This window comes from Pedobacter sp. JCM 36344 (genome assembly GCF_046546555.1).
GTDB lineage: Bacteria > Bacteroidota > Bacteroidia > Sphingobacteriales > Sphingobacteriaceae > Pedobacter.
Genome location: NZ_JBKHKK010000007.1, coordinates 1 through 115,343 on the forward strand (window position 1 = coordinate 1; position 115,343 = coordinate 115,343).

Annotated in this window: 114 protein-coding genes, 1 tRNA gene and 1 pseudogene (1 of these 116 running past the window's edge); 33 read left to right on the top strand and 83 right to left on the bottom strand. The window is 39.1% G+C overall.

The window, feature by feature from the left end; all coding sequences use genetic code 11:
* The first annotated feature begins 193 nt into the window (after positions 1-193).
* On the top strand, positions 194-682 hold the full coding sequence (locus ACHFIZ_RS08145) for a hypothetical protein (RefSeq protein ID WP_410884676.1): 489 nt from the start codon (positions 194-196) through the stop codon (positions 680-682).
* A gap of 1,411 nt (positions 683-2,093) precedes the next feature.
* Here ACHFIZ_RS08145 and ACHFIZ_RS08150 read toward each other — a convergent pair.
* Complete coding sequence (locus tag ACHFIZ_RS08150; protein ID WP_410884678.1) at positions 2,094-2,453, bottom strand: CoA-binding protein; 360 nt, start codon at positions 2,451-2,453, stop codon at positions 2,094-2,096.
* Positions 2,454-2,504: 51 nt separating this feature from the next.
* Entirely contained in the window at positions 2,505-4,046 is a 1,542-nt protein-coding gene (locus ACHFIZ_RS08155; protein WP_410884680.1) for an FAD-dependent protein, read from the bottom strand.
* A gap of 269 nt (positions 4,047-4,315) precedes the next feature.
* On the opposite strand from ACHFIZ_RS08155, the gene ACHFIZ_RS08160 reads away from it, so the two are divergent.
* From ACHFIZ_RS08160 to ACHFIZ_RS08175, 4 genes are all read left to right on the top strand, one after another.
* The gene (locus ACHFIZ_RS08160; RefSeq protein ID WP_410884682.1) at positions 4,316-4,897 is read left to right on the top strand and encodes a LemA family protein; all 582 of its coding nucleotides are present in this window, start codon (positions 4,316-4,318) and stop codon (positions 4,895-4,897) included.
* A gap of 79 nt (positions 4,898-4,976) precedes the next feature.
* Positions 4,977-5,417, top strand: coding sequence for a TPM domain-containing protein (locus ACHFIZ_RS08165; RefSeq protein ID WP_410884684.1), 441 nt, complete (start codon positions 4,977-4,979; stop codon positions 5,415-5,417).
* A gap of 5 nt (positions 5,418-5,422) precedes the next feature.
* Positions 5,423-6,199, top strand: coding sequence for a TPM domain-containing protein (locus ACHFIZ_RS08170; protein WP_410884686.1), 777 nt, complete (start codon positions 5,423-5,425; stop codon positions 6,197-6,199).
* Positions 6,200-6,216: 17 nt separating this feature from the next.
* Positions 6,217-6,768, top strand: a complete 552-nt coding sequence (locus ACHFIZ_RS08175) for an NUDIX hydrolase (RefSeq protein WP_410884688.1) — start codon at positions 6,217-6,219, stop codon at positions 6,766-6,768.
* A 4-nt stretch (positions 6,769-6,772) separates the two neighbouring features.
* Here ACHFIZ_RS08175 and dnaA read toward each other — a convergent pair whose 3' ends face one another.
* The 3 genes from dnaA to ACHFIZ_RS08190 all read right to left on the bottom strand — a co-directional run bounded on the left by dnaA (position 6,773) and on the right by ACHFIZ_RS08190 (position 10,471).
* Complete coding sequence (dnaA, locus tag ACHFIZ_RS08180; protein ID WP_410884690.1) at positions 6,773-8,203, bottom strand: chromosomal replication initiator protein DnaA; 1,431 nt, start codon at positions 8,201-8,203, stop codon at positions 6,773-6,775.
* A gap of 182 nt (positions 8,204-8,385) precedes the next feature.
* The gene (locus ACHFIZ_RS08185) at positions 8,386-9,939 is read right to left on the bottom strand and encodes a methylmalonyl-CoA mutase (RefSeq protein ID WP_410884692.1); all 1,554 of its coding nucleotides are present in this window, start codon (positions 9,937-9,939) and stop codon (positions 8,386-8,388) included.
* Between the two features lie 10 nt (positions 9,940-9,949).
* On the bottom strand, positions 9,950-10,471 hold the full coding sequence (locus tag ACHFIZ_RS08190; RefSeq protein WP_410884694.1) for a hypothetical protein: 522 nt from the start codon (positions 10,469-10,471) through the stop codon (positions 9,950-9,952).
* Positions 10,472-10,591: 120 nt separating this feature from the next.
* Between ACHFIZ_RS08190 and ACHFIZ_RS08195 the strand changes: the two genes are divergently transcribed.
* Both ACHFIZ_RS08195 and ACHFIZ_RS08200 read left to right on the top strand, forming a co-directional pair.
* The gene (locus ACHFIZ_RS08195) at positions 10,592-10,945 is read left to right on the top strand and encodes a HesB/IscA family protein (protein WP_410884696.1); all 354 of its coding nucleotides are present in this window, start codon (positions 10,592-10,594) and stop codon (positions 10,943-10,945) included.
* Between the two features lie 89 nt (positions 10,946-11,034).
* Positions 11,035-12,267, top strand: a complete 1,233-nt coding sequence (locus ACHFIZ_RS08200; RefSeq protein ID WP_410884698.1) for an ABC transporter permease — start codon at positions 11,035-11,037, stop codon at positions 12,265-12,267.
* A 21-nt stretch (positions 12,268-12,288) separates the two neighbouring features.
* Here ACHFIZ_RS08200 and ACHFIZ_RS08205 read toward each other — a convergent pair whose 3' ends face one another.
* The 3 genes from ACHFIZ_RS08205 to ACHFIZ_RS08215 are packed head-to-tail and all read right to left on the bottom strand — an operon-like array spanning position 12,289 to position 14,874.
* Entirely contained in the window at positions 12,289-12,855 is a 567-nt protein-coding gene (locus ACHFIZ_RS08205; protein ID WP_410884700.1) for a hypothetical protein, read from the bottom strand.
* The gene (galE, locus tag ACHFIZ_RS08210) at positions 12,855-13,877 is read right to left on the bottom strand and encodes a UDP-glucose 4-epimerase GalE (protein ID WP_410884702.1); all 1,023 of its coding nucleotides are present in this window, start codon (positions 13,875-13,877) and stop codon (positions 12,855-12,857) included. Before galE ends, ACHFIZ_RS08205 begins: the two co-directional genes overlap by 1 nt.
* Before the next feature lie 7 nt (positions 13,878-13,884).
* A complete protein-coding gene (locus tag ACHFIZ_RS08215; protein WP_410884704.1) occupies positions 13,885-14,874 on the bottom strand; it encodes a UDP-glucuronic acid decarboxylase family protein in 990 nt (329 codons plus the stop codon).
* 136 nt (positions 14,875-15,010) lie between these two features.
* On the opposite strand from ACHFIZ_RS08215, the gene ACHFIZ_RS08220 reads away from it, so the two are divergent.
* A complete protein-coding gene (locus ACHFIZ_RS08220; RefSeq protein ID WP_410884706.1) occupies positions 15,011-16,228 on the top strand; it encodes a 3-deoxy-D-manno-octulosonic acid transferase in 1,218 nt (405 codons plus the stop codon).
* A gap of 4 nt (positions 16,229-16,232) precedes the next feature.
* Here the strand turns inward: ACHFIZ_RS08220 and hemH are convergent, their stop codons facing one another.
* From hemH to ACHFIZ_RS08240, 4 genes are all read right to left on the bottom strand, one after another.
* A complete protein-coding gene (gene hemH / locus ACHFIZ_RS08225; protein WP_410884708.1) occupies positions 16,233-17,246 on the bottom strand; it encodes a ferrochelatase in 1,014 nt (337 codons plus the stop codon).
* Between the two features lie 64 nt (positions 17,247-17,310).
* Complete coding sequence (locus ACHFIZ_RS08230; RefSeq protein WP_410884710.1) at positions 17,311-18,159, bottom strand: 4-hydroxy-3-methylbut-2-enyl diphosphate reductase; 849 nt, start codon at positions 18,157-18,159, stop codon at positions 17,311-17,313.
* Positions 18,160-18,209: 50 nt separating this feature from the next.
* Complete coding sequence (locus tag ACHFIZ_RS08235; protein WP_410884712.1) at positions 18,210-19,130, bottom strand: hypothetical protein; 921 nt, start codon at positions 19,128-19,130, stop codon at positions 18,210-18,212.
* A 358-nt stretch (positions 19,131-19,488) separates the two neighbouring features.
* Complete coding sequence (locus tag ACHFIZ_RS08240; protein ID WP_410884714.1) at positions 19,489-19,998, bottom strand: phosphoribosyltransferase family protein; 510 nt, start codon at positions 19,996-19,998, stop codon at positions 19,489-19,491.
* 200 nt (positions 19,999-20,198) lie between these two features.
* Here ACHFIZ_RS08240 and ACHFIZ_RS08245 point away from each other — a divergent pair.
* A pseudogene (locus ACHFIZ_RS08245) lies at positions 20,199-20,873 on the top strand (head GIN domain-containing protein).
* A gap of 211 nt (positions 20,874-21,084) precedes the next feature.
* Here the strand turns inward: ACHFIZ_RS08245 and ACHFIZ_RS08250 are convergent.
* The 8 genes from ACHFIZ_RS08250 to kbl form a co-directional block, all read right to left on the bottom strand.
* Complete coding sequence (locus ACHFIZ_RS08250; RefSeq protein ID WP_410884716.1) at positions 21,085-22,542, bottom strand: IS1182 family transposase; 1,458 nt, start codon at positions 22,540-22,542, stop codon at positions 21,085-21,087.
* A gap of 143 nt (positions 22,543-22,685) precedes the next feature.
* Positions 22,686-23,093, bottom strand: a complete 408-nt coding sequence (locus ACHFIZ_RS08255; RefSeq protein WP_410884718.1) for a hypothetical protein — start codon at positions 23,091-23,093, stop codon at positions 22,686-22,688.
* A 16-nt stretch (positions 23,094-23,109) separates the two neighbouring features.
* Entirely contained in the window at positions 23,110-24,549 is a 1,440-nt protein-coding gene (rlmD, locus tag ACHFIZ_RS08260) for a 23S rRNA (uracil(1939)-C(5))-methyltransferase RlmD (protein ID WP_410884720.1), read from the bottom strand.
* 63 nt (positions 24,550-24,612) lie between these two features.
* Positions 24,613-24,747 carry a phenylalanyl-tRNA synthetase subunit alpha gene (locus ACHFIZ_RS08265; RefSeq protein ID WP_410884722.1) on the bottom strand — a complete coding sequence of 45 codons (135 nt, stop codon included), beginning with the start codon at positions 24,745-24,747 and terminating at the stop codon, positions 24,613-24,615.
* A 77-nt stretch (positions 24,748-24,824) separates the two neighbouring features.
* Positions 24,825-25,400 (bottom strand): TetR/AcrR family transcriptional regulator, encoded by a 576-nt coding sequence (locus tag ACHFIZ_RS08270; protein WP_410884724.1) that lies wholly within the window; start codon positions 25,398-25,400, stop codon positions 24,825-24,827.
* A gap of 3 nt (positions 25,401-25,403) precedes the next feature.
* Positions 25,404-25,814, bottom strand: a complete 411-nt coding sequence (locus ACHFIZ_RS08275) for a hypothetical protein (protein ID WP_410884726.1) — start codon at positions 25,812-25,814, stop codon at positions 25,404-25,406.
* On the bottom strand, positions 25,814-26,851 hold the full coding sequence (pheS, locus tag ACHFIZ_RS08280) for a phenylalanine--tRNA ligase subunit alpha (RefSeq protein WP_410884728.1): 1,038 nt from the start codon (positions 26,849-26,851) through the stop codon (positions 25,814-25,816). The genes ACHFIZ_RS08275 and pheS overlap by 1 nt, the downstream gene beginning before the upstream one ends.
* Positions 26,852-26,866: 15 nt before the next feature.
* Entirely contained in the window at positions 26,867-28,057 is a 1,191-nt protein-coding gene (gene kbl / locus ACHFIZ_RS08285; RefSeq protein ID WP_410884730.1) for a glycine C-acetyltransferase, read from the bottom strand.
* A 139-nt stretch (positions 28,058-28,196) separates the two neighbouring features.
* Between kbl and ACHFIZ_RS08290 the strand changes: the two genes are divergently transcribed.
* Complete coding sequence (locus ACHFIZ_RS08290) at positions 28,197-30,644, top strand: DUF5686 and carboxypeptidase regulatory-like domain-containing protein (protein WP_410884732.1); 2,448 nt, start codon at positions 28,197-28,199, stop codon at positions 30,642-30,644.
* Positions 30,645-30,683: 39 nt separating this feature from the next.
* On the opposite strand, the gene ACHFIZ_RS08295 is transcribed toward ACHFIZ_RS08290, so the two are convergent.
* From ACHFIZ_RS08295 to ACHFIZ_RS08315, 5 genes are all read right to left on the bottom strand, one after another.
* On the bottom strand, positions 30,684-31,877 hold the full coding sequence (locus ACHFIZ_RS08295; protein ID WP_410884734.1) for an aminopeptidase C: 1,194 nt from the start codon (positions 31,875-31,877) through the stop codon (positions 30,684-30,686).
* 18 nt (positions 31,878-31,895) lie between these two features.
* Positions 31,896-34,067, bottom strand: coding sequence for a hypothetical protein (locus ACHFIZ_RS08300; RefSeq protein WP_410884736.1), 2,172 nt, complete (start codon positions 34,065-34,067; stop codon positions 31,896-31,898).
* A 21-nt stretch (positions 34,068-34,088) separates the two neighbouring features.
* Positions 34,089-34,313: a CDGSH iron-sulfur domain-containing protein gene (locus tag ACHFIZ_RS08305; protein ID WP_188415679.1), complete on the bottom strand. Its 225-nt coding sequence runs from the start codon at positions 34,311-34,313 to the stop codon at positions 34,089-34,091.
* Positions 34,314-34,841: 528 nt separating this feature from the next.
* Positions 34,842-35,381, bottom strand: coding sequence for a DUF5606 domain-containing protein (locus tag ACHFIZ_RS08310; protein WP_410884738.1), 540 nt, complete (start codon positions 35,379-35,381; stop codon positions 34,842-34,844).
* Between the two features lie 27 nt (positions 35,382-35,408).
* Positions 35,409-35,870: a peptidylprolyl isomerase gene (locus tag ACHFIZ_RS08315; RefSeq protein ID WP_410884740.1), complete on the bottom strand. Its 462-nt coding sequence runs from the start codon at positions 35,868-35,870 to the stop codon at positions 35,409-35,411.
* Between the two features lie 159 nt (positions 35,871-36,029).
* Here ACHFIZ_RS08315 and ACHFIZ_RS08320 point away from each other — a divergent pair, with 159 nt between their 5' ends.
* Entirely contained in the window at positions 36,030-37,211 is a 1,182-nt protein-coding gene (locus ACHFIZ_RS08320; protein ID WP_410885034.1) for an asparagine synthetase B, read from the top strand.
* On the opposite strand, the gene ACHFIZ_RS08325 is transcribed toward ACHFIZ_RS08320, so the two are convergent.
* Genes ACHFIZ_RS08325 through lpxK form a run of 3 tightly spaced genes read right to left on the bottom strand, consistent with a single transcriptional unit; the run spans position 37,208 to position 41,053 of the window.
* Positions 37,208-39,208 carry a putative porin gene (locus tag ACHFIZ_RS08325; protein ID WP_410884742.1) on the bottom strand — a complete coding sequence of 667 codons (2,001 nt, stop codon included), beginning with the start codon at positions 39,206-39,208 and terminating at the stop codon, positions 37,208-37,210. The two genes, ACHFIZ_RS08320 and ACHFIZ_RS08325, sit on opposite strands and share 4 nt — an antisense overlap.
* The gene (locus ACHFIZ_RS08330; RefSeq protein ID WP_410884744.1) at positions 39,208-40,023 is read right to left on the bottom strand and encodes a purine-nucleoside phosphorylase; all 816 of its coding nucleotides are present in this window, start codon (positions 40,021-40,023) and stop codon (positions 39,208-39,210) included. The genes ACHFIZ_RS08325 and ACHFIZ_RS08330 overlap by 1 nt, the downstream gene beginning before the upstream one ends.
* The gene (gene lpxK / locus ACHFIZ_RS08335) at positions 39,995-41,053 is read right to left on the bottom strand and encodes a tetraacyldisaccharide 4'-kinase (protein WP_410884746.1); all 1,059 of its coding nucleotides are present in this window, start codon (positions 41,051-41,053) and stop codon (positions 39,995-39,997) included. Before lpxK ends, ACHFIZ_RS08330 begins: the two co-directional genes overlap by 29 nt.
* An 88-nt stretch (positions 41,054-41,141) precedes the next feature.
* Between lpxK and pruA the strand changes: the two genes are divergently transcribed.
* A complete protein-coding gene (gene pruA, locus ACHFIZ_RS08340) occupies positions 41,142-42,770 on the top strand; it encodes an L-glutamate gamma-semialdehyde dehydrogenase (RefSeq protein ID WP_410884748.1) in 1,629 nt (542 codons plus the stop codon).
* 65 nt (positions 42,771-42,835) lie between these two features.
* Here pruA and ACHFIZ_RS08345 read toward each other — a convergent pair whose 3' ends face one another.
* The 3 genes from ACHFIZ_RS08345 to ACHFIZ_RS08355 form a co-directional block, all read right to left on the bottom strand.
* On the bottom strand, positions 42,836-43,504 hold the full coding sequence (locus tag ACHFIZ_RS08345) for a carbonic anhydrase (RefSeq protein WP_410884750.1): 669 nt from the start codon (positions 43,502-43,504) through the stop codon (positions 42,836-42,838).
* 6 nt (positions 43,505-43,510) lie between these two features.
* Positions 43,511-45,118, bottom strand: a complete 1,608-nt coding sequence (locus tag ACHFIZ_RS08350) for a SulP family inorganic anion transporter (RefSeq protein ID WP_410884752.1) — start codon at positions 45,116-45,118, stop codon at positions 43,511-43,513.
* A 127-nt stretch (positions 45,119-45,245) separates the two neighbouring features.
* Positions 45,246-45,587 carry a hypothetical protein gene (locus ACHFIZ_RS08355; protein ID WP_410884754.1) on the bottom strand — a complete coding sequence of 114 codons (342 nt, stop codon included), beginning with the start codon at positions 45,585-45,587 and terminating at the stop codon, positions 45,246-45,248.
* Positions 45,588-45,764: 177 nt separating this feature from the next.
* Between ACHFIZ_RS08355 and ACHFIZ_RS08360 the strand changes: the two genes are divergently transcribed.
* Genes ACHFIZ_RS08360 through ACHFIZ_RS08385 form a run of 6 tightly spaced genes read left to right on the top strand, consistent with a single transcriptional unit; the run spans position 45,765 to position 51,685 of the window.
* Positions 45,765-46,994, top strand: coding sequence for a porin (locus ACHFIZ_RS08360; RefSeq protein ID WP_410884755.1), 1,230 nt, complete (start codon positions 45,765-45,767; stop codon positions 46,992-46,994).
* A gap of 16 nt (positions 46,995-47,010) precedes the next feature.
* Positions 47,011-48,552 (top strand): acyl-CoA carboxylase subunit beta, encoded by a 1,542-nt coding sequence (locus ACHFIZ_RS08365; RefSeq protein WP_410884757.1) that lies wholly within the window; start codon positions 47,011-47,013, stop codon positions 48,550-48,552.
* Positions 48,552-49,205, top strand: a complete 654-nt coding sequence (locus ACHFIZ_RS08370; RefSeq protein WP_410884759.1) for a hypothetical protein — start codon at positions 48,552-48,554, stop codon at positions 49,203-49,205. The genes ACHFIZ_RS08365 and ACHFIZ_RS08370 overlap by 1 nt, the downstream gene beginning before the upstream one ends.
* Positions 49,195-49,632 (top strand): GNAT family N-acetyltransferase, encoded by a 438-nt coding sequence (locus ACHFIZ_RS08375; RefSeq protein ID WP_410884761.1) that lies wholly within the window; start codon positions 49,195-49,197, stop codon positions 49,630-49,632. The genes ACHFIZ_RS08370 and ACHFIZ_RS08375 overlap by 11 nt, the downstream gene beginning before the upstream one ends.
* Before the next feature lie 37 nt (positions 49,633-49,669).
* Positions 49,670-50,782, top strand: a complete 1,113-nt coding sequence (locus ACHFIZ_RS08380; protein ID WP_410884763.1) for a M42 family metallopeptidase — start codon at positions 49,670-49,672, stop codon at positions 50,780-50,782.
* 3 nt (positions 50,783-50,785) lie between these two features.
* Entirely contained in the window at positions 50,786-51,685 is a 900-nt protein-coding gene (locus tag ACHFIZ_RS08385) for an NDP-sugar synthase (RefSeq protein WP_410884765.1), read from the top strand.
* Positions 51,686-51,757: 72 nt separating this feature from the next.
* Here the strand turns inward: ACHFIZ_RS08385 and dnaK are convergent, their stop codons facing one another.
* From dnaK to ACHFIZ_RS08550, 33 genes are all read right to left on the bottom strand, one after another.
* Complete coding sequence (gene dnaK / locus ACHFIZ_RS08390) at positions 51,758-53,674, bottom strand: molecular chaperone DnaK (RefSeq protein ID WP_410884767.1); 1,917 nt, start codon at positions 53,672-53,674, stop codon at positions 51,758-51,760.
* 164 nt (positions 53,675-53,838) lie between these two features.
* Positions 53,839-55,023, bottom strand: coding sequence for a class I SAM-dependent methyltransferase (locus ACHFIZ_RS08395; RefSeq protein WP_410884769.1), 1,185 nt, complete (start codon positions 55,021-55,023; stop codon positions 53,839-53,841).
* Positions 55,024-55,096: 73 nt separating this feature from the next.
* Complete coding sequence (rplQ, locus tag ACHFIZ_RS08400; RefSeq protein ID WP_410884771.1) at positions 55,097-55,636, bottom strand: 50S ribosomal protein L17; 540 nt, start codon at positions 55,634-55,636, stop codon at positions 55,097-55,099.
* A gap of 78 nt (positions 55,637-55,714) precedes the next feature.
* On the bottom strand, positions 55,715-56,707 hold the full coding sequence (locus ACHFIZ_RS08405; RefSeq protein WP_410884773.1) for a DNA-directed RNA polymerase subunit alpha: 993 nt from the start codon (positions 56,705-56,707) through the stop codon (positions 55,715-55,717).
* Positions 56,708-56,784: 77 nt separating this feature from the next.
* A complete protein-coding gene (rpsD, locus tag ACHFIZ_RS08410; protein ID WP_410884775.1) occupies positions 56,785-57,393 on the bottom strand; it encodes a 30S ribosomal protein S4 in 609 nt (202 codons plus the stop codon).
* Positions 57,394-57,457: 64 nt separating this feature from the next.
* Complete coding sequence (gene rpsK, locus ACHFIZ_RS08415; protein ID WP_048907426.1) at positions 57,458-57,847, bottom strand: 30S ribosomal protein S11; 390 nt, start codon at positions 57,845-57,847, stop codon at positions 57,458-57,460.
* Between the two features lie 21 nt (positions 57,848-57,868).
* Positions 57,869-58,246, bottom strand: coding sequence for a 30S ribosomal protein S13 (gene rpsM / locus ACHFIZ_RS08420; RefSeq protein WP_048907427.1), 378 nt, complete (start codon positions 58,244-58,246; stop codon positions 57,869-57,871).
* Positions 58,247-58,329: 83 nt separating this feature from the next.
* Positions 58,330-58,446, bottom strand: coding sequence for a 50S ribosomal protein L36 (gene rpmJ, locus ACHFIZ_RS08425; RefSeq protein ID WP_010599887.1), 117 nt, complete (start codon positions 58,444-58,446; stop codon positions 58,330-58,332).
* Between the two features lies 1 nt (position 58,447).
* The gene (gene infA / locus ACHFIZ_RS08430) at positions 58,448-58,666 is read right to left on the bottom strand and encodes a translation initiation factor IF-1 (RefSeq protein ID WP_048907428.1); all 219 of its coding nucleotides are present in this window, start codon (positions 58,664-58,666) and stop codon (positions 58,448-58,450) included.
* A gap of 70 nt (positions 58,667-58,736) precedes the next feature.
* The gene (gene map / locus ACHFIZ_RS08435) at positions 58,737-59,522 is read right to left on the bottom strand and encodes a type I methionyl aminopeptidase (RefSeq protein WP_410884778.1); all 786 of its coding nucleotides are present in this window, start codon (positions 59,520-59,522) and stop codon (positions 58,737-58,739) included.
* 8 nt (positions 59,523-59,530) lie between these two features.
* Positions 59,531-60,865, bottom strand: a complete 1,335-nt coding sequence (secY, locus tag ACHFIZ_RS08440) for a preprotein translocase subunit SecY (protein WP_410884780.1) — start codon at positions 60,863-60,865, stop codon at positions 59,531-59,533.
* Positions 60,866-60,868: 3 nt separating this feature from the next.
* The gene (gene rplO / locus ACHFIZ_RS08445) at positions 60,869-61,315 is read right to left on the bottom strand and encodes a 50S ribosomal protein L15 (protein WP_410884782.1); all 447 of its coding nucleotides are present in this window, start codon (positions 61,313-61,315) and stop codon (positions 60,869-60,871) included.
* Between the two features lie 110 nt (positions 61,316-61,425).
* The gene (gene rpmD / locus ACHFIZ_RS08450) at positions 61,426-61,605 is read right to left on the bottom strand and encodes a 50S ribosomal protein L30 (RefSeq protein WP_410884784.1); all 180 of its coding nucleotides are present in this window, start codon (positions 61,603-61,605) and stop codon (positions 61,426-61,428) included.
* Positions 61,606-61,609: 4 nt separating this feature from the next.
* On the bottom strand, positions 61,610-62,128 hold the full coding sequence (rpsE, locus tag ACHFIZ_RS08455; RefSeq protein WP_108554172.1) for a 30S ribosomal protein S5: 519 nt from the start codon (positions 62,126-62,128) through the stop codon (positions 61,610-61,612).
* Positions 62,129-62,146: 18 nt separating this feature from the next.
* A complete protein-coding gene (gene rplR / locus ACHFIZ_RS08460) occupies positions 62,147-62,500 on the bottom strand; it encodes a 50S ribosomal protein L18 (RefSeq protein WP_410884787.1) in 354 nt (117 codons plus the stop codon).
* Between the two features lie 5 nt (positions 62,501-62,505).
* Entirely contained in the window at positions 62,506-63,063 is a 558-nt protein-coding gene (gene rplF, locus ACHFIZ_RS08465) for a 50S ribosomal protein L6 (RefSeq protein ID WP_410884789.1), read from the bottom strand.
* A gap of 18 nt (positions 63,064-63,081) precedes the next feature.
* Positions 63,082-63,483 carry a 30S ribosomal protein S8 gene (gene rpsH, locus ACHFIZ_RS08470; protein ID WP_410885036.1) on the bottom strand — a complete coding sequence of 134 codons (402 nt, stop codon included), beginning with the start codon at positions 63,481-63,483 and terminating at the stop codon, positions 63,082-63,084.
* A 104-nt stretch (positions 63,484-63,587) separates the two neighbouring features.
* Positions 63,588-63,857 carry a 30S ribosomal protein S14 gene (gene rpsN / locus ACHFIZ_RS08475; protein WP_316746151.1) on the bottom strand — a complete coding sequence of 90 codons (270 nt, stop codon included), beginning with the start codon at positions 63,855-63,857 and terminating at the stop codon, positions 63,588-63,590.
* Positions 63,857-64,423 (bottom strand): 50S ribosomal protein L5, encoded by a 567-nt coding sequence (gene rplE / locus ACHFIZ_RS08480; protein WP_410884791.1) that lies wholly within the window; start codon positions 64,421-64,423, stop codon positions 63,857-63,859. Before rplE ends, rpsN begins: the two co-directional genes overlap by 1 nt.
* Complete coding sequence (gene rplX / locus ACHFIZ_RS08485) at positions 64,423-64,761, bottom strand: 50S ribosomal protein L24 (protein WP_410884793.1); 339 nt, start codon at positions 64,759-64,761, stop codon at positions 64,423-64,425. The genes rplE and rplX overlap by 1 nt, the downstream gene beginning before the upstream one ends.
* Position 64,762: 1 nt before the next feature.
* A complete protein-coding gene (gene rplN / locus ACHFIZ_RS08490; RefSeq protein WP_410884795.1) occupies positions 64,763-65,131 on the bottom strand; it encodes a 50S ribosomal protein L14 in 369 nt (122 codons plus the stop codon).
* Position 65,132: 1 nt separating this feature from the next.
* On the bottom strand, positions 65,133-65,387 hold the full coding sequence (rpsQ, locus tag ACHFIZ_RS08495; RefSeq protein ID WP_410884797.1) for a 30S ribosomal protein S17: 255 nt from the start codon (positions 65,385-65,387) through the stop codon (positions 65,133-65,135).
* Positions 65,388-65,400: 13 nt separating this feature from the next.
* Positions 65,401-65,610 carry a 50S ribosomal protein L29 gene (rpmC, locus tag ACHFIZ_RS08500; RefSeq protein ID WP_410884799.1) on the bottom strand — a complete coding sequence of 70 codons (210 nt, stop codon included), beginning with the start codon at positions 65,608-65,610 and terminating at the stop codon, positions 65,401-65,403.
* 72 nt (positions 65,611-65,682) lie between these two features.
* Positions 65,683-66,105, bottom strand: coding sequence for a 50S ribosomal protein L16 (rplP, locus tag ACHFIZ_RS08505; RefSeq protein ID WP_048907441.1), 423 nt, complete (start codon positions 66,103-66,105; stop codon positions 65,683-65,685).
* A gap of 38 nt (positions 66,106-66,143) precedes the next feature.
* Positions 66,144-67,013 (bottom strand): 30S ribosomal protein S3, encoded by an 870-nt coding sequence (gene rpsC / locus ACHFIZ_RS08510; RefSeq protein ID WP_410884801.1) that lies wholly within the window; start codon positions 67,011-67,013, stop codon positions 66,144-66,146.
* Positions 67,014-67,018: 5 nt separating this feature from the next.
* Positions 67,019-67,381 carry a 50S ribosomal protein L22 gene (gene rplV / locus ACHFIZ_RS08515; protein ID WP_055130479.1) on the bottom strand — a complete coding sequence of 121 codons (363 nt, stop codon included), beginning with the start codon at positions 67,379-67,381 and terminating at the stop codon, positions 67,019-67,021.
* A gap of 7 nt (positions 67,382-67,388) precedes the next feature.
* Entirely contained in the window at positions 67,389-67,655 is a 267-nt protein-coding gene (rpsS, locus tag ACHFIZ_RS08520; protein ID WP_136843375.1) for a 30S ribosomal protein S19, read from the bottom strand.
* Entirely contained in the window at positions 67,655-68,479 is an 825-nt protein-coding gene (rplB, locus tag ACHFIZ_RS08525; RefSeq protein WP_410884804.1) for a 50S ribosomal protein L2, read from the bottom strand. The genes rpsS and rplB overlap by 1 nt, the downstream gene beginning before the upstream one ends.
* A gap of 20 nt (positions 68,480-68,499) precedes the next feature.
* Positions 68,500-68,790, bottom strand: a complete 291-nt coding sequence (gene rplW, locus ACHFIZ_RS08530) for a 50S ribosomal protein L23 (RefSeq protein WP_410884806.1) — start codon at positions 68,788-68,790, stop codon at positions 68,500-68,502.
* Between the two features lies 1 nt (position 68,791).
* Positions 68,792-69,421 carry a 50S ribosomal protein L4 gene (rplD, locus tag ACHFIZ_RS08535; RefSeq protein WP_410884808.1) on the bottom strand — a complete coding sequence of 210 codons (630 nt, stop codon included), beginning with the start codon at positions 69,419-69,421 and terminating at the stop codon, positions 68,792-68,794.
* Positions 69,422-69,425: 4 nt separating this feature from the next.
* Positions 69,426-70,043 (bottom strand): 50S ribosomal protein L3, encoded by a 618-nt coding sequence (rplC, locus tag ACHFIZ_RS08540; protein WP_410884810.1) that lies wholly within the window; start codon positions 70,041-70,043, stop codon positions 69,426-69,428.
* A 182-nt stretch (positions 70,044-70,225) separates the two neighbouring features.
* A complete protein-coding gene (locus ACHFIZ_RS08545; RefSeq protein WP_410884812.1) occupies positions 70,226-70,621 on the bottom strand; it encodes a DUF1634 domain-containing protein in 396 nt (131 codons plus the stop codon).
* On the bottom strand, positions 70,618-71,454 hold the full coding sequence (locus ACHFIZ_RS08550; protein ID WP_410884814.1) for a sulfite exporter TauE/SafE family protein: 837 nt from the start codon (positions 71,452-71,454) through the stop codon (positions 70,618-70,620). Before ACHFIZ_RS08550 ends, ACHFIZ_RS08545 begins: the two co-directional genes overlap by 4 nt.
* 107 nt (positions 71,455-71,561) lie before the next feature.
* Here ACHFIZ_RS08550 and ACHFIZ_RS08555 point away from each other — a divergent pair, with 107 nt between their 5' ends.
* Entirely contained in the window at positions 71,562-72,170 is a 609-nt protein-coding gene (locus tag ACHFIZ_RS08555) for a hypothetical protein (protein WP_410884816.1), read from the top strand.
* An 89-nt stretch (positions 72,171-72,259) separates the two neighbouring features.
* On the opposite strand, the gene rpsJ is transcribed toward ACHFIZ_RS08555, so the two are convergent.
* The 5 genes from rpsJ to ACHFIZ_RS08580 all read right to left on the bottom strand — a co-directional run bounded on the left by rpsJ (position 72,260) and on the right by ACHFIZ_RS08580 (position 75,999).
* A complete protein-coding gene (rpsJ, locus tag ACHFIZ_RS08560; protein WP_008244591.1) occupies positions 72,260-72,565 on the bottom strand; it encodes a 30S ribosomal protein S10 in 306 nt (101 codons plus the stop codon).
* 64 nt (positions 72,566-72,629) lie between these two features.
* Positions 72,630-74,744, bottom strand: a complete 2,115-nt coding sequence (gene fusA / locus ACHFIZ_RS08565) for an elongation factor G (RefSeq protein WP_410884819.1) — start codon at positions 74,742-74,744, stop codon at positions 72,630-72,632.
* 16 nt (positions 74,745-74,760) lie between these two features.
* The gene (rpsG, locus tag ACHFIZ_RS08570) at positions 74,761-75,228 is read right to left on the bottom strand and encodes a 30S ribosomal protein S7 (RefSeq protein WP_410884821.1); all 468 of its coding nucleotides are present in this window, start codon (positions 75,226-75,228) and stop codon (positions 74,761-74,763) included.
* A gap of 16 nt (positions 75,229-75,244) precedes the next feature.
* The gene (gene rpsL / locus ACHFIZ_RS08575) at positions 75,245-75,661 is read right to left on the bottom strand and encodes a 30S ribosomal protein S12 (protein WP_410884823.1); all 417 of its coding nucleotides are present in this window, start codon (positions 75,659-75,661) and stop codon (positions 75,245-75,247) included.
* 116 nt (positions 75,662-75,777) lie between these two features.
* Complete coding sequence (locus ACHFIZ_RS08580; RefSeq protein WP_410884825.1) at positions 75,778-75,999, bottom strand: VF530 family DNA-binding protein; 222 nt, start codon at positions 75,997-75,999, stop codon at positions 75,778-75,780.
* Positions 76,000-76,072: 73 nt separating this feature from the next.
* Between ACHFIZ_RS08580 and ACHFIZ_RS08585 the strand changes: the two genes are divergently transcribed.
* Complete coding sequence (locus tag ACHFIZ_RS08585; RefSeq protein ID WP_410884827.1) at positions 76,073-76,708, top strand: hypothetical protein; 636 nt, start codon at positions 76,073-76,075, stop codon at positions 76,706-76,708.
* Here the strand turns inward: ACHFIZ_RS08585 and ACHFIZ_RS08590 are convergent, their stop codons facing one another.
* From ACHFIZ_RS08590 to ACHFIZ_RS08600, 3 genes are all read right to left on the bottom strand, one after another.
* Positions 76,709-78,676, bottom strand: a complete 1,968-nt coding sequence (locus ACHFIZ_RS08590) for a M1 family metallopeptidase (RefSeq protein WP_410884829.1) — start codon at positions 78,674-78,676, stop codon at positions 76,709-76,711.
* 91 nt (positions 78,677-78,767) lie between these two features.
* Entirely contained in the window at positions 78,768-79,496 is a 729-nt protein-coding gene (locus ACHFIZ_RS08595) for a hypothetical protein (protein WP_410884831.1), read from the bottom strand.
* A gap of 5 nt (positions 79,497-79,501) precedes the next feature.
* On the bottom strand, positions 79,502-79,849 hold the full coding sequence (locus tag ACHFIZ_RS08600; RefSeq protein ID WP_410884833.1) for an arsenate reductase: 348 nt from the start codon (positions 79,847-79,849) through the stop codon (positions 79,502-79,504).
* Between the two features lie 117 nt (positions 79,850-79,966).
* Here ACHFIZ_RS08600 and ACHFIZ_RS08605 point away from each other — a divergent pair, with 117 nt between their 5' ends.
* The 5 genes from ACHFIZ_RS08605 (at position 79,967) to ACHFIZ_RS08625 (ending at position 88,026) form a co-directional block, all read left to right on the top strand.
* The gene (locus ACHFIZ_RS08605; RefSeq protein ID WP_410884835.1) at positions 79,967-81,352 is read left to right on the top strand and encodes a sensor histidine kinase; all 1,386 of its coding nucleotides are present in this window, start codon (positions 79,967-79,969) and stop codon (positions 81,350-81,352) included.
* An 8-nt stretch (positions 81,353-81,360) separates the two neighbouring features.
* Positions 81,361-82,047 carry a LytR/AlgR family response regulator transcription factor gene (locus tag ACHFIZ_RS08610; protein ID WP_410884837.1) on the top strand — a complete coding sequence of 229 codons (687 nt, stop codon included), beginning with the start codon at positions 81,361-81,363 and terminating at the stop codon, positions 82,045-82,047.
* A 76-nt stretch (positions 82,048-82,123) separates the two neighbouring features.
* A complete protein-coding gene (locus tag ACHFIZ_RS08615) occupies positions 82,124-85,573 on the top strand; it encodes a response regulator (RefSeq protein WP_410884839.1) in 3,450 nt (1,149 codons plus the stop codon).
* Position 85,574: 1 nt separating this feature from the next.
* Positions 85,575-86,402 (top strand): CheR family methyltransferase, encoded by an 828-nt coding sequence (locus ACHFIZ_RS08620; protein WP_410884841.1) that lies wholly within the window; start codon positions 85,575-85,577, stop codon positions 86,400-86,402.
* A 25-nt stretch (positions 86,403-86,427) separates the two neighbouring features.
* The gene (locus ACHFIZ_RS08625) at positions 86,428-88,026 is read left to right on the top strand and encodes a response regulator (protein WP_410884843.1); all 1,599 of its coding nucleotides are present in this window, start codon (positions 86,428-86,430) and stop codon (positions 88,024-88,026) included.
* Positions 88,027-88,029: 3 nt separating this feature from the next.
* On the opposite strand, the gene pth is transcribed toward ACHFIZ_RS08625, so the two are convergent.
* The 4 genes from pth to ACHFIZ_RS08645 form a co-directional block, all read right to left on the bottom strand.
* A complete protein-coding gene (gene pth, locus ACHFIZ_RS08630; protein ID WP_410884845.1) occupies positions 88,030-88,590 on the bottom strand; it encodes an aminoacyl-tRNA hydrolase in 561 nt (186 codons plus the stop codon).
* 111 nt (positions 88,591-88,701) lie between these two features.
* A complete protein-coding gene (locus tag ACHFIZ_RS08635) occupies positions 88,702-89,280 on the bottom strand; it encodes a 50S ribosomal protein L25/general stress protein Ctc (RefSeq protein WP_410884847.1) in 579 nt (192 codons plus the stop codon).
* Positions 89,281-89,329: 49 nt separating this feature from the next.
* Complete coding sequence (locus ACHFIZ_RS08640) at positions 89,330-90,271, bottom strand: ribose-phosphate pyrophosphokinase (RefSeq protein ID WP_410884849.1); 942 nt, start codon at positions 90,269-90,271, stop codon at positions 89,330-89,332.
* A gap of 66 nt (positions 90,272-90,337) precedes the next feature.
* Positions 90,338-90,411 (bottom strand) — tRNA-Gln (locus ACHFIZ_RS08645).
* A 341-nt stretch (positions 90,412-90,752) separates the two neighbouring features.
* Here ACHFIZ_RS08645 and ACHFIZ_RS08650 point away from each other — a divergent pair.
* Entirely contained in the window at positions 90,753-93,782 is a 3,030-nt protein-coding gene (locus ACHFIZ_RS08650; protein ID WP_410884850.1) for a DUF2723 domain-containing protein, read from the top strand.
* Between the two features lie 76 nt (positions 93,783-93,858).
* On the opposite strand, the gene ACHFIZ_RS08655 is transcribed toward ACHFIZ_RS08650, so the two are convergent.
* The gene (locus ACHFIZ_RS08655; RefSeq protein WP_410884852.1) at positions 93,859-94,821 is read right to left on the bottom strand and encodes an acetyl-CoA carboxylase carboxyltransferase subunit alpha; all 963 of its coding nucleotides are present in this window, start codon (positions 94,819-94,821) and stop codon (positions 93,859-93,861) included.
* A 179-nt stretch (positions 94,822-95,000) separates the two neighbouring features.
* Here ACHFIZ_RS08655 and ACHFIZ_RS08660 point away from each other — a divergent pair, with 179 nt between their 5' ends.
* Positions 95,001-96,149, top strand: coding sequence for a fatty acid desaturase family protein (locus ACHFIZ_RS08660; RefSeq protein ID WP_410884854.1), 1,149 nt, complete (start codon positions 95,001-95,003; stop codon positions 96,147-96,149).
* A gap of 100 nt (positions 96,150-96,249) precedes the next feature.
* Here the strand turns inward: ACHFIZ_RS08660 and ACHFIZ_RS08665 are convergent, their stop codons facing one another.
* From ACHFIZ_RS08665 to ACHFIZ_RS08680, 4 genes are read right to left on the bottom strand one after another with little or no spacing between them, the layout of a single operon-like run.
* On the bottom strand, positions 96,250-97,662 hold the full coding sequence (locus tag ACHFIZ_RS08665; RefSeq protein WP_410884856.1) for a calcineurin-like phosphoesterase C-terminal domain-containing protein: 1,413 nt from the start codon (positions 97,660-97,662) through the stop codon (positions 96,250-96,252).
* 36 nt (positions 97,663-97,698) lie between these two features.
* Positions 97,699-99,276 (bottom strand): DUF5689 domain-containing protein, encoded by a 1,578-nt coding sequence (locus ACHFIZ_RS08670; RefSeq protein WP_410884858.1) that lies wholly within the window; start codon positions 99,274-99,276, stop codon positions 97,699-97,701.
* 29 nt (positions 99,277-99,305) lie between these two features.
* Positions 99,306-100,865 (bottom strand): SusD/RagB family nutrient-binding outer membrane lipoprotein, encoded by a 1,560-nt coding sequence (locus ACHFIZ_RS08675; RefSeq protein WP_410884860.1) that lies wholly within the window; start codon positions 100,863-100,865, stop codon positions 99,306-99,308.
* 10 nt (positions 100,866-100,875) lie between these two features.
* The gene (locus ACHFIZ_RS08680) at positions 100,876-104,142 is read right to left on the bottom strand and encodes a SusC/RagA family TonB-linked outer membrane protein (RefSeq protein WP_410884862.1); all 3,267 of its coding nucleotides are present in this window, start codon (positions 104,140-104,142) and stop codon (positions 100,876-100,878) included.
* Positions 104,143-105,264: 1,122 nt separating this feature from the next.
* Here ACHFIZ_RS08680 and ACHFIZ_RS08685 point away from each other — a divergent pair.
* The 4 genes from ACHFIZ_RS08685 to ACHFIZ_RS08700 are packed head-to-tail and all read left to right on the top strand — an operon-like array spanning position 105,265 to position 110,721.
* Positions 105,265-106,113, top strand: coding sequence for a sugar phosphate isomerase/epimerase family protein (locus ACHFIZ_RS08685; RefSeq protein WP_410884864.1), 849 nt, complete (start codon positions 105,265-105,267; stop codon positions 106,111-106,113).
* 47 nt (positions 106,114-106,160) lie between these two features.
* Positions 106,161-107,570 carry a family 16 glycoside hydrolase gene (locus tag ACHFIZ_RS08690; protein ID WP_410884867.1) on the top strand — a complete coding sequence of 470 codons (1,410 nt, stop codon included), beginning with the start codon at positions 106,161-106,163 and terminating at the stop codon, positions 107,568-107,570.
* Between the two features lie 41 nt (positions 107,571-107,611).
* Complete coding sequence (locus ACHFIZ_RS08695) at positions 107,612-109,717, top strand: plastocyanin/azurin family copper-binding protein (RefSeq protein WP_410884869.1); 2,106 nt, start codon at positions 107,612-107,614, stop codon at positions 109,715-109,717.
* Positions 109,718-109,749: 32 nt separating this feature from the next.
* Positions 109,750-110,721: a DUF6807 family protein gene (locus tag ACHFIZ_RS08700; protein WP_410884871.1), complete on the top strand. Its 972-nt coding sequence runs from the start codon at positions 109,750-109,752 to the stop codon at positions 110,719-110,721.
* 5 nt (positions 110,722-110,726) lie between these two features.
* On the opposite strand, the gene ACHFIZ_RS08705 is transcribed toward ACHFIZ_RS08700, so the two are convergent.
* Together ACHFIZ_RS08705 and ACHFIZ_RS08710 are read right to left on the bottom strand one after the other, a co-directional pair.
* Positions 110,727-111,707 (bottom strand): helix-turn-helix transcriptional regulator, encoded by a 981-nt coding sequence (locus ACHFIZ_RS08705; RefSeq protein WP_410884873.1) that lies wholly within the window; start codon positions 111,705-111,707, stop codon positions 110,727-110,729.
* Between the two features lie 183 nt (positions 111,708-111,890).
* Entirely contained in the window at positions 111,891-113,186 is a 1,296-nt protein-coding gene (locus tag ACHFIZ_RS08710; protein WP_410884875.1) for an MFS transporter, read from the bottom strand.
* Positions 113,187-113,609: 423 nt separating this feature from the next.
* Here ACHFIZ_RS08710 and ACHFIZ_RS08715 point away from each other — a divergent pair, with 423 nt between their 5' ends.
* The gene (locus tag ACHFIZ_RS08715; protein WP_410884877.1) at positions 113,610-114,560 is read left to right on the top strand and encodes a metallophosphoesterase; all 951 of its coding nucleotides are present in this window, start codon (positions 113,610-113,612) and stop codon (positions 114,558-114,560) included.
* Positions 114,561-114,783: 223 nt separating this feature from the next.
* Positions 114,784-115,343, top strand: partial view of a cupin domain-containing protein gene (locus tag ACHFIZ_RS08720; protein ID WP_410884879.1) — the 5' portion only. Its footprint extends 7 nt past the window's final position; the window shows 560 of its 567 coding nt (coding positions 1-560); its start codon is at positions 114,784-114,786; its stop codon lies beyond the right edge, outside the window.

Consider the following 115,343-nt stretch of genomic DNA (forward strand, 5'->3'; position numbering starts at 1 on the left):
ATTGCTGTATCCTTTTTAAGTCCTAAATTTAAGAAAAAACCGAAGGTCATTCCCATTAAATCACATTCTGATCTGGATTGATATGGTAAATATTTGATTTCTAGGAGCGACGATGGGCAAATGATGATTTGGAAATTTAACGACAATTGTTGTTTTACATTATAGGATATAGTATATTACTAGCTACAATAATATGATTATAAATCGAGTAGGGTTCCTATCTTTAATAATAGCAATCATTCTATTTAGTTGCAAAAAAAAGATTACCGACGAGCAGTTTGAACAAAAAGTTTTAAGCGAAATATTTTTAAAAGTTGTTGATTCGACTTATATGGATCAAAGACTTTTTATGAGTTTTCCGGAAAGAGGAAAAGATATTTATGACCAAAATAGAAAATGGGTTGGGCGAGATTTAATTGGACAACACAAAAGAAATATCGATTATGAAATTAAAATAGAAGCCTTAAAAAATGACACACTTAATCTTATTATCGCTATTGGAAGGGGTTGCTTAATAAATGACAATACAGAACTACAAAATTATAATAATCGAAAATTTATATTTAAACACCTTTCCGAATTACCTCCAGCTATTAATTATAAAAATTGGACTGCTAAGTATCCTAAATTTGCAGGAGTTTTGGTTTTTTTAATATGGAATTTGATGTTAGAAAAGAATTAGGAACTTTTGAGGTAGGTTATTATTGCGGAGATAGATGTGGTTTAGGTTATTTAGTCATTATTGAAAAAATAGATAATAAAAAAAATAGATAATAAATGGGTAATTAGCAAAGTTAAAGATACATGGATCTTATAAATAGATTGCAAACAGCTATTTTGAGCTAGTGCGTGATTTAGTGGAATTACCGTTTCGCATCCCATTTTCGCTCAGCCGAAATATTAATGGTTGCAAAGAACGCAGCATCTCAAAACAGCAAAACCTTCGTTCATGCTAAGGACTCCCGGATTTTAAAGTGATCTACCAAGACGATCCCATTTCCGAACAACAATCAGATCATCTTTTCTTATATTTTAAAAAGTTTTTTAAGTTCGGGTCTATTTTCATTCTTTCCAGGTATCATTTCTTGGTAGATTATGGTGCAACCATAATTAGCAGATCATTAAATTGAAGTTATAAATTTTGATCAACAGTATTTGCTATTGCGAATCCAATCATTATCATATGATAATGATTGGATTATATTTTGTTGATATTTTAGCAGTAAAATGACCGCTGAAAAGTTTTATATTATTGCTCGAGCATTTTTCGCGGTAGTGCCTGTACATTGTTTCGAACCAAAGCTTGATCAAGCAACAGATTAATTTCTAACCCATTGTGATCTTGAAAAATATTAATTGAGATGCTGGTGGGCAATTTAAGCCTTAATTGCTTATTGCGCAGTTAGCATTTTAAGTGAACACTTAAGGATTTATGTGTACAGTTACCAGTTTAAGTGTGCAGTTAACACTTTTTAAATATAAAATCTGCTTTTTTTAAATAGCAGTATTGTAGGTTCGTTTAAGCAATCAACCAATGCTGCTTCTAATTATGCTACTAAATACTTCTACATTTCCCTATTTCAGGGCCACAAAGAACGGCGTTACTAGTTTATTACTAGTGCCCTCAGCTATGTCTCGGCTTCGTGTCTGCTTCGGGTCTGCTTCGTGTCTGCTAGCGCTCGGCCCGAAGCAAACAGCCATAAAACACATAGCGGAGCGGTATTTGAAAAACTTCAGTACAAACCACATATCAACGACAGTATTTTCTCAAAAAACAGAGTTGGAGAAATTTAGAATTATAATAGCCGAATGCCAGATCAATGCAAACCTATCTAAACAGCTTCGGCTAAAAGCTCATCTACTGCCTATAGTGAATAGTGTAGTTGACACGCTGTTGTCCTGTACTTTTGGCATAGAAGTCCTTAAACGCCTATTTTATTAAAAAAACCGATAGAAAGCTAATAATGGACTACAATAAGATTGCTTGAACAAACCGGAAGAATTTTGGTAAATTCAGCGATATAAAAATTAGAACCAAGCTCAAACTGAGATTGCATAAGAAATGCTAAGTTGAATTAGCTGTTTAGAATAGATTAATACTGACCAGTAGACAATAAGACTAATGTACACGCCTCCACTGGCTCAATGCCATTCTGTTTAAGCAATGTCTCTAGCTGCTCATTTTCAGTTCCAGGGTTAAAAATGACCCGCTTAGGGCTAGTCTTAAGGATATAATTATGGTATTGAGCTTGCAAATCCGTACCGATGTATAAAGTAATTGTATGAATATCATTGTGGATTGCATCAGGCATCTCAATCTCTTCAACGGCTACCTCCCCTTTCTTGATTCCAACATTAACAATGTCATGACCTTTAGATTTAAGCAGCTGAGCAGCTTTAAAAGCATATCGTGCAGGATTTGGCGTGGCTCCAATAATTAAAGTTTTCTTCATAACGTAGTATATATCGTATTAAATTTTACAACAAACAAATTCAGATAGTGTTTAGCTAACTTTCAATACCGCATTCGCACAGTTAATGCCGTCGATTGCGGCAGAAACGATACCTCCAGCATATCCCGCACCTTCTGCGCATGGAAACAACCCTGAAACCAATGGATGCTGGTAGCTTTCCTTATCCCTCGGGATCCGAACAGGTGAAGAACTTCTGCTTTCAACACCCACTAAAATAGCCTCATTGGTATAGTAACCTTTCATCTTCTTACCAAACACAGGCAATGCTTTCCTTAGGCTTGATGCAACAAATCCTGGAAGAATTTCATCAAGTAATGCACTTTTGGTACCCGGCAAATAAGAATTTACTGGCAGGTCTACAGATAGTCTCTTTTCCACAAAATCAACCATCCGCTGTCCCGGTGCAACCAAATCACCGCCACCTAATCTAAAAGCGTTCTTTTCTATTTCGGATTGAAAGTTCATCATCCGCAAAGGATCTTCACCTTGCACATCATCAAGGGTGATTTGTACTACTGTGCCTGAATTGGCAAAAGGATTATTTCTTTTAGAAGGAGACCATCCATTAACCACAATCTCATTATCATGTGTAGCACAAGGTGCAATAATGCCACCGGGGCACATACAGAATGAGAACACCCCGCGTTCTTCCACCTGTTCCACCAAGCTATAATAGGCAGGAGGCAAAAATTCACTTCTAATAGCACAGTGGTATTGGGCAGCATCAATAATGGCCTGCGGATGCTCTATGCGAACACCTAAGGCGAAGGGTTTCGCCTCAACAGTGATGCCATTGCTATTTAACAACTCATAAATATCTCTGGCAGAATGACCAGTAGCCAAGATCACAGCATTCGTTTTAAGTGTTTCACCATCGTTAACTACCACGCCAGTTATTTTGCCAAACGATACAGTTAGATCAGTTACTTTTTGATTAAAATGAACTTCCCCACCAGCATTTAAAATAGTCTCCCGGATGCTTGTAATAATTTGAGGAAGCTTGTTGGTGCCGATATGCGGACGAGCATCAATCATAATATCAGCGGTCGCCCCGTGTTGCACAAAAATTTGCAATACTTTATTGATATCCCCGCGTTTGTTGGATCGGGTGTAAAGTTTGCCATCTGAGTAAGTTCCAGCCCCTCCTTCCCCGTAACAGTAGTTTGATTCCGTGTTAACTAGGCCATCTTTATTTATCGCTGCAAGATCGCGCCTTCGCTGCTTTACGTCTTTTCCACGTTCTAAAACTACTGGCTTCAAACCATTCTCTATGCACTGTAAAGCAGCGAACAATCCTGCCGGACCAGCGCCAACAATAATGACGCGCCTACCATTAGAAACATTTGGATAAGTATAATTTACTAGCTGTTCCACAGGTTTCTCATCAATAAAAACCTTCACTTGGAGGCGATAAATTACTTTTCTGGATCTCGCATCAATTGACCTTTTTAAAATTTGATAGCCACCTATATGCTTTACTCCTAAGTTCAGGGCAGCAGCAAGCTGCTCATTTATCGTATGTTTGAGCTCAAGATCTTCAGGAGCGATGGTTATTTCTATGTCTTTCTGCATATAATGTAGTCAGGTATCTATCCCGAATGAAACAAAGGTACGAATACCGAAGGATAGGAATAAGGCAAACTTATCTTCTTCAGGAAGTGTCAGAATGTCTTGAGAGGTTGAGTAGAGCATTAATCAACCTGACAACAACTGAAGATTGTCAGGTTTTTGCCTCCCATTGTAACAAAGGTATACTTATTGAGTTCTAATCTGTAGATTAACAATTGAAAACAAACGATATCTCCCGTAAAGGGTTGTTATCTTAAACAAAAACAGAAAATATGAAAAAAGTAGTTTTAGTAGTAGTCGGAGTTTTGTTTCTACTCGTCGCTGTTAGTGGCTGTGGTTACAACGGTCTTATAAAAATGGACGAGAATGTTAAAACCAAATGGGCACAAGTTGAAACTCAATACCAACGTCGCTCAGATCTTATCCCAAATTTAGTAAGTACAGTCAAAGGTGCTGCAAAATTTGAACAAACCACACTGACCCAAGTGATAGAGGCCCGTTCTAAAGCGAGTCAGATCACTATCGATCCAGACAAACTAACGGAAGAAAACATGCAGAAATATCAGGCAGCTCAAGGGCAATTAAGTCAGGCTCTGGGTAAACTGATGGTGTTAACTGAAAATTACCCGGAATTGAAGGCTACACAACAGTTTAGTGAGCTTTCCGCTCAGTTGGAAGGAACTGAAAATAGAATTGCCGTTTCCAGAAAAGACTTCAATGAGTCCGTGCAAACTTACAATACAAAGGTGAGGTCATTTCCGAATAACCTGACAGCGGGTATGTTTGGTTTTAACCAGAAGGCTGCTTTCAAAGCAGAGGCAGGTTCACAAAATGCGCCAAAAGTTGAATTTTAATCTTTGACAATAATAAAGGTAATGTGCGTTTAAGAGATTAGACAATCATTATCTTTTATTTTTCACATACAATCCTATCATGGGCATATTCACAGAAGAACAACAAGAACAAATCTCCAATGCAATCGCTGAAGCTGAGAAAGCAACCTCTGGAGAGATTAGAATAGCAATAGATAAGCATTGTGAAGGCGATCCAATTGAAAGGGCTACTTCTCATTTTAGTAAGTTGGGGATGCATAAGACTTCAAGACATAATGGTGTGTTAATATATTTGGCTCATGCCGATCATAAATTCGCCATAATTGGAGATAGTGGTATAAACAGAGTGGTGCCAAAAGATTTCTGGGAAACAACCAAAGTAGCCATGCAAGCACACTTCGCTTCCGGCAATTTAACACAAGGCATCATTGCAGGCATCCTGTTGGCAGGCGAAAAGTTGGCCACTTTCTACCCCTTTGAACAGGGAGACATCAATGAACTTCCGAACGAGATTGTTTTTATGGATCAAAACAAACGTTAGTGAGTATGAAAAAACTACTAATCGCATTATTCCTGATTTCATCCAGCTATGCCGGATTCGCGCAAGACTTTCCTGCCAAGCCAAGCACACTGGTTAACGATTACACAAATACCTTAAGCACTGCTCAAAAACAGCAGTTAGAGCAAAAACTAATCACATTCGGTGACTCAAGTTCTACACAGATCGCAATCGCAATTGTGAAAACTGTTGGAGATTATGATATTAACGAATACGCGCTAGGACTAGGTCGCAAGTGGGGTGTAGGTCAGGCCGGCAAAAATAACGGCATAATGATCGTAGTTGCACTCGGCGATCGTAAAATCTCTATTCAGACAGGCTATGGCGTAGAGGGTGTTTTGCCTGATATCTATGCAAAACGAATCATTGAAAACGATATAAAACCAGCCTTCAAAGCTGGAAACTATTACCAGGGACTCGAAGATGGAACAACTTCTATTATAAAATACACGAGGGGTGAGTATAAAAATGATGCGCCAAAATCCAAAAACAATAAGGGCGGAGGCATCGGATCGATCGTGATCTTAATCGTCATCATTGCGGTGGTAGTTGCCTTAATTAAAAGAGGAGGCGGTGGTGGTGGTGGTCAGGTGATTGGTGGCCGTGGTGTTTCGAACGCCTTATTTTTGGGTATGCTTTTAGGAAGTGGTAGAAGCTCTGGCGGTGGCTGGGGCGGCGGTGGTAGCAGTAGTAGCGGCGGCGGCGGTTTCGGTGGATTCGGCGGTGGTAGTTTCGGCGGCGGCGGTAGCAGCGGAAGCTGGTAATCCTTTATATCTTATAGATGGAAATTATAAAATGGAAAACAATCTCTTCCAAATACCTTGTTAAAGAGAAGTGGGCAACGTTGAGGGTTGATGTTGTTGACCTCCAGAACGGAGTGATTAAAGACGACTACTATGTTCTTGAGTACCCAAACTGGGTAACAGCAGTTGCTATTACTCAGGATAATAAAATCATTATGGTTCGCCAATATCGCCATGGAGGTGATATCATTTCATTGGAAATACCCGGTGGGGTGATCGATGGAGAGGAAAGTCCTGAAGAAGCTATAAAAAGAGAGATGCTGGAAGAAACGGGTTACACTTTTGATAGTGTTGAACTTCTGGCCAGCAACTATCCAAATCCTGCAACATCTAATAACATCTCTTATACCTATTTGTTGAAGGGAGGTGTTAAAACTCACAAACAACATTTAGATGAACATGAGATTTTAGTTGTTGAGGAATATACAATTGCGGAGGTAAAACAGCTACTTAAGACCAATGAAATTGCACAGTCTATTCACTGCACTGCTTTGATGTATGGTTTGATGGCTTTGGGTGAGCTAGCCTAAAAGACTAGCTCATCTTTAATTTCTTTTGGATATCGTGAACATATCCTTTGAATTTTTTATCGGTATCAATTAAATCTTCAACAGTCTGACAAGCATAAATAACTGTTGAGTGATCTCTTCCTCCAAAAAAAGCACCGATAGTTTTTAGTGAAGATTTCGTATGGCTCTTAGAAAGATACATAGAAATTTGACGTGCCTGTACAATCTCTCGCTTTCGTGTTTGGGATTTCACCATGTCAATAGGTACTTCAAAATAGTCACATACTAGTTTCTGAATGTATTCCATTGAGATCTCTTTAGTAGTATTCTTGATAAAGTTCTTCAGCATTTGTTTTGCTAAAGCAAGATCGATGTCTTTCTTGTTTAGGGTAGACTGCGCAAGTAATGAAACCATAGCGCCTTCAAGCTCACGAACATTGTTGTCAATGTTATGGGCAACATACTCTACCACTTCTGCAGGAAGTTCAATTCCGTCAGCATACATCTTTTTCCGTAGGATAGCAATCCTTGTTTCCAAATCAGGGATCTGAAGATCGGCAGAAAGCCCCCATTTAAAACGGCTCAAGAGCCTTTCTTCTAAACCTGCTAAGTCTTTTGGCGCCTTATCAGAGGACAAGATCACTTGTTTACCCGACTGATGCAGATGATTAAAGATATGGAAGAAGATATCCTGAGTTTTTTCTTTACCCGCAAAGTTGTGTACGTCATCCATAATGATTACATCCATTGCCTGATAGAAATTCACAAAGTCATTAATGGTATTGTTTTTTAAAGAGTCAACAAACTGCTGACAGAATTTCTCGCAAGACACGTAGATTACCAGTTTATCTGGCATGTTACGCTTAATCTCGTTGCCAATAGCCTGCGCAAGGTGCGTTTTACCTAAGCCTACCCCGCCATAGATCATTAATGGATTGAAAGAAGTACCGCCAGGCTTTGCCGCAACAGCATAGCCTGCAGATCTTGCTAAACGATTGCAATCTCCTTCAATGTAGTTATCAAAAGTGTAGTTTGAATTCAGCTGAGGATCTACGTTCAGCTTTTTCAACCCAGGTATTATAAATGGGTTTCTAATATCCTTATTTATTGAAACAGGAATTGGCATTGATTGAATCTTTGCTTCTGCCCCATTTCCGTTACTCGGCATATTAGTAGTATAAGGAGAACCGGTGTTCGATGATTTGTCTACAACGATATTATATTCTAACCTACCTTCATCTCCAAGTTGCTTTTTCACTGTTTTACGCAATAGCCCTACGTAATGTTCTTCCAACCATTCATAGAAAAACAAACTAGGAACCTGGATGGTTAAAACTTTGCCATCCAATTTCAGAGCTGATATCGGTTCGAACCAAGTTTTGAAACTTTGGTTCGGAATGTTATCCTTAATGATTTGGAGACAATTCTTCCATACTTCGGTACAAGTTTTTTCCATTGCAATTCTATAATTTGTTGGTTTACAGTAACGATACAAGCACTAAAAACTGGCTGTTTCGAGAGATCGAATATTCAAAAAATTATCAACAAATGAAACATAAATTTCATCTATTTTGTAAGTACTTAGCTTGCAACAGCATATCATGCTTAACCTAAATTTTTTGTGTTGATAACTATTTTTTAACATTGCTTATGTTCCCCAAATACCTCACGGAATACGTTGGCGATTTCACCAAGTGTGGCGTAAGCTTCTACTGCAACCAATATGACAGGCATGAGATTTTCCTCACCTAAGGCTGTATCCTTCAAATTAGCAAGAGCGTTCTTAACCAACAAATCATCCCTTTCAGACTTCAGGAGCGCTATCTTGTCCGATTGCGCAAGGCGAATTGAATCATCTATCTTGAATCCTTCTATTGTTCCTTCCTCCTGTTGAACAAAACGATTCACTCCTACAATAACCCTACTACCCTCTTCAACTTCCAGCTGGTATTTATAAGAAGCAGCCGCAATCTCGTTTTGCACATAGTCATTTTCAATAGCATTTACAGCACCCCCCATAGCGTCAATTTTATCTATATATAGCTGTGCAGCTGATTCAATTTCATTAGTCAAACTTTCGATAAAATAAGAGCCTCCCAGAGGGTCTACCGTATCAGTAATTCCGCTCTCAAAGGCAATGATTTGTTGAGTACGCAAAGCCACTTTCGCAGCGGCTTCAGTAGGTAAGGACAATGCCTCATCATAACCATTAGTATGCAAGGATTGAGTTCCTCCAATTACCGCAGCCATGGCCTGATTGGCCACCCGAACCACGTTATTCAAAGGCTGCTGAGCTGTCAAAGTCGAACCTCCGGTTTGCGTATGAAATCTTAACATTTGAGCTTTTTCGTCTGCTGCCCCTAATGATTTTGTGATGTTAGCCCACATTCTTCTAGCAGCCCTAAATTTCGCAATCTCTTCAAAAAAGTTATTGTGACAATTGAAGAAAAAGGATAAACGCTTTGCAAATACATTTATATCCAATCCCTTTTCCAATGCCGCAATCAAGTAAGCTTTCCCATTCGCAAGCGTGAAAGCGAGTTCCTGAACGGCCGTACTTCCAGCTTCTCTAATGTGGTATCCGGAGATTGATATAGTATTCCATTTAGGAACTTCTTTGCTACAATATTCAAATATATCAGTGATAATACGCATGGAGGCCTTTGGTGGGTATATATAGGTTCCCCTTGCAGCATACTCTTTTAATATATCATTCTGAATGGTACCTGAAATTTGTCGAATATCTGCGCCCTGCTTCTTGGCCAATGCAATATACATGGCCAGCAAAATGGATGCGGTAGCATTTATGGTCATTGAGGTAGTTATTTTTTGCAACTCTATGCCATCAAATAGTTGTTCCATATCTCTCAAAGAGTCAATAGCCACGCCTACCTTACCGACCTCACCGTCAGACATTTCATGATCAGAATCATACCCTATCTGAGTTGGTAGATCAAAAGCCACTGATAAACCAGTGGTCCCTTGAGCAAGTAAGTAGTGATAACGCTTATTCGATTCTTCTGCTGTTGAGAAGCCTGCATACTGCCTCATGGTCCACAATCGACCTCTGTACATGTCCTTTTGAATACCCCTGGTGAAAGGAAATATTCCAGGACTATCCTCAAGAGGAATGGCAGAACAGTAAACTTCCTTAATTTCTATGCCGGACGTTGTGACAAATTTATTCTCCATAATATGATTTCTAGTGAATTCCCTTTTTTATCAGCGTTAGGGTTAAATCGTAAGGGTTTTCCTGCATTAAAGAAATATGTTGTAAGATCCTCTTGCTTAAATCGACCCCGGTTGCATCCGATTCAAGACCCTTAGCCGCATTACCAACCATTGCTATCGTGTCTTCCTTTAGCCTTTTTATTACATTCCAGGTTTCATATCCAATATAAAGCTGCTGCGTGATGTTGTGCTGATATTCTGAATTGATTTCGTTTATTACTAAAGATTGCAGATCTGCAACATTGATACCTCGATGATGTAATCTTACCAGAACATTTGATGGATTGATACGTTCAACAAACACGATCATCCTTTCGTGCGCCTGAAGTTTAAGCGGGAGCAACTCATCATTACCTGTGGATGTTGTTTCAGGAAATTTAAGATCCAGATATTTGTCGAACTCTTTTCTGAATAAATAATGTGCAAAAGTAAGAATGACTATTGCAGGAATAATAAACGTTGCGACTTGATATAGAAAAGCTGGTAAATACATTTGAAATTGTTTATCTACGGTAATAATTAAGAGGTCACCTCAACAAAAATGTACATTTTATTTATCTTTACATCAGAAATCAGTTTTTTCAGTAGGTGAAGAAATATTTATTTATAAGCTATGAGTAATACAGTTGAAACAGCGTTTGCACCGGTAGTATTTACAGCAGGTGCGGTTAAAGAACTTCTGAAGTTAAGAGACCAGCAAGAGATCTCTGAAGACTTTGGTTTACGTGTTGGTGTAGATGGAGGTGGTTGTTCAGGGATGAGCTATGTTCTAGGTTTCGATCAAAAAAAAGATGGTGATCAGGAATTTATGATAGATGAAATTAGAGTCTTCATGAATAAAGCCCACCAAATGTATCTTCTGGGAATGCAGGTAGATTGGCATGACGGCTTGAACTCTAGAGGCTTTACTTTCAGTAACCCAAATGCGGCCAGCACTTGTGGTTGCGGCACAAGCTTTGCCGTTTAATTAATCATAATTGTAACATTATAACCAGTCCCGTTGTCTTAACAGCGGGACTTTTTATTTTACACCCACAGAGATTTTATCTAACAATAATGACCTATACCGAAAACGCCAAACTAGCCATACATTCCATAAAAAGTAATAGGTTGCGTACAATGCTAACTGCATTAATTATAGCAATAGGCTTGTCAGCTTTAGTGGGGATATTAACCACACTAGATGCTGTAAAAAAAAGTATGACAGAAGCTTTCTCAAGTATGGGTGCCAATTCATTTACCATCAGGAACAGAGGTATAGGCATTAGGATCGGTGGTGGCGGGCAAAGACCGAAACCATTCAGGTCAATTAAATATGAAGATGCGATTAACTTTAAAGAACATCTTATTGCGCCTGCAACTGTAGCTATAAGCGTAAACGCTAGTGGTGGTGCTACAGCAAAATACGATAATGAAAAGACCAATCCAAATATTAACATCATGGGAATTGATGAGAATGGATTAAATTCTCAGGGACTAAATCTTGGGATGGGTAGAAATTTCACCATCGCAGAAACGCAGGGTGGAAACAATCTGTGTATTATTGGTAGTGAGATAAGCACAAAACTCTTTAAAGACGGATCCCCATTGGATAAAATCATCAATGTTGGAAACCATCGCCTCAAAGTAGTCGGAGTACTCGAGTCAAAAGGTCAGAGTATGGGCTTTAGTGGTGACAGAGCAGTATTTGTCCCGCTCCTAAAGGCCAAACTAATCAATTCAAACTCAAATCCTTCCTATACCATCACAGTTATGGTCGTCAACAATGACCAGATGGAAAATGTTATTGGCGAATCTACAGGTGAGTTCAGGAAAATAAGAAAGGTTAAGATTGCGGAACCCAATAACTTTGAGATCATTAAAAGTGATGCCGTCGCGCAAACATTATTTGAAAACCTGAAATACATAGTAATGGGTGGAATAGCTATTGGAGGAATAACTTTAATTGGCGCATCGATAGGTCTGATGAACATTATGCTTGTATCCGTTACAGAAAGAACCCGCGAAATAGGTATCAGAAAAGCGATCGGCGCAAACCCATCGGTTATCAGAAAACAGTTTCTTATGGAAGCAGTTATGATCTGTCTTATGGGTGGAGCTTTTGGGATTTTTCTGGGTATAGCCCTTGGGAACTTAATTTCCTTCGCTATGGGTGGCTCCTTTCTGATCCCATGGCAATGGATATCAGGAGGATTTGCGCTTTGCGTTCTTGTAGGGATCGCTTCAGGATACTATCCTGCAAAAAAAGCTTCAAAACTGGATCCAGTTGAAGCTTTAAGGTACGAGTAGAAGGATTCATTAGCTATAAGCTCATATTTCATTTGGCAACCCCAATTCCGTGGCGATAACAGCGGTTTTGTGAGTATATATTTTTTTTAGAATGACATTTACTTGTACCTTCATGTCAAACTGTATGTCCTCATGAAGCCTTTTAAACTTATTAAGTAAAGCGATTACGGCCTTAACATAATAGATGAATAACTTTTCATTGAACTTATACATCGGAGAGAAAATACCGTCTTTAAAATCAATCGGAACATCTTTTAGAAGATGAATTCTTAATTCGATCTCGGTCATTGTATTCTTTGTGACCTTTTGATGATGGCTAATACTTCCACTCAGCTTTCTTATCTTCAAAAGTATATCCTTGGATGAACCCTTTCTCGCCGAATTCAATTCCTTTATACCTTCATCAATATGCTCTCGAAGGTGCTGAAATCTTGAATTAAGATCTTCCTCATTTTCAAGAAGCATAAAATGAAGGTGTTCAGTCAATACCTTATCTTTTGCAATAAGTCTAAGCAACAGCTTATCCTTTTCCTTTTCAGGTAAGGATTTAATCTCCGCCTTGAGATCTTTGTGCTCAGCTAAACGCATTAAAAAGGATTATCCTTTAAATACTTTTCCCAATTCCAGGCTGAGCGCATCATGTCCTCTACACCAAGTTCAGCTTTCCAACCTAAAACCTCTGCAGATTTGGTTACATCCCCCCACACTTTCTCCACATCACCATTCCTTCTAGGGCCGATGGCATAGTTAAGCTTCTCCCCTGTTGACTGTTCGAAAGCATTTACGATCTCCAAAACTGTTGATCCTTTCCCAGTACCTAAATTGAAGACTTCATAGTTTGATTCTGCCTTCTTTGCCTCCAGGCGCCTGATGGCGGCTACATGGGCCTTAGCTAAATCCACAACGTGAATATAGTCTCTCACAGCACTTCCATCAGCAGTATCGTAATCATTTCCGTACACAGTAATCTGTCCACGTTTACCGATCGCCGACTGTGTGATAAAAGGAACAAGATTCTGAGGAACACCAATTGGTAATTCACCAATCAATGCAGTACTGTGTGCCCCTACGGGATTAAAGTAACGAAGAGAAATTACATGCAAAGATGGAGTTACAGCACAGGTTTCTTGAAGAATCTCTTCAGCAATCTGCTTAGTATTCCCATAAGGAGACTCTGCTTTTTTGGTTGGAGCGAATTCAGTTACTGGCAACACATCTGGCTGACCATATACAGTGCAGGAAGACGAGAATACCAGACTCAGCGAACGTTTGTAAGCGTTGATAACATTAATGAGCGAGTAAAAGTTATTTTTATAGTATTCAAGCGGTTTCTGAACAGATTCCCCCACGGCTTTGAAAGCGGCGAAGTGAATTACTCCTGCGACATCGGGATGTTGAGCAGCAAATTCATTAACCTTGCTTTCATCACATAGATCAAGCGCTACACACTCCGGAACAATGCCAATAATCGCTTCAATTTGCTTAAGTATTTTATGACTAGAATTAGAAAAGTCATCAATGATAACAACTTCGTATCCTGCGTTATGAAGTTCTACTACGGTGTGCGAACCAATAAATCCTGTTCCTCCGGTTACTAATATTTTAGGCATTCTTCTTTTATCGATTGTAAGTTGTGAAATCTTTATGTTCTTTATTAGTTAGCGCTTCTGCTGGTAGCGACTTGAAATATTCGTAGGTAATCTTCAATCCTTCCGCTCTGCTTACCTTTGGCTCCCAGCCCAATAAGGCTTTTGCTTTGGTAATATCAGGTCTACGTTGTTTTGGATCATCAACAGGAAGATCTCTCAGCACTAATTTTTGCGATGTTCCCGTTAACTTAATGATTTCCTCGCCAAACTGTTTGATGGTGATTTCATCAGGATTACCAATGTTAACAGGCTGCGCATAGTTGCACAGCAATAATCTATAAATGCCCTCGACGAGGTCATCCACATAACAAAACGACCGAGTTTGAGATCCGTCGCCGAAAACTGTTAAATCCTCGCCTCTTAAAGCCTGGCCAATAAATGCTGGCAAGACGCGGCCATCATTTAGACGCATTCTTGGTCCATAGGTGTTAAATATTCTAACGATTCTGGTTTCCAAACCGTGGAAGGTATGATAAGCCATGGTCATGGCTTCCTGGAAACGCTTTGCTTCATCATAAACTCCTCTTGGACCAACAGGGTTTACATTACCCCAATACTCTTCCGGTTGTGGATTTACACTTGGATCGCCATATACCTCTGAAGTAGAAGCAATCAGCATTCTGGCGCCTTTATTTTTTGCCAGTCCCAAAAGATTATGTGTACCTAATGATCCTACTTTCAAAGTTTGAATGGGAATTTTTAGGTAATCAATTGGACTGGCAGGTGAAGCAAAATGCAAGATATAATCAAGTGGGCCTGATACATATACAAATTTTGAAACATCATGGTGGGCGAACTCAAAGTTCTCCAATCCGAATAGATGCTCGATATTCTGAAGATCGCCCGTAATAAGATTATCCATTCCGATAACATAATAATCTTCTTTGATAAACCTATCACACAAGTGTGAGCCTAAAAAGCCAGCAGCACCCGTAATCAACACTCTTTTACGCTCCATCAATTTTTATATTTATAACTGTATTTTCTGCGAAATATCTATCTACTCAAAGATTAAAACGGGTAATTACACCTTATGAATTTCATTCTAATTTTATTGAAGTATCTTCGGCTAAGTTAATAAATAAACGAACAAAATGCTTTGGCTTTACAATATTGGAATTCAGTTTTACGGGTCAATTATTGCTATTTTTGCTCTATTCAATAGAAAGGCGGCACTTTTCACAAAAGGGAGAGTCAATTTACTTAAAAAAGTAGGTCAGATTATAGACCCTACGAAAAAGCACATCTGGTTTCATTTCGCATCACTTGGCGAATTTGAACAAGGAAGACCCGTCCTCGAAAAGATAAAAAAAGTTTATCCTGGTAAGCGCATTGTTATCACCTTTTTTTCTCCTTCAGGATATGAAATCAGAAAAGATTATCCCGAAGCCGATGGTGTATTTTATCTTCCTTTAGACACTTCCTATAATGCCAATAAACTCATTGCGGCTTTTAACCCGGAAATGGTCATTTTTACTAAATATGAATATTGGTATCACTACTATAATACCTTATCTACGAGGCAAATCCCTATCTTCATCATATCAGGAATTTTCAGACCAGGACAAATATACTTCAAATGGTATGGAGGATTCAACAGGAAGATCTTAAGTTTTGTTAGTCACTTCTTTGTGCAAAACGAAGAGAGTAAGAATTTGCTCCAGCAAATAAACATCGCTAATGTCACCGTAAGCGGCGACACGCGCTTTGACCGTGTTTCAGAAAATGCTCAATCACCCAAGCAACTGGAAATTGTTGCGAGATTCTCCAAAAATGAGAAAGTTTTTATTGCTGGAAGCAGCTGGCCGGAAGATGAACAACTGATTAGCGAGCTTGCTAAAGTTCAATCAGACTGGAAATTCATCATCGCCCCACATGAAATAGATCGGAATCACATTTCCAATATCGAAAGGCTTTTTCCAAATTCTATTAAATTCTCAAACGCTGGAGTTGAGAACACCGCACAAGTTTTGATCATAGACAACATCGGACTACTTTCTTCAATTTATCAGTATGGGAATATCGCTTATATTGGTGGTGGTTTTGGAGTTGGCATCCACAATACGCTTGAAGCCGCAGCATTTGGGATTCCAGTGATCTTCGGACCAAACTACCAAAGGTTCCAGGAAGCAAAAGATTTGATCAGCATAGGAGGCGCCAAAAGCATTTCTAATAATGCCGAGCTAAACAATGCGTTCAAAAGTTTAACATCAACACCTGAACCCGGTCAACTTGCCGGCCGTTATGTCGATGAACAAAAGGGGTCAACGGAAAAAATCTTTAACTATCTGTTCAGCAGGCTGGAACAGTAATAGCCTATGCGATTACCATGTCTGCTAATGCATCAATAAATTTTGGATTGTCATTTAAACTTTCTACTAGCTGAACATGTTCGCCTCCTAAAGCTTTAAATTCTTCATAGTACTCTACGGTGATTTCGTAAAGTGTTTCCAGGCAGTCTGCAACGAAGGCCGGGCTAAATACTAGTAAGCGTTTTTTACCTTCAGCAGCCAATTTTTTCAAAACATCGGTTGTATAAGGTTGAACCCAAGGTTCTTTACCCAATCGCGATTGAAAGCATACTGTGTAATTCTCCCTTTCAATTCCTAATTTCGCCGCGATAAGGCTAGCAGTATGGTGCCCCTGTGCGGAATAACAAAACTTATTGGTGTCATTGAAATTATCACAACATGCATCTTTTTTCAGGCAGTAATGACCGGTTTGATCGCACTTTAAAAGCTGACGTTGCGGAAGACCATGGAAGCTAAAAAGTATATGATCGAAACTGGAAGGATTGTATTTAGCGGCGTTCTCAGCAAAAGTTTCAATCATCAATTCGTTATCGTGGAATGAATTAACAAAAGAAATTGGAGGTATGGTAGCCCATTTGCCTACGATTTCCATAACACTTTGCATCACTGATCCAGTACTGGCAGACGCATACTGTGGAAACATCGGAATGACCTTAATACTATCTACCAAACCGGCTTTCATCTTTTCTAACGCTGAAATTATAGAAGGGTTTTGATAACGCATTGCAAGCTCTACATGGTAATCATCACCAAGTTTTTTTTGCAATAAAGCTGTCTGAATTTTGCTGTAATACAGCAAAGGAGAGCCGTTTTCATCCCAGACCTCTTTATACAATTTGGAGGTTTTCGGACTGCGGAACGGAACTATAATGCCTTTCACAAGTAATGTACGATTGAAAGCATTGATATCAATTACCCGCTCATCCATCAGAAACTGATCAAGATACTTCCTTACATCGCTAACTTCCGGACTATCAGGAGTTCCCAAATTCACTAACAATACACCCTTTTTTCCCATAATATACTAAAATATTAACTTTTTAAAACTTTGTTCTTACTTGCGAAAATTGAATAATTACTTTTTAATGATTGAGAAGAAAAGTCTTAACTTCTTCCATTAGCCACATAGGAGTTGATGTAGCTCCACAAATTCCCACCTTATCACGTGGAGATAACCAGCTGAAGTTTATTTCTTCAATATGTGATATGAAGTAAGAATTTGGATTGAACTTTTTGCAAACCTCATGCAAGACTTTGCCGTTAGACGATTTCTTACCAGACACAAATAAAATGACATCGTAGTTCACCACAAACTTCTCAAGATCTGAGTATCGGTTAGAAACCTGGCGACAAATCGTATCGTTGGCCTTCACCTCATACCCCCTACCTATGAGCTGGTCTTTGATGTCGTAAAATTTGTCGGTGCTTTTGGTTGTCTGACTATACAGTGTAAATTTTGAAGGTAATTCTACATGATCCAATTCAGAAAGATCCTGAAAAACAATGGCCTCACCGTCGGTTTGGCCTTGCAAACCTATCACTTCAGCGTGGCCGTGTTTGCCAAAAATAAGGATCTGTTCATTATCATCATGGGAGCTTTTTATTCGATTTTGGAGCTTTAACACCACTGGACAAGAAGCATCAATTAATGTGAGATTATTGTTTAGCGCTAGCTCATAAGTCGAAGGCGCTTCACCATGTGCCCTGATAAGCACCTTTTCACCGTACAAATTTTTGAATTGATCGTGAGTAATTATCCGAAGACCTTTAACCGTAAGCCGTTTTACTTCCTCATCATTATGAACTATGTCACCTAAACAGTATAAATAATCTTCATGATCAAGTATATCCTCTGCCATATCGATGGCATAAACTACCCCAAAACAGAATCCTGATGCCTTATCTATGGTGACGGTTAAATCGTAATTCATTATAGGTTCCACACTTTTACAACACAAAACTACGTAAAAAGAGCATGATATTAACTTTTCGAATGTATTCCAGAGGTAAACAATTTTTTTAAGGTGCCAGAAATTAATAGTCCTGTTAGCGCTACCATTTGCAAAGGATGAAGAATCACATTTATCAAAGGGTTTTGCTTAGTTAAAAAGGAGATCATTATTCTTGTTAAAAATATGAGTCCAAACGGTAGCGAAATAAACGCAAGTTGGGAGTTCAAAATCAAAACCAATGGCCCCGCGATTAAAAACAACAAGTAAACCGCAATTGTTAGCGGGTTTCTATCAAAAGTCGATAACAATTGTTTAGATGCTTCGTTGACTGAAGTCCGTTTGTTACTCAAAATCATTCCATTCGCAAGTAATGTTTCAGCCTTTTTTTCATCTTTTTCGCCCTCTTCGCTATCCGCATTTCTTCGTTTATAACTTTCGGCGTCATAAAATACGTGTCGTTCCCAGGCTGCGGCTGACCAGGGTAGGTTTAGCAGCCTTACCAAACGCAAAGGCAATAAGTTGAGTAAAACAAAGTCTGGAATTGGTTCCAATAAGTAGTCTTGGAAACTATTGAGACTTCTGTTAGGTATTAGCACAACTAACTTTAAATTAAAAACTTTAGCCCTATAAATAAGGCTGTTTAAAAGACCCATTTTAATTACCGAGCATGAATCTACAAATAGCAGATACCTACCCTTTGCATTTGCTGCGGTAGTGCTTAGCTCCTCATTAGAACCTACCATCAGAACTTCAACATTTTTGTAGTCCTGACAGGAAATGGATTGAATCAATTCTGTAGCATCAACCGAAGACGGAGAAATGATTATTGAGACTTTATCATCAAATTTCTTCCCATAGTGGCCTAACTTAGGATTAGAGAGGAAGTTGAATACCGTAACACTAAAACGCAAGATTAAAAATACTAGCACTATATAGATAAACACAATCATGAAACAGTAATTTGATTACGTATTGTTTCCTGGTAATGTTTGTTGTATTCGCTTTTAAGGAGCTGCAGACTCATGTACTCCCCTCCATCCCAACTTTTAAATTCAGTTTTTAGAGATAGTTTTCTGGTGGAATTATTCATAAGTGTTGCGAAAAACAAAACCTGAAATTTCTTTTTCGAGGCATTAAAAACTTGCATGATTCCCTTTTCAAAGCCTATGCTGGACATCTGGCTTGGATACCTCCGTCGCTGAGGAAAAATCAGGATAAGGTTAGTCGGATTGTCAAATAGTTGTCCTGCATGTAACAAAGTTTCTAAGGTGTCTTTTCCTTTTTTCTCAGGAAATTAAATACAATACATCAACTTAGATAAACCTTGTCTTCTTCACCCTCTACGTCCATCACTACATCAACATGTTCTTTTAAAACAGTTGCCAATTGCAATCCCACAAAATCTGTAGCAATAGGGAATATCTTGTGGCTTCTATCAACTAAAACAACGGTCCTTATCTTCTTGTGGGGTGTGTTTATGAAAACACCTAATCCGTAAGCGAGGGTCTTACCACTATTTAAAACGTCGTCAACAAGGATGATTACCTTATTTTTCCACTGAGATTCATCAAGATCAGTCTTAGCCACCAATTTACTGTTTTTTCCATCAAGATCTATTTTTAGCATAGTGATCTTAATAGCGCAGATGCAGGAAAGGACTTCTTTAAGCCGCAAAGCTAGTTTGTAACCCCTATCCCAGATACCGGCCAACACAATTTCCTTCTCCCCCAAGTTATCTTCCAGAATCTGATAAGCGATTCTATTGATTTTTTGTTGGATTTGCTTTTGGTTGAGTATCAGTAATTGGGTTTCAGGCATTATATTATCTTGTTTGTTTTGCTACAAAATGAACCATTTTAACATTGATAATCAAACTTACCTAAAAATAAATTATTCAGTCTCTAAAAATATTATTCCTTCCATGCAACGTTTGGTGTTGGTCTGCGTCTAATCATTGCAAAACGCTTAATGTAAGAACTATGAAAAGTCAATCTCAATTCAAAACCCTACTTCTTTTAATGTTCATATTGTTTTATGTTTTGCCTGCACATTCCCAACAGAACAGAAATTTACCGCTTGCTAATTTCCAGGAAATATCTGTTTCCAGCGGTATAGATTTATACTTAAGCCAGGGAAATACAGAAAGTGTAAAGGTGGTAGCGCATGAGGATTTGATCGACAATGTGATTGTTGAAAAATCTGGTAGCTCACTAAAAGTGAAATACAAAGATAATATCAGCTGGAGCCGCCTACTGCAAAACCAAAGTATCAAAGTATATATTACTTGTAAAAAAATAACCGCAATTAACGCAAGCGGAGGCAGTGATGTCTATGGTTAAAATACATTAAAAACAAATACGATCAACATTTCGGCCTCGGGAGGCTCAGACATAACACTCAGCTTGGCAACTCAGAATCTGGAACTAAGAACAAGTGGAGGTTCGGATGTTGACTTAAAAGGAAAAGCAGTTAATATGAATGCCAGCTTAAGTGGCGGGAGCGACATTGAGGCGCTGGAACTTTTGGTTGACTATGCTAAAGTAAATGCAAGCGGAGGATCAGATGCTAAAGTCAATGTTGAAAAAGGGCTGCAAGCAGATGCGAGTGGAGGAAGTGATGTGTATTATAAAGGGAATGCTTCCCTTAAAAAAACCTCTACAAGTAAAAGTGGGGATGTAAAAAAGCTTAAGTAAAATTTAGATAGTTAATATTTAAAAAACCTTCCTGGTGGATGCGAGGCCACTGAAAAAGTTCCTTGTTAAGGAGCAATCCTGAAAGCGATTAAGTAAAGCACTGGTTTTACTTAATCGCTTTTTTTATGAACCATGTTATTGTGAGTATGGCCTTGTGTAAAAAAGCAGGTGAGTACGGGTTTTATAGGCTATTTTTCTAAGTTTTATGCGGCTAGGTGGTTAGTTTAAGGATTCTTTTCAGGTTTACAGTGAATATCGCTAACGCTCCCTGCATTTGCATGTTGGTAATGCCATTAGATATTGCCCGCCCATAACCATGGACGTTCTTTAACTCGCTATTCTTTGCTTCAATCTTATATCGGTGGCTGGCCTTTTCTCTATAATATTCGGTTTGCTGAAAGGCCATCTGTCCCTTGTGTAAACTTGATTTTATGGATACGGAATAGGATTTAGTCTTTGCCCCGGTTTTATAGCAACTATCTTTTAATGAACAGATCTTGCATTTTTCAACGTCAAAGTAGTAGGTGTCTACCTGATTTTTTCCAACGTTCTTTTCCCCCTGTCTTGCTTTTCGAATGGCTATATGTCCTGCAGGACACACAAACATGTCCGCAGCTTTATTGTAATCGAACCTATCTTCATCCTTTCTAAAGCCTTGAGTTATCGAAGGGTTTAGCTTGGCTACAATGTTTATGTTTTGATCACTTTTATCTTTCAGTTTAAGGTTCTCCTTGCCAGAATACGCAGAATCGCCGATCACCGTATCTACCTGAATTCCATTATCCTGACTTATTTTCAAAAGAATTGGCAGTTCAGGACCATCACCTTTCTCACCCGAGGTGACCACTGCAGCTGTGATAATGCGTTCTTCTGTCATGGCCAGATGGGTCTTGTAACCAAAAAATTTGCTGTCAACTGATTTATGTCCGGTCCTGGCATCCCTGTCTTTGGAAAGCGTATAGTTTTCCTGAGTATCTTCCACTATTTCCTTTAACAGGTTCAACTTCTGTTTGACAGCAGGAATTAAACATAACGCCTGATCTGATTCAATAAGCTTTTCAAGCTCCTTGCAATAAGCCAATTCATCTGCCAGCTCACCCGAAGCGTTCTTTTCAGGCATGCGGCCTTTCATATCTTCGTCTATACTGTAAACTGCTTTTCGCAACAGTTTTGAACGTTCTCTCAGAACCTCAAGTGCAGAATATGGATTTGATCTGGATAGGGAATGCGTAGCATCAACAATAATAGACCTTGACTTAATAATGTCTTTCTCTATAGCTAGAGAGACCGTTTTACCAATTAAAAGGTTCAATAGATCAGCATCCTTCAAACGAAGCTTTCGGAACTTGGTCAACGAACTTGGATTGATAACAGCTTCCTCGGGTGACATGTCAAGAAAATATTTGAAGGACATATCATACATAGAACGTTCAACGACATCAACGTCCGAAATGGTGTAGATCGTTTTCAGCAACAGGTACTTAAACATGCGTACAGGACTTTCTGCCATACGCCCATTATTTAAACAATATTTATCCAAAAGCTCTTCGTAAATAAATGCGAAATCTATTAGTTCGCTGATCTTGCGCAGTAGGTTGTCCTTAGGAACTATCAGGGCATAGAGGCCTGAAAAAGCACTAAATTGAAGTTTTTGTTGTTGAGCTAACATCTTAAATGCCTTTTCTAAATCCACTAGAAGATACAAAAAAAAGAGCAGAAAACCTTGGTTCTTCTGCTCTTTTTAAAGCCCGTATTGCTTAAAAGAACTTTTTCAGTGGCCTCGGTGGATGCCGGCAGGTTTTTTTAGTACCTTTATCTATTTCCTTTCTTATAAGGATAAAATACAAAATTGGCCCCCTCAGGTGTCACTACAAACAAACACATGTACTCTTCAGGCTTTTTGTAATTCTTAAGGAACAATGCCTTTTTTTCGGGAGTAATAATTCCCTTTTCCACAAACTCTTCGACTGTACTGGCCTGAATAGTCCAGTCAGTGTTTAACTCTGTCCTGTCCAAGATTATTTCACCAATATTTACTACGTGTTGATGGGCAAGAAAAATGGGATTAGTAGATAATCCTTCCATCATAATCTCCCCCGAGATTTCGCGAATTGACTCGGCATATAGTTCCAGGTCTTTCTCTAAACTGATAAGTGGACTTTTGGTTGTCTCCGTTTTATCTTGTTCCGGTTCCTGCGGCAATAATTCTTCTATATCCATAAGGTATGTTGGCTAACTATTTCTTCAATCTTAACAATACTACATTCTCCACATGCTGCGTATGTGGAAACATGTCAACAGGCTTGATGCGTTCAACTTGATACTTTACATTTAGCAAAGCTAAATCTCTGGCCTGAGTGGCTGCATTGCAGCTCACATATACAATCTTTTCTGCCTCTATCTCGAGTAAACGTTCCACTACATCAGCATGCATACCTGCTCTTGGTGGATCAGTAATCACCACATCCGGTTTCCCATGTTCCTCTATAAACTCCACAGTCAAAATATCTTTCATATCTCCCGCATAGAAAATGGTATTGTGGATATCATTTATACCCGAGTTAAACTTGGCGTCTTGGATCGCAGTCGGCACATATTCAATACCGACAACTTGCTTTACGCTCCTTGCCACAAAGTTGGCAATAGTTCCTGCTCCTGTGTAAAGGTCATAAACCAGTTCGTCCCCTTTAAAATCAGCAAATTCTTTGGTAATCTTATACAATTCATAGGCCTGGTCAGAGTTTGTCTGGTAGAAAGACTTCGCGCCAATTTTAAATTTTAAACCTTCCATATCTTCAAAAATGTGATCTCTCCCAGAATAGGTGATCACTTCCTGATCAAAGATGGTATCGTTTTTCTTTTGATTCTCAATGTATTGTAACGAAGTTATTTCTGGAAAATTTAACTTTATGAATTCCATCAAACCATTGATGACCTCTTCCTCTGCATAGGCAAAAACAACAACAATCATCACTTCACCTGTGGAAGAGGTTCTGATGATTAGGTTTCTTAAATTTCCTTCATGGTTACGCAAATCATAAAATGTTAACCCGTTATTTAAGGCGTAAGTGCGAACGCTATTTCTTATCGAGTTTGAGGGCTCAGCTTGTAAATAACAATGTTGAATGTCGAGAATCTTATCAAAGCGTAGAGGTACATGGAAGCCTAAAGCATTCATCTCCAGCTTCTCATCCGGTCCTTCCAGATCTTCTGATCGCTCAGCCATATCCTGCCTATCTAACCATCGTTTATTGGAGAAGGTATATTCAAGTTTATTACGGTAATATTTATTTTCTGCTGATCCAAGAATAGGTTCCATCCCTGATGTGTCGATTTTGCCCAATCGCTTTAAAGCAGCCTCTACATTTTTATTCTTGAAGGTAAGTTGTGCTTCGTAGCTCATGTGTTGCCATTTGCAACCTCCACAGACGCCAAAATGCTGACAAAATGGATCCGTTCTTAGTTCAGACCTTGTGATCAGACCTTCAATAACAGCTTCCGCGAAATTTTTCTTCTTCTTTACTATGCGCACATCAACTACATCTCCAGGAACAGCTTTGTCGACGAATACAACCAGCTCATCGGCTTTACCAACTCCTTTTCCTTCTTCCGCGATATCTATAATACTTAAATTAGGCAGAATCGTGACTACACCGGATTTTCTATTTCTACTCATTATCCGACAAATTTACAGGTTTTTTTTTGTCGGGTATCTTACTCCTGAATTTTTCAGCAGTTTCTAAGCCTTTTCGCCATTTATGAACGCCATAACCAAGATGCTAAGCAACAAGTCAAGGCCACCTTCAACGTGACGAAAACTCATATCGAAGTTCTCCTGTACAGAAACTGAAATTTCTAATGTTTCTTTACTCATAGTTTTATTATGCCTAATAAATCAAATATGAGCATTTTTATACCGAAAACCAAAACGGTATATAGGAATTAACAAATTTATAATGCAGCCTTAACCAGAAACGGTAAGAGTTCCTTTTGAAAGCTCACAAAGTTTTTGCGAACGTCAGAATCACTTACCGAGGTGAAGGCGAAAGAGAAGCAAATACTTTTACTCGCTTTTAGTAGAAATGCAAGACCCTCCTTACGGGAAGGATTATTTTTGAAGTGATCAAGTTCCAGATAAGCTGAAAGTAAAAGAGATTCGAGTTGATCTGATAGGTGCTTCAGAAACTCTTGTGAGTTGGCATTTTCGCGTACAAAGTCCCAGCCGATAAACTCGTTGCAAACCGTATAGGTAAGCCTGCAGGTTTTCATAATCAAGGCTTTCAAATGCTCTTCTTCGTCTGCAAACTGCGCTTTATTTTTTAAGATCTCATGAAGGTTAAGATCGAGGTAGTTCATAAGAATAGCATCCAGAATCTGCTCTTTACTTTCGAAATACTTATATATCGTAGCTTTAGCGATTCTGGCTTTCTTGGCAATCTCATTTACGCTGGTTTTGTGGTAACCATACTTCCTGAAAAGGTCCTTTGCCGCTCTAATTATACTTTCTTTAATCTTTTCTGGTTCCATTAATTAGTTGCTGACATTTATAACTTGCCCACCACGAAATGACGTAGTATACATTTTTAAGCTTCTCACTGCTGGAGCCTTTTGAGGGGTACCGTCTGTAAGTAAATATTTTGCTCCAGTGCATTGATCAGTAGCAGTGATACCATTGTCATCTGGCTCAACTGCACAAGCGCTCTGAGGATTAACTGAACTACACCTATCAAAAGCAACATAACCTGAACCAGCTGCCACAATCATAAGGCCTTTAACACCATGACCCGGGACTAACAAGACTCTATTAACCGCCTTTATATTAAATTCTTGTACTGTAACACTATACTGAACAAAAACGTTGGGTATATTTTCTGATTCCTTACCACATCCTACGAACATGACCAGGAACATTGAAGCCAGCCGAACCAAACCTCTACTCATTAGAACAGAGCACTTTTATATTGCTTTAAAAATCTGGTATCGTTCTCAGAAAACAATCTTAAATCCTTTATCTCAAACTTAAGGTTAGCGATTCTCTCAATACCCATTCCAAACGCAAAACCACTGTATTTTTTACTATCTATGCCGCAGTTCTCCAAAACATTGGGATCTACCATGCCGCAGCCTAGAATTTCTACATAACCGCTGTACTTACACATCTGACATCCTGCACCTTTACAAATGGTACAAGAAATATCCATTTCAGCAGATGGTTCTGTAAACGGAAAATACGAGGGTCTGAAACGAACTTTTGTTCCCTCACCGTACAGCTCTTGTACAAAATAAAATAAAGTTTGCTTTAAGTCTGCAAAAGAAACATTCTCATCAACGTATAATCCTTCAACCTGGTGAAAGAAACAATGTGCCCTGGCAGAGATCGCCTCATTTCTGTAAACGCGGCCCGGCATGATCGCTCTGAATGGAGGGTTCCCACTCTCCATCATCCTTACCTGCACAGAGGATGTGTGTGTCCGCAAAGCAATGTCTCCATTTTCACCACCTTTTTTTATGAAGAAAGTGTCTTGCATATCTCTTGCAGGATGTTCTTCCGGAAAATTAAGTGCCGAGAAATTATGCCAGTCGTCTTCAATCTCAGGACCCTCCTCAACTACAAATCCAAGCTTATTAAATATTTCAATGATCTCTCTTCTAACCAAAGCTAATGGGTGACGGGAACCTATCTCAAAACCTTCACCCGATAAGGTAAGGTCCATCCCGTTGTCTTTCGCCACTTCAATAACAGCGCTCTGACCTTTAAGTTCCTGATATTTATCTTCAGCAAGTTGCTTAAACTGGTTTAAAACCTTCCCAAGAACTCTCTTCGCTTCAGGAGAAACAGATTTGAATTCTTCAAAAATATCTTTAATGATTCCCTTTGTACCAAGAAACCGGATACGGAATTGTTCTAATTCATTTGCATTTGTAGTAGAGAATGCATTAATCTCCTCTGAATATTGTGTTATTTTGCCTTGTAACATGATGCAAATATACAGCTATTTAATAACACTAAGTTCTTTACCAACTTTTGTAAAAGCAGCTATAGCTTTGTCTAAATGGTGCTGCTCATGCGCCGCAGAAAGCTGAACACGAATTCTGGCCTTGCCCTGACCAACTACAGGATAGTAGAATCCAATCACGTAGATTCCTTCTTCCAGCATTCTTGCCGCAAACTCCTGCGCCAACTTCGCGTCATACAACATCACTGGAACAATTGGATGTACACCTTCTTTAATATCGAAACCGGCTTCCGTCATTTTTTTCCGGAAATAGGAAGTATTGCTTTCCAGCTTATCTCTTAGTTCAGTAGTTTCGCTTAAAAGGTCTAGTACCGCCACAGAAGCTCCTGTGATAGCAGGTGCCAGCGTATTAGAAAACAAATAAGGTCTTGATCTCTGACGCAACATGTCAATGATTTCCTTTTTACCTGACGTAAAACCGCCGGATGCACCACCGAGCGCCTTGCCTAGGGTGCCTGTTATAATGTCAATCCGGTCTATGACATTAAAGTGCTCATGAGTGCCTCTGCCTGTTTTGCCCATAAAGCCTGTACAATGCGATTCATCGATCATCACCAAGGCTTCATATTTATCCGCAAGGTCACAAATCTTATCCAATGGAGCCACAACACCGTCCATTGAAAAAGCTCCATCAGTAACAATAATTCTGTGTCTTGAATCTTTGGCTGCAATCAATTGTTGCTCCAGATCAGCCATATCTGCATTTTTGTATCTGAAGCGTTTTGCTTTACACAGGCGGACCCCATCAATTATGGACGCATGGTTCAATTCATCAGAAATAATGGCATCCTGATCGTTAAACAAAGGTTCAAAGACACCCCCGTTAGCATCAAACGCCGCAGCGTATAGAATCGTATCCTCAGTACCAAGAAATTGTGAAAGCTTTGCCTCTAGTTCTTTGTGCACATCCTGTGTCCCGCAAATGAACCGTACAGAAGACATACCATAACCATATTTATCAATCGCCTTCTTTGCTGCATCTATAACATTAGGATGAGAAGACAGTCCAAGATAGTTATTGGCGCAAAAGTTTATTACTTCCTGTCCAGTACTGATCTTGATGACAGGACCTTGGGGTGTAACTATGATACGTTCCATTTTAAACAGACCGTCCTTTTCTATTTGCTGAAGGTCCTGTTGTAGTACAGGCAGTAAAGTTTTATACATAATGATAAATTATTGCAATCAAAGTTATGAAATATTCGTCTTTACCTGGCAACCTAATTTAATAGTGCTTAACAAACTTTAACACTAAAAATGTGTTAACTCAGTGAACAAATCCGATATTTAAAACTTAATTCTGATAATGAAGAACATATACTTTACCATTTTCCTTTTACTAAACGCGCTGGGTATTTCTGCTCAGCAATTGAAACTTAGCGGTACTGTGAAGGATACTGATGGAGAACCTGTACCGTTTGCATCGATTTACATCAAAAGCACAACCAAAGGAACTTCTGCGAATGTTGATGGAGTATATGGTCTGGCATTGGATAAGGGAACACATACTATTGTCTATCGGGCAATTGGCTACAAATCTAAAGAGCTAAACGTAACAGTAGATGCAAATCATACAGAGAATGTGGTGCTCACTGCTGAGGCATATAGTCTTACCGGAGTCATTATAGATGGTAATGCCGAAGATCCAGCTTATGAGATCATCCGACAAGCCATTAAACAGCGAAAATTCCACTTAACTGAGGTCAAAGAATTTAATACTAACGTATACATTAAGGGAGTCCAAAAGCTTGTTGGTGCCCCCAAGAAATTCTTCGGCAGAGATATTCAGAAAACGTTGGATCTCGACACCAATAGAAAAGGAATACTTTATTTGTCCGAATCTACGTCAAGCTTTGCCTTTCAACAACCTGACAAAATTCATGAGGAAATGGTATCATCAAAGGTAGCCGGCAGAAATAATGCTTTTAGCTTTAATAAGGCCTCAGATCTGATGGTGAACTTCTACCAAAATATTCTTTTGGAAAATAAATTGAGCTCGAGGGGCTTTGTATCGCCTATTGCTGATAACGCTATGAGTTTTTATCGGTATAAGTTGCTGGGAGTAACTAGCGATGCTGGTGCTACCATCAATAAAATTCAGGTGATTCCACGCAGAGAACATGACCCAGTATTTAGAGGGGTGATTTACATAAAGGATGAAAGCTGGCATGTCGTTGACGCCGATGTTTACCTTTCGAAAAACTCTGGTGTCAACTTGATCGATACTTTAAAAATATCTCAGCAGTTTCTTAAAGTAGAAAACACATATATGCCTTCCAACATCAATTTCCAGTTCAATGGAAATGTTTTAGGTTTCAAGTTTGAAGGCTATTATGTTGGTGTCTACAGCAATTACAATATTCATCCAGAATTCCCCAAGGGATATTTTACAGGGGAGATACTTAAAATCACCAAAGCAGTTACCAAAAAGGATTCTTTGTTCTGGCTTAACAACAGACCAATTCCACTAACAGCTGAAGAAAGCAGGGATTATGTTCGCAAAGACAGCGCAGCTGCATTAAAAACGTCCAAGAAATACCTTGATTCAATTGAACGAGTAAACAATAAGTTCGGCATCGCTAAGCTTTTAGTTTCTGGTTATACGATTAACAATCGCTTCGAGAAAAAGTCCTTAAGCTTTGACCCTATATTGAAAGCTCTTATCTATAATACCGTTGAAGGTTTCGCAATAAATTATGGTGTCACATTCCTGAAAAATCTTGAAGACAGAAAATATTACAGCATAAGGCCAGAAGCGAGGTATGGCTTTGCCAGTAAAGAATTTACGGCTAACCTAACAGCCAACTATTATTACGATCCAGTTAAACGTGCCAATATCAGCGTAAGTGGAGGATCAGGCATCTACGACCTGAATCCCTTAGGCACAATGACGCTGTTAGCAAACTCCGTAAACTCCTTATTATTTGAAACAAATTTCATCAAATTCTACAAGAAAGAGTTTGTAAATATCGGAACTACAAGAGAGCTTTTAAATGGTTTACAAGTAAGCATTGTAGCGGACCTTTCAAGAAATTCTACATTAGTGAACAACACCTCCTTCAAAATAAGAAATGTCAAGGACAAAGAATTTACCTCGAACAATCCTTTCAGTCCTGATGTAGAAACACCACTCTTTCCAAACTATACAGCACTAACTTTGAGTGGTGCCCTCACTTATACTTTTAACCAACAATATATAACACGCCCGGACGGTAAGTTTTATCAGGAATCTAAATACCCTACGCTGATGTTAAACTATCGAAAGGGTATTAATGGCATCCTAAACAGCTCTGTGGACTATGACATAGTTAACTTCTCCATACTACAAGATAGGATCAGCGCAGGTCTATTGGGTTATTTCTCCTTTATAGTTGGGGCGGGCAAGTTCTTTAACAATGACAACGTGTATTATCCCGACTTCAAGCACTTCCGTGGCAACAGTGCCTTGTTTGTGAAACCAGAATTGAGAAGGTTTTTATTCCTTGACTTCTACCAATTCAGCACTAAGAAGCAATACATTGAGGCACATATTGAGCATAACTTTTCGGGCCTCTTCAGCAGCAAAATTCCATTAGTACGTAAGATCAAATTTGAAGAAATCGTGGGTGCTAGCTACCTAACTCAACCGGATAAAAAGGATTATAAAGAATTTTATTTTGGACTACAACGCCTGATTTTTAGAGCTACATATGGATTTGCTTATGATGGAAACAAACGTGTGGAACATGGATTTAAGTTATCCTACGGATTTTAGGCTATTAAGAGGCCATTTTAATGCCCCTTTGCTCCACCACTATAAAGCTAATTTTTTTCTAAGCTCCGGTGGAATCCCATTCTTGTTGAGTAGAAAAGCCGTCGTCTTATATTTCACGAAGTTCTTGGTTACATAAAGATATCCATTGTAATCATTTGACGTACCCCATGAGTTTTTCACTATATAATATTCTTTCCCGTTTTGGTCTTTAGCGATCCCTGTAATCTGCATACCATGATCGTCAGTGGTCTGATAGCTATCAAATGAAGCCTGACGCATTTCAACTGTAATTTGTCTCTCCGGTTTAGGCCCGTTGAACATGTTTCTTTTTTCATCTGCCGTCATGTCCTGTACATCTTTTGTAGGGACATAAGCAATGCCATTTTTCCAGCTGAACCCTTTCTCGCTAACATCAGTAGCCCAGGCAATAGTGAATCCACCCTTCAAAGCATTATCAATAATATTGGTAATGTCATCCATTTGAACATTATAAACCTGATCATAAGACCAATTATCAGGAACCATAAGTACCGCTTTTTTGTAGTACGGCGATGTGTTAAACGAAGATAGCTCCACATAGTCTTCCGGGTTTATCCCTACAACTTCCGAGGCGAATGTTTTAGGTGTATAGGTTTTTCCTTCATAACTGAAACTTTCCGGTACTGCACCCATACAAGAATCAATTGCTCTGATATATTGCGCTTTCCAATTTGGATTAAATTTACCTTCAGGAGAATTAACTGCCTTTTCCAGGATCACTTTTGTGACCGCGTTCATCCTGTCAGATGTTCTTCCGGTTCCGTAGCCATTACCTAGGTAAGCCCCCTGAGGCATGGCACCATATTTAGCAAACATGTTGATCACATCATGGCAAGCTCCTCCATCTCCCAAGGTTAGTGCGCCATGCATCCTTACATAATTGATACCCTTTTCGATATAAGTGTTTCTAGCAGTGTATAAATCTGCGATATCTACCGGCTTCTTCCCTATTCTGATCATTTCAGACTCTAAAAAAGAGTTCGTGCTGTAACTCCAGCAGGTACCAGAAGATTTCTGATCCTTAATAGATGTAGCTTCGGCATTTATTATTGGAGTAAATTTAAAAGAGCCTGCGCTATTCTCACTTTCATTATGTTTAAGGGAGTAGATTAGATTGTCTTGCGAATAGCCTGAAGCCAACCCAAGAAATAAGCCTGCTCCCAGTAATAAAGATTTAATCGAATTGTAAGTCATCTGTGGATATGTTAGTTGTTACCAGAAAATGATGATTTTCACACCTTCCGGGTTATTCGAAAAGCCAAGATATACTGTTTTAGAACGCTCGTCCCACATTGCTTTAAGTTCTTTAATCTCGCCGGATTCGGCATTAGTAGCGAGCACTTTTTTGAATGCTTTTGGCAAAAGTACCCTCATGCTATTGAGGGTATTAATCGGACTTTTGGCTATAAAACTATAACTGTTGCTTGTGGCTTCCTCATTATAAACTCTCGCAGCAGTTGCAAGCACTTGCGGTTTGGCTCTGTTATTAACTCTTGATAAGTTATATAGGTAAGCTTGCGCTCCCGACACTACAGTCTTGCCATTTAATATCGGAAGCTGAGGATCAAACAAATCGATTACAAGATCTTTTACAACGACCGGCTCGGCATTTACACTTTCATCCATTACCGCAACGATGTCATAAGGACCACGATGTACAACTAGGTTGTTTTTAAAATTTAATAATCCAGCTTTGGCATCTCTTTCATAAGCAAGCTTAATGGTAGAAAGCAATACGTCGGCACCTGAAGTTTCCATTACAAACTCCTTAGGATTCTTTCTAAGCACATGCACAGCTCCTTTCCCAACTACAAAATCTTGATTACTACTGAGTGAAGGCTTGATCCCCAAAGTGTAAAAGAGGTGTTCTGCAGGAGATTTAAATGCATTTCCTGAGGAATTCCACCACTCCAAGACAGTTTGATAAGGGTCATTGTCTCTTCCGCAATAAATAAGCACTCCTCCATTCCGAACCCAATTTGAGATGTACGTATGCACCTCTGCTGAATTCGGTTTCATATTTGAATAGCTTACCAGCAATACTTTAATATCCTTTAGAGATGCCGCATAGGAAAGATTTTCCATATGAACAGTCTGCACTGGAATACCGTGCTTCAAGAGTGGAATTGTTTGCCCGTAGAAATTGGAAAAGTAGGGGTCTTCATAACCGTCATGAGATGGATAGCTCTGAAACATCAACGAGTTGCCCATCAGAACGCCGATGCTATTTACGCCGGAAACTTTATTGTCGGATACTTGAATGCTGTTTAGTGAATTAACCATCACCTGCATTTGAGTAGAATAGTATTGAGGAATCAATACTTGCTCAGTGCTATTAGCCACCTTATATGGACGGGTATATATTCTTTCGGGCCATGGCATAACTTCATAATCTGCTACCATAGGGTACATGAGTTTTGCTACGAAAGTAGCTTCATAATTACGCTTATAATCGGCCCAGTCATGCTCGCGATCTTCAATGGGGTCTGTTAGAAAGAACAATTTTCTTTTCGTTGGAGCTGTCATCGACACCATGGAACCATATTCCAGAAATGCATTTTCGAATACGCGTTCCTTTGATAAACCGTTGTAAAAAACAGGTTCCCTTGCGGTACCCGTCCAAACTTGTGCAATGTACCCATCTATGCCGGGAAGTGACGCGAGGCTAGCCTCAGGACTAACAATTTTCCAGGAAGCATAGTTAACAAGGGAATGAGTCGCAATATATACTCGGATGTTTAGGCCTTTACTCTTACCATACGTCTTTGCATAGCCAGAAACTTCTTTGATCGCATCAAAGTAGAGTTGATATTTAAGCTTATTTGAGAGGTAGGTGTTCTCTGCTGATAAATGTTGAGCTCTCCAGGGAAATCCATAATAGCGTTGCCATTCTTCCTTAAAAGGTTGCTCATATCCAGCTCTTGCCCAGAATTCTGGCTCTTCTAAAAATACATTTGTGATTCCCGCATCAATCACCTTTTTTACTACTGCCGTTTTCATATATTCTATGAACGATTTTACAGGCACAATGTAAGGAACCACTCCTTTATTATGCCAGATGGTGTCCCCATTCATCTGAACTTGGCCAATACCCATATGATTTTGCCCATCCCACTTTCCGAGAAAATAATCTCCGTAATCACCCCAAGCGATTCCGGTCATAAAATCTGTTTGATAACCGCGGTCTCGCCAAGATTTTACTCTTTCTTGGAATGTCATATTTTTACGGTCATTTGCCCCGTAGATAATCGCTATATCCGATCTGACATCAATTTCTGGTCTCCATGGACTTCCTGTCTGAAAAGCTGTTTTTTCCGGATTATTCTGAGCAGAAACTAATTGAACCAAAACACTTAATGCAAAGCATGCGAATAATTTTCTCATGGTCCAATTTAGGAATTTTTCCTAAACTTTTTTCGGAGGTAGATCAAAAGCTATTGCTTCATGCTCAAAATGGCCATTATGTGCGCCATCACAGAAAGGTTTGTTTTTTGAAAGACCACAACGACAAATTGAGAGAACAGTTCTTCCTTGTAATCCATATTCATTTCCACTTCTGTCCACTATTTCAAAATCGCCTTCAATTTTAACCGATCCGTTGTTGTTTATTGTAAGTTTTGTCTTTGACATGTATTTATGATTTAATACAAACTTACAGCAATGGCTTAAGAACTGAGTAATGAGTTGTTTATTTAGATACATTCTGTGCAGTATAATCTTAAGTATCATCAGTTTAAACAATAAAAAGGGATGTCGCATCCACGAAACATCCCCTTTCTAACCAAATATAAACCCGTATGAACCGGTTTTCTCTTAATTTCCTTAGTCGGTAAAAACACACATAAATCGCCTTAGGTAAAGCACAAATTCTCATAATTTAATCACAAATACCTATCCTGCATCTTTGTTATACATAGCAAACGTCATACCATAGTGTGTATTGTACACTGAATCATTTATTTTATTTACTTAATCTTCAGACGTCGAAAATGTTGTGCTTCTTTTGTAGGTTGGTACCGCGTTAATTCCGCCCCGGATCGGGATAGGCGGTAGCAACACGGAGATAAAGCCGTTAAATGCTTTTGTAAACTACAACAAATAGTATAGAAAAGGCGCCTTTTAGGACGCCTTCAAGATATTTTCAAAAGATTTAATTGCTTATACTCCCTTTTTACTAGTCATACTAGCCTTTTTAGCTGGTTGAGAAGTCTTAGCCGGAGCTTTAGCATTGGATGGTTTAGGAGTAGCTTTAGGTTTTTTCTCTGCTTTCTCTTCAGTTTTAATGCCATCGGTTTCGCCAGCTTCCGCTGCTGGCGTTTCAGTGAAAAGCGGAAGATCTTTTAACAAATGGTACCAGGTGATGATTTTCTTCATATCTGATGAGTAAACCTTTTCCTGGTCATGATTAGGAGCAACTTCTTCGAAGAAGGACTTCAAAGCTTTCGCATCAGATTTAGCATCAGGCACGGTACCTTTTGCTCCAGCTATGCTGGCCAAAACATTAACCAGTTTTAAATCGTCATCTTCACCATAAATCGTGATGTCTTCCAATGATGCCAGTTTAGTTGTAGTAATATTTGCAACTATTTTAACTTTTTGAGCATCAAGGCTTTCAAGAACATAACCGCCTTTATTTTGCCCAACTAGTTTATATAAACCTGGTCTACCAGATACTGCTACTATTCCTCTTAAATTCATATCATTTATTTTTTGAAAAGTTCAGAATTAATCTTCTAAAACTTCAATGCTTAAAATCTTATCGCCTTGTTTGATGTCGTCAACAAGATCAATATTCTCAATTACCTTACCGAAGCAGGTATGATTTCTATCTAAATGAGCAGTATTGTCTCTGCTGTGGCAGATAAAGAACTGCGAACCACCTGTATTTCTTCCCGAATGTGCCATAGAAAGGACACCACGATCGTGATATTGGTTTTCTCCAGTTAATTCACAGTCAATTTTATAACCAGGACCGCCAGTACCTGCAAGGTGTGCCTTGCCAGAATCTTTTGAGTTTGGACAACCGCCCTGAATCATGAAATTTGGAATTACTCGGTGAAAGCTCACGCCATCATAAAATCCTTCTCCTGCTAATTTTTTAAAGTTAGCAACCGCTATAGGTGCATCTTGTTCGTAGAACTGAACAGTCATTTCACCTTTCTCTGTTTTAATTATTGCTTTACCCATGATTATTTTTTGTGAAGGGCAAACTTAGATAAAATACTTTTTATTTTGAAAAAAAGTTATATTCACAGGAACATACCTATGAAACATAAAAAACTAAGTCTCACAATATTCTTCATCATACTCAGTATAGCCGTCCGGGCATCCTCAATTCTTATTTATATGGATGAGGACCAGAAGAATCATTTGAAAGCCTATGGAATCGCCTATTGGGGCATAAAACAGCAGGCAGATGTGAGTTGGCTTTTAAACTATCGGGGTGGTAGTTTCTTAATAGGCTACAATAAAACGATTGAAGATGAGTGCAAAACCCGTGGAGTATCTTATCAGGTACTCGCCGATGGAAAGGTATCCGCCATGTTGAACGAAATTAGCGACCCACAAGTAAACATGGAAATAGTAAAGCTAGAAAAAGCACCTAAAATGGCAGTTTATTCGCCGAAAAGCAAGCTTCCATGGGATGATGCGGTAACAATGGTACTTACTTATGCAGAGATTCCTTACGACGTAATCTATGACGACGACGTTTTAAAAAATAAACTGGCTGATTACGACTGGCTGCACTTACACCATGAAGACTTTACAGGACAGTATGGTAAGTTTTGGGCAAGCTTTAAAAATGCTACCTGGTACAGGGAAGACGTAAAAAATCAGGAAGCTACCGCGAAACGAAACGGATTTAGCAAGGTTTCTCAAGTGAAACTCGCAGTTGCTAAAAGAATAAAAGAGTTTTGCGCAGGTGGTGGATTCTTATTTGCGATGTGCTCTGGCACCGATAGTTTTGACATCGCTCTCAGTGCCGATGGTGTTGATATTTGTGAAAGTATGTTTGATGGCGACGCAGCAGATCCAAAAGCACAAAGCAAGATAGATTATAATAAAACCTTTGCATTTAAAGACTTTAGGCTGGACATCAATCCTTCTAACTACGAGTTCTCAGATATTGATGTCACTCAAAATAGAATTCTAAACGAATCAAATGATTTCTTTACGCTGTTCGACTTCTCAGCAAAATGGGACCTTGTTCCCTCAATGCTTACTCAAAACCACGACAAAGTTATAAAAGGATTTATGGGACAAACGACTGCTTTTAAGAAACGACTAGTTAAGCCAAACATCACCGTACTTGGAGAGAACAAAGGTGCTGAAGAGGTAAGGTATTTAAACGGAGAGATAGGAAAAGGAAGATTCACCTTCTATGGCGGGCATGATCCAGAGGATTACCAGCACCAGGTTGGTGATCCCCCAACAGATTTAAACCTGCACCCAAACTCACCTGGTTACCGGTTGATTCTAAACAACGTATTGTTTCCTGCAGCTAAGAAAAAACATCAGAAAACCTAATCGTAGAAATTCCAATTTACTCCGAATTTGAATAATGCCCTGTCCTGCATTGGATAATTGTTAATGGTATTGTATCCTAAAAGATCAAGGCCTTGATTGACATAATCGAATTTCAGAAAAAGATTGGCTCTACGCAAGCTTGCTTTTACCCAAACATCAACAATTGGTGTTGTATCAAACTTCCTGCTTGAACCAACATAAAACTGTCCGGCAGCAGCTGAGTAAGAATAATTTGAATACGGAGTATTGTAACGTACATCAAATCCAATATTCGTCTTTAGTACCTTGAAAAAAGTTTGATCGAGATAAAAAGTGTTGAAAGAGTAAAGCTCTGGAGTTCCTAAGATGCCAGGATTGTCTGTTTTTTGATAAACAACATAAGCATCAAGGTTAAACTTTCCGAATTTAAACTTCTTTCCAGCCGAGATCTTTAAAAAGTTTATCGGAGATGCGGATTGTGAAGGCGCAATTTTCAGTGAATTCGCATTCGGTTGTAAGAAATATAAATAATTAGTGACTAAATAATACTGCGCTCCGGCATCGAAACCCAGTTTTTCATTGAGATAATTAAAGGAGAAATTAATTGTCTTTGTCCGGTCAAAGTTATTGTCCCAATTGTAATGGCTGCCTACATATCTGGTATAGATTTCTTCTGGTGATTTATTTTGAAAGTAGGCTCCAAGAATGATTCTGCCTACAGATTTACTCAACAGCACGTTACTTTTTGCTTCATATAAAAAATCTCCAGTGTTGCGGCCTTGGAATATTTGTTGCAAATCAACATTTAAATCAATTTTATCACTTAATCGGTATCCGGCATTTCCAAGGAGTGTGACATTTTGGAAAGAGGCATTATAGCCATAATATTTAGCATTGTCCTTGAACAGCACAAACTGATTATATTTGTAGTAATCGTGCTTTAAACCAACGTCAAGCTTGAGTTCGTTTTTTATAAGCGCAGAAGATTTAGCCCTCAGAAAGAAGCTATAGATAAATTCATTTTGCACGTGATTATACCTGGTACTATCGTTTGTATAGGCCTTATCGGCTATGCCGGGTGGTAATGCGGAGTTGTCATCTGCTTCATCCTTTTTGAATGTGTAAGAATTGGCATCATATTTTAATGTGTATGCAATCTTATTAGTAGGCAAAATCTTCCTTCCTGCTGCCTCAGCCAAACTATCGATGCGGCCAACAAAATAGGTCTGTTTTAGTATAAATGCCCTCTGACGGTAAATTCTTTTGGCCGTAGTTAGCCTAGTCGCTTGTGCTTCTCTTTCTATGCTAAAGGTTGGCTTTGTGAAAATAGTATCGTTCCTTATAGAACCGTTTTCTTCAGCTTTGAGTGTATTAAAAACAATATTCGTCCATAGGTTATACCTCTTATTTGGAGATTGAAACCAGCTGAACAAAGCGCCATTAAGGTGATCCCCTCGCTGATGTGAATACTTACCGTTTGCTCCAATTCTATTAAAATTCAGTCCTATATTGAGGTTCTTATTTATATTCTGTGAATGTATCACTTTAAAAACCTGCTCAATCTCACCAGAGTTTACGTAGTAAAGGCTGGTAAAAGGTGCCCTGGCTTGATAATACCTAACGTCTTCGTTCGTCAACGCATAATAATCAAGCGTATGGAAACCGGCATCAAAACCGATAGTTTTAAGCGGTTCAAACAGCATTGGCAGAGCAGAAAGCCCTAAATTTCCTAGTCCTACCGTAGGTCTTCTTGGCTGCACCAACACGCTAAAATTCTGAAAGCCATTAAGCGTGGTATCAAGGGGAATTGTTTGGATACTGTCTTTGGTAAGTCTCAAGGTAGTGTAACGAATGTACTTTGAAGTAAAAATCACAGAATCCTTGCCTTCCTCTTCCATCTTTCTCAACGAATCCAGCTCCTTGTTGTCATTTACCTTGGTTTTTAAATCCTGAGCAAATAAGTTGGATGTAACTGCTAGGGCTAAACAGAAAACAAGAAGGAATATCTTTCTATACATTATAATTTTGAAATTAAAAGGCTCAATATCTTCGTCATGTTTGGCTCCGCAGCTTTAGCAGTCTCAATAATCTCTTCCAGGCTCACTGGTTCCAATACTTCTGGAAAACCTTCATCTGTAAGTACTGAAATTGCGAAAACAGGGATTGACATATGATTGGCAACAATTACTTCTGGAACAGTACTCATCCCTACCGCGTCTCCCCCAATTACTCTTAAGTAATTGTACTCAGCTTTAGTTTCAAGATTTGGACCTGTTACGGCAATGTAAACGCCATGATGACAGGTAATGTTGTGGTCTGCAGCAAGTTTTAAGGCAGCCGTTATTAAATCTCTTTTATAAGGCTGACTCATGTCCGGAAATCGTGGCCCCATATCAGCATCATTACTACCACGAAGCGGGCTTTCAGGCTGTAAGTTAATATGGTCACTAATAACCATTAGTTCACCTTTTTTGAAATCTGGATTAAGAGAGCCCGCGGCATTCGAAACAAATAGATGAGTAATTCCAAGTACTTTCATAGTACGGATCGGAAAAGTGATCTGTTGCATGCTGTACCCTTCATAATAATGCAATCTACCCTGCATCGCGATAACATTTTTACCCTCCAGCGTTCCAAATATCAGTTTTCCTGAATGAAACTCCAGTGTTGAGATAGGGAAGTTTGGGATATTCGAGTACATGATCTGATATTCAATTTGGATATCGTTGACCAAGCCTCCCAAGCCAGTACCTAAAACGATCCCGATTTCCGGTTGAAAGTTATTAGTTTTGCGCTTTATAAATTCAACGGTTTCGTGTAGTGCTTGAAACATAATTTAAAATCTTTTGATCAAATGTTGGCCTGTCTGATTCGTTTATCATAACTCGAATAGGCAGATAGAATAGAGGCAAATCTAAAAGTAATTCTTTTATCGAAGCATCTAATAAACGTTGTGCATCTTTTTCTGTAGTTATGATGAGTTTATTGATGGAAGAATCATCGTTGAAAGCATTCACCAAGTCGGATATATCTCGCAAACTGAATTGATGATGATCTGAAAATTCATGGTGAATGACGTTATTTGACTGCTGTTTCAAATATGCAACCAAAGGGTCTGGATTAGCAATACCAGTTAGCAGATGGATGCTTATCTCTCTATTCAATTTGGGGGCTAACGCCTCGTTGGAATAAGCCGATCTTAATTTTTGATAATTTAAGTAAGAAAACAACACTGGAATCTGAGGAGCTGAGCCAAACTTTTTGCGGATGTTCTCAGTTTCTTTCTTCTGGAGTTGAAAGGGAGATTTGGTGATTATAACCAGATCTGACCGCCGGAAACCCTGAAAAGGCTCCCTCAAGTTTCCAGCAGGCATAAGAAACTGTGGCCGGGAAAACTTGACGTATTCAAAAAGCAGAATATTTAATCCTGCGCGTACTTTTCTATGTTGAAAAGCATCATCCAGCAGGATAACATCATGCTCGTCTTTTAATAAATTAATCCCCTTAATTCGATCTTCGCAAACTGCAACTGTTACGTCTTTGAACTTATGATAATATTGAAGTGGCTCATCTCCTACACTGCTCGCAGTACTATCTCTGTCCGCTAGAACAAAGCCAGATGTTGCTCGACCATATCCACGACTTAATATCGCCACACGCTTACCCTCAAGCAGTCGTACTACATACTCTACTACAGGTGTTTTACCTGAGCCGCCTACAGCCAGGTTTCCTATACATATAATTGGCAGGTCGAAAGAGCTTGACTTTAGAATGCCTACGTCAAACAGCTTGTTTCTGATCAAAATAACCAAGCCATAGAGCAATGAAAACGGAAGGAGTAAATATCTTAGGTATGTGCTCATGTACAGGTTTCAAAAATAAGAATTATTACTCATTTTGTCAGGTAAAGGAGGGCAATTAGCTATCTTTACCCAACTAACAAAAATTATTATGCTTAAAGGATTTTTTAACGTGCCGGCACCGGTAAATGAGCCCATTCTGGGTTATGCACCGGGTAGCAAAGAACGTGAGTTATTGGAAGCTGCTTTAAAAGAGGCACGTTCAAAACAAGTAGAAATACCAATGTACATTGGGGGACAGGAAGTACATACTGAAAAAAAAGGCAACCTTAACCCTCCTCATGACCATCAGCATTTACTGGGAAAATACAGCATTGGAAACAAAGACCATGTAGTTAAAGCAATAGATTCCGCGCTTGCTTCGAAAGCCACTTGGGAGAACCTGTCATGGGAACATCGTGCAGCAATATTTCTAAAAGCTGCAGACTTGATCGCAGGTCCTTATCGTTACAAACTTAATGCAGCTACGATGCTTGGTCAGAGCAAGAATGCTTACCAGGCAGAAATCGATGCTGCTTGTGAATTCATAGATTTTTTGCGTTTCAACGTGAGTTATATGACAGAAATATACAAACAGCAACCACCAGTATCTCCTAACGGATCTTGGAACAGAGTTGAACAACGTCCGTTGGAAGGCTTTGTCTTTGCACTTACGCCTTTCAACTTTACAGCTATTGCAGGAAATTTACCTGCATCAGCAGCAATGATGGGAAATGTGGTTGTGTGGAAGCCTGCTGACACCCAGGTTTATGCTGCCAATGTGATCATGGAGATTTTTAGAGAAGCTGGATTGCCGGATGGAGTTATTAACCTGATATTTGTCGACGGTCCAGAAGCAGGTGAAGTAATCTTTAACCATCCTGATTTTGCAGGAATCCACTTTACAGGTTCAACTGCAGTTTTTCAAAATATCTGGAAGATGATAGGAACAAACATCCATAAGTATAAAACATACCCTCGTATTGTAGGCGAGACTGGCGGAAAGGACTTTATATTGGTTCATGAATCTGCTGATGCAGATGTTTCAAGCACTGCAATAATCCGAGGAGCGTTCGAATACCAAGGGCAAAAATGCTCAGCTGCATCTCGTGTTTATATTGCAGAGAGTAGGTGGCCAGCGATCAAAAATAACATGCTGAGAGATCTCGCAACTTTTAAAATGGGGGGCACAGAAGATTTTAGTAATTTTATCAATGCCGTTATCGATGAAAAATCGTTCGATAAACTGGCAAAGTATATTGATGCAGCGAAAGCAGACTCTTCTGTAGAGATTATTGCTGGTGGAAATTACGATAAATCTAAGGGATGGTTTATAGAGCCAACCATTTTAGTTGTGAAAGACCCTAAATATACCACCATGTGCGAGGAGTTATTTGGTCCGGTGTTAACTATCTATGTTTACAAGGATGCCGATTTTGATGAGGTGCTTGACATTATCGATTCTACTTCAGTTTATGCTTTAACAGGAGCATTTATAGCTCAGAATCGTTATGCGATTGAAAAAGCATCTCATCATTTGAGGAATGCTGCAGGTAACTTTTATATAAATGATAAGTGTACTGGAGCCGTTGTTGGCCAACAGCCATTCGGAGGCGCACGCGGTTCGGGTACTAACGATAAGGCAGGCTCAATGATTAACCTATTACGTTGGGTTTCTCCACGAACAATTAAAGAAACATTTGATCCACCAAAGGATTACAGATATCCATTTTTAAAATAACAAAAAGGCTCCATGATTTCAAAATCACGGAGCCTTTTTGTTATTTATTTAAATTACAATACCTTTTAAATACCGTCGATTCTGAATACAGAATCTTGGTGATTATTCGATTCGCAGGTAACGCCTAAATCAGTAATCAGACCTGTTTCTAGGCTATACGCCCATCCATGCAAACTGAGCTTTTTGCCGTTCGTCCACCTGTTCTGGACAATAGAAGTTTTAGTTAGGTTGAACACACCCTCAATAACGTTAAGTTCCACCAATCTTTCAGATCTTTTTTTCAAATCTGAGATCAAATCTAATTCATGGTAATGCAAACGGTATGTATCCTTAATATTTCTCAACCAATTGTCTATAATGCCATATTGCTTATTGCCCATAGCAGCCAATACGCCGCCACAACCGTAGTGACCACAAACGATAACATGTTCGACCTCCAGTACATTTATCGCATAATCCAACACGCTCAGCATGTTCATATCCGTATGAACAACTACGTTAGCAATGTTGCGGTGAACAAAAATATCACCCGGGTTGGTATTGGTAATTTGATTTGCGGGTACACGACTATCTGAACAGCCTATCCATAAAATTGGGGGCTTTTGTCCAGCAGACAGCTTCTTGAAATAATCAGGATCTTCTATAAGAGTTGCTGCAACCCAGTCCTTATTACCTTGTAAAAGTCCTTCGTACGTTATTTGTTCTGTTGATTGTTTTTCTAATTTTGCGCACATAATAACTTAATTACTATTAATTTCTTCGATGATTTTATTATTTAACTTGGGCACAGTATAGTTTTTCTTAATTTCCACTAAATTAACTATAATCCCTTTTGTATACGCGTTATGCTTATAATTAAAAATGGTCTCCAATACATCAGGATCTATGTATCGGGAATTGGAACCATCAATGATCACATTTGTTTCTTTAGGTATCTTATTCAGTACAACTGCGATAGCCGCTTTGTTTAAGAACGAAACTTCTTCTGCCAGTGTAATCCGAAGGTTCCTTTTATCACCATCTTCCTTGATTCTATAAAAGAATGGATTACGCATATTTGTGCGTAGCAAGTAAAAAATAGAGAATATCATCCCAACGCCCACACCTTTTAGAAGGTCTGTCAACAAAACAGCAATGATGGTGACCACAAAAGGAACAAACTGATCCCAACCTTTATGATACATATGTTTGAACAAAGCTATCCTCGTAAGTTTATATCCTGTCACAAGTAGAATTGCTGCTAAACAAGCCAAAGGAATCATATTTATCAATCCTGGGATAAAAAGTAAGGATAATAGCAACCAGGTCCCATGAAAAATGGCCGACATCTTTGTTCTGCCTCCTGCATTCACATTGGCAGAACTTCTAACGATAACAGAAGTCATCGGTAACCCGCCAACTAATCCACTCACGATATTCCCAGTTCCTTGTGCAATCAGCTCACGATTGGTTGGTGAAACCCGTTTGATAGGATCTATTTTATCAACAGCCTCTAAACTTAAAAGTGTTTCCAGACTTGCCACGACCGCAATAGTAGCAGCAACGATCCAAACCTTAGTATTTAAAATTTGTGAAAAGTCCGGTGTGGTGAACAATCCTAGAAATTCAGACCATCCACTAACAACAGGAATCTCCACCATGTGTTTATCGCCTAAAGCATATGGTGTCCCCCTAAATAAAAAGGTTAACCCAACACCTAATAGTACAACGACCAAAGGCGCGGGTACTACAGCCAGCTTTTTGAATTTTGGCCACAGAATCAATACTACAATCGAAAGTCCGCTGATCACAATTGCTGCTAGTCCGAAATGACTGAATGCTGAGGTTAATGCTGAAAAAGTGTTTGCGCTGTCACCTTGCGCAAAACTCTCGTCACCAAAAAAATCAGAATCTACACCCAGTGCATGGGGAAGCTGTTTAAGTATTAGAGTCAGACCGATCGCGGCAAGCATGCCCTCGATAACACTCGATGGAAAATAGTTACCAATCGTTCCCCCTTTGACTATACCAAGAATAATCTGGATACATCCGGCTAAAACAACCGCAAGTAAAAATGTAGGGTAGCTACCAAGCGTTGCTATTGCCCCAAGTACTATAGCCGTCAAACCAGCTGCAGGACCACTTACGCTTAACTGTGAGCCGCTGAAAGAGGCAACGACTATTCCACCAATAACACCCGTGATGAGCCCAGCAAAGAGCGGGGCGCCTGATGCCAAAGCAATACCCAAACAAAGCGGCAATGCGACCAGAAACACTACTATACTTGCTGGAAGGTCACGTTTTAGATTTTTTGCCAATATATATTTTTGCACTTCAAATCTTGAAAAGACTGAATTTCCGTTTTTCATTTGTGTGTTTTTTAAGTAGCCAAGCTGCATAAACACGCAGAGACCACTTCAGTAATATTAAATTAAAAGTATTGTCTTCCTAAAATGAGACAGACCCCGATAGAGAAAGGAACGGACAATTGAAAAACTAAGAAATGTTAGGGGGTGGCGTTGGAACCGAGGGATGGTATGGATCAACATACCGTTTGTAATGCTCGACAAAACTATTATTGATGCCAAAGTGATTAAAAACAGCAACGTAGGAATCAATGTGATGGAACTCAACTAATTTGTAATCTGTGTATTTGAGACCGGTTTTGCTTGACTCGCCATCGTTGCTGTGTTCCTGCTCAATTTGCATGATCACAGCATTCATAATTTGCTTATCAAACTGAATAAAAAATACTGGTGCGGCTGATATCATCATCTTCGCGGTGAAGATGCCTAAGAAGGCGACGACGATTAGAACCCGATATTTTCTAAAAAACATGTTAATTTTCTATTATATGTTCAAAAATAAGTCCAAAATTCCAAAATAGACTATTTTACAATGTAAAAAAATTGCAATTTACTTTCACAATTGAAGCCGTTTTAATCTTAAAGTGCAATTATATAAAAAATGCTCCAATTAGTTTTAATTTAGGCTTTTAAATTTCGATTCCAATACATGAGAAAAATCTTGTTCATTTTGACCTCAATTATTCCGCATTTTGGGCTTGCACAGAATAACAATGCTCCATCCACTTACGACCCTCATGAGATTGCGATTACCGGCTATCTGCAAACACAATATCAAAAGGCGCAATCTGCAGGTATCAACTCGTGGTCGGGTGGCGACTTCGCCAAGAATTCTGACGAGCGGTTTATGATTAGAAGGGGTAGATTGAAAATAGACAGAGCAGATAAGTTCTCCAGCATCGTATTTCAAATTGATGCGACCCAAAATGGACTGACATTGATGGATGCTTTCATTCAATTTCATCAGCCAAATTCAAAGGATTTAAGATTTACAGTCGGATTATTTAACAGACCATTTGGTTACTCTATCGTTTACTCTTCGGGATATCGGGATTTCCCTGAGCGAGCCAGAGTATTTCAAACCTTAATGCCACGCGAACGTGACATTGGTGCTATGATCAGTTATCATCCATCAAAACTTAAATTTATCAATGGCGACCTGGCAGTAGTAAACGGAAGCGGGCATACAGCCAGAGATTATGATTCTAAGAAGGACATTATAGGGAATTTAGGCTTCAGATTTGACAGTCTGGTAAATAAGAAATTGCATGTTAGTTTTGGGGGTTCAGCATATGCGGGATCGGTTAGAAGCGACACAGAAAGTTTTTTTAGTTATGAAAATGGCAGATATATAAAAAATACAGGTGCGCATAATGTGAATTGGTATGCGAAGAGAAACTATTACGGGTTGAATATACAGCTACAGTACGACAACAATTTTGGTGCGACCTCTCTTAAAGCAGAGTATATAGCCGGCAGACAACCTGGAGTCGCCTCTTCCTCTGCGATAACTGGCTTTGCGGCTAGCACAAGTTTTGTCGCCCAACCAGCTACCGATCTGTATCTCCGAGATTTTTCGGGATACTATTTCTGGCTTACCCAAAAGATTGCAAACTCTAAGTTTACTGCTATTATGGCGTTCGATATGTACGACCCTAACAGACAGATCAGCGACGCAGAAATAGGGCTGGATAGTGATACGTCGGCAGGTGATATAAAGTTTAGTACGATTGGGTATGGACTTACGTATTTACTTAATCCAAGATTAAAACTTACGCTTTACAATGAGAACATTGTAAACGACAATACTTTGATGCCTCAGTATACTGCCGATGTGAAAGATGATGTATTCACCGCCCGCTTACAGTATCGTTGGTAACATTAAAATGCACTCCATGAGAAACAAAATAGATATACTTGAAACAAAGGTTCAACAAGCACATGCTGGTGGTGGTGAGGCAAGAATAGAAGCGCAGCATAAAAAAGGTAAACTTACCGCTCGTGAGCGATTACACTTCCTATTAGACGAAAATTCTTTCGAAGAGATAGGAATGTTGGTCACCCACAGAAGTACAGATTTTGGGATGGAGCGTGAAAAATATTCTGGAGACGGAGTGGTTACCGGATATGGAACAATTACAGGTCGCCTCGTATATGTGTTTTCTCAGGATTTTACCGTTTTTGGAGGTTCTCTATCTGAAACACATGCTGAGAAGATTTGTAAGATCATGGAAATGGCCTTGAAAAATGGTGCGCCTTTAATTGGATTGAACGACAGTGGTGGAGCCCGAATCCAAGAAGGTGTGGTATCATTGGGAGGCTATGCAGATATCTTTTATCGCAATGTGCAGGCATCAGGAGTAATTCCTCAACTCTCAGCAATAATGGGCCCGTGTGCTGGAGGAGCCGTATACTCGCCTGCCATCACAGACTTTATTCTGATGGTGAAGAGCACATCATACATGTTCGTAACGGGTCCCAGCGTAGTCAAGACCGTCACACATGAAGTGGTAACTTCTGAGGAATTGGGAGGAGCATCGACCCATGCTACAAAATCCGGCGTAACTCATTTCGCCTGCGCAAATGAACTAGAAGCAATCAACCATCTGAAGATGCTTCTGAGTTATATGCCTCAGAACTGTGAAGAAATCCCTGTTCAGCTTCCATACACGGCAGGTGAAGAATCTAGGCCGTCGTTATCTTCAATAATGCCCGAAAACGCAAATCAGCCTTATGATGTGCGCTCAATTGTGGAGGAACTGGTTGATTCAGATAGCTTTTTAGAAGTGCACAAAGACTATGCAGAAAATATTGTCGTAGGCTTTTCAAGATTAGCAGGCAGAAGCATCGGTATCGTTGCGAACCAACCAGCCTACCTTGCCGGGGTCTTAGACAATCATGCCTCAGTTAAGGCCGCACGTTTTGTACGATTTTGCGACTGCTTCAATATACCGCTTCTTGTGCTTGAAGACGTTCCGGGATTCTTACCTGGAACAGATCAGGAGTGGAACGGAATCATTACTAACGGCGCGAAATTACTATATGCCTTTAGTGAAGCTACAATCCCAAGAATTACAGTGATCACCAGAAAAGCGTATGGAGGCGCTTATGATGTAATGAATTCAAAACATATTGGCGCTGACATGAATTATGCATGGCCAACAGCAGAAATCGCAGTCATGGGGGCAAAAGGAGCAGCTGAGATCATTTTCAAGAAGGAGATTTCTTCTGCTGAGCATCCGGAAGAAAAATGGCTGGAGAAAGAAAAAATGTACTCCGATATCTTTGCTAATCCATATAGAGCTGCAGAAAGAGGATTCGTAGACGAGGTGATTCAACCCTCACAAACCAGAACAAAGTTGATTAAAGCATTTAAAATGTTGGAAAATAAGGTGGTCAATAGTCCCCGTAAAAAACATGGCAATATCCCGTTGTAATGCTTAGAAAACCGCCAGTACCTCTCGTGACGACAGACTTCGGATTATCGGAAGGTCATACCGGAAAGACCGCCACAATTGCCATGATCATTAGTTGCTTGTTGCTCGGAATTTTAGATTCAAGGGTACGAAATGTAAGTGCCAGGTTTCTATATGGCTTTTGCTCTGTTTATTTTATGGAGGTGGAAATTACTTTTTTATTGATGCTTTTGATGTCCATCGTGTTTGCAGAAAGGGCCTGGTATCTTGCCAGTCTTCCTTTTAATTTCCAGACCTTGCAGATCGGGTTGTTTAGAATTGCTGGAGCATTAATTGCACCGCGTGTGAGAGAGCTTAGTGGAAGAACTAATCCACAACAATATATCAAATTCGGCTTGACACTACGCCATTTAAGCCTTATAAATATCGAACAGCAGGTGATCCATGTAAATAATCAAACTAGAATTTACGCTATTTTACCAGAGACTAGGAACCATTTGAATTCAGTTTTTATGTCTGTTTCATTCTTGTGCGCAGCTTGCGAATTGGCGCTCGGACTAGTATTATGGCACCAGGGACAATGGCCCATGTTTTGGGTTGGAACGGCTATGATAATTACTATCAATTTTTTGTTCTACAATTTCTACAGTAAAAAAATGCGTCATGTCAGCTAATCAGGTGCAAATTGAACAGGTCAGGTATGAGCTTACATGGCGAATCCGTCACGAAGTGATGTATCCGAATCTTCCTTTTGAAGCTATAAAATTGCCTTCAGACCCTGATGGAATTCACTTTGGTCTATATGCCAATGATCAATTAACATCCGTAGTGTCTATTTTTAATGAGGGAAGTATTTATCAATTCCGTAAGTTCGCCACGTTAGATCCGTTTCAAAGTAAGGGTTATGGTTCGATGTTACTTTCATACATCATTGCTTACATTAGGCAAGACGGAGGAAATAAGTTATGGTGCAATGCTCGTTTATCCGCGATTAAATTTTATGAAAGATTTGGCTTTAGTCCTTTCGGCGAGCCCTTTTCTGAGCACGGTATAGATTTTGTCATCATGGAGTTACAACTGGAAACCGAAGTTGATAGCTAAACTCTTGTTTATATATTTGTAAGAATAAAGAATTAAAATGTCAAAGAAAAAAGAAGATAAACCAAAACATGTTGCGGTGGTAACTAAGAAATCATTGCAATTTTTTGAAGAATATATTAATAATCCATCTCCGACAGGATTTGAATATCCAGGACAAAAAATGTGGCTAGATTATTTAAAGCCATACATTGACGAAAGTTTTATTGATACTTATGGAACGGCAGTTGGAGTTATTAACCCTAAAGCCGACTTTAAAGTTGTCATCGAAGCACACGCAGATGAAATCTCCTGGTTTGTAAATTACATAACCACTGATGGCCTGATTTACGTGATCAGAAACGGAGGATCGGATCACCAAATCGCACCATCTAAAAGGGTAAACATTCATACGGATAAGGGCATGGTAAAAGCGGTTTTCGGTTGGCCAGCAATCCACACGAGAAATGGCGAAAAAGAAGAAGCCCCAGTCTTGAAAAACATCTTTCTGGATTGTGGCTGTACATCGAAAGAAGAAATTGAAAACCTGGGTATTCATGTAGGTTGCGTAATCACCTACGAGGATGAATTTATGGTATTAAATGACCGATACTACGTTGGCCGAGCATTAGACAACCGTGCCGGTGGATTTATGATCGCAGAAGTTGCGAGGTTGCTTAAAGAGAACAAAAAGAAATTACCGTTCGGACTGTATATTGTGAACAGCGTTCAGGAAGAGATTGGTTTGCGTGGTGCAGAAATGATTGCTCACAGAATCAAACCCAACATTGCGATAATAACAGATGTTACTCATGACACAACAACTCCTATGATCAATAAGATTACCCAAGGAGATTTATCGGCAGGCAAGGGACCAGTTGTTTCTTATGCCCCTGCGGTTCAAACTAACCTGAATAAACTGTTAATTGAAACAGCTGAGAAAAATGGGATACCATTCCAACGTCAGGCATCTTCTCGTTCAACAGGAACGGATACGGATGCTTTTGCTTACTCAAACGGTGGTGTTCCTTCAGCCCTGATTTCCTTACCGCTAAGGTATATGCACACTACAGTTGAAATGATCCATAAAGAAGATGTTGACAACGTAATAAGCCTTATCTACCATTCGTTATTAAACATTAAAAAAGACCACGATTTTAAATACACGAAATAATTAATGAAACCAACCCTCTTAATATTAGCCGCAGGTATGGCAAGTCGCTATGGCAGCATGAAGCAAATTGATGGATTCGGTCCAAATGGTGAAACCATTATTGATTATTCTATTTATGATGCAATCAAAGCCGGCTTCGGTAAAGTAGTATTTATCATAAAAGAAGAGTTTATAGATAATTTCAAGTCTATCTTTGAGCCGAAACTTAATGGAAGAATTGAAACTGATTACGTATTTCAAAACTTTGATTTAAAGCAATTTGGAATAGATGAAGAAATTTATCGTGAAAAACCATGGGGCACGGCACATGCAATCTTATCCGGTAGAAAGGTAGTTAAAGAACCATTTTGCGTAATTAATGCAGATGATTTTTACGGCTATGATTCATTTAGAAAAATGGTTGAATTCTTAACAGAAGAAGCGACAGACAGTAATTATTCAATTGTTGGTTATAAGATTGGGAAAACTCTTTCAGACTTTGGTTCTGTTTCCCGCGGTGTTTGCAAAACGAATGACGGAGATTTCTTAGAGGAAATTACTGAGCGGACCCAAGTTTATAAAAAAGACGAAACTATTATTTACGAAGAGAACGGGGTGGAATATCCACTTGATTTTGAAACTCCTGTATCAATGAACTTTTGGGGCTTTACACCTGCAGTATTCAATCTTACTGAAGAGATGTTCAGAGAATTTGCTTTGGCAAACAAAGACAAACCTAAAGCAGAATTTTTTATACCACTAATCGGAGAAACGCTTGTACACAATGATACAGCGACATTTAAAGTAATTCCAACCGATAGCCAATGGTTCGGTGTGACCTACAAGGAAGATAAACCTTTTGTACAGGCAAGCATAGACCAATTAGTTAAGGATGGTTCTTATCCGGAAAAGCTCTGGAATTAACCCATTTTCTATAAACAAGAAATCCCGGAACATAAGTTAAGTTCCGGGATTTCCTGTTTAAATAATTAAAGACTATTTGCTGTCATCTTTAACTTCTTCGAAATCAACATCAGTAACATTGTCGCCGCCATTAGATTGTCCACCTTCACTTTGAGGAGCAGAACCTTCAGGATGGCCACCGTCTTCCTGACCAGCTTTGTACATATCTTCAGAAGCAGCATTCCATGCAGTTTGCAACTCTTCTTGTGCAGTATCAATACCAGCGAAATTTCTACTAGCATGAGCATCTTTGAGCTTTTTCAATCCTTCTTCAATTGGAGCCTTTTTATCAGCAGAGATTTTATCGCCAAACTCTTTCAATTGTTTCTCAGTTGAGAAAATTAAAGCGTCAGCACTATTGATTTTCTCAGCTTCTTCCTTTGCTGCTTTATCAGCATCAGCATTTTGCTCTGCTTCTTCTTTCATCCTTTTGATCTCTTCATCAGTTAAACCAGATGAAGCCTCAATACGGATCTTCTGCTCTTTACCAGTAGCTTTGTCTTTTGCACTTACGTGCAAAATACCATTAGCATCGATGTCGAAGGCGACTTCTACTTGAGGAACGCCTCGTGGAGATGGTGGAATGCCATCTAGAATAAAACGACCAATTGTGCGATTCTGAGCAGCCATAGGACGCTCACCTTGTAGAATATGAATTTCTACTGAAGGCTGGTTGTCAGCAGCAGTCGAGAAAGTTTCCGCCTTTTTAGAAGGAATAGTCGTGTTCGACTCAATTAATTTAGTCATAACACCACCCATTGTTTCAATACCTAATGAAAGTGGAGTAACATCCAATAAAAGTACGTCTTTAACCTCTCCAGTCAATACACCGCCTTGTATTGCGGCGCCGATAGCTACAACTTCATCAGGATTTACACCTTTAGATGGCTCTTTACCGAAGAATGCTTTTACTGCATCCTGAATGGCAGGAATACGAGTAGATCCACCTACAAGAATAATCTCATCAATGTCGCTAGTTTTTAAACCAGCATTTTTCAATGCTGATTTACATGGATCAATGGTACGTTTAATTAGATCAGCAGCCAATTGCTCAAATTTAGCACGGCTCAAGGTTCTTACTAAGTGTTTTGGGCCAGTAGCATCAGCAGTAATGTATGGAAGGTTGATCTCAGTTGATGTTGTGCTTGAAAGTTCAATTTTTGCTTTCTCAGCGGCTTCCTTCAAACGTTGTAACGCCATAGGATCCTTATTGAGGTCCATACCATTCTCTTCTTTAAACTCAGAAGCCAACCATTCAATAATAATATGGTCAAAGTCATCACCTCCTAAGTGAGTATCACCGTCTGTAGATTTTACTTCGAATACACCATCACCAAGCTCCAATACAGACACGTCATGTGTACCACCACCACAGTCAAAAACAACAATTTTCATGTCTTTGTGTGCTTTATCCAAGCCATAAGCAAGGGCTGCAGCAGTAGGTTCGTTGATGATACGCTTAACAGTTAAACCAGCAATTTCACCAGCTTCTTTAGTAGCCTGACGTTGCGCATCGTTAAAATATGCAGGAACTGTAATAACAGCTTCTGTTACTTCGTGGCCCAAAAAGTCTTCTGCAGTTTTTTTCATCTTTTGCAAGATCATAGCAGAAAGCTCCTGAGGAGTATATTTACGATCATCAATCTCAACACGTGGTGTATTGTTATCGCCCTTTACAACCTTGTAAGGAACACGACCTGCTTCCTTTGATACTTCAGCAAAGCTGCTTCCCATGAAGCGTTTGATCGATGAAATTGTTTTTGTTGGATTAGTGATTGCCTGACGTTTAGCAGGCTCTCCCACCTTGCGCTCTCCGTTCTCTGTAAAAGCAACAATTGATGGTGTTGTACGTTTACCCTCACTGTTGGCTATAACTACAGGTTCGTTACCTTCCATTACGGCTACGCAAGAGTTTGTAGTTCCTAAGTCTATACCAATAATTTTTGACATGTTATTTATCTCTATTTGTTATAAAATCTTGTATTTACATTCACTTAACAAGCAATGTGCCAATAGAGTTTTGGCAGAAAATACTGTTAATTTTAAGTTGTCATTAACACGGATGTCCGAAATAGAAAAAAAATGGTGACAGCTTGACAGAAATTAAGACATACCTAAATGCCCATTAAGTCAGCCAAATGATGATGCTCAATACCAAAGAAATTCATAGCTTCCTGAATTTCCTTTAACATTTTGTCTTGATGCGGCTTCGGGTAAACCCTTGTAGCAACGATCATGACATTTTTTGGCGTATGAACATCAGACACAAATTCCATGAGCTTTGTCTTGTAACCAGCATACTGTAGAATTAGAGCCCTTAAGCCATCCGTAACCATTTCTGCCTGGCGTTCCAAAAAAACACCATTTTTCGTTAGAAAAATAAGTTGCTCAGCACCCTTCGACTTTTCAATTTCTCTTCGAATTTGCTTGTGGCAACAAGGAGCAACTACGATGAGATCAGCATCCGCTTTTATGCCTTTAAAAATAGCATCATCTGTAGCGGTATCGCAAGCATGAAGTGCAATTAGTATATTGAAATCATCGTCATTAAAATCCTGAATTGTGCCTTGAGAAAACGTAAGGTTATCGAAATTAGAATCGACAGCCACTTCGTTACAAAATAGGACGAGGTCTTCCCTGTACTCTACGCCAGTAACTTTCGCATCAAAGCCCAGGATATTCCGTAGATAATCATACAATGCAAAGGTGAGGTACCCCTTTCCTGAGCCCATATCGACTACATTCTTTGTCTTTTCAGCTGGTAATTCATTTATCAGAGGCGCTAAAATATCGATGTAATGATTTATTTGGCGGTATTTATCTTGTGAATTCTTATAAACTTTGCCTACAGCATCTGTAATCTGTAATGCATTAAGATATTTCCTTTCAACAGCTGGCTTTATCACCCTTGCCTTCGCCTTATCATGCGATAGTGATGGCTCGATAACTACCTGCTTATTCTTTTGTCGCAGTACCACAATGCCCTTGTTATTATGTTCAACATAAACCTCTCTATCTGTACAAAACACATTACATACCTTGAAGTCGTAACTGGCGAGATTTGCAATCAATTGAATCCCCTCAGATATATCAAGATTTTTGAAAACATCCCGCGTACTATATCGGTAAGTAAAAGAAAGCTTGTCAGCCCTTTTGATCTTCACTTTCCGCACATAAATGTTCTTCAATAGTTTATCATTTCCCTGATAGTTCCCTAAGGTAACCTTAATAAGTTTGTTATCAGAGATGACAGCAAATAACACTTCCTTAAGCTGATCTAGAGTGGCCTGGCTTGACATAAAAATTGTTCATTAGTAAATAAAAAAGCCCGGCTCTGTTCGAACCGGGCTTTTAATAAAATTAATAAAGGGACTATTCGCCTTTATCTTCTTTAGATTCTTCAGTTGCAGGAGTTTCTTCTGCTACCGTAGTCTCTTCAACCTTATCTTCAGCTACTACAACAGCTTCCTTGGGAGCATCAGCCTTTTTTGTTTTGCTTCTTCCGCGACGAGTTATTTTCTTCTCTGCACCTTCAGCTTCTTTACCGTAAACCTCATTATAATCAACAAGTTCGATCAAAGCCATCTCTGCATTATCACCTAGACGATTGTTCAATTTAATAATCCTGGTGTAACCACCCGGACGATTTGCAACCTTAGTAGCAATATCACGGAAAAGTTCAGTAACAGTTTCTTTATCTTGTAAGTATCCAAATACAATACGACGAGAGTGCGTAGTATCATTTTTAGATTTTGTAATTAAAGGCTCAACATACATACGTAAAGCTTTAGCTTTTGCTAACGTAGTGGAGATTCTCTTGTGTTTAATTAAAGATGAAGCCATGTTAGCCAACATCGCCTTACGATGTGAATCTGTTCTTCCTAAGTGATTGTTTTTTTTACCGTGTCTCATTTTTTAGTTTATTCAATGCATACCGTCTCATAGAAATTAATCTGAGGGAATTATGCACTATTTAAAATTTGTTATTTGTTATTCTTCATCTAGTTTGAACTTAGATAAGTTCATTCCAAATGTTAAGCTTTTTGATTTTACAAGCTCTTGAATTTCAGTTAAAGATTTCTTACCGAAGTTTCTGAATTTTAACATATCAGCAACATCATAAGAAACTAAATCAGCAAGAGTACGAATATCAGCCGCTTTAAGACAGTTTAATGCACGTACAGACAGATCTAAATCAACCAATTCTGTTTTTAAGATCTTACGCATGTGCAGTATTTCTTCATCAACTTCTTTAGTTTCTTCTTTAGCTTGAGATTCCAATACTAGATTCTCATCAGAGAACAACATAAAATGTTGAATCAAGATTTTGGCAGCTTCTTTTAACGCCTCTTCAGGGTGGATAGATCCATCCGTTGAGATATCAAGAATCAACTTTTCGTAATCTGTTTTTTGTTCAACACGATAGTTTTCAATAGTGTATTTTACGTTTTTCATTGGAGTGAAAATAGAGTCGATCGCGATTACTCCAACTACTGCATCATTAACTTTATTCTCTTCGGCCGGAACATATCCACGCCCCTTATTGATAGACAATTCTACCTCCAAGGTCACTGATTTCTCCATATTGCAGATAACAAAATCTGGATTAAGAACTTCAAAATTAGTAGAGAACTTGGTGATGTCACCCGCAGTAAACTGATCTTGTCCGTTTACCACGATAAAAACTTTTTCTGTATCACCAGTATCACCTACTTTCTTAAAACGAACTTGTTTCAAATTAAGAATGATTTCAGTTAAATCTTCAACAACACCTTTCATGGTAGAAAACTCATGAGATACACCAGAAAAGCGAATACTTGTAATTGCATAACCTTCTAATGAAGAAAGCAATATCCTTCTTAGTGCATTACCAATTGTTACACCGAAACCGGGCTCTAACGGACGAAATTCAAATATACCATCGAAATCCGTTGATTTCTGCATGATCACCTTATCGGGTTTCTGAAATGCTAAAATTGCCATTTATAATGTTTTTAGATCGTTATTAAATTATGTAACGCAAAAAAATCAATTGCCCTTAAGGCAATTAACTCTGTATTTTATTTAGAGTACAACTCTATGATCAAGTTCTCTTTGATATTCTCCGGTATCTCATCGCGATTTGGATAAGTAAGGAACGTTCCAGTTAACTCACTTGCATTCCAGTCTAACCAATTGAATTTATTGATTACTCTTCCTGCTACCGAGTAAGTAATTGCTTCAAGAGTTCTTGATTTCTCACGAACTGCAACAACATCACCTGCCTTTAATTGGTATGATGGAATATTAACTACTTCACCATTAACTGTTACGTGTTTATGGCTAACTAACTGACGAGCAGCTGAACGGGTCGTAGCAATACCCAATCTATATACCGTATTATCCAAACGGGCTTCTAATAATTGTAGTAGGTTATCTCCAGTAATACCTTCACGTGAAGACGCTTTGGTAAAGAGGTTACGGAACTGACGCTCTAATACACCATAAGTATACTTAACTTTCTGTTTCTCCATTAACTGTACTGAATATTCAGATTGCTTTCCCCTTCTTTTTGAAGCACCATGTTGCCCAGGAGGATAGTTTTTTCTGTCTAATACTTTGTCAGGGCCGAAAATAGGCTCTCTGAATTTACGCGCGATTTTGGATTTTGGTCCTGTGTATCTTGCCATTGCTTTTTGTTTTAAAGTATCATGCAACCTATAGCTACAGACTCTTAGCTTTAAAAATTATAAATTAAACTCTTCTCTTCTTAGGAGGACGACATCCATTGTGTGGAAGCGGGGTAATATCTTTGATCGAGGTTACTTCAATACCCGAAACTTGCAATGTTCTAATTGCAGACTCACGACCTGAACCTGGACCTTTAACAAAAACCTCTACTTTACGCAGACCTAAATCAAATGCTACTTTACCACAGTCAGATGCTGCTTGTCCAGCTGCATATGGCGTGTTCTTTTTAGAACCCTTAAAACCCATTTTACCTGCAGAAGACCATGAAATAGTTTGACCGTTGTTATTTGTTAAAGTAACAATGATATTGTTAAAAGTAGCATTGATGTGTGCCTGGCCAACAGGCTCAATAACAACAATACGTTTTTTGGTAACTTTTTTACTCTTAGCCATAATTATTATTGGGTACTAATTTTATTTAGTAGCTTTTTTCTTGTTTGCAACTGTTTTTCTCTTTCCTTTACGTGTACGAGAATTATTCTTAGTACGTTGACCACGAACAGGCAAACCTTTTCTGTGACGTAAACCACGATAACAACCGATGTCCATCAAACGTTTGATGTTCAACTGAACCTCTGAACGTAAAGCACCTTCTACTTTTACGCCATCGTTAATAATAGTACGGATTGCAGACAATTCATCATCTGACCAGTCTTGTACTTTCTTGCTTAAATCGATACCTGCCTCAGTCAATATACGCTGTGCAGTTGATCTACCTATTCCGAAGATGTAGGTTAATCCAATTTCGCCTCTTTTGTTTCTTGGTAAATCAATACCTGATATCCTTGCCATATTTGTACTAAATGTTTGATTACTTGAACAAACGACAGATTGAGTAACCTATACATTCAATCCAATCATCCTTCAATAATTTCTTAACCTTGACGTTGCTTGTACTTAGGGTTTTTCTTGTTGATAACGTAAAGTTTACCCTTACGACGAATAATCTTACAATCCGCGCTACGTTTTTTAATTGACGACCTAACTTTCATTTTATTTGTATCTATAAGTAATCCTGCCTTTTGATAAATCGTAAGGCGACATCTCTAATTTAACTTTATCTCCAGGAAGAATCTTGATATAGTGCATCCTCATCTTTCCTGAAATATGTGCAATTATCTCATGTCCATTCTCCAGCTCTACCCGGAACATCGCATTTGATAAGGCTTCTTTTATTACACCGTCTTGTTCAATTGAGGCTTGTTTAGCCATATAATATTGATATTTACTTATTTAGCTGTTGTCAAACAGGGTTGCAAAATTAAATAAAAAAATTAATATTCTAGTCTTTTTTATTTAAAACTTCTTCTATTAATGAAAAGGTTGATAAAACATCCGCCTGTCCCTTTTTTACTGCTACAGTATGCTCAAAATGAGCGGACGGCTTATTATCCTTGCTAGTTACTGTCCATCCATCAGACCAAAACCTAATCCCGGCAACCCCAGCATTAATCATTGGTTCAATGGCAATTACCATTCCTTCCTCTAATTTGATCCCAATACCTCGTTTACCGTAATTTGGAACCTCTGGACTCTCGTGAAGCTTAATTCCTACCCCATGGCCTACGAGCTCCTTAACCACTCCAAACCCATTTTTTTCAGCGTAGTCTTGCACCGCAAAACCTATATCTCCAATTCTGAAGCCAACAACGGCTTTTTCAATCGCCAACACCAAACATCGCTTTGTTACCTCAACTAGCTTTTGCTTTTCCAGACTGATTTCCCCTATAGCAAAAGTATATGCAGAATCACCAAAATAATTATTCTTAATAACACCACAATCTACAGAGATCAAATCACCCTCCTTAATAATATATTCATTAGGGAATCCATGAACAACCTGATCATTTGGAGATATACACAGTGAATTAGGAAACCCATTATAATTCAAAAATGCTGGGATTGCGCCATGATCACTGATAAACGTATAAGCAAGATCATCGAGACTTTTTGTAGTTATACCAGGTCTGATAATCTTAGCTACTTGAGCCAGCGTCTTAGAGACCAACAGGGAACTTTCTCTGATCAGCTCAATCTCCTCTAAAGACTTATAATAGATTTTGGACATTTATTTGACTAAATCACTGCATTGCTACCTGCAGCTGCAGGTATCCCTGTTCTTCCCGTAACTCTGCCTGTTTTCATCAATCCATCATAATGACGCATCAACAAATAACTCTCGATTTGTTGAAGTGTATCTAATACAACGCCAACAAGAATCAACAATGATGTTCCTCCATAAAAATGTGCAAATTCTGATTTAATACCGAACATAACAGCAAATGACGGCAAAATTGCTATTATAGCTAGAAATACTGCTCCTGGAAGCGTAATCTTAGAAATGACATCATCTATAAAACTGGAAGTTGCCAGTCCTGGTTTAATACCTGGAATAAAACCCCCATTCTTTTTCATGTCATCAGACATCTGTGTCGGATTAACTGTTATCGCTGTATAGAAAAATGTAAATGCAATGATAAGGAATGCAAACGTTAAACTGTAAGCCAATGAAGTGTAATCACTAAATTGAGTTAACCATGTGTTTTGCAGCGACGGAAAAAAACCAGTCAGGGCAGCAGGTATAAACATTAACGCCTGAGCAAAAATGATTGGCATTACACCTGCAGCATTCACTTTAAGCGGAATGTATTGTCTAACACCACCAAATTGTCTATTGCCTACAATTCTTTTAGCGTATTGGACAGGAACCTTACGGACACCTTGTACGATCATAATCGTGAACATCACAACAGCAAATAAAGCTACGATTTCGACAACCAAGGCAATGAGCCCACCGTCACCAACAAATCGCGAGCTGATCTCTTGCTGCAAAGCAATCGGCAGACGAGCAATGATACCAACCATAATGATCAATGAAATCCCATTTCCAATACCTTTATCTGTAATCTTCTCGCCTAACCACATCACAAACAGAGTTCCAGCAGACAAAACGAATGTTGATAAAACAAGGAATAAGGTATGATCAATAATGATGGCTTCCTGTGGAACCTGAGTCTTGGCATAACCAGCGGCCTGCACTGCAGTAATTGCTACCGTCAGGTAACGGGTAATTTGATTCAGCTTCTTCCTGCCGCTTTCGCCTTCCTTCTGCATTTTCTGGAACGAAGGAACAGCAATTCCTAAGAGCTGAACTACAATTGATGCTGAGATATAAGGCATAACACCCAAAGCAAGGATTGAAACACGAGAGAAGGATCCCCCAGCGAACATATCCAGTAAGCCTAAAAGACCTGACTTTGAATTGTCACCTAAAAGTGATGCATCAACACCTGGCAAGACCACGTGTGATACAAATCTATAAATCAAAAGAATGATGAGCGTAAATAATATCCGCTCCTTCAATTCCTGGATTTTCCAAATGTTACTTAAAGTAGTAAACAGCTTCTTCATTAATTACAATTTTTCGATTGAGCCTCCAACAGCCTCAATAGCCTTTGATGCAGTAGCAGAAAAAGCATGTGCCTTAACTTCTAATTTAGATTTAACCTCACCACGACCTAAGATCTTCACCAAGTCATTTTTAGATGCTAAACCATGTTCTTGCAAAACACTGAAATCAATGCTGGTCAATTCGAAACGTTCCGCCAATTCTTGCAAAACATCAAGGTTAACACCAACATACTCCACGCGGTTGATAGGCTTGAAACCTACCTTGGGTACGCGACGTTGTAAAGGCATTTGACCACCTTCAAAACCAATTTTGGTTTTATGGCCTGAACGAGATCCAGCACCCTTATGACCACGTGTTGAAGTACCACCACGACCTGAACCGGTACCACGACCAATTCTCTTACTATTTTTAGTAGAACCTTTTGCAGGTTTTAGATTACTTAAGTTCATTTTTGAAACTTATTTTGTTGCCCTTCGCTTTCACTAATCAGGGTCAACGGTTAAACATATATGAGGGTTGCAAATCTAGTTATATAACTGAAATTTGCAACCCCTAATAATTATAAACTTTCGATAGCTATCAAGTGATTCACCTTTCTAACCATACCAATAATGGCAGCGTTCGCTTCAACTTCTACGCTTTGGTTCATTTTATTTAAACCTAAAGCTTGCATAGTTCTTTTTTGACGCTCGCTTCTATCAATGATACTCTTTATCTGCGTTATTTTGATCTTAGCCATGATATTATCCGTTAAAAACTTTGTTTAAATCTACACCACGATGCTGAGCTACTGTGTAGGCATCGCGCATTTTTGTTAGCGCATCTACAGTTGCTTTTACCACGTTGTGAGGATTTGATGAACCTTTTGATTTTGCAAGAACATTGTGTACTCCAGCACTCTCTAACACGGCACGCATTGCACCCCCAGCGATTACACCGGTACCTACAGCTGCAGGCTTGATTAATACGAAACCACCTGAAAATTTACCAATTTGCTCATGAGGAACAGTACCATTTAACAATGGCACTTTAACCAAATTCTTTTTAGCATCATCAATGCCTTTTGCAATTGCTTCAGTAACCTCTTTCGCTTTACCTAAACCGTAACCTACAATTCCGTTTTCATCTCCAACAACAACGATTGCTGAGAAGCTGAATGTACGACCACCTTTGGTTACTTTGGCTACACGTTGTATGCTAACTAAACGATCTTTCAATTCGATCTCGCTAGTCTTAACTCTTTTTATATTGATAGTTGACATTCTTATCCTATTTTCCGATTAAAATACTAAACCAGCTTCGCGAGCACCTTCTGCTAACGATTTAACACGTCCGTGGTATAAGTAGCCATTTCTATCGAAAACAACTTCTTTAACACCAGCTGCAATTGCTTTCTCAGCAACCAATTTACCTACAGCTACTGATTGCTCAGATTTGTTTCCAGTGCCTGTAAAGTCTTTAGATAAAGAAGATGCCGATGCAATTGTACTACCGGTTACGTCATTAATGATTTGAGCATAAATACCTTTATTACTTCTATACACCGATAAACGTGGACGGCTTTCGGAACCTGTCAATCTTTTTCTGATTCCTTTTTTTATACGATCTCTACGAGATAATTTTTTCCCTGCCATGATACTTATTTTTTAGAAGCTGATTTACCCGCTTTTCTTCTTAACACTTCACCTACAAACTTAATACCCTTACCTTTATATGGCTCTGGTGCTCGTAATGAACGAATCTTCGCCGCTACCTGGCCAATCAACTGCTTATCAATACTCTCCAAAATAATTTTAGGAGTCTGACCTTTTTCAGAAGTTGTAGTTACTTTTATCTCTGTTGGTAATTGGAATACATAATGGTGAGAATATCCCAAAACAAGATCAAGTGTATTACCTGTGTTCGTAGCACGGTAACCCACACCTACTAATTCTTGTTGTATTTTATAACCTTCTGTTACACCTATAACCATATTATTTAACAAAGAGCGGTACAGACCATGTAACGCCTTGTGTCTTTTCTGCTCTGTTGGACGTTGAACTGTAATTATACCGTCTTCCTGACTGATTGTTATATCTGAATCTACTGCTTGAGTAAGTTCTCCTTTTGGTCCTTTAACTGTAACTACATTATCATTAGATACTGTAATGGTTACACCGGCAGGAACATTAATTGGGGCTTTTCCTATTCTTGACATTTTGTTATCCTCCTTTAATTAATAAACGTGACACAAAACTTCGCCACCAATGTTTAGTCTGGCAGCTTCCTTATCAGTCATCACACCTTTAGATGTAGATAAAATTGCAATACCTAAACCATTTAATACTCTTGGCATATTATCAACGCCGGCATATTGCCTTAAACCTGGTTTGCTAATACGTGTTAACGTACGAATCGCAGGAATTTTTGTTATAGCGTTATATTTCAAAGCTATTTTGATGATTCCTTGAGTTGTCGTATCCTCAAATTTGTAGTTAGAAATGTAACCTTTATCGAAAAGTACTTTAGTAATTTCCTTTTTAAGGTTTGATGCAGGAATCTCTACAATTCTGTGATTTGCCTTTATGGCATTTCTTACTCTTGTAAGATAATCTGCTATTGGATCTGTATTCATTATTATATAATTGTGATAGTGGTTTCCTTCCTAATTATTCGGGACGACCTGCCATCGGTGAAAATTTAATTCTATGCTTAAATTAATTTAAGCAAAAGGAAGCCGTACTACCAGCTTGCCTTTCTCACTCCAGGAATTTTCCCTGCCAGAGCCATATCACGGAACAATACCCTTGATATACCGAAAGTACGCATGTAACCACGAGGACGTCCGGTAATTTTACAACGGTTGTGTAAACGTACTGCAGACGAGTTTTTTGGTAACTTATCTAATCCTTCATAATCACCAGCAGCCTTAAGTTCTGCACGTTTGTCAGCATACTTAGCTACCAATTTTTGGCGCTTAATTTCGCGAGCTTTTACACCTTCTTTTGCCATTATTGATCTGTTTTTTGATTTTTAAACGGTAATCCAAATTGTTTTAAAAGTTCTAATGCTTCAACATCACTATTAGCTGTTGTTACAAAAGTAATATCCATTCCTAAAATCTTACTGATTTTATCAATATTGATCTCAGGGAAAATGATCTGCTCAGTAACCCCTAAGGTATAATTACCTTTTCCATCAAAACCCTTATCGTTGATACCTTTGAAATCGCGAATACGTGGTAAAGCTACGGAAATTAAACGATCTAAAAACTCATACATGTTATTGTCACGCAAAGTTACACGTACACCTACAGGCATTCCTTTACGTAATTTGAAGTTTGAGATATCTTTTTTAGATTTTGCTCCAACAGCTTGCTGACCAGAAATGGTACTCATCTCTAAAATAGAGCTGTCCATAATCTTTTTGTCAGTTACAGAGAAACGTCCAACGCCTTGGTTGATAGCTATCTTCTCTAATTTAGGAACTTGCATTACGCTTTTGTAATTGAACTTATCTTTAAGTGCAGTTACGATTTCCTCTTTATATTTAGTCTTTAATCTTGGTATGTAAGCCATTATTTGATCTCCTCTCCTGATTTTTTACTAACCCTAACTAATTTCCCATCAGCATTAAGCTTTCTGCCAACGCGTGTAATTTCACCCGATTTAGGATCAATTAATGCTACATTAGAAATATGAAGAGCAGCTTCTTTTTTAATGATACCTCCGTTTGGAGTAGCAGCATTTGGTTTTGTATGTTTTGACACAAGGTTAACGCCTTCTATAAGAATCCTACTTTTAGTAATCAATACTGAAAGTACTTTTCCTTGCTGACCTTTCGAATCGCCGGCTATTACCTTTACTAAATCTCCTTTGCGGATTTTTACTTTTGGTGTAGTTGTTTCTTTTTTCATTTTATAATACCTCCGGCGCTAATGACACAATTTTCATGAATTGTTTCTCACGCAGCTCTCTTGCGACCGGGCCAAAAATACGTGTACCACGCGGCTCGTCCTGTGCATTTAATAATACCGCTGCATTGTCATCGAAACGAATGTAAGAGCCATCCTTACGTCTGATTTCTTTTTTCGTTCTCACAACGACTGCTTTAGAGACGGTTCCTTTCTTAATGTTTCCAGAAGGGATTGCACTTTTAACGGTAACAACAATTTTGTCACCAATAGAAGCGTATCGCTTTCCAGTACCACCAAGTACACGGATAACCAATACTTCCTTTGCGCCGCTATTGTCGGCTACGTTTAATCTTGATTCCTGTTGTACCATGTTATTTAGCCCTCTCTAAAATTTCCACTAATCTCCAGTTCTTGTTCTTGCTCAGCGGACGAGTCTCCATGATCAGTACTGTATCACCAATACCGCAATCGTTTTTCTCGTCATGAGCCATAAATTTGGTAGTTTTCTTAACAAACTTACCATAGATCGGGTGTTTTACTTTACGTTCTACCGCCACAACAATCGATTTATCCATCTTGTTGCTAACCACCAACCCGTTTCTTGTTTTTCTTAAATGTCTTTCCATTTCGACTCTAAAGTTATTTAGTTTCAGTAGCTGGCTCCGCTTTACGCTTAGCCACTTCAGTGTTTAATCGGGCGATATCTCTTCTTACCTTTCTAATACGGGTAGGATTCTCTATAGCCGAAATTGTATGTGCAAATTTTAACTTAACCAAGTTTTCCTTTTCTTCTGCAATCCTGACTACTAGTTCTTCTTTTGAAAGCCCTGTGATTTCTGAGTTCTTCATTTTATTAATTTTTATGTTGCGGGTCTAGCGGTTATAGTACAAGTTACTTACAACATTCAACCCACAACTTGCTTACGCCTCTACGTAATCTCTACGTACTACAAATTTTGTTTGGATAGGTAATTTTTGAGCGGCCAATCTCATCGCTTCCTTAGCAACTTCTAAAGGAACTCCTTCGGCTTCAAAAATAATACGCCCGGGTCTAACAACAGCTACCCAGTATTCCGGAGCACCTTTACCCTTACCCATACGTACCTCAGCTGGTTTCTTAGTTACCGGTTTGTCCGGGAAAATTCTAATCCAGACCTGGCCTTCACGTTTCATGAAACGAGTTACCGCAATACGGGCTGCCTCTATCTGACGACTAGTGATCCAGGTCGACTCTAAAGATTTGATCCCGAAAGACCCGAATGACAATTCAGCACCGCGAGTTGCTAAACCTTTCATTCTGCCTTTTTGCATCTTTCTGAACTTCGTTCTTTTTGGCTGTAACATTTTATTCTAATATTATCGTTAAACGATCTGTTAACTAATTATTTACGAGGACCTCTGTTAGGAGTGTTTCCGCCTCTATTATCTCTACCTGGAGCACCTTGACCGGGACCTCCTTGACCTGGCCCTCTTCCACCACGATTACCACCACCGCGGTTATCGTTTCTTCTGTCGCCACCACCGCCACGGTTGTCTCTGTCTCTGCCGCCAGCAAATGCACCTTCTGGTCTGCCACCTTTACCAGGAGCATTGCTCGTAGCACCGATGTTTGGAGAAAGATCACGCTTGCCGTAAACCTCACCTTTACAGATCCAAACTTTAACACCTATTTTTCCATAAGTAGTTAGAGCTTCAGCTAATGCATAATCAATGTCTGCACGAAAAGTATGCAAAGGAATTCTTCCTTCTTTATACTGTTCGCTACGAGCCATCTCAGCACCACCTAGCCTACCAGAGGTCATGATTTTGATACCTTCAGCACCCATACGCATGGTTGATGCAATTGTAGATTTCATTGCTCTACGGAAAGAGATCCTTGCCTCTAATTGCTTGGCGACACCTTCTGCAACTAATTGTGCGTCAAGCTCAGGACGTTTGATCTCGAAAATGTTGATTTGAATTTCCTTTTTAGTCAATTTCTTCAACTCTTCTTTGATCTTGTCAACCTCAGCTCCTGCTTTACCTATCACAATACCCGGACGTGCTGTGTGAATTGTAACCGTGATGCGCTTTAAAGTACGCTCGATCACAACCTTCGCAACACCGCCTTTAGCGATACGTGCGGCAAGGTATTTCCTTATTTTATCGTCCTCAACTAATTTATCAGCATAGTTGTTGCCACCGAACCAGTTCGAATCCCAACCTTTGATGATCCCTAACCTGTTTCCTATTGGATGTGCTTTTTGTCCCATTTCTGTTAATTAGTTTGAGTTTCAACGTTTTTACTATCTACTACCAAGGTCACGTGGTTTGAACGTTTACGTATTCTGTAACCACGTCCTTGAGGTGCTGGTCTAAGCCTTTTTAGTTGACGACCACCGCCTACCATTATCGTTTTCACGTATAATTGGTTTTCTTCAGGGCGAGAACCTTCATTTTTAGTTTCCCAGTTTTTGATAGCTGATAATAAAAGTTTCTCAACTCTTATTGCAGCATCTTTATTGGTAAACTTTAAAATATGTAAAGCTTTCTCAACACGCTCACCTCTGATAAGATCTACAACCAAACGCATCTTACGTGGTGAGGTTGGACAATTGTTTAATTTCGCTACTGCTTCCATCTCTTAATTATTTTCTTTTTTCAGAGTGACCCCTAAATGTTCTGGTTGGAGCAAACTCTCCCAGCTTGTGACCAACCATGTTTTCTGTTACGTATACCGGTATAAATTTATTACCGTTATGTACTGCAAATGTATGACCCACAAAATCTGGTGAGATCATTGATCTGCGAGACCAAGTTTTAATTACAGACTTCTTGCCTGAATCATTCATAGAGACTACTTTCTTCTCTACGTTATGGTCAATATAAGGTCCTTTTTTTATCGAACGAGCCATTATTTCTTCCTTTTCTCTATGATGAAACGATTTGAGTATTTTTTAAGTGTACGGGTCTTGAAGCCTTTCGAATACATACCATTCCTTGACCTTGGCTGACCACCTGATGAGCGTCCCTCACCACCACCCATTGGGTGATCGACAGGATTCATCGCTACCGGACGCGTTCTTGGACGACGACCTAACCAACGATTACGACCAGCTTTACCTAATACTTCATTTGCATGATCTGAATTGGAAACAGCACCTATCGTAGCCAAACAGGTAGTCAAGATTAATCTTGTCTCACCTGAAGGCATTTTCAATGTTGCGTATTTACCGTCACGAGCAGCCAATTGTGCATAAGCACCCGCGCTACGTGCTAACTGAGCACCACGACCTGGATGAATCTCCACGTTGTGTACAATAGATCCCAATGGGATATTGCTCAATTTCAAAGTATTTCCAACTTCTGGAGTTGCTGTATCACCCGATACTACTTTTTGCCCTACTTGCAATCCTTCCGGTGCAATAATATAACGCTTCTCACCATCCGCATAATGTAACAATGCGATACGTGCTGTACGGTTTGGATCGTATTCAACAGTAGCTACCGTTGCAGGAATATCAAATTTCTCGCGTTTAAAGTCAATTAAACGGTAAGATTTTTTATGACCACCACCCATGTAGCGCATAGTCATCTTTCCTGTATTGTTACGTCCTCCCGATTTCTTAGAAGATACAACCAATGATTTTTCGGGCTTGGTTGCTGTAATCTCCGTAAAACTGGCACCTACTCTAAAGCGGGTTCCCGGAGTGACTGGTTTAAATTTTCTTAAGCCCATAGTTTATAAATATTCAATTCTTAAATGTTCGCGTAATAATCTATTGTCTCACCTGCTTTCAAGGTAACGATAGCCTTTTTGTATTTCGGGCTACGTCCAGTTACCAGGCCGCCTTTAGTGTTTCTGGATTTAACCTTTCCAGTCACAATCATCGTGTTGATCGCTAGAATGTTAACGCCGTACATTTTTTCAATAGCAGCTTTGATTTGCAGTTTGTTCGCTTTATGCTCAACTCTGAAAGTGAAGCGATTTGACTTCTCAGTCAATACAGAAGCTTTTTCTGTTAAAATTGGTTTTCTTAAAATTTCCATATTACTTGGCGAATGCCTCCTCCAATGTTTTAAGAGAATCAGCAGTTAACAAAAGTTTTCCGCAATTCAATACATCATATGTATTCAACTGATCTGCAGTGATCACTTTCGCTTTCTGAATGTTTCTACTTGATAAATAGATATTGTTATTTTGTGAAGGTAAAACCAACAATGTCTTTTCGCCAGCTAGATTCAACGCGCTAACTAAATTGATGTAATTTGTAGTTTTGATGGAATCAAAAGCGAAATCCTCTAAAACAACAACATTTGAATCCTGTGCTTTGTAAGATAATGCAGACTTACGAGCCAACACCTTTAACTTTTTGTTCAATTTGAAACTATAATCACGAGGTTGAGGACCAAAAACGCGGCCACCACCATTGAACAACGGAGATTTAATACTTCCTGCACGAGCACCACCGGTACCTTTTTGTTTATATAATTTACGGGTTGAACCAGCAATCTCATTACGTTGCTTAGACTTATGAGTACCTTGACGTTGATTAGCCAAATACTGCTTTACATCTAAATAGATTGCGTGGTCAACAGGCGTAATGCCAAAAACCGACTCAGGAAGCTGCACTGTTGCACCCGTCTCTTTTCCTGAAATGTTTAATACTTTAACTTCCATCTGCTTACTTATCTAAGATTACGTAAGAACCTTTGGCTCCTGGTATAGAACCACTAACTACAACCAGATTTTGATCAGCATAAACCTTCAAAACTTGCAAGTTCTGAACTTTAACTCTGTCTCCACCCATTCTTCCAGCCATACGCATGCCTTTAAATACACGTGCAGGATATGAAGCAGCTCCCAGTGAACCTGGAGCACGCATTCTGTTGTGCTGTCCGTGAGTTTGTCCACCAACACCAGCAAATCCATGACGTTTTACAACACCCTGGAAACCTTTACCCTTTGACGTACCAACAACATCAACAAAGTCGCCTTCGTTAAAGATGCTTACTGTTACCGTGTCACCTAAGCTTAAAGTGTCTTCAAATGGCTCGAATTCAACCAATTTGCGTTTTGGTGTAGTGTTTGCTTTCGCAAAGTGCCCTCTTAAGGGCATAGTGGTGTTCTTTTCTTTAGCTTCACTGAAACCCAGCTGAACTGAAACGTAACCATCCTTCTCTTCGGTTTTCACCTGCGTTACTACACAAGGCCCAGCTTCGATCACCGTACATGGAATATTCTTTCCATCGGCGTCGAAAATGCTGGTCATTCCTACTTTTTTTCCAATAATACCTGACATTTTCTTTTTTTAATTTAACACCCATCGAAGCAGTAGGGCTTCGTTCAAGGTGGATACACATTCCCGTTAAGGGAGGGCAAAAATAGGAAATAAATCTTAATCTTCAAATAGTTAGCGCATTATTTTTTCAAATAAATGCATTTTATTTCTTTAGGCAGGACGCCAATCATTTAAAACTAGTTTCAGCCAACGAGCTTGTTGCTCAAACTTATCAATATTACCACCAAAACCAATAAACCAATCACCACATATAAATAGTCTCGCTCGATCAGAAAGCTAAATATGGAAAAAACTACCCGTGCAACCGGTGTAAAAATCAATAAGAGTGTCCCAAACTGAATGATGGCAGCCCCATCCATATGCAAAACGCCCTGGTAAATCGCCACTATAGAAGACATCCCCGATTTTCCGGCATCGAACGCCCGGTAATCAACCAAGTCTGCATGACTAGACATCAGGTAAATTACTCCCCCTAAAAAAACTACAGCCATAGACGTGATCACACCAACACGTAATAACGTTCCAAGGATCAACTGGACATCCCTATCTGCAAAAAAATTCTTTCCGTCCCTTTTCATAATCTTCCTGCCATTCCGTTATAAATCATTTGCAAGGCGAGAAAAGTCACAACTACCGCAAAAACAACTTTAAGCTTATCTGGTTTTGTCCTCAGCAAAATCTTAGCACCAAGCGTAGAGCCTATCAATACGCCAATGGTTACCGGCATTGCAATTCCCGGGTCTATCTGCCCTCTGTGAAAATAAACAACAGCACTTGCTGCCGCAGTTACACCCATCATAAAATTGCTAGTGGTTGTGGAAACCCTAAAAGGAATCCTCATGATATTGTCCATCGCAATTACTTTTAGTGCACCGGAACCGATACCAAGAAGTCCCGAAATGATGCCTGCAACAAACATCATCATAAAGCCACCTACTACATTATGAACCGCATACTTCTTAATACTCCCGTCTACGGGATACGTGCCGTTGAGCCGGAGCCAAAGGGCAATCTTGCCCGAAGTATCATTGTCGGACCTGTCCACCTTTTTTCTAATCATCATCGCCGCAGAGAACAATAGGATCATCCCAAATACAATTGCGATATAAGAGGGATTAATATACACGGTAATTACCGCGCCGAAAATCGCACTGATCGTCGTCGCAATCTCCAAAAACATCCCTAATCTGATATTAGTAATACCCTCCTTGACATATGCGGCTGCAGATCCAGATGATGTTGCAATGACGGAGATGATTGATGCGCCTATTGCGTAATGAATGTCCACGCCCAGCACGAGTGTAAGCAATGGTATAATGATAACCCCACCACCCAATCCTGTCATGGACCCAACTAGTCCTGCAAGGAACGCACCAAGCAAAACAACAATTGTAAATAGCAACACAGACATTGCTGCAAATATACCATCTCGAACTTAAAGACAATAAAATTAAATTCCCATTGTTACAATAGGAGTAACAATTTCAATATATTCACGAAAAAACTAAAATTGTCTTAATGAAAAGAATTACCTTTTTCCTAACAGCCCTGATCTTGTTAAATCTAAATTTAACGGCACAGACTAAGTCCAGGGATTCCGTTGTTGCCGATCCAAGTCTAAAAGGACAATATGAGCTGATGCTATCAAAATCTAAAACATTAAATGGTTATATACTTATCAATCCCTCAAGGTTAACACAATTTTGGAAGAGTGTTAGAGACACCATCAAAACCGAAAAGACACGTTCTACCACTGCTCAACAGAAAATAGTAAGTCTTGAAAAGGGAGTGTCTGGACTAAAGTCTGAGATTTCAGGAACCGAATCCTCGCTAGCTGCAACCAACGCGAGAATGGATCAAATTAGCTTTTTGGGGATTGACTTCTTAAAATCAAGTTACAATCTTTTTGTATGGACTATCATCATTGTCCTGGCGTTATTGTTAACAGTTGTCTTTATGCGTTCTGCTAAGAGCGTGCAGGAAGCAAGATATAGATCTGGATTGTACGAAGATATTTCTCAGGAATACCAAGCTTATAAGGTAAAAGCTAACGACAAAGAGAAAAAGCTTGCTAGAGAACTACAGGATGAGCGCAACAAAATGGACGATCTTAAAAACGGAGGTTAGGCTAAAACGGAAAGCTCAAAATTCCCTAAAATAAAAAGGCCTTTCAGAAATTTAATTCTGAAAGGCCTTTTTCGTCCTAAACCCTAAAGTTATACTTTGATTTCAACTTCAACACCGCTAGGTAGTTCAAGTTTCATTAACGCATCAACTGTTTTAGAGTTCGAGCTATAAATGTCTAACAAACGTTTGTATGCACATAACTGAAACTGCTCACGCGCTTTTTTGTTCACATGTGGTGAACGTAAAACAGTGAAGATCTTCTTTTCTGTAGGCAACGGAATTGGTCCGCTTACCACTGCACCCGTAGGTTTAACTGTCTTAACAATTTTCTCAGCAGATTTATCTACTAAGTTATAATCGTAAGATTTCAATTTGATTCTGATTCTTTGGCTCATGATATTTATTTAAATGAAGCAGGTGGTTAGAGCTATTAATAACTACCCGCTAAGTTAATTCGTACTAATCTATAGATTTAACTCTACCTTTTGATTTAGCAATTACTTCATCCTGTACGTTTTTCGGTGCAGCTTCATAATGGTCAAATTCCATTGTTGAAGTTGCACGGCCTGAAGTGATCGTACGTAACTGAGTTACATAACCAAACATCTCAGACAATGGTACAGTTGCTTTAATTACCTGTGATCCCGCACGTGTATCCATACCTAAAAGCTGACCACGACGACGGTTCATGTCACCGATAACATCACCCATATTTTCTTCAGGGGTAAGAATCTCGATTTTCATGATTGGCTCCATCAATGTCGGTTTACATTTAGGCAATGCTTCACGGTAAGCCATTCTAGCTGCAAGTTCAAATGACAGAGCATCTGAATCGACTGCATGGAATGAACCATCAATTAAGCGAACTTTCATGTCAGGTAGTGGATAACCTGCCAATACTCCGTTAGCCATCGCTGCTGCAAATCCCTTTTCTACCGAAGGGATAAATTCACGTGGAATTGAACCACCGCTAATTTCGTTTACAAACTGTAAACCGCCCTTTTCGTAGTCTGGGTCGATTGGTGAAATCACAACCTGAATGTCCGCGAATTTACCACGACCACCTGATTGCTTTTTATACGTTTCACGGTGTTGAGTTGTTCCAAAGATCGCCTCTTTGTAAGCAACTTGTGGTGCTCCCTGGTTTACCTCGACCTTAAACTCACGTCTAAGACGGTCAATCAGGATGTCCAGGTGAAGCTCACCCATACCAGAGATTACAGTCTGACCAGTTTCCTCGTCAGTTTGAACTCTAAATGTAGGATCTTCCTCTGCAAGTTTAGACAATCCCAAACCTAATTTATCAATATCAGCTTGAGTTTTGGGCTCAATAGCTAAACCAATAACCGGCTCAGGGAAGTTCATAGACTCCAATACAATTGGATTTTTCTCTTCACAAAGTGTATCTCCAGTTTTGATATCTTTAAATCCAACGACAGCTGCAATATCACCTGCTCCAACATTTGGAATTGGGTTTTGCTTGTTAGCGTGCATTTGGAAGATGCGGGAAATACGCTCCTTATTCTCAGAACGGGCATTATAAATATATGATCCAGCTTCCAGGTTACCTGAGTAAACACGGATAAAGCATAGACGACCAACAAAAGGATCCGTTGCAATTTTAAAAGCTAAAGCTGCAAAAGGCTCTTTTTCATCTGGTTTACGCAAAACTTCTTCACCTGTATCAGGGTGAGTACCAACGATACCCGCTGAATCCATTGGTGAAGGCAATAATTCCATCACATAGTCAAGCATAGTTTGTACACCTTTATTTTTGAAAGATGAACCACAAACCATTGGTACAATTTTAGCATCTAATACAGCTGCACGCAATGCGTTTAAGATCTCACGCTCAGTGATTGAGTTTGGATCATCGAAGAATTTCTCCATCAAAGACTCATCGTAATCTGCAACAGATTCCAATAACTTCTCTCTCCACTCTGCAACCTCATCGACCATATCTTCCGGAATTGGAACCTCTGTAAAGGTCATCCCTTTATCTTCCTCATTCCAAACGATACCACGGTTATTGATCAAATCAACAACACCTGTAAAGCTATCTTCAGCACCTATAGGCAATTGCAATGGAACTGCATTGCTACCTAACATGCTTTTTACCTGCGCAACAACTTTCAAGAAATCTGCTCCTGAACGGTCCATTTTATTAACGAAGCCAATACGGGCAACATTGTAGTTGTTAGCTAAACGCCAGTTAGTTTCAGATTGTGGCTCAACACCATCAACTGCTGAAAACAAAAATACCAAACCATCCAATACACGTAGCGAGCGATTTACCTCTACGGTAAAATCTACGTGTCCCGGTGTATCGATAATGTTGATGTGGTAATCCTGACCTCTATATTTCCATCCTACTGTTGTAGCAGCAGAAGTGATCGTGATACCACGCTCCTGCTCTTGTGCCATCCAGTCCATCGTTGCAGCACCTTCGTGAACCTCACCAATTTTGTGACTAACACCAGCATAATAAAGGATACGCTCAGTTGTAGTGGTTTTACCCGCATCAATGTGAGCTGCAATCCCGATATTTCTAGTAAATCTTAAATCTCTTGACATTTTATAATTTCAAATATTAGAAACGGAAATGAGAGAACGCTTTGTTGGCTTCAGCCATTTTATGCGTATCTTCTTTTTTCTTAACTGCTGCACCTTCACCTTTAGCTGCTGAAACAATTTCACCGGCTAATTTCTCTTTCATAGTTTTTTCACCACGTTTACGAGCGTAAGAAATTAACCATTTCATGCCTAATGCAATTTTACGGTCTGGTCTTACTTCTGTAGGCACCTGGAAGTTTGCACCACCAACACGGCGTGATTTTACTTCTACTGCAGGCATTACGTTAATTAAAGCACGTTTCCACACTTCTAAGCCACTTTCGCCAGCTTTTTTCTCGGCTAACTCAACTGCATCATAAAAAATATCATAAGCAATGGATTTCTTTCCATCGTACATCATATTGTTTACAAATCTCGTTACCTGAACATCATTAAACTTAGGATCAGGAAGGATAATTCTCTTTTTTGGTTTTGACTTTCTCATTTTTCTTTCCTAATAATTACTTCTTCTTACCACCTTTTGCTGGAGCCGCAGCTACTTGTCCCGGCTTAGGACGTTTTGTTCCGTATTTGGAACGACGTTGGTTACGACCAGCAACACCTGAAGTATCTAATGCTCCACGAATGATGTGATAACGTACACCTGGTAAATCTTTAACACGACCACCACGGATCAATACGATTGAGTGCTCCTGTAAATTGTGACCTTCACCAGGAATATAGGCATTCACCTCTTTTCCATTGGTTAAACGTACACGGGCAACTTTACGCATTGCTGAGTTTGGTTTTTTAGGGGTAGTAGTATATACACGTGTACATACACCTCTTCGCTGTGGACAACTGTCCAACGCCGGAGACTTACTCTTGAACTCCAGTGCTACTCTACCTTTTCTAACTAATTGCTGAATGGTTGGCATTGTTCTTTTTTGTTTTTCTATTTATGTTTAAAAACTTTACCCCTCAATAAGGGACTGCAAAGGTAAGACAATACATTTTATAAATCAAGCTGTTAACATAAATTTATTGCGGATTCTTAATGGAAAGTATTCAGGTACAATTTCTCCACTTTTTTCCTGGCCCAGTCTGTCTTCCTAAGAAACTTTAAACTTGAATTCATTGTCGGGTTGTTGTTGAAACAATCTATCTTCACCAAGGCACCCATTTCCTCCCAGCCATATTTCCAGACCAACTGCTTTAAAATGAACTCTAAAGTTTTGCCATGTAGTGGATTATTTTTTTGTTCGTCTGCCGCCATGCTGCAAAAATAAGAACTTAAACGCATTTCGGTTCGCATTTTTCGTAAATTTGAATCCTAAATACAAAACGACATGCATTTAAAAATCGGAGACTTTGTTCGCTTTGTGGATGAAAACCTGGAAGGCTACATCACACGCATCATAGATAAAGAAACTATCGGGGTTACCGATGCCAATGACTTTGAGATTCCAGTAATGGCATCAAAAGTAACTTTGATACATGGAGAGATCCCAAAGAACGGTCCCCTCGCTACCAGCACGCCAGTAAACATTGCCCCAGAGGTTTTTGTCAAAGAAGGTGTTTCACTCGGGTTGGTCAGCGATCAGCACATTTCATCTGTGGCACATTTTCACTTGGTTAACGACAGCTCATTCACCCTTCTGGCCAGCTTAACAACAGAGAGGAACGGTGCTTTCAATGGTGAATATTCCGGCATCGTAAAGCCACATAGTAGCACCAAGATTTACGCTGCCAATATGAGCGATATCCAACTTTGGCCCAAGTTCAAACTAGAGATTCTGTTCAACGCAAAAGGGGATGTGGAGCCCTTAAGCCCACTCATTTACCACCAAAGCATTAAAGGTAAAGACCTCTCTGTCTCAAAAGTGGATATTCCGCTTTTAAAAACGAAGGGCTGGTCTATCCGTTTAGATACATCAGCCCCCGTGATAGATGCTGAAAAGCTAAAAAACAGCTTTTTTAAATAATTAGTTAGCTGGCCAGCTATCGTTAGCAGGGTTCACATCTGGCAACACTTTTTCAGGATCCAGCTTCACCGATACTACTTCTTCGGCAGTTGGATACCTTACAACCCAACTTTTGTTCCTCATCCAAACATCCACTCCCAGCTTTATAATATCTGTTTTACCACTTTTGGTTTTAATCTCCAAAATAATGGGCATTGGCATCTTTTCTAAGTTGCTAACCTCAATATCGTAACCTGGACTGGTATTAGCACCTTTGCTAGGGGTAACAGATGTAATCGCCTGATCCATTTTCCAGTTTTCTAGGAACCATCCTTTCCAGAACCATGACAAATCCTCGCCAGCACCATTCTCCATTGATCTGAAAAAATCAACAGGTGTAGGATGCTTAAAAGACCATTCTTCGATATATTTCCTAAAAGCATAGTCAAAACGATCAGCACCAAGTACCTGGTTTCTCAAAAGATCCAGACCCTGTCCAGGCTTGCTATATAGGTTACGTCCAATGTTCGCTTCTCTCATCGCATCTGGACTCAACATGATGTATTCGGCTTCAGGCCTTTGATAAATTAAAGCTGCCCTACGCATATCTGTCTGCCCTTGTTTATACTCTCCATTATTGAATGCCTGGGAAGAAATACCATTTATAAAAGTATTGAATCCTTCATCCATCCAGCCAAATTTACGCTCGTTACTCCCAACGATCATTGGAAACCAGGTATGCCCGAACTCATGGTCTATCACGCTCCATGCGCTTCCATTCTTTGCTTTCCAACCGCAAAACACGATTCCGGGGTACTCCATTCCACCAACGTTACTGGCGATATTTACTGCCATCGGATAAGGGTATTCAAACCATTTCGTTGAATAATGCTCTATTGACGTTTTAACGTACTCCGCACCCCTTCCATATCCGTCTTTACCATTACTCTCCACAGGATGTGCAGATACAGCCAAGGCTTTCTTTCCACTAGGAAGATTAATACGGGAAGCGTCAAGCACAAATGCTTTCGATGATGCCCAGGCTACATCTCTGGTATTTTTAATCCTGAATTTCCAGCTTAGTTTTTCTTTTGATGGTCTTGAAGCCGGGTCTAATACCTCTGCTTCTGATCTGACAGTTACTGTTTGATCACTATTTTTTGCTGCATTCCAACGTTTCAACTGCTCGGTTGTAAATACTTCCTGAGGATTCAATAGTTCTCCTGATCCCATCACAATATGGCTTGCAGGAGCCGTGATAACAAAATCAACATCACCATACTCGCAATAAAACTCGCCAGCACCCCAATAAGGCAGAGTATTCCAACCCAAAACATCATCATATACAGACATTCTTGGAAACCATTGCGCGATAGTGAAAATTTCCCCATTTTTGGTGGCGAGGTGCCCCATGCGGTCTGATCCATTGATTGGAATCACGAAAGAAAAATTCATTTTTATTGTAATTACCTCCCCTGCACCCAAGGGCTGGTCCAATCTAATCTGCATTCTGGTATCTTCAGTTAGCGAACTAAACTTTACTGTCTTGGCCTTTTTAGAAACATCAAGCCCCTCAATCTTATAACCTCCCTGTAGCTTTTCGCCACGGTTGCCATAGCGACTGTTTCCAGTGATCAATGCATTTCCTCTTGAGCCTTCCGCAAAAAGGTTCTGGTCTAATTGTAGCCATAAATACGGCAACTTATCAGTGCTATTGTTTTTATAGGTTATCGTCACAGATCCCGAAATAGTATTCGTAACGTCATTAAGTTCTGCTGCAATCACATAATCAGCTTTGTTTTGCCAATACTTTGGTCCGGGATATCCACTTGCTGAACGGAATTCATTCCCATTTTGAGTGTAGAATAGCGGATTAAATGCTTCGTGGGGATCATAGTTAGAGGTAGGACTCGCGTTCTGTGCAAACACAGATCCTCCTATTGCTACAAGAAATAGCGAAAAGACAGTAGATTTTTCAATAATATTCATAGAAATGCAAAATTTGAATTAAATATATAAATAACATTATATGCCAAGGCAAATGTAACACCAATAAGAGCGAGTAAAGATCAAAAAGATCTTACAATTTAGGCATGGCTGGTAATTTGCGTTGCTTAAAGGGCAGCTTAAGCCAGGTACTATAGGCCTTAATAATATAACTACTATAATTAAAAGGCCGTTCCGACGAAACCAGCAAAGCCGAAGGCCTATATAAATATATAAAAGCCTTTAACTCCTCGTCTTTGAGCTTAATCAAATTGGAAATGACGATGTTGTTAAAGTTTGAATTGATTTCTTCGTCAAATCCCTCCCGCTGTTCCAACAACTCTTTCTTAGTCTGCTCACGGCGATACTTCCCATATCCTAAATTAAGTTTCAAACCGCCAGCCCGGTCATTGTTCTTCTTCCCTCTTAAATCGTCCGTTTCAAATCTTTTAAATTCATGGACCTCAGGATCTTTATAGAAAACACCTGGGTTAACTCTGGCGCCGAGAATACTTACTTCATTCAACTGATTGGCACTAACAGGCAAAAAAATTCGCTTATCTGCAAGATTTATCAAAAACAAAGTATCTGTATGATATCCATTTTTAGAAAATACTAAAAGATCGCCCTTCTTAGCCGAAATCCTAAACTGTCCGGATATCGGTGTTTGCAAAGCTTTCCCATTGTTTAAGTTCTGAACAACGACTCCTTTTAATGGTGACGTTTTCTTCTCAAAATCATAAACATGACCCAAAACCGTTTCTTGAGCCATATTTATTAATGGCTGTAACAGCATTAAAAACAAGAGGAAAATCAGTCGCATAAACATTATTTAAAAGCTAGGACGTAGGCTTCTTCTCTGAATCCGATTAAAACAGGCTTCTCATCCACTTCTACAATTGGCCTCTTGATGGAACTAGGATTAGCAACCATTAACACCACTGCAGAACCTTGGTCAAATACGGCTGCTTGTTGCTCAAATGTTAATTTCCTATAGGTGGTACCTTTCTTATTCAAAACATTTTCCCAACCAAAAAAGTCACACCACCGATTAAGCTCTTCAACAGTTACTCCCTTTTTCTTGAAATCGTGGAATTCGTAAGACAGACCATGCCCAGTTAACCAGATGGTTGACATTTTTATTGTATTACAATTTGGAATGCCGTATACTTTCATACTGCAAATCTAAAAAAACAAGACGAAATCACCGTTCGTCACATTTTTTAGTAAGTTCATCACTTATTGAAATTTCTAAAAATAACACTTTGTAACATTGTGCAAAGAAAAACAACCATGACAAAACTTCAAGAAGTAGCGAAAATTGAACTTATAGCATTCACTGCATGTGCGGTAGTCGCTTTTATTGTTAGCGCGGGCGCAGCAGTAAGTGAGCATATTACCATACCCAACCATATCTATTATAACAGGTTTTGGATTAACCTTTTCTCTACTTATGTAATCACTTGTCTTTGCTATTTCCTGCTGTTTTTTTACGTCAACACTGAAATAGAACAAAAAGAACGAAAACCATCCAACGGAATAATCCTGATTTGTCTGCTTATTCACCTTTGCTGGGTCGCGGGCCTTATTAATGAGTACTTCGCATTACTACTTGCGATAAAAATGATGGTTATTTTTATCACCTCAACAAAAGATGGAGAGAAGCTCACTCTTGCTCAAGAGGGACTGATGCTGTTTGCCCTGTTTTTATTCCAACATGCAATTTGCGTCATTCTAAATTATAATTTAGACATCCGCGCGGTCTTTAGCACTTTAATCCCTATAGCAATTCTTCACTACCTGTATGCAGTGCATGTTCTTCTTCCAGAATTAAGTAAAACCAATAAAACCGGGCTTAAATTTATAGGGCGAACCATCGTAAATGCCGTAGTGACCTATCTTTTGTTGTTAATGATGGTTTATACCTTCTACCCAGCCCGAGATAAATTTGACTACTTATATTTAATGAACATGCCTGCTCAATTTGTTGTGGTACCCGTCTTATCATGGATCATTTATAAAGCAAGAAATAAAAGAGAGGCCGAAGAGATAAGATCACTTAAAACTGAACTTGGTAAAGCTGACGCAAATTTGAATTTTCTGAAATCTCAGATCAACCCACACTTTTTATTCAATGCGCTGAATACTTTATATGGAACAGCTCTTCAGGAAAATGCAGCTCGAACAGGTGAAGGCATTCAAAAACTTGGTGATATGATGCGTTTCATGCTCGAAGAAAATGTGGCAGATAAAACACTTCTTGCAACGGACATAGAGTATCTCAAAAACTATATTTCCTTACAAAAACTTAGAATTGCAACGAGTCCGAATATCCATATTGAAACAGATATTGAAGAACCTCAAGAACAATACTTAATCGCACCAATGATGTTACTCCCATTCGTCGAAAATGCTTTTAAGCATGGTATAAGTCTAAATAATCCATCTCAAGTTAGGATCACCCTTCAAACCAAAGCCGCCAAATTATACCTTGATGTCAGCAATAGTATTAACAAGGCAAATGAGAATGATCCCGAAAAATCACATGGAGGAATAGGACTACAAAACGTAAAACAACGATTGAGTTTGCTATATCCGAATCACCATGAGTTAATCATCCGTGACAATGCTAAAGAATTTTTTGTTCACCTGACCATCGACCTCACGGAAATTGATTAGTTTTAAACATGATTGCTATTGCTGTAGATGACGAACCGATTGCCCTTGATATTGTAAGGTCTCATGCTTCGAAAGTATTGGCAATAACTTTAGCAGAAGTATTTACAAATGCTTTTGACGCGATGCACTACTTGCAGCAGCACCAAGTCGACCTGATATTTCTCGACATTAAGATGCCAGACATCAACGGCATCGATTTTCTTCATGCACTTAGCAACCCACCCATGGTTATTTTCACAACAGCATATTCAGAACATGCGGTTAAAAGCTTCGAATTGGATGCTATTGACTATCTGCTAAAGCCATTTTCATTGCCTCGTTTCTTAAAGGCTTGCAACAAAGCGAACGAAATTTACAACTTAAGACTCAACGCTTTTGGTGATAAAGAACAAGATTCTCTCTTTATTAAGGATAGCTACGAACAAATTAAGGTACAGATCGACGACATCCTATATATCGAAGCAGCGGGCAATTACACCAGAATTAATCTTAGGAATAAAAATCTGCTAAGTACACGCGTTCCTATTAATGAAATGCTGCAGATGCTGCCGGCTAAAAAATTTATCAGAACACATCGCGCATTTATAGTCGCAATAAATAAGATAGACAAGTACGACCGTAACCAGATTTGGATGGGTGATCAAATTATTCCAATAGGGAATACTTATTCTCAATGTCTGCAGGGATTTAGCTAGGACTCGGTTAAATATTTCACGGGAATATTCGTTATAATTGCATACAAATTTTCCGCACAAATCAACCATAGCATTTATGTTTAAGCTATCTTTTAAACAACAAGTAAGGACCGGCTTTGGATTCTCATTACTTTTTGTCCTTTTATCTGCTATAACATCTTATTATAGTGTTAAAAATTTAGCTGAGGATGCAAAATGGCAAACCCACACTTCTGAAGTGATAAATATCACTCAAAAGATCGAAACACAAATGCTCAATTCAGAGACCTCAATGAGGGGTTTTATCCTGACGCAGAAAAATGATTTTCTAGACCCTTACACGCAAAATGTGGATAAAATCGCTCCTACAATTGGGGAATTGGGCATATTTGTGCAGGACAACCCTAGACAACTGTTAAGAATAGATACGCTGGAGCGCTATGCGAAGCAAAAAATCGCCGACATGCAAACCGTTCTGCGGTTCAACGCCATCGGAGGTAGGGAGAACGCTAATAAAATGGTGATGGGAGGCAGCGGACAAAGGATTAAGATGTTGATGCTTGGTGTGAGCAACAGGATTATTCAGGAAGAGATGAATCTGCTAAAGATACGGAAAGCTAATACCCTAAAAAGCAGCACTCAAAGCACCTGGATAGTCTGGACGAGCTCTTTTATCATTTTTTGTTTGATCCTATTCCTTTTCTCTTATATTAAGAAAACCTTTGACCAGCAAGCCCTTACTGAAAAACAAATTCGGGAATCCAACATCCAACTAGCAGATATTTCGGCAGACAATGAGCGAAAGAATTGGTTGCTTTCTGGTGCTACAAAATTAAATGAGGCTATACAGGGAGAACAGGAAATTGACCAGCTCGCCACAAACATTATCACGGAAATCTGCAGTTATATTGGAGCTCCTATAGGAGCGATCTACCTACTTTCTTCCAAAAAGTCCTTCGATTTAACTGCGGGATATGCATATAGGAAAACTTCGGGTGCAGAAAAAGGATACAACCTTGGTGAAGGTTTAGTTGGACAAACCGCATTAGAGAAACGCTTTCGATTGATAAACAAACTTCCTAAAGATTACATTAAGGTAAATTCAGGCTTAGGCGACACAAACCCGACGTCACTATTGCTTTTACCAGTAATATTCGAGAAATATACTATTGCTGTATTAGAACTCGGACTGCTAACAGAGCCAGACCCAGTCACAATTCAATTTTTAAACACCATCTCGGATAATGTTGGTGTAGCTATCAATAGCGCGGTGGCAAGAGTTAAACTAAGAGATTTATTTGAAGAAACCCAACAGCAAGCAGAGGAGTTAGAGAGTCAACAGGAAGAATTAAGGACTACGAACGAAGAATTGATTTATAAATCGGAACAGCTTCAGGCGTCGGAGGAGGAGTTAAGACAAACAAATGCAGAATTAGAAGAAAAGGCTCAGCAATTGGAAGAACGGAATATTGTTGTTAACCAATCACGAGAAGCAATGATGCTGAAGGCTGAAGAGCTCGAGATCTCCAGCCGTTACAAATCAGAGTTTCTTGCTAACATGAGCCATGAGTTAAGAACCCCCTTAAATAGCATCCTTATTCTGGCTAGAATACTGAAGGAAAACAAACCAGAAAACCTTACAGAAGACCAGATGAAATATGCAGGCGTAATACACAATGCCGGAAACAACCTACTTACACTGATCAATGACATACTTGACCTTTCTAAAATCGAATCAGGAAAAGTTGACCTGGACATAGCGCCTATTGATCCTGTAGAGATACAACACAATACAGAATCCTTATTTACAGAACTCGCGCGAAACAAGAAGATCATTTTCAAGATCTTAGTAGCTAATAACTTACCAAAGACGATTCTTTCTGACCAATCCCGAGTCGAGCAGGTTATCAAAAATCTGTTATCTAATGCATTCAAGTTCACTCCTGAACATGGCGAGATCAGTTTAGAATTTCTTTTAGCCGATCCGCAAACAAATTATTTCTCAGACCAACTAAAAGAAACAAAGGAAACGATTATCGGCATTCAGGTGAAAGACTCTGGAATAGGAATTCCTCTCGAAAAACAGAAACTGATATTCGAAGCATTCCAGCAGGCAGACGGATCAACAAGCAGAAAATATGGTGGCACCGGGTTAGGCCTATCTATAAGTAAGGAACTAGCACATTTACTTGGCGGCGAGATCCAAATCCAAAGTGAGCCAAATATTGGTAGCACTTTTACGTTATACCTTCCCGAACGGAACGTAGACCTCAAACCTGAAGAACAGTTGACCCGAACTGTAGAGGTACAAATCCGTACTCCTCCTCCTGTAAATAGTATAGCGAAGAAGCCAGAATCGGCGCAAAGCTTACTGATCGTTGAGGACGACCCTACTTTTGCTGAATTATTGACCGATTATGCAATAGAAAAAGGATTTACACCAATGCTTGCCACTCGTGGCGATATCGGTCTCGAGATGGCAATTTCAGAACTACCGGATGCTATAGTATTGGACATCATGCTGCCCGTAATGGATGGATGGCAAATTCTGAAAAAGTTGAAAGCAGATCCGCGTACCAGACACATTCCTGTTCATATGATGTCTGCCGGAAACGAAAAAGATGATCGGGCTAAGAATGAAGGAGCAATTGGTTTCCTTAAGAAACCCGTCGAAAAAGATGCCTTGGACGAAGCTTTTAGCCTGCTGAGCTCCGCTCATCTAAGGTATAACCTCAAAAAAGTATTAATTATTGAGGACCAGGAACTGCAGAGTAATATATTAACTGAGCAGCTAACGAATAAAGGCGTTGATGTGGAACAGGCATACACTGGCGAACAGGCTTTGCAAATGCTAAAAGATCAACGGTTTGATTGTATAATTTTAGATTTAAACCTTCCTGATATTTCTGGTTTTGATCTCCTTGATCAAATTAAAGAGCAGCCTGAACTAACACACGTTCCGGTGATCATAAACACTGCGATGGAATTGGATCAGGACAAGATGGCCAAAATCCTGAAGCATAGTGAGGCTATGGTGTTGAAGAGCAACAAATCTAACGATCGCCTAATAGATGAAGTAAGTCTATTTATGAACAAACTGAAACAAGGTGATGGAAAGGCCGTCTCTGTCAAGAGCAACACTGTAGAAAAAGGTGTATCGAGTATTGAAAAGGCCCTGGAGAATAAAACAGTTTTGATTACTGACGATGACATGAGAAATATCTTTGCTTTATCCAGTGCATTGCAGCTTTACAACATGAACATTCTGATTGCAAACAACGGCCGCGAGGCGATAACCCGACTGGCAGAGAACAATCAGATTGACATTGTCCTAATGGACATTATGATGCCTGAGATGGATGGTTATGAAGCAATGCGGGAAATTAGGAAGGATAAGCAGTATGCTAAGCTACCGATCATCGCACTTACGGCAAAAGCAATGAAAAATGACAGGGAAAAATGTATAGAGGCTGGTGCAAACGATTATATCTCTAAACCTGTAGATATGGATAAACTTTTATCTATGCTCAGAGTTTGGCTAAGTTAGTATGCACAATTCAAACCAAGAAATAATAACCTACGAACAGCTCAATAGCTTGATTGACCTCATCAGAAATACGCAGGACTTTGATTTTGGCAGCTATTCTGCCGCCTCGTTAAAAAGAAGGGTGACGAGAATTATGGGTTTGCAAAAACTAAGCCTTTTCGATCTACGTACGTTGTTAACAAACGACTTGGATTATTTCGAATCATTTTTGATCGAAATTACGGTGAACGTGACTGAAATGTTTAGAGACCCACTGTTTTACAAGTCATTAGCAGTGAATGTGATTCCCTATCTAAGATCTTACCAACGCCTGAAAGTTTGGAATGCAGGTTGCTCCACCGGCGAAGAGTTGTATTCCTATGCGATCTTGTTTTCCGAAGAAAAGCTTTACGATCGAACGTTTTTTTACGGAACAGACATTAATAGTGATGTTTTAGAGCATGCGCGTTCAGGTATTTACGAGCTACAAAAAATGAAGCAAAATTCCGAGAATTTCCACCAAACCGGAACAGTACATACCCTATCTGATTTTTATACGGCAAAGTATGATGCGGCCATTATCAACTATTCCCTGAAAAAGAATGTACTTTTCTCTGCCCATAATCTTGCTTCAGATGGCGTATTTAATGAATTTCAAGTGATCTCCTGTAGAAATGTTCTCATTTACTTTAATATGGAGCTTCAAATGAAAGTCATTGAACTATTCTATAATAGTTTAGCTAATTTCGGTTTCCTTTGCCTTGGAGCTAAAGAGACATTACGAAGTAATGAAAACGGCCGTTTTAAAGTAGTCGACAAAAAAAATAATATCTATCAAAAAATCGCATAACTCCTCAACTGATACTACCACTAAAATGGAAAAAATAAATATTCTTATAGTCGACGACCGACCCGAAAACATCATTGCTCTTGAGGCTTTGTTGCAACGCGACGATATAAATATCATTTCTACTACCAACCCAAATGAAGCATTAAAACTCTCTTGGGAAATGGACATAGCCATAGGCCTCATCGACGTTCAGATGCCTGAAATGGATGGGTTCGAATTAGTAGAGATTTTAAAGAGTAACCCTAGAACCAAAGATATCTTAATAATTTTTGTAACGGCGATTTCTAAAGAAACCAAATACGCTGTTAGGGGGCTGAATACTGGTGCAGTAGATTACTTATATAAACCTTTAGACCCATTTGTGACTTCTGCAAAAGTCGATTCGTTTATTCAGTTCGTGAGAAACCAGCGTGAACTCAAAAAGAAAAACAAAGAATTAGAAGCTTATCAAAAGGAATTGATCTTGGCAAAGAAACATGCCGAACAGGGAAAAAGAATTAAAGAAAATTTCCTTGCAAGTATGAGCCACGAGCTTCGGACACCGATAAATGGTATTATTGGGATCGCCCATTTGTTGGCAAAGACAGATTTATCAGAGGAACAACATGAGATGCTTAAACTTTTGGCAATTTCTTCGGATTCTCTCTTAGGCGTAATCAATGATATCCTTGACCTTTCTAAAATTGAGGCCGGTAAGTTCAAAATTACCAGAACTGAAACTGATCTGCCAAGACTATGTGATTCTGTCGTAAATCTGCTTAGCATCCGTGCGAAAGAGAAAAACTTAAGATTGATAACAGAACTGGACCCAATGTTGCCTAACCAAATCTTAGCAGATTCCTTAAGGTTAAATCAAATTTTAATGAATTTGATTGGTAATGCAGTTAAGTTTACCTCCGAAGGGAGTGTCACTTTAAGAGTAGAAGCCATAGATTTTAAGGGAAATAGCGTAAAATTAAGATTTCTTGTCATCGATACTGGTATTGGTATAGCTAAAGAAAATACCGAAAAGATATTTGAAACCTTCGAACAAGCCGATGATAACACGACAATCAATTTTGGAGGGACAGGCCTTGGACTATCGATAGTTAAAAATCTTACTAAATTAAAAGGCGGAACCCTGCAGGTTCAGAGTAAATTAGGGTCTGGAACTACTTTTAGCTTCGAAAATTGGTATCAGATTGTAAAGGAATTGAAGCCCTTAATTAAGAGTAATAAAAAGAATTTTGAACCCCTGCCACATCTGAAAGTTCTTGTAGCCGAAGACAACCCAATTAATAAATTTCTGATCATTAGGATTCTAAAAGACTGGGAAATCGATGCCGATGTAGTAGAAAACGGCAAAGAAGCAATCGATAAGTTAAAGTTAAATGATTACGACATCATTTTAATGGACACCTTCATGCCTGTGATGAATGGTCTTGATGCTATAAAACACATTAGAGGTGGCTACGCTCCAGGCAAGGAAAGCATTCCCATTATTACCTTCTCGGCAGCAGTAATGGATAACGATAAAAAAACGGCTATCGAAGCCGGAGCAAATGATGTAGTAGGTAAGCCCTTCGACTTGGAGACCTTACATAATAAACTAACGATGTACACGGACGGCAAAACCCGGCTATAACCGCTATTGATTGAAGGCAGTCATCGTTTTGGCTGGACCAACGGTTACAAAGCTCTTGATCAATTCTGTACTTTTATCAATCAATCCAGGCAGTTCGGGTAGTTCTTCTTTATCGAAGTTTGACAACACATAATCTGCCTGCCTGCCTTTTGGAAAGTTGTCTCCAATTCCAAATCGTAATCTTGGATAAGCCTGTCCCCCACAAACCGCTTCAATACTTTTTAATCCATTATGGCCTGAACTGCTTCCCTGAAGCTTAAGTCTTAGCTTACCCAACGGAAGAGCCAGATCATCTACAAGAACAATCACATTTTCGAAGGGTACTTTAAATTCATGCATCCAATAGTTCACGGCCCTTCCGCTTAAATTCATGAAGGTTGTTGGTTTGATCACATGAAGTTTTTTCCCTTTGAAGGAAACTTCCGAATAGTAGGCAAGGCGAAGATTAGAAAAACTACCACCCAAACCTTTTACCAATTGATCAGCAATTAAAAATCCGATGTTGTGCCTGGTGTATGCATATTCAGGACCAATGTTCCCTAAACCTACGATTAGATATTTCATGATGAAGCAAAGATAATAGTTTAGCGGATATAGCAAATGCGAACTATAGAAAACGCAAAAAGGCGTTGCAGGTATAACGCTGCAACGCCTTTAACAAAAGACTGATTGAAATTATTTCTTTCCGCCAACTTGTTCTGCTTGTTTTAATGCTCTAGACATACCAACAGATACGATAGTGTCTTCAGGAGTATTAGTTACCACAAAATCACCTTGGGCAAGGTCACGTACGCGGAACAAACTACCAACTTCCATTTTAGAGATACTTGCTTCAACAGTTTGGGGCATATCTTTCGGTAATGCTTTAACGCGAAGTTTGCGTAATTTCTGAACTAGTTTACCACCCATTTTTACACCTGGAGAAGTTCCGGTTAATTTAATAGGGATCTCCATAACAATTTCTTTATCATCAAACAGTTGAAGAAAATCAACGTGTAATAATAAATCTGTTAATGGATGGAACTGTAATTCCTTGATGATCGCTTTGATTTTTTGAGTACCTAAACTAATCTCAACAAAATTTGCCTCTGGAGTATAGATAGCATCTTTCAGATCGGTAGAAACTACAGCGAAATGTGCTTGTTCCTTACCACCATACAATACTGCAGGAACTTTGCCTTCATAGCGAAGCTCTTTAGCATCGCGTTTCCCTACGTTCTCTCTTGGAGAACCGCTAATTGCGATTGTTTTCATTTTTTTTGATTGTTGTGAGGCCTAAGCCCCGGTATATAAATTATTAATATTAAACTTCAAAAAGTCCGCTAATCGAACCATGCTCGTTTACATTGGCAATAGCCTTCGCAAACAATGGGGCTGTGCTAAGTACCCGTATTTTATCACTCGGACGCTTCAATGGGATCGTATCGGTTACGATTAACTCCGTCAACATCGAGTTTTCTATCGTTTCGTAAGCCTTTCCTGAAAGTACAGGGTGCGTACAAACCGCTCTGACGCTTCTCGCCCCTTTTTCCATGATCAGTGCAGCAGCTTTCGCAAGCGTGCCCGCAGTGTCACAGATATCATCAATCAATACAATATCCATATCAGTCACGTCCCCTATGATGGACATTGACTCAATTTCGTTTGCTCTTTTACGACGTTTATCGCAAATCACAACCTCAGCATTGAAGAACTTAGCAAATGTACGTGCCCGATAAGAACCACCCATATCAGGTGATGCTATAGTCAGGTTTTCCAATCCTAAGCTTTTAATGTAAGGAACAAATATTACTGAACCGTCAAGGTGATCAACAGGGATATCAAAAAATCCCTGAATTTGAGCAGCATGTAAATCCATCGTCATGATCCTGTGAATCCCCGCTGATTTTAACAGATTTGCTACCAGTTTCGCTCCGATGGCAACACGTGGCTTATCCTTTCTATCTTGTCTAGCCAACCCATAATAAGGAACAACGGCAGTTATATAATGCGCTGATGCCCTTTTGGCAGCATCAATCATTAACAACAATTCCATTATATTATCTGAAGGTTGGTTGGTAGACTGAATGATGAAAGTATCACATCCACGAACAGTTTCATCATAAGAAGGCTGAAACTCACCATCGCTAAACCGGTTTAAGGTAACGACTCCTAAAGGCTTACCGTAGTGCTCGGCAATCTTAAGTGCTAATTCTCTTGTACCAGTTCCGGCAAAAAGCTTAACGGGGTTGAATTGCAATGGCATTATTGAACGGGATCAATAGTGGTTAAAAAAATCGGATTGCGCTTTTACCACAATCCGAATAATGTTTGGTTGCCCGACCAGGATTCGAACCTAGACAAACGGTACCAAAAACCGTTGTACTACCTTTATACTATCGGGCAATCTTCCACAAAAGGCTTGCTTTTAAATGGAATGCAAATTTACGCAGATTTTTCACTTCTGCAATACCAGAGTCGAAAAAATATGAAATAATTTAAGTGACTAATAATTCAACTTCCTAATGATCTGATTTTCATATGAGGTTGGTAGGGGATAATCAGGGGTTGGTAAGACAAAAGGCGTACCAACCCCTGATCAAAGTCAGTTAGAGGCCCTTTCCATAGTCTATTTAAGCAAAGGGAGACAAATGTTAAACTCAATTATATTTAATCATATATCAATCTTATTCTTTATTTTCGGCAGCAATTAAGCGTAATCGTAATAAGAACTACATTTATAACAAATGAATTATTCTAAGATTAATAACATTACCGGCTGGATCTGTTTCGTCCTTGCCACCCTAACCTATATTTTAACATTAGAGCCATCAGTAAGCTTTTGGGATTGCGGCGAATTTATCGCTGCTGCATTAAAAATGCAGGTTGTACACCAACCGGGAGCTCCATTATTTCTAATGATCCAGCGCTTCTTTTCGTTATTCGCTTTTGGAGATCTTACTAAGATCGCTTACTTCATGAACGTTGGTTCAGCAATTGCAAGTGGCGCTACCATCCTGTTCTTATTCTGGACCATCACAGCTCTAGCTAAGAAAATTTTGATTAAAGAAAATGAAGAGGTCAGTAAAAGCAACCTGATATCAATTATGGGAGCAGGGGCTGTTGGTGCATTGGCATACACCTTTTCAGACAGTTTCTGGTTTTCAGCAGTTGAATCTGAGGTTTATGCATTATCATCGCTTTTCACTGCAATTGTTTTTTGGGCTATCTTAAAATGGGAAGCGAATGCCAATGAACCCCGTGCGGATAAGTGGTTGCTATTTATCGCCTACATCATGGGTTTATCGATCGGAATCCACTTATTGAATCTTCTAACTATCCCTGCAATAGCATTTGTATACTATTTCAAGAAGACAAAAAATCCAACCTCTGCGGGGATCTTCAAAACTGCAGCCATAGGCATCTTAATTCTTGCAGTGATTCAGTATGGCATCATTCAATACCTAGTATCAACCGGAGCATCTTTTGACCTTTTCTTTGTGAATACCTTAGGCCTTGGATTCGGAACAGGTATTTTGTTCTTCGCAATTCTTGTAATTGCCGCATTGGTTTGGGGAATCAGGTATTCTATCAAACACGAGAAAAAAATTCTTAACTTGGCTTTACTATCAACCGTACTGATCGTTTTTGGATACGGATCGTTCGCAATGATCATCATCAGAGCCAAAGCAGATACCAACTTAAACAACAGTGATCCGGACAATGCATTCGCTTTCCTTGGTTATTTGAATAGAGAACAGTACGGCGACAGGCCATTACTTTTTGGACCGAACTATAATTCTGAGGTTGTAGAAGTTGAAGAAGGGAAAACAACCTACAGGAAAGGCGTTGATAAGTATGAGGTCGCGGGTAAAAAAACTGATTATATCTATGACAGAACCACCCCTTTCCCGAGGATGTACAGTGATGATGCCAGGCATATCGGCTACTACAAAGATTTATTAGGTCTTGATGACACCGCATTCCCAACATTATTTGACAATATCAAGTTCTTCTTTAGCTACCAAACAGGAATGATGTACATGAGGTATTTCATGTGGAATTTTGTCGGTAGGCAAAATGACGAACAAGGACAAGGTAGTGTATATGAGGGTCAATGGTTAAGCGGAATCAAGCCTATAGACGCAATTTTCTTAGGAAATCAAAGCAATTTACCACCAACTATAACTGGGAGCAACGCATACAATCGTTTTTTCTTCCTTCCTTTAATATTGGGGCTATTGGGTGCGATCTGGCATTTCAAAAGAAATCAGAAAGATGCAGGAATCATTGGTCTGCTATTTTTTTTTACAGGTATGGCGATCGTACTATATCTAAATCAGAAGCCGATGGAGCCCAGAGAGCGTGATTATGCTTATGCAGGATCATTCTATGCATTCGCGATTTGGGTTGGTCTTGGTGTTTTAGCCATCAGAGAATGGCTTGCTAAAAAAGTGAACCCGCTAAATGCAGGTATTTTCGCTTCAATTATTGGCTTGTTTGCGGCTCCCGTAATAATGGCCCAGCAAGGATGGGATGATCATGACAGGTCGGAGAAAATGGTAGCGCATGATATTGCCGTGGATTATCTTCAGTCCTGTGCCCCAAATGCAATCTTATTCACTTATGGGGACAACGATACCTATCCATTGTGGTATGCACAGGAGGTAGAGAATATAAGACCGGATATCCGTTTGGTTAACTTAAGTCTGTTTGATACCGATTGGTATATAAATGGGATGAAACGCGTTCAAAACGAATCCGCGCCGTTACCTATTTCCATGAACGAATCCAAATATGTTCAGGGTGTGAGAGATATCCTGCGGTACAGGGATTCCAATATACCTGGATCAGTTGAATTAGCAGACGTTCTGGCGGTATTACTATCTGACAATGACGAAGATAAAGTGCCATTGCAAGGTGGCGGAAGGGAAAATTTCATTTTCACTAAAAACTTCAAATTGACCGTCGACCGTGATCAGGTAATTAAAAACAACATCGTAGATGCCAAAGATTCCGCAAAAATTGTTCCTGCAATGGAGTGGAAATTTAACAAAAACTACGTTACTAAAGGCACCCTTGCTATGTTTGATATATTGGTGCACAACAATTGGAAAAGACCAATCTACTTTGCAAGCACAGTTCCATCAGAACAATACAACGGCTTGGACAACTATCTTTACAACTCAGGCCTGGCTTTACAGTTGCGCCCTTTGAAAGTGGATACCTCATTAGCAGGTAAGACTGAACTATTGAATGTTCCGGTTCTGTACAACAACATCATGAACAAATTTGTATGGGGTAATGTCAAAAATGCCAGTTACCTTGATACACAGTCTACAGACGATGTATCTATTTTCACCAATGTCTTCAATAATACCATCTCTGGATTGCTAAATGAAGGCAAAACTGAAGAGGCTAAAAAGGTAGTTGCTAAATATTTTGAAGTGATGCCTGATAAGTTCTTTGGTTTGCGTTCAATGATGGGTAAATACTTCATGGCAGAAAACCTTTATGCGTTGAACGATACGAAACGTGCGAATGAGATGATTGAGAAATGTGCAGTGTACATCCAAAAAGAATTAGTATACCTGGCAGATGTTTCTGCAAGTAAAGGTAAGTTCACAGGTGGTCAGAATATCCAATTGGGGATGTCGTTTTTAAACCAAATGTCTAAAACGGCCGCAAAATATAACCAAACGAAATTAAGCGAAAATTTGCTTAACCAGTATAAAGCATTGGAAGGGCGTTTTTCCGCGTTCTATGCCCCTCAATAACTGAAATTCATCCCCATTAAAAAAGCCTTGCAATTTAACATTTGCAAGGCTTTTACATATTTAGTAATCTCTGCAGCTATTCTACTACTACACCCATGGCGCAGAATTTGTCTATCCTGTTCGAGATCATTGTCTGTGTTTTTTCTTTCTTTAGTTCTTGAAGATCTTTTAAAATCTGAGCCTTAACTGTTTCGGCCATTGCTTCAGGATTCTGATGAGCACCACCCAGCGGTTCCTTAATTATGCCGTCGATCAACCTGTTCTTAAACATATCGTCGGAAGTTAATTTAAGACAGTCGGCAGCACGTTCCTTATAATCCCAGCTCCTCCATAAAATGGAAGAGCAGGATTCCGGAGAGATCACTGAGTACCAGGTATGTTCAAGCATATAAACTTTATCACCAATGCCGATACCTAAAGCCCCTCCCGATGCACCTTCGCCTATGACAAAGCAAAGAATCGGAACCTTGAGAATAGACATTTCTAACAGGTTTCTTGCGATAGCCTCACCCTGACCACGCTCCTCTGCTTCAAGACCAGGATATGCACCCATCGTATCAATAAATGATATAACGGGCTTATTAAACTTTTCTGCCAGTCTCATTAAACGCAAAGCTTTCCGGTAACCTTCAGGATTAGCCATACCGAAATTACGAAACTGACGTTCTTTGGTATTCTTACCTTTTTGATGACCAATGATCATTACTGATTGTCCACCGATGATTGCAAAACCACCTATTATGGCTTTATCATCCCTTACGGTCCTGTCTCCATGCATTTCAATAAAGTCATCACAGATCATACTGATGTAGTCTAGCGTCTGTGGTCTCTCAGGGTGACGAGACATCTGAACTTTTTGCCAGCCAGTCAAGTTGCTGTAAAGGTTGTTTTGGGTTTCAATGATCTTCTCTTCGAGTTCAGTTAAAGTTGCAGACATATCTACTTTTGTTTTATCGGCGATTTGTTTGACCTTATCAATTTGCTGAACCAATTCAGCCAAAGGCTTTTCAAAATCAAATGATGTTTTTATCTGTTCCATAAGCGGGGTGTAAAAGTAGGAATTTTATTTTTAATGCATGAATTACTATCAAACATCTGGAATCTCATTATCTACGTAACTTTATAATAACATGCACCACTCCTTATTGTAATCATATTGTATTACATTAGCCAAATATCGTAGGGGTAAGAATCATATGAATTATAACAAAGTAAAGAATGGCTAAAAAGCTTAAATTTAGGAATGGTAATAAATCTGCCTTTTATGCAACAGTTCGTTCCAGAGTAGATCACTATTTTAACGACAATAACCTTTCCACCTATGCTAATGGGGCAATGTGGTTCAAAGCCATATTCTTTTTGACTATACTCATCGGCTTGTACCTAAGCATATTACTGGGAAACTTAAGTAATCCTGTGATGCTGGTGCTAGCTGTATTGCTTGGAATGACCGGTGCTTTCGTCGGCTTTAACATTTGTCACGATGCGATCCATAAGTCTTTTTCCTCCAATCAAAAGGTAAACGAAGTTTTTAGCTTTGTCTTTAATTTAATAGGCGCTAGTCCATATGTGTGGAACATTTGCCATAACATTGTACACCATACCTATACGAATATTGCGGGCCATGATGAAGACATAGATGTAGCACCAGGACTGATCAGGTTCTCGGAATCCGAAACAGTAAACAAAGTTCAGCGTTACCAGCATTTTTATGCCTTTGGTCTCTATAGTTTAGCCATGCTCTCCTGGGTATTCAGAAAAGATTACAAAAAGTTCTTTCAGAAAAAAATTGGTGAGCACGTTTGTGACCACCCAAGAATAGAATATTTTAAGCTCTTCTTTTACAAGTCGATCTATTACTTCCTTTTCATAATTCTGCCTATGATTGTTATGAATGTAACCTGGTGGCAATTTTTAATTGGCTTTATGGCAATGCAGTTTGCGCAGGGTCTTGTACTTGGATTGGTCTTTCAACTTGCACATGTGGTGGAAGGAACTAGCTTTCCGCTTCCTGATGAAGATGGGAATATTGAAGAAGCATGGGCAGAACATCAGTTACGAACAACAGCTAACTTCGCGGTAGAAAGCAAATTGGCAGCATTTCTTTGCGGTGGATTAAACAGACAAGTGGAGCACCATTTGTTCCCAAAAGTGTGCCATATTCATTATCCTGAGATTGGAAAAATCGTAAGGCAAACCGCATTAGAGTTCGGCTTGCCTTACATAGAAAGCAAAACTTTTAGTGGAGCATTAGTGTCGCACTACAAAATTCTTCGCAAATTAGGGAAAGAGGCTTACAAAGAAAATAAATACGTTAATCAGGCATCTTGTACGCAAACTCGAAAGGTTTCTCCGATATACGCCTAATTAGTAGGTTCGGCATCCTGAATATTGGACGTCCTGACTGTTCAAGCCCTTTGAAACACTATAACAGTCCTTCTGAACACTCTAACCTGTCCTTGGTAGCTTATGCGCTAATCTCCTGAGTATATTTATTTCCAAAACGATCCGTTGCAATCACTTTAACCTGCTTTACTTCAGGTTTGAAATGAGCCATAAATAGGTGTTCTGTCTGCGTTGGCTTAGTAAAAGCTCGACCCTTTGCGGGCTTACCCTTAGCATTTAACTTTACTGCTTGTGGATCACTACCTGTCTGCTGTTCGAGCGAACCCATATTCTTTCCGTCAAGCTCATACTCAATCTTCCATTGGGGATCCCAGTTCCATACATTAGCGAGTAACCGCTTTTGATTCGTAAGTGTATCAAGCGTTAAGCTTATCTGATGTGCTTTGGAAAGTCCTGTAGGCTTATAAAACCACTTTAAGTCATTGCCATCAACTTCATACACCCCATATCCTCTTGGAGTTCCATCTGAGCAAATGTCGCCTGCCCACCATGCGCCACAAACAGCACCATGGTTGTGCTCAAAGATATTATCAGTGATCTTGTTCACATTGTAGTGCGTATGTCCAGACATGATGTGAACGTTAGTAAAACCTTCTAATCTCTTATACAGTTCTTCCTTGTTTTTAATAGAGTTGTGAACTGGAATATGGAGATTAATGACCAACAAATCTTCTTTTTTAACATGCTCCAGATCCTTAGCCAGCCAACTGAGCTGCGTTTCGCTAATATAGCCATCGTAGGTACGTTCAACGCCCAAATACCTTACATCATCCATGACTACATAATGAGCCTTCCCCCTGTTGAAGGAATAATATGTAGGCCCAAAAAACTCTTTAAAGGTCCGGTCAGATGTATCGTCCCCACCCTCTCTGTAATTCATATCATGGTTACCTAAAGCTTGAAAGAAAGGGATTCCCATCATGGCTACAGCTTTGTTGTAATCTTCAAAGTATTCCAGGAAATCCCATGCAAGATCTCCAACGCAAATTCCGTGAACTAATGCGTCCGGGCCTAAAGCTTTAATGGTTGCTATCGTATCAGGTACCGAAGTTTCCATCATTTGCTGAACATCGTCTTTGGTTCTTACCTGTGGATCCGCCCATATGATGAAATTATGCTTGACGTCATTTTTCTTTAAGCTGGTAAGCACGAAATCATATTCGTTTTTAGCGCCAAGAACTTCATACTGTTTTGCAATATTGGCATTCGTTTTAAACTCGTAGCCAGATGGCGTACTCATAAATAAGTTACTTGCTTTCTCGTTCAGGTCTATGCTGTACTGACCTTTTGCATCGGTTTTGACGACAGAAAAACCATCTGAAATTACTACGTTCGCAACACCCCTATTTTTATCCATTACCTTGCCACGGATCATTTTGTCACGGTTCAAGTTGGTAAAGGCTTTTGAATTTAAAGAAATAAATGCACTTCCGGCAATAAACCCCAGGCTCTGTATAAATGATCTTCTTTTCATGTGATAACAAATATTGATTAAGACTATAATAAATTACTATTTGACAACCGTTGAAGGAGCCCCTAAAGGATTTTCTATTGTAGGAATAGGATATACTCCTTCAATTTCAGTAATTGGCGATTCTTTGGTAAGTAAAACAGGGCTTTGAGTTCTTGCTTTGATCCATTTCCCAAGAGAAGGATCGTACTCGCCTCCTAGTTTATTGAAGTAACCAAGATCTGAAGTAAGATAGGCGAAGTTCATCGTATTTGTACCACTTTTATAAAAGGGCTGAGGGGTTAGATCATCACTCAATACATCAACCTTATCGTAAAAATCTGTGTTGGTGATTCTATACCCTTGAGTCCCGCTTACCATACTTCCACCCGTACCTATAAATACAACGTCAATGGGAGACTTATCTTTATCTATAACTAAGCCTTCAAAAACAGCAAAGCCTGATGCATTGCCACTATTTGCGAACAGGCCGCTGGTTGCTCTCCCGAATCCATCACCATTTATCTTTGAGTAATCAAATGCCCTGATCCATTTTGAGCTAGCCATTGAAGTTGATAAAGCACCGTTGATCATCTTGGTTGAGCCTCCAACGTAGAAGAATTCACCTTTTTTTACTGTTCCTGAAGTTAAGTTAAACTTATATGTTCTGGCATTTCCGCTGGTAGCTAAGCTACCGGTCGCCCAGCCAAGAGTTGGAAGTCCGATTGGTACAGATCCACCTGCGTTGTTAGTAACGACAACAGAGAATGGTGTTTTTGTAAAATCAATATCTTTAGTCGCAATAAACTGCATGTATTCATAGTTACCATCACCACCTTTAACATCAGCCATAAATCCCGAAATTATGATCGAAGCGATATCTGGTGTTGAACTTAATGGCTTCACATCCCTCAATGTACGGATCTGCTGACGTGGTTTTAGCTTGCCGTCTTCTATTTTATTAATGATTATCCCATAATAGTTTGCGTTAAAATTTAAACCGGTTGAACCCGCAAAGGTCGCTGTTGGTTCAGTATGCAAAGGAAAATTACCGAAGCCATCATTGATTAATTTGTCACCAGCATAAGTTTCAGTTGGCGTTGCGGGTACCGAAAAGCCAGCTTTGACAATTGCTACCAAAACACTTTCATAATCGTCTGGCTTAGCCAGGATTAAACTACTTGCTACACGATAAGGAGCTATTTTAATTCCAGAAGTTACCTTTGTTACCGCGCTAGCCTGAACCCCTGTGATTTCTAGCATTCCATCAATGCGTTTTAATACTCCTCCAGCAACGGCGATCTGTACGGAGTCTCCAGGCACATAATTAGCTGCAGCGGTACCCAAATCAATCGCAATGCCCCTCCATAAACCTAATCGCCTTTTTTGCTGTATGATCAGAAGCCCTTCGGGAAGGTTTTTCCCGGAGTGGTCTGAAACAACAATTCCATCAATTTTATCAGATCCGAACATGTTGTCTTTACTGAGCGTGATGTCGTTTCCTTTATACAAGTTTCTTAGGTCAAACAATGGCATGTAAGGACTAATGTCGCCCCCCTGGTAATTCTGTTTTTCACATCCCGACCAAACAAATGCCATCGAGAGTAGCAGGAAACTATTAAATATTATCTTTTTCATCTTTATTTCTTTTAAAGTGTCAGTTCTGCTTATGGCTTTTGCCACCAAACATTAGTGGAGATCTCGTCGGGGCCTTGTGAGGCTACAACAAGTTTATAATTTGTGGGATTTGCCGATTGAACATAAACCGGGTAGTAAAGTCTTGCAGGCATTACACCATTATTTCTAAGACCTTTTCCCTTTGGTAAAATCGGGTGGCCAGTACGTCTGTATTCAAACCATTGCTGCATGTCTACAAGAAATAGGGCAAAGTACTTTTGCAAGTGAATCTGTTCCATTTTACCCTCTAAAGAGGCCGTTGGATTCCAATTAATATCTGCTCCTGCGACGTATTTTTTCAAATCATCTGAGTTTGCATCTGCCGGAAAAGAAGGAACCCAATAATTGATAGCATTTGCGATTCCAGCATTGTAATAATTTTCTGCAGAACCACCGATCCAACCTTTAACCGCAGCCTCTGCAAGGATAAACTGTAACTCTGCATAATTCATAATAATACCAGTCTTAGTTGATTGCTGTAAAGATCGCTCCGCAACTGCCTTGTTTGAAACCAATTGGTCTGAAGAATAGAAATATGCTGACTTAACTGGAGTTACACCGATTTCGTAACCACTAGGTACGCCAGCAAAGCTATTGCTCCCTGGATTAATACCCAAGGCATTGACGCCACCATTACCATATCGTGAAAAGTCAATTCGGGGATCACTCCAATCTCTCAAGTGCTCTATGAAAAAGCTTCCCATGCCTGGAGACCTAAAATCCTGGACTCTGACACCGTTTACATAGGGATTAACATACGGCCCACTACCGGCCTCTCCTGTCCATTCCAAAGTGGCTGATTCATTATTGTTACTGATCAAAGGATACTTTGCTCCTCCTTCAACGATTTCCCTTATCTTAGCTATGCTTGAAGCTGAAACTTCTACTTTTCCCGAAACTCTGGTTAGTAACCTTAAGTATAATGAGTTGCCAAACTTCCTCCATTTAGCTACATTACCTTTATAAACAGGATCACTGGAAGGAACGATCGAAGTTCCGGCTGTTAACAATGTATTGGCCTCTTCCAATTTTTTAAACAGGTCTTTATAAATGTCTTTCTGTTTGTCAAAAACTGGTTCGAGCAAGCCATCTTTACCAGCGTTTGCTTGTGTGTAAGGAATATCACCGTAAGTATCAGTGAGTAACGAGAATACCCATGCTTCGCAAATCAAAGATATACCCTGGTAGGATGTATTCAAACTTTCTGGGCGACTAGCCAACGTTCTGATGTCTCGATAATTATTCAACTGAACATACCAACTGTTCCAAAGGTAATCTGCCCAGGTACGTCTGAAGTCATACCTGAAAACAGTTCCATCGCCATCACTGATGTTTACTGTGACCTGCATCAACTCATTGTTGAAGCTTCTATTACGAGACATATTTGAGTTTAACGTGCTCACTAAAGCAGGTGCCAGTAATTTGTCTGGTGTTGTGTTCAGAATGTTTATTGGATCAGTATTGATTGCTTCAAAATCTTTATCGCAAGAAGAGAAGCTTAGGGCCAATACCGCTAACAGCCCAATGATTTTATGTTTTGTACTTTTCATGGTCGAAAAATTAAATGCCTACAACTAAATTAAATCCATAGCTTCTGGTAGATGGAAACTGGCCCACCTCGAAGCCCCTCACAATATCATTTCCGCTAAGGGTACCGAACTCAGGATCGAACATTGGCCATGGAGACCAGATGAATAGGTTACGCCCGTAAACACCCAGAGAAACTGACGATAGTCCGGTATTTCTAAGCAATTTGCTGCTTAATTTGTAACTTAAACTGGCTTCGCGAAACTTAATGAAATCAGTACTGAACGTACTTCCTTCTGCATTATCTGACCCCATTTGTGAACGGTAGTAATCATCAATTTCGTAAGTGATCACGTCATTTGGACGATATGACCCATCGGCATTTTTAATAACCCCTTTACCAATGATACCATTGTAACGACCAGGAAGCGTACTTTTCAGTTTACCCTGTTCCACCATTTTATAGTTTAGCAGCGAGTGGGCTACAGCACCCATTTGGGCATCAAACAGCACATTTAAGCTTAGCCGTTTGTAACTAAAATTATTACCCACACTGAATTTAAACTTGGGAATCGTATTACCAATCTTAATTACATCGGTGGTAATCTTAGCCCAGCCTGTAGTTTCGTCGTACACAACTTGACCATCCGGCGCCCTTTCGTAGCCTCTACCATAAAGATCCCCCATACTTCCGCCAACTTTCGCGACGATTTGTCCACCACCAACAGGGCCTAAGCCTATAACGATCGAACTGTCTGGTAAAGATTTGATAAGGTTCTTATTGGAAGCAAATGTCATGTAAGTACCCCAGGTAAACCCATCTTTATTTTTTACCGGAATACCATTTAAGGCAACTTCGATACCAGAGTTGTTCACCTGACCTGCATTAATAACTGCAGAGTTATAACCCGATGAACGGTCTACAATACGTGTAAGAATCTGGTTTTTTGTGTTACCTACATAATAAGCCACATCCATTCCGATTCTGCCTTTAAGAAATCTTAAATCAGCACCAAATTCATAGGTGATGGTTTTAAGTGGTTTAAGGTTAGGGTTAGGAAGTAAGCCAGGATTTGTCAATGAGCTGTCCGGGAAAGTTCCGTTCGCTGCCAGCCCATAAGTATAGGCCGTTCTGTAAGGAATACTGGTACCACTTCCAACCTGCGATGCAGATGCCCTCAACTTTGCGAAACTAACCGCTGTAGGTAGCTTGAAATAATCTGATAACACAAAACTCAAACTCGCCGATGGATAAAAGAAACCAACATTGTCTGTTCTTGTAGGAGTTGCTAAAACACTATTCCAATCTTGTCTTCCTGTTATATCAAGGAATAAATAATCTTTAAGACTTAACGACAACAACCCATAGAAACTGTTAATGCGGTATCGGCTGGTATCTGGAATAGAAATCAATGGATATAAGTTATTTTCTAATCTATATAAACCGGGTGTTCTCAAACCGTCCGCTCTTAAATCCTTCTTGTTGTATTTATTTTTAAGCTGACTTCCTCCTACTGTTGCAACAAGACCAAAGTCGCTCGTTACTTTCTTATTGTAAGTAACTAAGAAATCATTGTTCGTTTCTTGTCCGTAGATATCTTGAGTACGGTACGACCCTTGTGGAAGTCTACTACCCGCGTCATATGGACGTTCCTGACCACGCTTTTCGGAGGAAAGATCCGCAGTGCTACGCAACAATACGTTTAAATCTTTGGTAAGTTGATATGTTGCCTGAAGGCTTGCTGTCAAGCCATGGCGACCAGTTCTATTGATGAACTCATTCGAGATGGCATACGGATTTTCAGGAAAAGAGCTAAAAGGATATTTTATCAATTTACCTTCCTGCCCATTTACCCAATAATTTTTCAACCAATTAAGATCGGCACTTGGCTGCCAGAAAATGAACCAGTACATTAATGACTGGTTACCATATCCATTGCCCGGAAGGTTATCGCTATACCTGTTGTTATAACTTGCCTTGGCAGATATGTTTAACTTCTTGGTAATTTTAGAATTTACGGATAAGGAAAGCGAGGTACGCTCCATTCCTGTATTTGGAACAATCCAGGTATTTTCCAGGTGTGTTACCGAGAGCCTCCCATTAGTATTTTTATAGGCTCCATCCAAAGTTAAAGAGTTAGTTAGATTATATCCTTTTTCAAAGAATTGTCTGATCTGATTCTCATAAGGCACCCAAGGCGTTCTTACCGTGCCCTGTGCCTGAGTTACAGGATCATATTGAAAAAAGCTTTGTCCGTCGAAACGTGGTCCATAAGCGGAACTAGTTCCACTTGTACTTCCACCATCCAGACCGGCTCCGTAAGAATAGTGCGCAGCACCGTCTAGACCTTGTCCGTATTCATACTGCATATCCGGCCAGCGGTTAGGCTCCTCAATTGAACCATTTGAAGTAAACTTAATACCCAGTTTCTTTTTATTTGGATTACCTGATTTTGTAGTGATGATAACTGCTCCATTGGCACCGCGCTGACCATAGAGGGCAGAAGCGCCCGGCCCCTTTAATACGGTAACGCTTTCAATATCCTCTGGATTGATATCATTCAGATTACTACCATAATCTGCGGGCATGTTGTCACTGCCTGTTCCATATGTTGCATCCGATGCATTGGCAGTACGTCTACCACTACTATTGTTAATAACAACTCCGTCCAATACGATTAGCGCTTCGTTATCACCGGTAAGATTATTTTCACCACGCAGAATAATTTTATTCGATCCGGCAGGTCCACCATTAGACCTTACCAGGTTCAAACCTGCAACTTTACCAGACAAAGCATCTGTCCAGTTACTGGAAACTGCTTCCGTTAATTGAGTGCTGTCGATTTTGGTAACTGCGTAACCCAATGACTTCTCTTCTCTTTTGATTCCAAGAGCTGTGACCACAACTTCATTTAGATCATTAACTGATTCTTTAAATCTGATCACCAATTTATCTTGTCCCGCAGCTGCAGTTTGCTTTACTGTTGAGTAACCGATCATGTAAAAAGAAACCTCTGTTCCTGTGAGTACTTTGATACTGTATTCACCATTTCCATTAGTAGTACCCAATACCCTACGAAGATTGTCGGTAATGGTAGCTCCCGGAATTGGCTGACCATCCTTATCATCTATTACAGTTCCTTTAACTGTAACTGTTTCCTGGAAGAAGCCTTTTGTAAATAGCGTATTCTCTGAAGCAAATACTGGCTGTGGCATCTGGAAAACTGATGCAGCAAAAATGCATAACCCGTATTTTAGCATCCTTGTCCACTGCATTTCTTTAGTAAAAGTTTTATTCATGTTGATCTGTTTATTACAACTTTAGTTTAATACACTATTTTTGGCAAAGGTCTCCGGATAACATTAAGCGTGTGTTAAGTCGCTATTAAGATGATGTTGTACTTCAGTATCAATCCTGATAGAAGTTTAATATCTAAGTAATATTGCCTGCAAAACCTAGACATTTAATCAAAACTTAATTCCATCAGGAATCTGATGGAGCGCTCAGCTAAGTTCATATCCCTAAGTGGGCTCTCGGGAATTTTGACAGTGATATATGCACTAATTGGTGCCGGCTTAGCATATTACTGGTTTATGGCGTTACTGGTGGTTTAGACAGTTTTGACTTACCTGGAAGTGGAGACGCTAAGTATGCGATATTGGTTATTTTACTAAGCTTTGTTTCTTTATTTTTTATCGAGTTGCACTGAAAAACTCCAGTGAGCATACTCGACTATTTGTCCTGAAAACAGGAATGTGCTTGTCAAGTGGTAATAATATCGTTGTATTGACCTCGTCAGTGTGGTAAACTTACTGTGAACAGAATAATACGCCATATACAACACGTGTAAAGTACAACTAAGACTCAAGGTTGCCGTATCCTTGCAATATCCTTACCATATAGTTGCCGTATCATTGCGATATCTCAATGGATACAGCAATGATAACTCAAGGATAGAGCAAGGATACGGCAACTATGTTTTTCATATGTAGTTTAGCTGATTCTTGCCTGCTTTTATACACAGTAGTACCCTAGTCAAAGATATGTTCATCGCAGGCAGAACCCATCAGGAGGAAGTTCGATTACCTCAATAACCTATGTTTTAAGGTATTGTTTGTAATATTTTGTACAGGATCTTCTGTATTCCGTTTTGTCCTATTTAGTCATGAAATCCAGGTTCCAAGTTACATTCGGATAGAACGGACATAACAATAGATCTTTAATATGTTCAATTTCATTCAATGAAACATTATGCACAATTAGCCAAAGTATATCTTTTAATATTGTGTTAGTTATTTTACTAACAGATACAGGAGTCTATCTTTATTTTAAGTCCGAAATATTCTGATTAAAGATTAAAGTCTAGCAATACGAGCTTAATAATCAACTCAAACAATATTAAATTAATTATATTAATAAAAATGGCGAAATTTAGAATTAGTCTCAACATGGAATACTGCAGAAGTTCTGACATGAGCTTTGAAGCTGGTGTAAAATTAGCATCGGAACTAGGGTATAAATATGTAGAACCAATGGTACATACCGGTTGGGAATTACTTAGTGAGGTTGAATATTTTCATTCATTTTCTATGGAAGAAGATACGCTTTTAATGAAAGAGATTTGTGATAAGTATGGAATGAAGGTTAGCAGTATCAGCGGTCATAGTCCTTTAATGAAGCCCGAAGCAGCAGTTACCCGCCTTACCAGAGCTATCATTTTTGCAGACGCTGTTAACGCAAAGTTTGTTAACACCGACGAGATGGTAAAACCAGATTGGATGGATGATGATTTTGCGCATCAGGTTATGAAATACACATTAACAAAAGCAGCCTTAGTGGCAAATCGTCATCAAATCAATTTATGTATTGAGCCGCATGGAGTGTATACTAAGACAGCTGAGGGACTTATGCGCATAGTAAACCTTGTAGATTCGCCATGGATCGGTGTAAATTGGGATACCGGGAACTCCTATTTAGCGGGTGTTGAAGATCCATATGATGGGCTGAACGCTGTAAAAGATAAAGTTTTGCATATTCATGCCAAGGATATAAGTATGGAGCAAAGCCGAGAGCAACGTGGTTCTATAACAGGCACACCAGTAGGATGTGCATGCGGCGAAGGTGTGGTAAACTGGGATAAAGTATTTGAAATATTGGAACCCGTAAACAAAGAAATATTTTTGAGTGTAGAATGCGGTAAACTTGACGAGGCAGAAAGAAGCATCGCATTTCTAAAGAAAGCCTTGGGTCCTTTGCTGATAAATGATTAAAATGAAGTCCAAATATATGCCAATAATGAACCCTTAACATAATGCTAATGAGAACTTTTATTAGAGGATCAATTGTCCTTTTTTTGGTTGCCTGTAATTATTTTACTTCTTTAACCAAGCTGCAGGCACAAACTGATACTAAACCAATCCTTAAAAATCTGTCATTAAACGATCTTTCTGGATTTAAAACAGTACCACAACAATGGAAAATTGTTGAAGATGTTTCTTATGACTTTAACAAACCGGAGAAAAGTGTAATAAAGAATGGAACAGGAATTCTTATAAATATCCCTAAAGGAAGAAGTGAAAGCATTCTTGCTTCAAACTTGGAACACAATAACCTGGCAATTGAATTTGAGTTTATGCTTGCAAAAGGATCCCAGACAACCATGTATTTGCAAGGCAGATATGCAATAAAACTTAATGATAGCTGGAGCAATCAACAGACACTTCCTGATGCCAGAATAAATGTTTGTCGGGCTCCCGGTTTATGGCAAAAAATGACAGTCTTTTTTCAGGCTCCAAAATTTAATAATTCGGGCACCAAAACTGATAACGCCAAGTTCTTAAAAGTTGAATATAATGGTGTAACGATCCAGGAAAACATTGAGATTAAGGAGCCATCAATTAATAGTCCACTTAAAGGAGAGGTTGCTAATGGCCCTTGGGTGTTAGCAGCCGGGGGAGCAATTGCTTTTAAAAATATTCGTTATCTGCAATTCGAAAATCCAGCTGATGTCAAAGATTGTATGGGTTCAGTCCCCAATGAGAATATTCTGGACAGACAAATCATAGTCACTCCACAACTTAAAACAATTGTTCAGAGATGTTTTATCGAATATGACCATAAAAAAAGAACATTCTGCGCAGCTGTTGGTCATCCAGATAAAATCAATTATGCAATTGACCTTTCGCAAGGTGCCCTAATTAATTTTTGGAAAGGCGGATTTATTGATGCAACATCTATGTGGACACAGCGCGGGGAAACTCAGATAGCTGTACCGCTTGGGAGCAAATTTGAGATTTCTCCATCTCCAGCTTTCGCAATATTATCCAATGATAAAGATAAATGGCCTGAAAAACAGTCTGATAAATTTAAATTTAAAGGATATAAAGTCGATGTAGATGGCAAACCAACCTTCCTTTATACAGTAAGTAATTTTAGTATCGAGGATAAAATTGAACCCCAGGAAAATGGTAGTCTGCTAACTAGAATTTATAGGGTGTCATCTGGAAAAGACGCAAATATACTATGGTTTAAGTTGGCCGAAGGCATTAATATTAAACAGGTTGAGAAGGATCTTTATAGTATAAATAACAGTAGTTATTATATAAAATATGCAAATGATCAAAGTTCAAAGGCGATTCTTAGAGAAGCTGGTGTGGGCCAGGAGTTGATTGTGCCAATATCCGGATTGAAAAATCAAACGGAGATTAAGTATTCTATTATCTGGTAATTCTGAAATGATTAATTGTGTTAAATAAAAATTATTGAGACATGTTTAAAAACTATTGTACTATATTTTTTAGCTTAAAATACAAAGCAAGATTCGTTCTGCTTGTTACTTTACAAATACTATACTGCCTGAATAGTGCTTTTGCACAGCATGCCGGTCATGGAACAGAAGTTGCAAAGGCCTTAACCGAGGACGATTTTTATAAAATTATTAATGTTCAGGCTCCTGTTGGTGTTGAATTAGAAGTTGGGGGTCTGGCAAAACTACCAGATGGTAGACTGGCTGTATGCACGAGACTAGGTGACATATGGATAATAGAGAACCCAGGGATGTTGAATAATTCAAAACCTTATTTTAAATTGTTTGCATCAGGTCTTCATGAGCCACTTGGCCTTGCCTATAAGAATGGTGCCCTATATGTAGCACAAAGAGCTGAATTGACGAAAATATCAGATACCAATGGGGATGATATTGCAGACCTGTTTGAAACAGTTACGACCTGGGAACTGTCTGGAAATTATTGTGAATATAACCATGGCCCCGTAGTTGGAGCAGATGGTAATTTTTATATTAATTTCAATTTAGGCGACAACGGTATGGGCAGCAGTACGGAGCCGTTTTTCGGAGAAATGGGAAGCCATGCATTGTGGCGTGGATGGATGGTACAGGTTACACCGGAAGGAGTTCTTACTCCTTTCGCTTCAGGCTACCGATCTCCAGCCGGAATCGGGACAAATAGTAAAGGTGAGCTCTTTTATACTGAAAATCAGGGAGGATGGGTAGGCACTGGCTATATTACTCAGGTGCAAAAAGACAATTTTTTTGGTCACCCCTCTGGATTAAAATCTGCGGACAAACCGGGCTCAACTTTAAAAACAAGAATCAGTGATATTCCAACTGACAACCCATTATTTCATGATGCAGTTAAACGAGTACCGGGGATGAAGCTACCCTCTGTACGACTTCCACATGGAATTTTAGGCATATCTCTTTCGGGTCTTGTTGAAGATCATACAAATGGAGGATTTGGACCGTTCGCTGGTCAATATTTTGTTGGAGATGAGGGTCATGCAAGTATAATGCGGGTATTTATGGAAAAAGTAAATGGAGAATACCAGGGAGCGGCCTTTCCTTTTCGACAAGGTTTTATGTCTGGAATACTCCGTCTGGAATGGGGAAATGATCAATCTATTTTTGTAGGTATGTCAGACCGCGGATGGAATTCAACAGCTGCTTTTAGACATGGATTACAACGTTTGGTATGGACAGGCAACACTCCTTTTGAGATTAAAGCAATAAAAGCTAAGCCAGATGGATTTGAACTTGAATTCACTTCCCCTTTAAATAAGGAAACAGCACTTGATCCTGCAAGTTATAATATTTCGGGTTTTGATTATAAATACCATCAAACCTATGGGAGTGAGGTTTTTGATAAAAAAGAATGCAAAATCCTAGCTATAAAGATATCTGATGATGGTTTAACCGTTCGTTTGGTACTCAGCAACTTAAGGGAAGGGTATATTCATGAGGTAAAATGTGCAGGTTTAAGGTCTGCTAATCAAACGCCACTTTTGCATGACTTTGGTTACTATTCTTTAAACGCAATTCCAGCTGGAGAAAAACTATCTTTTCAGGATAAGGATCTCCTAAAAATTTCAGATCTAACTCAAGCAAATGCCGCTAAAAATCAACAAAAAGAAGACAATAAAACAAATTCAATTGCTTCGAATAGTAAGGAAATAGTAAATACATTACCATCTTCATGGGTAAATGGTCCAGATTTAACCATTATTATTGGAACCCAACCTGGATTAAAATTTGACATTGATAAATTTAGTGTGAAGCCAGGGGCAAAAATCAAATTGGTTTTTAATAATAACGACGATATGCAGCACAATTTCGTGCTGGTTCAACCAAGTTCTGCAGATGAGGTAGGTAAGCTTGCAATGAAGCTGGGTCTAGAAGGCCCCTCCATGCAATATGTACCCATTTCGAAGTCCATTCTGCAACATACCAAATTATTACAGCCCAGAACTTCTGAAACTATATACTTTACTGCACCTCTAAAAAAAGGATTATATCCTTTCTTGTGTACCTATCCTGGTCACTACACCATAATGAGGGGTGAAATGGCTGTAGTACAATGAGATATTATAGTTTAAATTATTAGAATATTATTATGAAAATCAGACCAATACTATACCTATTAAGTTTGTTGAGTTTATGTATTTGGGATACTAGAGCTGGGATTTTAGATACTTCTTTAAAAAATGAATACAACTGGCGTAGGTCTGATTCTACCTTTGCATTAATCAAAAACGGAGAAATAGTATGGCAACTAAATTTCAATAAGGATCAGGACAAACCTTATTTTCATCCGCTAAGAGTAAATGGCAAGGACCTAACAATGGAACGACCTGCAGACCATGGGCATCACCGGGGTCTGTGGTTTGCATGGCGCGACATAAATAAAATTAATTATTGGGAAGAAATACATGGGCGGGGTGTTTCTGAAGGAAGAAGCAAAATTATAAAGGTTGCCATTAAACCTGAAAAAAATTTTTCAGTGAAAATTAATATTCGCATGGAATATGCCCCTGAAGGAAAAAAGACAGTTCTAAAAGAAAACAGGGTATTGTCAATATCCGCACCAGATCAGCACGGCAATTACACAATCGACTGGTCCTTAAACTTTACAGCACAAGATTCACTACTTGTATTCGATTGTGTACCTACTCTTAAACGGGGTGGTTTTGCTTACGGAGGATATGCGGGTTTAGGATATAGGGGGTCTAATTCGATAAATGATCCTGTTTTCAGAGATTCAAATGGCTGGGCCAATAAAAAGGACTTAACAGGTTACGGCGAAAATGCAAATTGGATGGACATGACGGCATACTTAGGAGCACAAGAAAGTTCTAAAGGAGGAATAACAATATTTGATCATCCTACAAACCCGCATCATCCATCACCCTGGTATATCTGGTATGCAGCAGGTCAGCATGTTTTTTTCATGCCTGCTATCTTGTACAACAAACCTTTGAACCTTGAAGCGCATAAGCGGTTGGTGTTGAAATATAGGACTTATATCCATAGTGGAGACGTCGAAGATAGCTTACTAAACGAAATTTTTGAAAAGTTTAAAAATTAAAGTTTCTATCTATATGCAGATGGTGGGCATCCAAATTTTTTGGCAAAAACTGTAGAAAAATATTGCGTACTGGTAAAGCCACAATCATAACAAATAGTATTGATACTTATTTTTGGATGTTCAATCAAACGTTTTTGTGCTGCTTCTAACCTAATGGAATTGAGATATTGCATGGGTGTCCTATTCGTTAACTGTTTAAAGTAATGCGTAAACCTGGTAATACCCAGACCAACATGAGAAGACATTGATTCTAATGTCCATGGTTCTGAAAAATTCTCATTTAATTCTTTAAGGAAAAGGTCTACTGTACGCACACTATTGGTTAATGTATCGTTTAACACATACTTTCCTGTTTTGAATAATTCTAACAGCAACATTAGTAATTCATTAACATAGATTATTATCCAGGATTCAAAAAGACTTGAAGACTCGTGTATAAGATTCCCTATTTTCTGAAAACATCTCTTGATATCAGAATTTGCTTTAAGTATTGGCTGTTCATTTTGTCTTAAGAATTTGGTAAGTTCTCTTAAATCGTTCTCAGCCAAAACAATCCATGAAGGCCATTTCCAATCCTGATGCGGCTGTCTAACTTTTACATCCAAAATCAACCAATGTAATTTACCTACACCAATCATTGGGTTTCCAACTTTATGAATTTGCCAGGGACGCGTTACGGTAAGGTCTTCTGGCAACATAGTATAAGTCCCATCTTCTAATAAAAAAGGCATTGTGCCTGTTTCAAGGAAAGTTATCTCAATTCCTTCATTGCGATGCCAGTCTAAGCCCCATTCCTGCTCAGTTTGCGCATTCCAATAACCGATGGTATTAATACCAGGAATCATATTAGATTCTAGCCGATAACCAGGATAGTTATTCCTAGCCAATGCATCTAACTGGATCCTGCCCTCTTTCCATGCATTTGTTAATGTTTTACAGCTGTCGGCATAATAGATTTTACCGTCTTCTTCGTAAGTTTTTTTCACAGTATCAACAATCAATAATTTATATTTGGTGTTGTGAATTTAACTAAAAACAAAGGATTATACAAGCCTATTTTGACCATACCCAGTTAAATTAGCGGTATTTTGGGAGTTAATAATTGGCCATGTTTCAGGTTCAACGTCATAGTGGAGACAAACGATTTTGACTGGCTCCTTTCTGCAAATCTAAGAATTTTGGTGTGTCTTATCCATTGTCTGGCTAAAACCAGGCTTCTCTACATTCATGAAGAAGTGAAGTATGGTAAAAGCCACAATTAGAATGGCAGGAAGTATAGAAACATATAACAAAGTATTGGCGCCCGCTACAAGTTTTACCTGCTCCCATAAACCAGCCGCCTCTGTGCCAGCAATAGCATTTTTTAAAAGTTCTGGATTAACTCCAACCGGAATATTTGATGTCAATTGGCTGTAATATATTTCACTAAAATAAGGCTGAATTAAGGCGGTAGAAAGCAGCCCAACTCCCCCCATTAAAGACAGTCCCAATGGTCCGGTTTTGGGCATCGTTTCTGATACAAATCCAATCATTGTTGGCCAGAAATAACAAATACCGATAGCAAAAATTCCTGCTGCCGCAAACGTCATATAACCTTGGGTATTACCCAACCAAACCAATCCAATAAATGAAAACACGGCTGAGAAAAGTAGTAAATTAGTGATTGAAAACTTTTTTAACATAAATCTTGTATTAGCTCTCCCAATTGTCATTATGCCATTGATAAAAACCAATAACAATATAGAAGGTACACCTACTGTCGATAGTAATTCGGCAATCCATTGATTAGTTCCCAATTCCGTTGCAGAAGTCAGAAACATACAAAAAATCATAAAAATGAAGAGTGGTTTAAAGCATGCCTTTATCATCTCTTTATTAGATACCCCTAATATTATTCGCTCTGATTTAGGTAATTTTTGGTTATAGAGCATTACACCATAGATTAAAGTAGGAGGTAGCATAATAGCCATATGGAACTTCCAATTTAGATTCATCCAAGTTAAGAAAAAGGCTAACAGACCGCCGATCATGATACCTGCCGGAAACCAAATATGCCAACTGCTAAGCTTCCTTGTTTTATCATCAGAGTACAGGCTACTAATAAGTGTGTAACTAGCAGATTCTATAAATCCATTTCCTAACCCAATTAATAATGTTGATATAAATAAAGAAATGTAACCTTGCGAATATATAGTAAGTAGAATTCCTGATGCATGACCCAAAAAGGCCAGTATATACATTTTTTTTAAACCTATCAAATCACATAGCGATCCACCGGCAAACATTGCAATCGTAAATCCCCAAAAAGCAGCTGAGGCTACTCTTCCCAATTCAATGGGTGTTAATCCAAACTCCTTCCCCAAAGTTCCTAAAAGATTGGCTCTTATAGCAAAAGTAAATGCAGCCACAACTAATGCAAGGCAAATGGCATTAAAAATTCGTTGTTCGTTTATTTTAGATTCCATTAAAACTTACTGATATTTTAAAATCAATTTATTTGATATCACCAAGTAATGATTAATAATCAAAATAGGTGTTCAATATTTTTCATTGAAATAATTTGTAACTTCTATTTGTAAGCGGTAAATGTAAGAATACAGAAAAAATGTCAAAAAGGGAATATAGGATTAATGGCCACAATATTGCAGGGGACTTGAGCTAATTGCATCGGCATTTGACAAGCAACATCTGTACAGGTAATGGTCATCATCCGTTCGACAAGAAGGTAGCGTTAGCTTATTTTCGATACAGCGGTGCTGTAATTTAATGTCTTGACCTTTTATTTCCTATTCCATCGAGTGATATCAGTAAACTACTGATATTTAAGCAAAATTCAGGCTAGTAATGCTTAACATTACTTTGCCATTTTGAAAACAAACCATGTAAAGATGAAAAAATATATTTTGCCGGCAGTTGTACTGCTCATGCTATTAAACACTAAGGGACGCGCACAGGAATTCACCTTACCCATTTTCCCTGACACCCAAGTTGAAGTAGATCTCCATATGGACATGCTCTACAGTCAAATGGACTGGATTGTAAACAATAAAAAGAAAGAAAATATCCCCTTCGCAGTCCATATGGGTGATATCGTCAACTACAATAATAACATACACTGGGACCGTGCAAGTTTAGCATTTGAAAGGCTAGACCAAGCCGCCATACCATACGCACTGGCTAACGGCAATCACGACAATGCAGCCGTTGGCGAATTTAGCGGTAGTGCTGCACCAGGGAACACCCGAATTAATGTAAGGGATACAGAAAAATACAACCGCTATTTCCCTGCCTCCAGGTATAGAAACATAAGAGGGGTATTCGAAAAAGGCCGAAATGAAAATGCTTTTCACACTTTCCTTGCCAGTGGGATGAATTGGTTAGTCATCAATCTAGAGTTTTGCCCTAGAAAGACGGCCGTGCTATGGGCTGACAGCGTCACGAAAGCACATCCGTTTTACAACACTATTGTCATCACGCATTTTTATCTAACTCCAAAAGGTACAATCAACCCTACTAATGCCGGATATGGAGCTTTGAGTCCGCAAGAGATGTATGACCTTTTCATCAAGAAAAACAAGAACATACTACTGGTTCTTAGCGGACATGTTACCGAAAGCAGTTTCTTGGTAAGTACCGGAGACCATGGCAATAAAATCTATCAAATTCTTCAGGATTATCAGAACGAAGATTCAGGTGGGGGCTACCTCAGATTGCTGAAGATCAATCCTCAAAAAGGAACCATTAGTGGTGAAATGTATACTCCCTTTTACCAGAAATTCCGAACAGATCAATCCAAAGTAGAATTCAAAGATGTGCAGTTTATTAAGAATTACAATTAAGCAGCATTAAAAGTGGCGGTTTACTCCGTAAAGCAAGGGAAGACAAACAATTAACTCAATCTCAATTAGCCGACCTAGTAGAGGGGTTTAGGAGGAAAGGTAAAAATATTGTACTATTTATTTACTTTAGTGCTAGGGCGATAATGATGTGCTGTTTGTTTGGGCACAATATAAATCTGCAGACTGTTGTATAAAATTTTAAACCATGTTAAAACCTTAAAATATGAAACGTAATAAATTTATTGCCTCAATTTTAACCCTGGCAGCCACACCATTAATATCAGCTGCCCAACTACAAAAAGCTTTTAAAAGAAAAATAAAAGGATTTAAAATTGCTGCAGGAGAGGGTAGAATACACGGACACATTAAATTGAAAGGCGTAAATTCAAATATTCTTGATGTCAAAATATCTGGAATCGATACCAATGGTGAATTGGCAATTTTTGAGCAGACCTCTCTAACACAAGGCAAAGGCACGCCATTACATATCCACCATACACAGGACGAAATATTTTATGTTTTAGAAGGCTCCTATAAATTTCAAGTAGGAGATGACCAACATGACTTAACAACTGGCGATAGCATATTTTTACCACGAAAAGTTGCTCATGCCTGGACCCAAGTCTCTGCAAAAGGAAAAATGAATGTAATAATGCAACCTGCCGGGAAATTAGAAAATTTCTTTCTTACTATGGCTGCATTAAAGCACGAACCAAGTCAACAAGAAATAGCAAAGATTTTTTCAGATAATGAAATGCAAGTAGTTGGACCACCGCTAAAAAT

Excerpts from the sequence above, each read along its gene's own strand:
- ACHFIZ_RS08255 (WP_410884718.1), bottom strand. The coding sequence starts at position 23,093 with ATGGATATAGAAGAATTATTGCCGCAGGAACCGGAACAAGATAAAACG.
- ACHFIZ_RS08545 (WP_410884812.1), bottom strand. The coding sequence starts at position 70,621 with ATGAAAAGGGACGGAAAGAATTTTTTTGCAGATAGGGATGTCCAGTTG.
- rplW (WP_410884806.1), bottom strand. The coding sequence starts at position 68,790 with ATGGAAATTTTAAGAAAACCAATTTTAACAGAAAAAGCTTCTGTATTG.
- ACHFIZ_RS08700 (WP_410884871.1), top strand. The coding sequence starts at position 109,750 with ATGAAAATCAGACCAATACTATACCTATTAAGTTTGTTGAGTTTATGT.
- pruA (WP_410884748.1), top strand. The coding sequence starts at position 41,142 with ATGCTTAAAGGATTTTTTAACGTGCCGGCACCGGTAAATGAGCCCATT.
- ACHFIZ_RS08270 (WP_410884724.1), bottom strand. The coding sequence starts at position 25,400 with ATGGAACCAGAAAAGATTAAAGAAAGTATAATTAGAGCGGCAAAGGAC.
- ACHFIZ_RS08345 (WP_410884750.1), bottom strand. The coding sequence starts at position 43,504 with ATGTGCGCAAAATTAGAAAAACAATCAACAGAACAAATAACGTACGAA.
- rplO (WP_410884782.1), bottom strand. The coding sequence starts at position 61,315 with ATGAACTTAAGTAATCTAAAACCTGCAAAAGGTTCTACTAAAAATAGT.
- pheS (WP_410884728.1), bottom strand. The coding sequence starts at position 26,851 with ATGTTACAAGGCAAAATAACACAATATTCAGAGGAGATTAATGCATTC.
- ACHFIZ_RS08395 (WP_410884769.1), bottom strand. The coding sequence starts at position 55,023 with ATGTCAAGCCAGGCCACTCTAGATCAGCTTAAGGAAGTGTTATTTGCT.
- ACHFIZ_RS08165 (WP_410884684.1), top strand. The coding sequence starts at position 4,977 with ATGGGCATATTCACAGAAGAACAACAAGAACAAATCTCCAATGCAATC.
- galE (WP_410884702.1), bottom strand. The coding sequence starts at position 13,877 with ATGCCTAAAATATTAGTAACCGGAGGAACAGGATTTATTGGTTCGCAC.
- ACHFIZ_RS08320 (WP_410885034.1), top strand. The coding sequence starts at position 36,030 with ATGGATGAGGACCAGAAGAATCATTTGAAAGCCTATGGAATCGCCTAT.
- ACHFIZ_RS08610 (WP_410884837.1), top strand. The coding sequence starts at position 81,361 with ATGATTGCTATTGCTGTAGATGACGAACCGATTGCCCTTGATATTGTA.
- ACHFIZ_RS08205 (WP_410884700.1), bottom strand. The coding sequence starts at position 12,855 with ATGCGTTTAGCTGAGCACAAAGATCTCAAGGCGGAGATTAAATCCTTA.
- ACHFIZ_RS08290 (WP_410884732.1), top strand. The coding sequence starts at position 28,197 with ATGAAGAACATATACTTTACCATTTTCCTTTTACTAAACGCGCTGGGT.
- infA (WP_048907428.1), bottom strand. The coding sequence starts at position 58,666 with ATGGCTAAACAAGCCTCAATTGAACAAGACGGTGTAATAAAAGAAGCC.
- ACHFIZ_RS08680 (WP_410884862.1), bottom strand. The coding sequence starts at position 104,142 with ATGAATAAAACTTTTACTAAAGAAATGCAGTGGACAAGGATGCTAAAA.
- ACHFIZ_RS08300 (WP_410884736.1), bottom strand. The coding sequence starts at position 34,067 with ATGAGAAAATTATTCGCATGCTTTGCATTAAGTGTTTTGGTTCAATTA.
- ACHFIZ_RS08710 (WP_410884875.1), bottom strand. The coding sequence starts at position 113,186 with ATGGAATCTAAAATAAACGAACAACGAATTTTTAATGCCATTTGCCTT.
- rplF (WP_410884789.1), bottom strand. The coding sequence starts at position 63,063 with ATGTCAAGAATAGGAAAAGCCCCAATTAATGTTCCTGCCGGTGTAACC.
- ACHFIZ_RS08200 (WP_410884698.1), top strand. The coding sequence starts at position 11,035 with ATGACCTATACCGAAAACGCCAAACTAGCCATACATTCCATAAAAAGT.
- ACHFIZ_RS08230 (WP_410884710.1), bottom strand. The coding sequence starts at position 18,159 with ATGAATTACGATTTAACCGTCACCATAGATAAGGCATCAGGATTCTGT.
- rpmJ (WP_010599887.1), bottom strand. The coding sequence starts at position 58,446 with ATGAAAGTTAGGTCGTCAATTAAAAAACGTAGCGCGGATTGTAAGATT.
- rpsD (WP_410884775.1), bottom strand. The coding sequence starts at position 57,393 with ATGGCAAGATACACAGGACCAAAATCCAAAATCGCGCGTAAATTCAGA.
- rplE (WP_410884791.1), bottom strand. The coding sequence starts at position 64,423 with ATGGCTTACATACCAAGATTAAAGACTAAATATAAAGAGGAAATCGTA.
- ACHFIZ_RS08550 (WP_410884814.1), bottom strand. The coding sequence starts at position 71,454 with ATGTCTGTGTTGCTATTTACAATTGTTGTTTTGCTTGGTGCGTTCCTT.
- rplR (WP_410884787.1), bottom strand. The coding sequence starts at position 62,500 with ATGGCAGGGAAAAAATTATCTCGTAGAGATCGTATAAAAAAAGGAATC.
- ACHFIZ_RS08670 (WP_410884858.1), bottom strand. The coding sequence starts at position 99,276 with ATGAAAAAGATAATATTTAATAGTTTCCTGCTACTCTCGATGGCATTT.
- ACHFIZ_RS08660 (WP_410884854.1), top strand. The coding sequence starts at position 95,001 with ATGGCTAAAAAGCTTAAATTTAGGAATGGTAATAAATCTGCCTTTTAT.
- ACHFIZ_RS08405 (WP_410884773.1), bottom strand. The coding sequence starts at position 56,707 with ATGGCAATTTTAGCATTTCAGAAACCCGATAAGGTGATCATGCAGAAA.
- ACHFIZ_RS08590 (WP_410884829.1), bottom strand. The coding sequence starts at position 78,676 with ATGAATATTATTGAAAAATCTACTGTCTTTTCGCTATTTCTTGTAGCA.
- rplB (WP_410884804.1), bottom strand. The coding sequence starts at position 68,479 with ATGGGCTTAAGAAAATTTAAACCAGTCACTCCGGGAACCCGCTTTAGA.
- ACHFIZ_RS08175 (WP_410884688.1), top strand. The coding sequence starts at position 6,217 with ATGGAAATTATAAAATGGAAAACAATCTCTTCCAAATACCTTGTTAAA.
- rpsM (WP_048907427.1), bottom strand. The coding sequence starts at position 58,246 with ATGGCAAGGATATCAGGTATTGATTTACCAAGAAACAAAAGAGGCGAA.
- hemH (WP_410884708.1), bottom strand. The coding sequence starts at position 17,246 with ATGGGAAAAAAGGGTGTATTGTTAGTGAATTTGGGAACTCCTGATAGT.
- dnaA (WP_410884690.1), bottom strand. The coding sequence starts at position 8,203 with ATGGAAAAAACTTGTACCGAAGTATGGAAGAATTGTCTCCAAATCATT.
- ACHFIZ_RS08665 (WP_410884856.1), bottom strand. The coding sequence starts at position 97,662 with ATGAAAAGAAGATCATTTATACAGAGCCTGGGGTTTATTGCCGGAAGT.
- ACHFIZ_RS08650 (WP_410884850.1), top strand. The coding sequence starts at position 90,753 with ATGAATTATTCTAAGATTAATAACATTACCGGCTGGATCTGTTTCGTC.
- rplN (WP_410884795.1), bottom strand. The coding sequence starts at position 65,131 with ATGGTACAACAGGAATCAAGATTAAACGTAGCCGACAATAGCGGCGCA.
- ACHFIZ_RS08580 (WP_410884825.1), bottom strand. The coding sequence starts at position 75,999 with ATGGCGGCAGACGAACAAAAAAATAATCCACTACATGGCAAAACTTTA.
- fusA (WP_410884819.1), bottom strand. The coding sequence starts at position 74,744 with ATGTCAAGAGATTTAAGATTTACTAGAAATATCGGGATTGCAGCTCAC.
- rplQ (WP_410884771.1), bottom strand. The coding sequence starts at position 55,636 with ATGAGACACGGTAAAAAAAACAATCACTTAGGAAGAACAGATTCACAT.
- rpsS (WP_136843375.1), bottom strand. The coding sequence starts at position 67,655 with ATGGCTCGTTCGATAAAAAAAGGACCTTATATTGACCATAACGTAGAG.
- ACHFIZ_RS08690 (WP_410884867.1), top strand. The coding sequence starts at position 106,161 with ATGAGAACTTTTATTAGAGGATCAATTGTCCTTTTTTTGGTTGCCTGT.
- kbl (WP_410884730.1), bottom strand. The coding sequence starts at position 28,057 with ATGTATAAAACTTTACTGCCTGTACTACAACAGGACCTTCAGCAAATA.
- ACHFIZ_RS08655 (WP_410884852.1), bottom strand. The coding sequence starts at position 94,821 with ATGGAACAGATAAAAACATCATTTGATTTTGAAAAGCCTTTGGCTGAA.
- ACHFIZ_RS08625 (WP_410884843.1), top strand. The coding sequence starts at position 86,428 with ATGGAAAAAATAAATATTCTTATAGTCGACGACCGACCCGAAAACATC.
- ACHFIZ_RS08195 (WP_410884696.1), top strand. The coding sequence starts at position 10,592 with ATGAGTAATACAGTTGAAACAGCGTTTGCACCGGTAGTATTTACAGCA.
- ACHFIZ_RS08185 (WP_410884692.1), bottom strand. The coding sequence starts at position 9,939 with ATGGAGAATAAATTTGTCACAACGTCCGGCATAGAAATTAAGGAAGTT.
- dnaK (WP_410884767.1), bottom strand. The coding sequence starts at position 53,674 with ATGTCAAAAATTATTGGTATAGACTTAGGAACTACAAACTCTTGCGTA.
- rplD (WP_410884808.1), bottom strand. The coding sequence starts at position 69,421 with ATGGAAGTTAAAGTATTAAACATTTCAGGAAAAGAGACGGGTGCAACA.
- ACHFIZ_RS08295 (WP_410884734.1), bottom strand. The coding sequence starts at position 31,877 with ATGACTTACAATTCGATTAAATCTTTATTACTGGGAGCAGGCTTATTT.
- rplC (WP_410884810.1), bottom strand. The coding sequence starts at position 70,043 with ATGTCAGGTATTATTGGAAAAAAAGTAGGAATGACCAGCATTTTCGAC.
- rpsE (WP_108554172.1), bottom strand. The coding sequence starts at position 62,128 with ATGTCAACTATCAATATAAAAAGAGTTAAGACTAGCGAGATCGAATTG.
- ACHFIZ_RS08325 (WP_410884742.1), bottom strand. The coding sequence starts at position 39,208 with ATGTATAGAAAGATATTCCTTCTTGTTTTCTGTTTAGCCCTAGCAGTT.
- ACHFIZ_RS08330 (WP_410884744.1), bottom strand. The coding sequence starts at position 40,023 with ATGTTTCAAGCACTACACGAAACCGTTGAATTTATAAAGCGCAAAACT.
- pth (WP_410884845.1), bottom strand. The coding sequence starts at position 88,590 with ATGAAATATCTAATCGTAGGTTTAGGGAACATTGGTCCTGAATATGCA.
- ACHFIZ_RS08615 (WP_410884839.1), top strand. The coding sequence starts at position 82,124 with ATGTTTAAGCTATCTTTTAAACAACAAGTAAGGACCGGCTTTGGATTC.
- rlmD (WP_410884720.1), bottom strand. The coding sequence starts at position 24,549 with ATGAGTAGAAATAGAAAATCCGGTGTAGTCACGATTCTGCCTAATTTA.
- ACHFIZ_RS08375 (WP_410884761.1), top strand. The coding sequence starts at position 49,195 with ATGTCAGCTAATCAGGTGCAAATTGAACAGGTCAGGTATGAGCTTACA.
- ACHFIZ_RS08620 (WP_410884841.1), top strand. The coding sequence starts at position 85,575 with ATGCACAATTCAAACCAAGAAATAATAACCTACGAACAGCTCAATAGC.
- ACHFIZ_RS08155 (WP_410884680.1), bottom strand. The coding sequence starts at position 4,046 with ATGCAGAAAGACATAGAAATAACCATCGCTCCTGAAGATCTTGAGCTC.
- rpsL (WP_410884823.1), bottom strand. The coding sequence starts at position 75,661 with ATGCCAACCATTCAGCAATTAGTTAGAAAAGGTAGAGTAGCACTGGAG.
- rpsN (WP_316746151.1), bottom strand. The coding sequence starts at position 63,857 with ATGGCAAAAGAAGGTGTAAAAGCTCGCGAAATTAAGCGCCAAAAATTG.
- ACHFIZ_RS08145 (WP_410884676.1), top strand. The coding sequence starts at position 194 with ATGATTATAAATCGAGTAGGGTTCCTATCTTTAATAATAGCAATCATT.
- ACHFIZ_RS08675 (WP_410884860.1), bottom strand. The coding sequence starts at position 100,865 with ATGAAAAGTACAAAACATAAAATCATTGGGCTGTTAGCGGTATTGGCC.
- ACHFIZ_RS08715 (WP_410884877.1), top strand. The coding sequence starts at position 113,610 with ATGAAAAAATATATTTTGCCGGCAGTTGTACTGCTCATGCTATTAAAC.
- ACHFIZ_RS08305 (WP_188415679.1), bottom strand. The coding sequence starts at position 34,313 with ATGTCAAAGACAAAACTTACAATAAACAACAACGGATCGGTTAAAATT.
- ACHFIZ_RS08695 (WP_410884869.1), top strand. The coding sequence starts at position 107,612 with ATGTTTAAAAACTATTGTACTATATTTTTTAGCTTAAAATACAAAGCA.
- ACHFIZ_RS08365 (WP_410884757.1), top strand. The coding sequence starts at position 47,011 with ATGAGAAACAAAATAGATATACTTGAAACAAAGGTTCAACAAGCACAT.
- ACHFIZ_RS08240 (WP_410884714.1), bottom strand. The coding sequence starts at position 19,998 with ATGCCTGAAACCCAATTACTGATACTCAACCAAAAGCAAATCCAACAA.
- ACHFIZ_RS08585 (WP_410884827.1), top strand. The coding sequence starts at position 76,073 with ATGCATTTAAAAATCGGAGACTTTGTTCGCTTTGTGGATGAAAACCTG.
- rpsG (WP_410884821.1), bottom strand. The coding sequence starts at position 75,228 with ATGAGAAAGTCAAAACCAAAAAAGAGAATTATCCTTCCTGATCCTAAG.
- rpmD (WP_410884784.1), bottom strand. The coding sequence starts at position 61,605 with ATGGCTAAGATCAAAATAACGCAGATAAAGAGTATCATTGATAGAAGC.
- ACHFIZ_RS08605 (WP_410884835.1), top strand. The coding sequence starts at position 79,967 with ATGACAAAACTTCAAGAAGTAGCGAAAATTGAACTTATAGCATTCACT.
- ACHFIZ_RS08595 (WP_410884831.1), bottom strand. The coding sequence starts at position 79,496 with ATGCGACTGATTTTCCTCTTGTTTTTAATGCTGTTACAGCCATTAATA.
- ACHFIZ_RS08635 (WP_410884847.1), bottom strand. The coding sequence starts at position 89,280 with ATGAAAACAATCGCAATTAGCGGTTCTCCAAGAGAGAACGTAGGGAAA.
- ACHFIZ_RS08190 (WP_410884694.1), bottom strand. The coding sequence starts at position 10,471 with ATGTATTTACCAGCTTTTCTATATCAAGTCGCAACGTTTATTATTCCT.
- ACHFIZ_RS08315 (WP_410884740.1), bottom strand. The coding sequence starts at position 35,870 with ATGGGTAAAGCAATAATTAAAACAGAGAAAGGTGAAATGACTGTTCAG.
- ACHFIZ_RS08265 (WP_410884722.1), bottom strand. The coding sequence starts at position 24,747 with ATGAGTAAAGAAACATTAGAAATTTCAGTTTCTGTACAGGAGAACTTC.
- ACHFIZ_RS08220 (WP_410884706.1), top strand. The coding sequence starts at position 15,011 with ATGCTTTGGCTTTACAATATTGGAATTCAGTTTTACGGGTCAATTATT.
- rplV (WP_055130479.1), bottom strand. The coding sequence starts at position 67,381 with ATGGAAGCAGTAGCGAAATTAAACAATTGTCCAACCTCACCACGTAAG.
- secY (WP_410884780.1), bottom strand. The coding sequence starts at position 60,865 with ATGAAGAAGCTGTTTACTACTTTAAGTAACATTTGGAAAATCCAGGAA.
- ACHFIZ_RS08360 (WP_410884755.1), top strand. The coding sequence starts at position 45,765 with ATGAGAAAAATCTTGTTCATTTTGACCTCAATTATTCCGCATTTTGGG.
- ACHFIZ_RS08600 (WP_410884833.1), bottom strand. The coding sequence starts at position 79,849 with ATGAAAGTATACGGCATTCCAAATTGTAATACAATAAAAATGTCAACC.
- ACHFIZ_RS08385 (WP_410884765.1), top strand. The coding sequence starts at position 50,786 with ATGAAACCAACCCTCTTAATATTAGCCGCAGGTATGGCAAGTCGCTAT.
- rplP (WP_048907441.1), bottom strand. The coding sequence starts at position 66,105 with ATGTTACAGCCAAAAAGAACGAAGTTCAGAAAGATGCAAAAAGGCAGA.
- rpsK (WP_048907426.1), bottom strand. The coding sequence starts at position 57,847 with ATGGCTAAGAGTAAAAAAGTTACCAAAAAACGTATTGTTGTTATTGAG.
- ACHFIZ_RS08355 (WP_410884754.1), bottom strand. The coding sequence starts at position 45,587 with ATGTTTTTTAGAAAATATCGGGTTCTAATCGTCGTCGCCTTCTTAGGC.
- rpsJ (WP_008244591.1), bottom strand. The coding sequence starts at position 72,565 with ATGAGCCAAAGAATCAGAATCAAATTGAAATCTTACGATTATAACTTA.
- ACHFIZ_RS08685 (WP_410884864.1), top strand. The coding sequence starts at position 105,265 with ATGGCGAAATTTAGAATTAGTCTCAACATGGAATACTGCAGAAGTTCT.
- ACHFIZ_RS08370 (WP_410884759.1), top strand. The coding sequence starts at position 48,552 with ATGCTTAGAAAACCGCCAGTACCTCTCGTGACGACAGACTTCGGATTA.
- ACHFIZ_RS08275 (WP_410884726.1), bottom strand. The coding sequence starts at position 25,814 with ATGAGTAGAGGTTTGGTTCGGCTGGCTTCAATGTTCCTGGTCATGTTC.
- rpsC (WP_410884801.1), bottom strand. The coding sequence starts at position 67,013 with ATGGGACAAAAAGCACATCCAATAGGAAACAGGTTAGGGATCATCAAA.
- map (WP_410884778.1), bottom strand. The coding sequence starts at position 59,522 with ATGTCCAAAATCTATTATAAGTCTTTAGAGGAGATTGAGCTGATCAGA.
- ACHFIZ_RS08215 (WP_410884704.1), bottom strand. The coding sequence starts at position 14,874 with ATGGAGCGTAAAAGAGTGTTGATTACGGGTGCTGCTGGCTTTTTAGGC.
- ACHFIZ_RS08170 (WP_410884686.1), top strand. The coding sequence starts at position 5,423 with ATGAAAAAACTACTAATCGCATTATTCCTGATTTCATCCAGCTATGCC.
- ACHFIZ_RS08235 (WP_410884712.1), bottom strand. The coding sequence starts at position 19,130 with ATGATTGTGTTTATCTATATAGTGCTAGTATTTTTAATCTTGCGTTTT.
- lpxK (WP_410884746.1), bottom strand. The coding sequence starts at position 41,053 with ATGAGCACATACCTAAGATATTTACTCCTTCCGTTTTCATTGCTCTAT.
- ACHFIZ_RS08380 (WP_410884763.1), top strand. The coding sequence starts at position 49,670 with ATGTCAAAGAAAAAAGAAGATAAACCAAAACATGTTGCGGTGGTAACT.
- ACHFIZ_RS08160 (WP_410884682.1), top strand. The coding sequence starts at position 4,316 with ATGAAAAAAGTAGTTTTAGTAGTAGTCGGAGTTTTGTTTCTACTCGTC.
- ACHFIZ_RS08150 (WP_410884678.1), bottom strand. The coding sequence starts at position 2,453 with ATGAAGAAAACTTTAATTATTGGAGCCACGCCAAATCCTGCACGATAT.
- ACHFIZ_RS08640 (WP_410884849.1), bottom strand. The coding sequence starts at position 90,271 with ATGCCATTGCAATTCAACCCCGTTAAGCTTTTTGCCGGAACTGGTACA.
- rplX (WP_410884793.1), bottom strand. The coding sequence starts at position 64,761 with ATGAAAAAAGAAACAACTACACCAAAAGTAAAAATCCGCAAAGGAGAT.
- ACHFIZ_RS08350 (WP_410884752.1), bottom strand. The coding sequence starts at position 45,118 with ATGAAAAACGGAAATTCAGTCTTTTCAAGATTTGAAGTGCAAAAATAT.
- ACHFIZ_RS08555 (WP_410884816.1), top strand. The coding sequence starts at position 71,562 with ATGAAAAGAATTACCTTTTTCCTAACAGCCCTGATCTTGTTAAATCTA.
- ACHFIZ_RS08250 (WP_410884716.1), bottom strand. The coding sequence starts at position 22,542 with ATGTTAGCTCAACAACAAAAACTTCAATTTAGTGCTTTTTCAGGCCTC.
- ACHFIZ_RS08310 (WP_410884738.1), bottom strand. The coding sequence starts at position 35,381 with ATGAATTTAAGAGGAATAGTAGCAGTATCTGGTAGACCAGGTTTATAT.
- rpsQ (WP_410884797.1), bottom strand. The coding sequence starts at position 65,387 with ATGGAAAGACATTTAAGAAAAACAAGAAACGGGTTGGTGGTTAGCAAC.
- rpmC (WP_410884799.1), bottom strand. The coding sequence starts at position 65,610 with ATGAAGAACTCAGAAATCACAGGGCTTTCAAAAGAAGAACTAGTAGTC.